101 protein-coding genes (2 of these 101 only partly in view) are annotated in these 115343 nt (G+C 60.9%); 46 read left to right on the top strand and 55 right to left on the bottom strand.

The features are described from left to right. The 6 genes from ASF70_RS05985 to ASF70_RS05960 all read right to left on the bottom strand — a co-directional run. On the bottom strand, positions 1–89 hold the 5' end (the start) of the coding sequence (locus ASF70_RS05985; RefSeq protein ID WP_062578237.1) for a branched-chain amino acid ABC transporter permease. Its footprint begins 886 nt before the window's first position; the window shows 89 of its 975 coding nt (coding positions 1–89); it begins with the start codon at positions 87–89; the stop codon falls past the left edge of the window. Then, the gene (locus ASF70_RS05980; RefSeq protein ID WP_062459345.1) at positions 86–964 is read right to left on the bottom strand and encodes a branched-chain amino acid ABC transporter permease; all 879 of its coding nucleotides are present in this window, start codon (positions 962–964) and stop codon (positions 86–88) included. Before ASF70_RS05980 ends, ASF70_RS05985 begins: the two co-directional genes overlap by 4 nt. A 101-nt stretch (positions 965–1065) precedes the next feature. Continuing rightward, a complete protein-coding gene (locus tag ASF70_RS05975; protein ID WP_062578235.1) occupies positions 1066–2193 on the bottom strand; it encodes an ABC transporter substrate-binding protein in 1128 nt (375 codons plus the stop codon). Between the two features lie 117 nt (positions 2194–2310). Continuing rightward, positions 2311–3123, bottom strand: coding sequence for a shikimate dehydrogenase (locus tag ASF70_RS05970; RefSeq protein ID WP_244473973.1), 813 nt, complete (start codon positions 3121–3123; stop codon positions 2311–2313). Positions 3124–3231: 108 nt separating this feature from the next. Then, positions 3232–4119, bottom strand: coding sequence for an NAD(P)-dependent oxidoreductase (locus ASF70_RS05965; protein WP_062578233.1), 888 nt, complete (start codon positions 4117–4119; stop codon positions 3232–3234). Beyond that, positions 4116–5846 (bottom strand): FAD-dependent oxidoreductase, encoded by a 1731-nt coding sequence (locus tag ASF70_RS05960; protein ID WP_062578231.1) that lies wholly within the window; start codon positions 5844–5846, stop codon positions 4116–4118. Before ASF70_RS05960 ends, ASF70_RS05965 begins: the two co-directional genes overlap by 4 nt. Before the next feature lie 139 nt (positions 5847–5985). Here ASF70_RS05960 and ASF70_RS05955 point away from each other — a divergent pair, with 139 nt between their 5' ends. From ASF70_RS05955 to ASF70_RS05930, 6 genes are all read left to right on the top strand, one after another. Then, the gene (locus ASF70_RS05955; protein WP_062578229.1) at positions 5986–7083 is read left to right on the top strand and encodes a Gfo/Idh/MocA family oxidoreductase; all 1098 of its coding nucleotides are present in this window, start codon (positions 5986–5988) and stop codon (positions 7081–7083) included. Then, the gene (locus ASF70_RS05950; RefSeq protein WP_062578227.1) at positions 7080–7916 is read left to right on the top strand and encodes an IclR family transcriptional regulator; all 837 of its coding nucleotides are present in this window, start codon (positions 7080–7082) and stop codon (positions 7914–7916) included. Before ASF70_RS05955 ends, ASF70_RS05950 begins: the two co-directional genes overlap by 4 nt. Positions 7917–7967: 51 nt before the next feature. After that, positions 7968–9710, top strand: a complete 1743-nt coding sequence (locus ASF70_RS05945) for an FAD-dependent oxidoreductase (protein ID WP_062578225.1) — start codon at positions 7968–7970, stop codon at positions 9708–9710. Further along, positions 9707–10318 (top strand): NIPSNAP family protein, encoded by a 612-nt coding sequence (locus ASF70_RS05940; RefSeq protein ID WP_062578224.1) that lies wholly within the window; start codon positions 9707–9709, stop codon positions 10316–10318. The genes ASF70_RS05945 and ASF70_RS05940 overlap by 4 nt, the downstream gene beginning before the upstream one ends. 200 nt (positions 10319–10518) lie before the next feature. After that, complete coding sequence (pobA, locus tag ASF70_RS05935) at positions 10519–11688, top strand: 4-hydroxybenzoate 3-monooxygenase (RefSeq protein ID WP_062578221.1); 1170 nt, start codon at positions 10519–10521, stop codon at positions 11686–11688. 315 nt (positions 11689–12003) lie between these two features. Further along, positions 12004–12663, top strand: coding sequence for a helix-turn-helix domain-containing protein (locus ASF70_RS05930; protein ID WP_082471789.1), 660 nt, complete (start codon positions 12004–12006; stop codon positions 12661–12663). Here ASF70_RS05930 and cydC read toward each other — a convergent pair. Both cydC and cydD read right to left on the bottom strand, forming a co-directional pair. Next, entirely contained in the window at positions 12657–14318 is a 1662-nt protein-coding gene (cydC, locus tag ASF70_RS05925; RefSeq protein ID WP_062578219.1) for a thiol reductant ABC exporter subunit CydC, read from the bottom strand. The genes ASF70_RS05930 and cydC overlap by 7 nt on opposite strands. Next, positions 14315–16081, bottom strand: coding sequence for a thiol reductant ABC exporter subunit CydD (gene cydD / locus ASF70_RS05920; protein WP_244473972.1), 1767 nt, complete (start codon positions 16079–16081; stop codon positions 14315–14317). Before cydD ends, cydC begins: the two co-directional genes overlap by 4 nt. 159 nt (positions 16082–16240) lie before the next feature. Here cydD and ASF70_RS05915 point away from each other — a divergent pair, with 159 nt between their 5' ends. The 5 genes from ASF70_RS05915 to ASF70_RS05895 all read left to right on the top strand — a co-directional run bounded on the left by ASF70_RS05915 (position 16241) and on the right by ASF70_RS05895 (position 21063). Next, positions 16241–17821: a cytochrome ubiquinol oxidase subunit I gene (locus ASF70_RS05915; RefSeq protein ID WP_200943529.1), complete on the top strand. Its 1581-nt coding sequence runs from the start codon at positions 16241–16243 to the stop codon at positions 17819–17821. Positions 17822–17845: 24 nt separating this feature from the next. Further along, positions 17846–18994, top strand: a complete 1149-nt coding sequence (cydB, locus tag ASF70_RS05910; protein ID WP_062578215.1) for a cytochrome d ubiquinol oxidase subunit II — start codon at positions 17846–17848, stop codon at positions 18992–18994. A 12-nt stretch (positions 18995–19006) separates the two neighbouring features. Next, positions 19007–19165, top strand: coding sequence for a cytochrome bd-I oxidase subunit CydX (gene cydX / locus ASF70_RS05905; protein ID WP_062578213.1), 159 nt, complete (start codon positions 19007–19009; stop codon positions 19163–19165). Then, positions 19162–20493 carry an oxygen-independent coproporphyrinogen III oxidase gene (gene hemN / locus ASF70_RS05900; RefSeq protein ID WP_062578212.1) on the top strand — a complete coding sequence of 444 codons (1332 nt, stop codon included), beginning with the start codon at positions 19162–19164 and terminating at the stop codon, positions 20491–20493. Before cydX ends, hemN begins: the two co-directional genes overlap by 4 nt. Positions 20494–20616: 123 nt before the next feature. Then, a complete protein-coding gene (locus ASF70_RS05895) occupies positions 20617–21063 on the top strand; it encodes a pyridoxamine 5'-phosphate oxidase family protein (protein WP_162237953.1) in 447 nt (148 codons plus the stop codon). Positions 21064–21117: 54 nt separating this feature from the next. Here the strand turns inward: ASF70_RS05895 and ASF70_RS05890 are convergent, their stop codons facing one another. Genes ASF70_RS05890 through ASF70_RS05880 form a run of 3 tightly spaced genes read right to left on the bottom strand, consistent with a single transcriptional unit; the run spans position 21118 to position 26737 of the window. Further along, positions 21118–24186, bottom strand: coding sequence for an efflux RND transporter permease subunit (locus tag ASF70_RS05890; RefSeq protein WP_062578208.1), 3069 nt, complete (start codon positions 24184–24186; stop codon positions 21118–21120). Then, complete coding sequence (locus ASF70_RS05885; RefSeq protein ID WP_062578206.1) at positions 24183–25313, bottom strand: efflux RND transporter periplasmic adaptor subunit; 1131 nt, start codon at positions 25311–25313, stop codon at positions 24183–24185. Before ASF70_RS05885 ends, ASF70_RS05890 begins: the two co-directional genes overlap by 4 nt. Beyond that, entirely contained in the window at positions 25313–26737 is a 1425-nt protein-coding gene (locus ASF70_RS05880) for an efflux transporter outer membrane subunit (RefSeq protein WP_062578204.1), read from the bottom strand. Before ASF70_RS05880 ends, ASF70_RS05885 begins: the two co-directional genes overlap by 1 nt. Before the next feature lie 145 nt (positions 26738–26882). Here ASF70_RS05880 and ASF70_RS05875 point away from each other — a divergent pair, with 145 nt between their 5' ends. From ASF70_RS05875 to ASF70_RS05855, 5 genes are all read left to right on the top strand, one after another. After that, positions 26883–27569, top strand: coding sequence for a response regulator transcription factor (locus tag ASF70_RS05875; protein ID WP_062459393.1), 687 nt, complete (start codon positions 26883–26885; stop codon positions 27567–27569). A gap of 2 nt (positions 27570–27571) precedes the next feature. After that, the gene (locus ASF70_RS05870; protein WP_062578202.1) at positions 27572–28864 is read left to right on the top strand and encodes an ATP-binding protein; all 1293 of its coding nucleotides are present in this window, start codon (positions 27572–27574) and stop codon (positions 28862–28864) included. 83 nt (positions 28865–28947) lie between these two features. Continuing rightward, the gene (locus tag ASF70_RS05865; RefSeq protein WP_062578200.1) at positions 28948–29961 is read left to right on the top strand and encodes an NADP-dependent oxidoreductase; all 1014 of its coding nucleotides are present in this window, start codon (positions 28948–28950) and stop codon (positions 29959–29961) included. A gap of 251 nt (positions 29962–30212) precedes the next feature. Then, positions 30213–31334: an alpha/beta fold hydrolase gene (locus ASF70_RS05860; protein WP_062578198.1), complete on the top strand. Its 1122-nt coding sequence runs from the start codon at positions 30213–30215 to the stop codon at positions 31332–31334. A gap of 127 nt (positions 31335–31461) precedes the next feature. Then, positions 31462–32475 (top strand): DUF4105 domain-containing protein, encoded by a 1014-nt coding sequence (locus ASF70_RS05855; RefSeq protein WP_062578196.1) that lies wholly within the window; start codon positions 31462–31464, stop codon positions 32473–32475. Positions 32476–32499: 24 nt separating this feature from the next. Here the strand turns inward: ASF70_RS05855 and ASF70_RS05850 are convergent, their stop codons facing one another. The 8 genes from ASF70_RS05850 to ASF70_RS05815 form a co-directional block, all read right to left on the bottom strand. After that, positions 32500–34227: a M14 family metallopeptidase gene (locus tag ASF70_RS05850; protein ID WP_062578193.1), complete on the bottom strand. Its 1728-nt coding sequence runs from the start codon at positions 34225–34227 to the stop codon at positions 32500–32502. Positions 34228–34257: 30 nt separating this feature from the next. Further along, a complete protein-coding gene (locus tag ASF70_RS05845) occupies positions 34258–35106 on the bottom strand; it encodes an ABC transporter permease (RefSeq protein ID WP_062578191.1) in 849 nt (282 codons plus the stop codon). Between the two features lie 6 nt (positions 35107–35112). Further along, positions 35113–36036 carry an ABC transporter permease gene (locus tag ASF70_RS05840; protein WP_062578189.1) on the bottom strand — a complete coding sequence of 308 codons (924 nt, stop codon included), beginning with the start codon at positions 36034–36036 and terminating at the stop codon, positions 35113–35115. Positions 36037–36103: 67 nt separating this feature from the next. Then, positions 36104–37636 carry an ABC transporter substrate-binding protein gene (locus tag ASF70_RS05835; protein WP_062578187.1) on the bottom strand — a complete coding sequence of 511 codons (1533 nt, stop codon included), beginning with the start codon at positions 37634–37636 and terminating at the stop codon, positions 36104–36106. A gap of 42 nt (positions 37637–37678) precedes the next feature. Beyond that, positions 37679–39502: an ABC transporter ATP-binding protein gene (locus tag ASF70_RS05830; protein ID WP_156461780.1), complete on the bottom strand. Its 1824-nt coding sequence runs from the start codon at positions 39500–39502 to the stop codon at positions 37679–37681. After that, positions 39499–41265, bottom strand: coding sequence for a biotin carboxylase N-terminal domain-containing protein (locus ASF70_RS05825; RefSeq protein WP_062578185.1), 1767 nt, complete (start codon positions 41263–41265; stop codon positions 39499–39501). Before ASF70_RS05825 ends, ASF70_RS05830 begins: the two co-directional genes overlap by 4 nt. Next, positions 41262–42860 carry a 5-oxoprolinase subunit PxpB gene (pxpB, locus tag ASF70_RS05820; protein WP_062578184.1) on the bottom strand — a complete coding sequence of 533 codons (1599 nt, stop codon included), beginning with the start codon at positions 42858–42860 and terminating at the stop codon, positions 41262–41264. Before pxpB ends, ASF70_RS05825 begins: the two co-directional genes overlap by 4 nt. 45 nt (positions 42861–42905) lie before the next feature. Next, positions 42906–43673: a 5-oxoprolinase subunit PxpA gene (locus tag ASF70_RS05815; RefSeq protein WP_062578181.1), complete on the bottom strand. Its 768-nt coding sequence runs from the start codon at positions 43671–43673 to the stop codon at positions 42906–42908. 312 nt (positions 43674–43985) lie between these two features. On the opposite strand from ASF70_RS05815, the gene ASF70_RS05810 reads away from it, so the two are divergent. Beyond that, positions 43986–44645, top strand: coding sequence for a GntR family transcriptional regulator (locus ASF70_RS05810; protein WP_200943527.1), 660 nt, complete (start codon positions 43986–43988; stop codon positions 44643–44645). On the opposite strand, the gene ASF70_RS05805 is transcribed toward ASF70_RS05810, so the two are convergent. From ASF70_RS05805 to ASF70_RS05790, 4 genes are all read right to left on the bottom strand, one after another. Then, on the bottom strand, positions 44611–45630 hold the full coding sequence (locus ASF70_RS05805) for a L,D-transpeptidase (protein WP_062578178.1): 1020 nt from the start codon (positions 45628–45630) through the stop codon (positions 44611–44613). The two genes, ASF70_RS05810 and ASF70_RS05805, sit on opposite strands and share 35 nt — an antisense overlap. 109 nt (positions 45631–45739) lie before the next feature. After that, a complete protein-coding gene (locus ASF70_RS05800) occupies positions 45740–46336 on the bottom strand; it encodes a hypothetical protein (RefSeq protein ID WP_062459445.1) in 597 nt (198 codons plus the stop codon). Then, complete coding sequence (locus ASF70_RS05795) at positions 46333–47523, bottom strand: glycosyltransferase family 4 protein (protein ID WP_062578176.1); 1191 nt, start codon at positions 47521–47523, stop codon at positions 46333–46335. Before ASF70_RS05795 ends, ASF70_RS05800 begins: the two co-directional genes overlap by 4 nt. After that, positions 47523–48593: a glycosyltransferase family 4 protein gene (locus ASF70_RS05790; RefSeq protein ID WP_062578174.1), complete on the bottom strand. Its 1071-nt coding sequence runs from the start codon at positions 48591–48593 to the stop codon at positions 47523–47525. Before ASF70_RS05790 ends, ASF70_RS05795 begins: the two co-directional genes overlap by 1 nt. Before the next feature lie 31 nt (positions 48594–48624). Between ASF70_RS05790 and ASF70_RS05785 the strand changes: the two genes are divergently transcribed. The 4 genes from ASF70_RS05785 to ASF70_RS05770 are packed head-to-tail and all read left to right on the top strand — an operon-like array spanning position 48625 to position 53338. Beyond that, on the top strand, positions 48625–50691 hold the full coding sequence (locus ASF70_RS05785; RefSeq protein WP_062578172.1) for an HAD-IIB family hydrolase: 2067 nt from the start codon (positions 48625–48627) through the stop codon (positions 50689–50691). Then, entirely contained in the window at positions 50673–51539 is an 867-nt protein-coding gene (locus tag ASF70_RS05780; protein ID WP_062578170.1) for a galactosyltransferase-related protein, read from the top strand. The genes ASF70_RS05785 and ASF70_RS05780 overlap by 19 nt, the downstream gene beginning before the upstream one ends. A gap of 12 nt (positions 51540–51551) precedes the next feature. Continuing rightward, on the top strand, positions 51552–52688 hold the full coding sequence (locus ASF70_RS05775; RefSeq protein ID WP_062578168.1) for a glycosyltransferase: 1137 nt from the start codon (positions 51552–51554) through the stop codon (positions 52686–52688). Positions 52689–52690: 2 nt separating this feature from the next. Further along, positions 52691–53338: a hypothetical protein gene (locus ASF70_RS05770; RefSeq protein WP_062578166.1), complete on the top strand. Its 648-nt coding sequence runs from the start codon at positions 52691–52693 to the stop codon at positions 53336–53338. A gap of 30 nt (positions 53339–53368) precedes the next feature. On the opposite strand, the gene ASF70_RS05765 is transcribed toward ASF70_RS05770, so the two are convergent. From ASF70_RS05765 to ASF70_RS05755, 3 genes are all read right to left on the bottom strand, one after another. Then, on the bottom strand, positions 53369–55165 hold the full coding sequence (locus ASF70_RS05765) for a PAS domain-containing sensor histidine kinase (protein WP_062578164.1): 1797 nt from the start codon (positions 55163–55165) through the stop codon (positions 53369–53371). 137 nt (positions 55166–55302) lie between these two features. Further along, positions 55303–55710 (bottom strand): response regulator, encoded by a 408-nt coding sequence (locus ASF70_RS05760; RefSeq protein ID WP_062578161.1) that lies wholly within the window; start codon positions 55708–55710, stop codon positions 55303–55305. A 13-nt stretch (positions 55711–55723) separates the two neighbouring features. Then, the gene (locus ASF70_RS05755; protein ID WP_062578440.1) at positions 55724–56833 is read right to left on the bottom strand and encodes a PAS domain-containing protein; all 1110 of its coding nucleotides are present in this window, start codon (positions 56831–56833) and stop codon (positions 55724–55726) included. A 377-nt stretch (positions 56834–57210) separates the two neighbouring features. Here ASF70_RS05755 and ASF70_RS05750 point away from each other — a divergent pair, with 377 nt between their 5' ends. Together ASF70_RS05750 and ASF70_RS05745 are read left to right on the top strand one after the other, a co-directional pair. Then, entirely contained in the window at positions 57211–57513 is a 303-nt protein-coding gene (locus tag ASF70_RS05750) for a hypothetical protein (protein WP_156461779.1), read from the top strand. Positions 57514–57978: 465 nt separating this feature from the next. Next, positions 57979–58800, top strand: coding sequence for a DUF1206 domain-containing protein (locus tag ASF70_RS05745; RefSeq protein ID WP_062459479.1), 822 nt, complete (start codon positions 57979–57981; stop codon positions 58798–58800). A gap of 157 nt (positions 58801–58957) precedes the next feature. On the opposite strand, the gene ASF70_RS05740 is transcribed toward ASF70_RS05745, so the two are convergent. Further along, positions 58958–61051: a catalase gene (locus ASF70_RS05740; RefSeq protein WP_062578158.1), complete on the bottom strand. Its 2094-nt coding sequence runs from the start codon at positions 61049–61051 to the stop codon at positions 58958–58960. A 752-nt stretch (positions 61052–61803) separates the two neighbouring features. Between ASF70_RS05740 and ASF70_RS05730 the strand changes: the two genes are divergently transcribed. The 5 genes from ASF70_RS05730 (at position 61804) to ASF70_RS05710 (ending at position 68281) form a co-directional block, all read left to right on the top strand. Further along, positions 61804–63003, top strand: coding sequence for an efflux RND transporter periplasmic adaptor subunit (locus tag ASF70_RS05730; protein WP_113111521.1), 1200 nt, complete (start codon positions 61804–61806; stop codon positions 63001–63003). A 12-nt stretch (positions 63004–63015) separates the two neighbouring features. Next, positions 63016–66150 (top strand): efflux RND transporter permease subunit, encoded by a 3135-nt coding sequence (locus ASF70_RS05725; RefSeq protein WP_062578154.1) that lies wholly within the window; start codon positions 63016–63018, stop codon positions 66148–66150. Positions 66151–66176: 26 nt separating this feature from the next. Next, the gene (locus ASF70_RS05720; protein ID WP_062578152.1) at positions 66177–66788 is read left to right on the top strand and encodes a TetR family transcriptional regulator; all 612 of its coding nucleotides are present in this window, start codon (positions 66177–66179) and stop codon (positions 66786–66788) included. A 5-nt stretch (positions 66789–66793) separates the two neighbouring features. Next, complete coding sequence (locus tag ASF70_RS05715; protein ID WP_348270991.1) at positions 66794–67336, top strand: RNase H family protein; 543 nt, start codon at positions 66794–66796, stop codon at positions 67334–67336. Positions 67337–67525: 189 nt separating this feature from the next. After that, entirely contained in the window at positions 67526–68281 is a 756-nt protein-coding gene (locus ASF70_RS05710; RefSeq protein ID WP_062578150.1) for a porin family protein, read from the top strand. Between the two features lie 54 nt (positions 68282–68335). Here ASF70_RS05710 and ASF70_RS23915 read toward each other — a convergent pair whose 3' ends face one another. From ASF70_RS23915 to ASF70_RS05700, 6 genes are all read right to left on the bottom strand, one after another. Next, on the bottom strand, positions 68336–68473 hold the full coding sequence (locus tag ASF70_RS23915; protein WP_156461778.1) for a hypothetical protein: 138 nt from the start codon (positions 68471–68473) through the stop codon (positions 68336–68338). A gap of 24 nt (positions 68474–68497) precedes the next feature. Then, on the bottom strand, positions 68498–68647 hold the full coding sequence (locus ASF70_RS23910; RefSeq protein ID WP_156461777.1) for a hypothetical protein: 150 nt from the start codon (positions 68645–68647) through the stop codon (positions 68498–68500). Positions 68648–68657: 10 nt separating this feature from the next. Continuing rightward, positions 68658–68825 (bottom strand): hypothetical protein, encoded by a 168-nt coding sequence (locus ASF70_RS23905; protein WP_156461776.1) that lies wholly within the window; start codon positions 68823–68825, stop codon positions 68658–68660. 14 nt (positions 68826–68839) lie between these two features. Then, the gene (locus ASF70_RS23900; RefSeq protein WP_156461775.1) at positions 68840–69010 is read right to left on the bottom strand and encodes a hypothetical protein; all 171 of its coding nucleotides are present in this window, start codon (positions 69008–69010) and stop codon (positions 68840–68842) included. A 184-nt stretch (positions 69011–69194) separates the two neighbouring features. Continuing rightward, complete coding sequence (locus ASF70_RS05705) at positions 69195–70271, bottom strand: catalase family protein (protein WP_062578148.1); 1077 nt, start codon at positions 70269–70271, stop codon at positions 69195–69197. A 116-nt stretch (positions 70272–70387) separates the two neighbouring features. After that, entirely contained in the window at positions 70388–70957 is a 570-nt protein-coding gene (locus ASF70_RS05700; RefSeq protein WP_062459496.1) for a type 1 glutamine amidotransferase domain-containing protein, read from the bottom strand. Positions 70958–71456: 499 nt separating this feature from the next. Here ASF70_RS05700 and ASF70_RS05695 point away from each other — a divergent pair, with 499 nt between their 5' ends. Then, entirely contained in the window at positions 71457–73154 is a 1698-nt protein-coding gene (locus ASF70_RS05695) for an FAD/NAD(P)-binding protein (protein ID WP_082471787.1), read from the top strand. 453 nt (positions 73155–73607) lie between these two features. Here the strand turns inward: ASF70_RS05695 and ASF70_RS05690 are convergent, their stop codons facing one another. The 4 genes from ASF70_RS05690 to ASF70_RS05675 form a co-directional block, all read right to left on the bottom strand. Further along, positions 73608–73856: a hypothetical protein gene (locus tag ASF70_RS05690; protein WP_062578146.1), complete on the bottom strand. Its 249-nt coding sequence runs from the start codon at positions 73854–73856 to the stop codon at positions 73608–73610. Positions 73857–73904: 48 nt separating this feature from the next. Beyond that, positions 73905–74423, bottom strand: coding sequence for a YidB family protein (locus tag ASF70_RS05685; protein ID WP_062578144.1), 519 nt, complete (start codon positions 74421–74423; stop codon positions 73905–73907). A 252-nt stretch (positions 74424–74675) separates the two neighbouring features. After that, positions 74676–75113, bottom strand: coding sequence for a BA14K family protein (locus tag ASF70_RS05680; protein ID WP_062578142.1), 438 nt, complete (start codon positions 75111–75113; stop codon positions 74676–74678). A gap of 112 nt (positions 75114–75225) precedes the next feature. Further along, the gene (locus tag ASF70_RS05675; protein ID WP_062578140.1) at positions 75226–76524 is read right to left on the bottom strand and encodes a Gfo/Idh/MocA family oxidoreductase; all 1299 of its coding nucleotides are present in this window, start codon (positions 76522–76524) and stop codon (positions 75226–75228) included. Positions 76525–76773: 249 nt separating this feature from the next. Between ASF70_RS05675 and zwf the strand changes: the two genes are divergently transcribed. The 11 genes from zwf to ASF70_RS05620 all read left to right on the top strand — a co-directional run bounded on the left by zwf (position 76774) and on the right by ASF70_RS05620 (position 90709). Continuing rightward, entirely contained in the window at positions 76774–78285 is a 1512-nt protein-coding gene (zwf, locus tag ASF70_RS05670; RefSeq protein WP_062578138.1) for a glucose-6-phosphate dehydrogenase, read from the top strand. Between the two features lie 349 nt (positions 78286–78634). Next, positions 78635–79606 carry a prolyl aminopeptidase gene (gene pip / locus ASF70_RS05665; protein WP_062578434.1) on the top strand — a complete coding sequence of 324 codons (972 nt, stop codon included), beginning with the start codon at positions 78635–78637 and terminating at the stop codon, positions 79604–79606. Then, positions 79603–81411 (top strand): S9 family peptidase, encoded by a 1809-nt coding sequence (locus tag ASF70_RS05660; RefSeq protein WP_062578136.1) that lies wholly within the window; start codon positions 79603–79605, stop codon positions 81409–81411. The genes pip and ASF70_RS05660 overlap by 4 nt, the downstream gene beginning before the upstream one ends. A gap of 26 nt (positions 81412–81437) precedes the next feature. Beyond that, positions 81438–82868, top strand: a complete 1431-nt coding sequence (locus ASF70_RS05655; RefSeq protein WP_062578133.1) for a M20 family metallopeptidase — start codon at positions 81438–81440, stop codon at positions 82866–82868. A gap of 78 nt (positions 82869–82946) precedes the next feature. Beyond that, entirely contained in the window at positions 82947–84566 is a 1620-nt protein-coding gene (locus ASF70_RS05650; RefSeq protein WP_082471786.1) for an ABC transporter substrate-binding protein, read from the top strand. An 11-nt stretch (positions 84567–84577) separates the two neighbouring features. Beyond that, positions 84578–85654, top strand: coding sequence for an ABC transporter permease (locus tag ASF70_RS05645; RefSeq protein ID WP_156461774.1), 1077 nt, complete (start codon positions 84578–84580; stop codon positions 85652–85654). A 7-nt stretch (positions 85655–85661) separates the two neighbouring features. Then, positions 85662–86606, top strand: a complete 945-nt coding sequence (gene nikC, locus ASF70_RS05640; protein WP_062578132.1) for a nickel transporter permease — start codon at positions 85662–85664, stop codon at positions 86604–86606. Then, positions 86599–87465 carry an ABC transporter ATP-binding protein gene (locus ASF70_RS05635; protein ID WP_062578130.1) on the top strand — a complete coding sequence of 289 codons (867 nt, stop codon included), beginning with the start codon at positions 86599–86601 and terminating at the stop codon, positions 87463–87465. Before nikC ends, ASF70_RS05635 begins: the two co-directional genes overlap by 8 nt. Next, complete coding sequence (locus ASF70_RS05630; RefSeq protein WP_062578128.1) at positions 87462–88247, top strand: ABC transporter ATP-binding protein; 786 nt, start codon at positions 87462–87464, stop codon at positions 88245–88247. The genes ASF70_RS05635 and ASF70_RS05630 overlap by 4 nt, the downstream gene beginning before the upstream one ends. Then, positions 88244–89254, top strand: a complete 1011-nt coding sequence (locus tag ASF70_RS05625; RefSeq protein WP_062578126.1) for a serine hydrolase domain-containing protein — start codon at positions 88244–88246, stop codon at positions 89252–89254. The genes ASF70_RS05630 and ASF70_RS05625 overlap by 4 nt, the downstream gene beginning before the upstream one ends. 96 nt (positions 89255–89350) lie before the next feature. Next, a complete protein-coding gene (locus ASF70_RS05620) occupies positions 89351–90709 on the top strand; it encodes an MmgE/PrpD family protein (RefSeq protein ID WP_062578124.1) in 1359 nt (452 codons plus the stop codon). Between the two features lie 6 nt (positions 90710–90715). Here the strand turns inward: ASF70_RS05620 and ASF70_RS05615 are convergent, their stop codons facing one another. The 7 genes from ASF70_RS05615 to ASF70_RS05585 all read right to left on the bottom strand — a co-directional run bounded on the left by ASF70_RS05615 (position 90716) and on the right by ASF70_RS05585 (position 98080). Next, entirely contained in the window at positions 90716–91645 is a 930-nt protein-coding gene (locus ASF70_RS05615) for a LysR family transcriptional regulator (protein ID WP_062578122.1), read from the bottom strand. Between the two features lie 285 nt (positions 91646–91930). Beyond that, entirely contained in the window at positions 91931–92686 is a 756-nt protein-coding gene (locus ASF70_RS05610; RefSeq protein ID WP_062578119.1) for an SDR family NAD(P)-dependent oxidoreductase, read from the bottom strand. Next, positions 92679–93563: a polysaccharide deacetylase gene (locus ASF70_RS05605; RefSeq protein WP_062578117.1), complete on the bottom strand. Its 885-nt coding sequence runs from the start codon at positions 93561–93563 to the stop codon at positions 92679–92681. Before ASF70_RS05605 ends, ASF70_RS05610 begins: the two co-directional genes overlap by 8 nt. 19 nt (positions 93564–93582) lie before the next feature. Continuing rightward, positions 93583–95307, bottom strand: a complete 1725-nt coding sequence (locus ASF70_RS05600) for an ABC transporter ATP-binding protein (protein ID WP_062578114.1) — start codon at positions 95305–95307, stop codon at positions 93583–93585. Continuing rightward, positions 95304–96179, bottom strand: coding sequence for an ABC transporter permease (locus ASF70_RS05595; RefSeq protein ID WP_062459221.1), 876 nt, complete (start codon positions 96177–96179; stop codon positions 95304–95306). The genes ASF70_RS05600 and ASF70_RS05595 overlap by 4 nt, the downstream gene beginning before the upstream one ends. Further along, positions 96179–97150, bottom strand: coding sequence for an ABC transporter permease (locus ASF70_RS05590; RefSeq protein ID WP_062578112.1), 972 nt, complete (start codon positions 97148–97150; stop codon positions 96179–96181). Before ASF70_RS05590 ends, ASF70_RS05595 begins: the two co-directional genes overlap by 1 nt. A gap of 60 nt (positions 97151–97210) precedes the next feature. Then, complete coding sequence (locus ASF70_RS05585) at positions 97211–98080, bottom strand: creatininase family protein (RefSeq protein ID WP_348270988.1); 870 nt, start codon at positions 98078–98080, stop codon at positions 97211–97213. 39 nt (positions 98081–98119) lie between these two features. Here ASF70_RS05585 and ASF70_RS05580 point away from each other — a divergent pair, with 39 nt between their 5' ends. The 3 genes from ASF70_RS05580 to ASF70_RS05570 all read left to right on the top strand — a co-directional run bounded on the left by ASF70_RS05580 (position 98120) and on the right by ASF70_RS05570 (position 101297). Continuing rightward, positions 98120–98683, top strand: coding sequence for a MarR family transcriptional regulator (locus tag ASF70_RS05580; protein WP_082471785.1), 564 nt, complete (start codon positions 98120–98122; stop codon positions 98681–98683). Beyond that, positions 98680–100272, top strand: a complete 1593-nt coding sequence (locus ASF70_RS05575) for an ABC transporter substrate-binding protein (protein ID WP_062578108.1) — start codon at positions 98680–98682, stop codon at positions 100270–100272. The genes ASF70_RS05580 and ASF70_RS05575 overlap by 4 nt, the downstream gene beginning before the upstream one ends. Positions 100273–100349: 77 nt before the next feature. Continuing rightward, positions 100350–101297, top strand: coding sequence for an isoaspartyl peptidase/L-asparaginase (locus ASF70_RS05570; RefSeq protein ID WP_062578106.1), 948 nt, complete (start codon positions 100350–100352; stop codon positions 101295–101297). A 47-nt stretch (positions 101298–101344) separates the two neighbouring features. Here the strand turns inward: ASF70_RS05570 and ASF70_RS05565 are convergent, their stop codons facing one another. The 11 genes from ASF70_RS05565 to ASF70_RS05515 form a co-directional block, all read right to left on the bottom strand. After that, on the bottom strand, positions 101345–102199 hold the full coding sequence (locus tag ASF70_RS05565) for a D-amino-acid transaminase (RefSeq protein ID WP_062578104.1): 855 nt from the start codon (positions 102197–102199) through the stop codon (positions 101345–101347). A gap of 27 nt (positions 102200–102226) precedes the next feature. Continuing rightward, positions 102227–103141 (bottom strand): LysR family transcriptional regulator, encoded by a 915-nt coding sequence (locus tag ASF70_RS05560; RefSeq protein WP_062578102.1) that lies wholly within the window; start codon positions 103139–103141, stop codon positions 102227–102229. 5 nt (positions 103142–103146) lie between these two features. Next, positions 103147–103806 carry an aspartate/glutamate racemase family protein gene (locus tag ASF70_RS05555; protein ID WP_062578100.1) on the bottom strand — a complete coding sequence of 220 codons (660 nt, stop codon included), beginning with the start codon at positions 103804–103806 and terminating at the stop codon, positions 103147–103149. Further along, positions 103803–105263 (bottom strand): dihydropyrimidinase, encoded by a 1461-nt coding sequence (gene hydA / locus ASF70_RS05550; protein ID WP_062578098.1) that lies wholly within the window; start codon positions 105261–105263, stop codon positions 103803–103805. The genes ASF70_RS05555 and hydA overlap by 4 nt, the downstream gene beginning before the upstream one ends. A gap of 12 nt (positions 105264–105275) precedes the next feature. Beyond that, on the bottom strand, positions 105276–106202 hold the full coding sequence (locus ASF70_RS05545) for an N-carbamoyl-D-amino-acid hydrolase (protein WP_062459527.1): 927 nt from the start codon (positions 106200–106202) through the stop codon (positions 105276–105278). Between the two features lie 22 nt (positions 106203–106224). Continuing rightward, entirely contained in the window at positions 106225–106890 is a 666-nt protein-coding gene (locus tag ASF70_RS05540; RefSeq protein ID WP_062578096.1) for an amino acid ABC transporter permease, read from the bottom strand. 9 nt (positions 106891–106899) lie between these two features. Next, positions 106900–107574: an amino acid ABC transporter permease gene (locus tag ASF70_RS05535; RefSeq protein WP_062578094.1), complete on the bottom strand. Its 675-nt coding sequence runs from the start codon at positions 107572–107574 to the stop codon at positions 106900–106902. 5 nt (positions 107575–107579) lie between these two features. Then, positions 107580–108308: an amino acid ABC transporter ATP-binding protein gene (locus tag ASF70_RS05530; protein WP_062578426.1), complete on the bottom strand. Its 729-nt coding sequence runs from the start codon at positions 108306–108308 to the stop codon at positions 107580–107582. Between the two features lie 169 nt (positions 108309–108477). Further along, positions 108478–109329 carry a transporter substrate-binding domain-containing protein gene (locus tag ASF70_RS05525; protein ID WP_062459536.1) on the bottom strand — a complete coding sequence of 284 codons (852 nt, stop codon included), beginning with the start codon at positions 109327–109329 and terminating at the stop codon, positions 108478–108480. A gap of 179 nt (positions 109330–109508) precedes the next feature. After that, complete coding sequence (locus ASF70_RS05520) at positions 109509–110564, bottom strand: HWE histidine kinase domain-containing protein (protein ID WP_082471784.1); 1056 nt, start codon at positions 110562–110564, stop codon at positions 109509–109511. Between the two features lie 305 nt (positions 110565–110869). Further along, positions 110870–113872 (bottom strand): DEAD/DEAH box helicase, encoded by a 3003-nt coding sequence (locus tag ASF70_RS05515; protein WP_244473971.1) that lies wholly within the window; start codon positions 113870–113872, stop codon positions 110870–110872. A gap of 499 nt (positions 113873–114371) precedes the next feature. Here ASF70_RS05515 and ASF70_RS05510 point away from each other — a divergent pair, with 499 nt between their 5' ends. The 3 genes from ASF70_RS05510 to ASF70_RS05500 all read left to right on the top strand — a co-directional run. Further along, positions 114372–114770: a gamma-glutamylcyclotransferase family protein gene (locus tag ASF70_RS05510; protein ID WP_244473970.1), complete on the top strand. Its 399-nt coding sequence runs from the start codon at positions 114372–114374 to the stop codon at positions 114768–114770. A 24-nt stretch (positions 114771–114794) separates the two neighbouring features. Then, entirely contained in the window at positions 114795–115064 is a 270-nt protein-coding gene (locus tag ASF70_RS05505) for a hypothetical protein (RefSeq protein ID WP_062578086.1), read from the top strand. A 121-nt stretch (positions 115065–115185) separates the two neighbouring features. Beyond that, positions 115186–115343, top strand: partial view of a YbhB/YbcL family Raf kinase inhibitor-like protein gene (locus ASF70_RS05500; protein WP_062578084.1) — the start only. 1636 nt of this gene lie beyond the right edge of the window; the window shows 158 of its 1794 coding nt (coding positions 1–158); the start codon lies at positions 115186–115188; the stop codon falls past the right edge of the window.

Genomic DNA, 115343 nt, shown 5'->3' with positions numbered 1-115343 from the left:
GTGTAGACAATGTAGTTGCCCTGACCGATCGGAGCGGCGACGAGGGCAGCAATACCCAGCAGAAGCAGAAACGGTTTCAGGCGGATCATACGGTTCTCCCTTCCGAGGTGCCGAGCAGGCCCTGCGGACGCAAGAGGATGATGGCGATCAGCAGCAGAAGCGGCATGGCCGAGCGGTACTGGGCGGAGATGTAGACGGCGGACAGATTGTCGATCACGCCGATCAGCAGACCGCCCACCAGGGCGCCGCGGATCTGGTTGAACCCGCCCACGATGGCGGCGATGAAAGCGACGAGGCCGAGCGTTTCACCATTGGAAAACTTGGCGAGATAGATCGGCGAGATCAGCACCGAGGCCACGGTGGCAAGGCCGGCATTGATCAGAAATGTATAGAGCACCATGCGCTTGACGTTGACGCCGAGGATTTCGGCGACCGCCGGATTCTGGGCGCTGGCCTGCATGCATCGGCCGGTCCGTGTTCGGTTGAGAAACAGCTGCAGGCTGCCGATTGCGAGCATCGAGACAACGAGATTGCCGATATCCTGCATAGAAACGCTGGCGCCGGCGATCTCGTAGACCGTCTGCGGAAAGATCGCAGGGAAGGGCTGGGCGGTCGCGCCGTAAAATTCCTTGACGCTTTCCTTCATCAGGAGGCCGAGCGAAATGGTGGCGATGACCAGCGGCAGCGTTCCGTGCGGCAGCATCGGTTCGACGATCAGCCGCTTGAAGGCCACGCCGAGGATAAGAAGCGACAGCGCGAGCGCCAGCGCCACGGACGGCCATAGCGGCAGGCCAAACACTGTCATACCAACCAGCACGAAAAACGCGGGCAGCATGACGAACTCGCCTTGGGCAAAGTTGATGGTTTGCGATGCCTGCCACAACAGGGTGAAGCCGACTGCCGCAAGCGCGTAGATGGAGCCGGCGGCGAGACCGGAGACAATAATCTGGATAAACTCGGCCATGGGGTCGTCCTCACGGGCTGGTAATCGGCGTGACGTGCAGGATTGATGACGACGTGCCGGCGGCGCGAACCGCCGGCACTTGTCTCGTCATGCGATCGGCATCAGTTCGGCGGCAGCACCGCCTGGACCACCTGTTTGCCGTTCTCGACTTTCACGACAAAGCTTTCGCGCGACATCTCGCCGGTATCGTCCCAACTCACATCCATCAGGACGCCGGGGTGCTCCTTGGCTGTCAGCTTGAGACCGTGCAGCTTTTCCGCGATGGCCTTGCTGTCCGGCTTGCCGACCATTTCCGTGACGTATTTCAGCGTCCAGGCGGCGGTGTAGCCTTTGATGGCATTGTGGTCGGGCGTGTACTTGAACTTCGTCTTGAAGCGCTCGACCATTTCCTTGACGGCGGGGATATCGGCATCGGGCGTCAGGCCGACATGGCCCATAGCGCCGTTGGCTGCATCGCCGGCAAGTTCGATGACCTTGTGGCCGATCAGAGTAGTTTCGCCGAGAAGGGGTTTGTTCAAGCCTTGCTTGCGGGCCTCGCGCAGGAAGCGGGCGCTTTCTTCCTCGGTGTAATAGATGAAGAAGGCTTCGGCAGTGGAGCCCTTCAGCTTCAGCACGTCGGCGGAAAAGTCAGCCTGCGCCTGTTCGGATGGCACATCGACGACGATCTCGATATTGGCAGCCTTCATCGCATCGACGAAAGCCTTGTGGCCGCCCTTGCCGAATTCGGTATTGGCCCAGGCGACGCCGACCTTTTTCAGGCCCATCGTCTCGGACATGTATTTGGCAAGTTTCGGCACGCCCTTTTGCGAGCCGAAGGCGGTGCGGAAGATGTAGGGGTTTTTCATGGCGACGATGGACGGGGCCTCGGAGCCGGTGAACTGCGGAATGCCGGCCTGACGGGCGACCAGCATGTTGACCACGGTTGATGACGAGAACACCGTTCCCATGATCGCGTAGATGCCGTCGTCGATACCCTTCTGCACCATGGCGCGCGAAACCTGCGGGTCGGTCTGGCTGTCATATTCCAGAACCTTGACCGGCTCCTTGAGGATGCCGCCCTGCGCATTGATTTCCTCAAAGCCCATCTTCACGCCATCGCGGAAGTTGGTGCCGGCCGCGGCACCGGGTCCGGACAACTCGACGATCGAGCCGACCTTCAGTTCGGCAAGCGCCGGCATTGCGCCGAGCGCCAGTACCATTGCAGTCGTGGTGATTAGTTTTCTGATCATGACCTTCCTCCTTGGCTGATCGATATTTCCGTCCCGGCGGCCAGGTCTCCTCCCTTGTCGCCGTATCCCTCCTGCCCGTGCGTAAAGCCGGGCCTGCGGTGTCTTCGTCTCGATCGCCTAGGCGTCGATCGTGCGTGTCCCCATCAACAGATCGGCCAGCAGCACGGCCTGGGCGTCGAACATGCCTGACCCGGACATGGTGCCGCAGCCCTTGTCGCGGGCAGCAGCAATCAGCGGCGGCACGGCCGGTCGCGTCACGACGTCCGAGACGAACTGGTCTGAGGTCAGAAGATCCGTCTGCACCGGCAGGGGATCGGTCTCCCGCATGCCAAGTGGCGTGGCATTGGCGACCAGTGCAAAACCGCGTGGATCTGTTGAGCCTATCCGCGCACGACCCGGAAATGCCTTGTTCAACTGCGCGATCAACGCATCGCGTTTGTGCGTGTCGAGATCGTGCAGGGCCAGTTCCGAGGCGCCGCGCGCCAGGATTTCGTAGGCGATGGCCGCTCCGGCGCCGCCGGTACCTACCAGAAGCGCAGACTTGCCGGCGATCTCGAAGCCTTGGGCCGCGATACCGTCAAGGCAGCCGTGTCCGTCGGTCGCGTCGCCCACCCAGTCGTCGCCATCGCGGATCATGATGTTGACGGCGCCGGATGCCTTTGCGCGGGCCGATATGCGGGCGCAGAATTCGAGGCAGGGGACTTTGTGCGGTACCGTGACAATGATGCCCGCGACATTGCGCATGCTCTTTGCCTGCGACAGCCAGCCGGCCAGGTCTTCGGGGAGAATATGGACCGGTGCGACGATGCCGTTAAAGCCGCGATCGGCCATGATCTGGCTGAGCGAAGCGGGCGATTTCACCTGTCCGATCGGATGGCCGATGATCGGGAAGAGCTTGGTCTCCCCGTCGACCTTTATATGTATACTCACGCCTTCCTCCCCTCGGCATGCGATCCGACCCTTGTCCGGTCGTTCTCAAGCTCGACAAAAACATAGGCCCCTTCGTCGGCAAATGGACGATGGGGGCGAAACGTTGGACTATTCAACACCGGCGGTCTCCTTCAGTTCGGCCAAGGCCCGGGCGATGCCGTTGCCGACAGTCGTGACAGGCTGATTGCCGAGGATGTGCGGCACCGGGTCCGACGCCAAATCGGCGGGAATACGCAAGGGCGGTCCGCTGATCCGGATCTCGTTCCAGCCGGACTGGTGACTGAGTTCGGCGACAAAATCGGTCATCTCCACCGTATGGCCGGCCATGGTCAGAACGGTCGCTCCTTCCAGCGGCACTGTCATCGCGGTCGAAAGGATCCGGGCCACGTCGTCGACGTAAACGAAGCCGACGCGGCCGGAAAAACGGATTTCAGCCGGTTCGCGGCGCACGGCTGCTCCAAGCGCGATCGACGGACCAGCCGCGATGCCAGCGCTCTCGCCGGGGCCGTAGACGATGTAGGGGCGAAGGCCGAGGCTCGGGATTCCGTGGTCGAGCAGATAGGCCCGCGCCATGCCTTCGACCGCAAGCTTTGTCGCCCCATAGACCGTCATCGGCCTTGGATTGACGGCATCGTCGAGTCCGAACACGCCGGCCGAGCTCAGATAGGCAACCGGTAGGCGCTTTGCCTTTGCCGCCTCGAACACGTTGATGCTGCCTAGAAGATTGACGCGCGTGCCGAGCGCCGGGCTGCGGGCACAATCGACCGTCATCAGGCCGACGAGATGGACAATTCCGTTGCATCCATCGGCAGCTTTCGCCACCGCGGCGGCATCGGTGATGTCGCCCGAGACGATCTCGACGCCATCCGTGACGGATAGTCGTTCCGGCTTCGGAGCCAGGTCGAAGATCCGGACCCGGTGCCCGGCCGCCTGCAATGCCCTGACGGTTCGCAGGCCGACGAAGCCGGTTCCGCCGGTCACAAGGACGAGGCTCATGCAGCCTCTCCCTTGCGAGCAGCGACGGCGCGGCGGGCTGCATGACGGGCGGCGATGGCCCCGAACACGATCGCCGGGCCAACCGTGATGCCTGGGCCGGGATAGACCCCGCCCATCATCGACTGCAAATCGTTGCCGCAGGCATAAAGGCCCGGAATTGCCGATCCGTCGCGGCGGAGAAGCTGAGCATTTTCGTCGCCGACCAGGCCTATGGCCGAGCCGATATCGCCAGGCCAGAGTTTGACGGCATAATAGGGAGCCGTCTCGAGCGGCCCGAGTGTCGGATTGGGCCCATGCGTCGGATCGCCATTGGCCTTTTCGTAGACGGTGGTGCCGCGGGCGAAGTCGGCGTCCGTGCCGGTCCTTGCATAGGCGTTCATCCTGGCCACGCTGTCGTTCAGGCCGGCAGCGTCGATGCCGAGCTTTCTGGCGAGTTCGTCGAGCGTCGCAGCCTCGGTCAGGTAGCCATCGGCAAGATAGGGGGCAATGTTGGCACCACCGGGCCGGATCATCCCCATGCCGTATTTCTTCAGCGCCGCAGCGTCGGCAATCAGATAGGTGGGCACATGGCTGCCGTCCTTGTTCGCCGCATACATGGCCGACACGAACAGGTGGTAGCTGGTGCTTTCGTTGACAAAGCGACGACCGTCTCGGCCAACCGAGATGATGCCGGGTTTGGAACGGTCGAAGACGAAATGCGGAAAAACCGCCATCGAGCCATCGGCGCGCTTGCGATGCGAGACCGGCGCCCAGAAGCACGGCTGCGCCGCCGTGTCGCCGTGATAGGCGCCCGCGGTAAAGGCGAGATCATGCAGCGTGCCCGTATGACCAGGCGCCGACGGGCTGAATTCGGGCAGTGGTTGCGGCAACTTGTCTGCACGCATGGTCGGGTGACGGGCAAAGCCGCCGGAGGCGAGGATCAAACCGCCCGTGACGTGAATCTGCCGTTCGGTATCCTTCTGACGGAGTGTCACGCCTGTTACGCCGTGAGGCCCGGTCGTGAACGCCAATGCCTCGGTTTCGGTGAGGATGGTGACCCCGAGCTTTCGCGCGGCAAGCAGCATCCTGCCGATGAGAGCATTGCCCATCACAAGCCGCGTTCCGCGGCCATGGCGGATCTTGTCCAGGTAGTAATGTCCGATCAGTCGAGCCGAGTAAGCGGTCGACTTCGCCGATTTGCCGATTTTCATCAGATGGGCGATGTCGTCACGGTCCACCATGAGGCCGCCGAGAATGGTAAATTCCGGGATGGGCGGACGGATGAGATGCAGGTCTTTCCCGAGCGCCGATGCATCGAACGGCAAAGGTTCGAGAGCCCGCCCGAAGGACGTGGCGCCCTCGAGCTCGTAAAGATAGTCGGGGTGAAACGGGCGCGCACGGAATTTGACGTCCGTTTTGTCTTCCAGCGCATCGACCACGCCTGTCCCGGCTGCAACAAACGCATCGCGCACGGATTTGGAGCTGTGGTTGCCGACAGCGCGATCGAGAAAGCCTGAAACCTTATCGCGGCTGTCGTCGGCACCCATGGCCTGCGCGTGACGGGTAAGCGGAATCCACGTGGTCGCGGCGGAATAGGAGGTCGTGCCGCCGAGATATTCGGTGCGCTCGACCAAAAGGACACGTGCGCCTTCCATTGCGGCAAAGATGGCGGCAGACATGCCTCCTGCGCCAGCTCCCAGTACGACGACATCGTAATCCGGCCCGACCTCCGTCAATGCATGTTGCATGTGGCAATCCTCCCAAAAGACGAGACAGACCAATCTTCTATGGCCACCATCACAAATAATGGAATGACATTCAAGAATAAAAACCAGTTCCATTTTCGTTATTCGTCTGATACCTCACATTCGATCGGGGAGGATTTGGATGGGACGTGTAATCGACATTGCGGTAATTGGTGCCGGTGCCATCGGCCGTACGCATATCGATACGCTGGCCGGAATGCCCCGTTTTCGCCTGACCTCGATCGTCGACCCGATGCCGGCGGGAGCTGTTCTCGCCGCCTCGCTCGGCATTCCCTGTCTTCTTTCCGCAGAGGCGTTGATCGATTCGGGTCTCGCTCGCGCGGCGATCGTTGCTACGCCGAACGAGACGCATCTCCCCGTATCCGAAGCTTTGTTGCGGGCCGGTATTCCTGTGCTTCTGGAAAAGCCGGTCGCCGAAAGCCTGGCTTCGGCGCTGAGGCTGATCGCGATTGCCGACGAGACCGGTCTGCCGCTTCTGATTGGCCATCACCGCCGCCATAACCCGATCATCCGCGCAGCCCATGCGGCGATTCATGCCGGCCGGATTGGCGATCTGGTGATGGCGACCGTGACCTGTTCGCTTGCCAAGCCAGCCGGATATTTCGAGGCCGCGTGGCGCAGAACTCCGGGCGCCGGCGGGCCGTTGCTGATCAACATGGTCCACGAAATCGATCTGCTGCGGCATTTCTTCGGCGAGATTGCGCAGGTCCAGGCGATCGCCAGCCATGCGCGCCGCAGTTTTGCCGTCGAGGATACGGCGGCGGTCAATCTCTCCTTCGTCAATGGCGGGAGCGCGACCCTGTGCATATCCGATGCAGCGGTCGGCCCCTGGGCCTGGGACCTGACAGCGGCCGAAAATCCGGCGCGCTTTCCGGCTCATCCGGTAGCCGCCCATCATTATGCCGGCAGCAAAGCTGGCCTCTCGCTGCCCGATCTGACGCTCTGGGAACCGAGGGGCGAGCCGGACTGGACTGAGAAGTTGCGGCCGACAGTACTCGATGTCATCCAGGCCGACCCCTACGAGCGCCAGCTTTCCCATTTTGCCGATCTGATCGACGGGTCAGGCACGCCGATCGTGTCAGTACGGGACGCGACGGCCAACCTGATCGTGCTCGATGCGATCCGCGCGGCAGCCGATACCGGACAGTCCGTCACAGTTGACCTTTCACCGCTCGAAAGCCTTAGTGGAACCGTGTTCAACAACGGAATGGGTCCATGAGCAGCGTTCTCGGAAAATCCCTCGCCATCATCGAACTGCTGGTCAATCATCCGGCCGGCCTCACCGTGTCGGCGATCGCCAGCGAAATCGATCAGCCGGCAAGCGGCGTACACCGGACTTTGCAGGAGCTCGCGCGGCTAGGTTATGTGCGCCAGGCGCAGGCGCAGGGCGATTACGCCCTGACCATCAAGCTGCCGGCCATGGGCGTCGGGTTTCTCGGCCGTGCCGGCATTACGGATGTGGCGCAGCCGGTGCTCGACGAACTGGCGGCGCATTCCGGCGAGTTGATCCGGCTTTCCGTCATCGATGGCGACCGTCTGACCTGGGTGGCGGTGGCGCAGGGGGCAACACGTGGCCTCCGTTACGATCCGGGCCAGGAACAGGGCGTGGTCGTGCATCTGGCGAGTTCCGCCGGCGGTAAGGCGTGGCTTTCGTCGATGAGTGATGAAGAGGCGCTGTCGCTTGTCTCCGGCCAAGGGCTTTTGCGACAGGCGGAAGGCACGGGACCGAACGCCCCGCGCAGCCTTACGCTGCTGTTGGAACAACTGGCTGAGGCCCGCGCCCTCGGTTACGCGACGGCGGTGGATAGCTATATCGCCGGCATGGCGGCGATGGCCGTTCCGGTCCGGTATCACGGCCATGGTCAGGTGCTCGGATGTCTCTCGATCGCCGGCCCGGCCGTGCGGATGACCGCGGAGCGGATGGCGGTGCTCGCACCCCGGCTCCAGGCCGCGGCCATCGAACTCGGCGAGGCAGCCTCGGGATCGCAATATTTTCAGGCAGTCGTGAAGGCGGTTGAGCCGGCCAGAGGAATGGAACGGAAGACCGCGTAGCAACGCGCCGTTCCACTGTCTTGTCCGGGCATGTACGTAAGGCGGGGATGGATGGAACGGCAATCTGTGATTACCATGACCTGTGATGTTCTCGTCATCGGTTCCGGCGCTGCCGGGCTCGCGGCGGCGGTGACGGCAGCGCACTACGGCTGCAAGGTCATCGTCGCTGAAAAGGCTTCTGTTTACGGCGGTACATCGGCTTGGTCGGGCGGCTGGCTCTGGATACCCCGCAATCCCCTCGCGCGCGCCGCCGGAATAGACGAACCACCGGACGGACCTCGCGAATACCTGCGCAGCGAACTCGGCAACCGTTACGGTGATCCGCGCGTCGCGGCCTTCCTGGACAATGGTCCGGAAATGGTTTCCTTCTTCCAGGATCATACGGAGGTCCGCTGGGTGGACGGCAATCGCGTGCCGGATTTCCACGACACGCCCGGTGCTCTGAAGGGTGGCCGGTCGGTGACGGCAGCTCCGTATGACGGGCGGCGGCTCGGGCCATGGATCGACAAGCTCCGCCCGCCGCTCGACGTCGCCAGCCTCTGGGGCATGGGGCTCGCAAGTGGTGCCGACATCGGACATTTCTTCAAGGCAACCCGCAAGCCGCGTTCGGGGCTCTACGCAGCGGGCCGTCTCGTCCGGCATCTCCGCGATCTTGCCCTGCACCGGCGCGGCATGCATCTCGTCAACGGCAATGCTCTTGTTGCACGCTTGTTGCGATCAGCGCTCGATCTCGGCGTGTCGATGATGGAACAGGCGCCGGTAAAAGAGCTGTTGCGGAATGGCGATCGGGTCGTCGGCGCGCGGCTGGGCACCGACGGTGGCGATACGATCGTTCATGCGGCGCGGGGCGTCGTGCTGGCGACCGGTGGTTTTCCGCATGACCGCGACCGTCTGACTGCGCTTGCCGGATCGGCCGGCGGCGGCGAGGGGCATTTTTCGGCCGCACCCAGCAGCAATACGGGCGACGGATTGCGGCTGGGGGAAACCGTCGGCGCCACCGTTTCCGCAGATCTCGCATCGGCCATGGCGTTGGCGCCGGTGTCGCTGGTGACACGGCCGGATGGCAGCGTTGCCCATTTCCCGCATCTGATCGAACGCGCCAAACCCGGCATCATCGCCGTCAACGCGTCGGGCAGACGGTTCGTCAACGAGGCGGACAGTTATCACGACTTCACCAAGGCGCTGCTCGATGCGACGCCGCAGGCAAGCCCGCCCGTTGCCTGGCTGATTGCCGACCACAAGGCACAGCGGCGCTGGGGCCTTGGATGGGCAAAGCCGTTTCCGTTTCCTCTCGGCCCCGCGATCCGTTCCGGCTACCTCAAAAGAGGCCGAACGCTGGCCGAGCTTGCCGCGGTCTGCGGCATTCCCGAAGCAGCTCTCACAGACACGGTCGCGACTTTCAATCGACATGCCGAGCGTGGCGAAGACCCCGAATTCGGGCGTGGCCGGTCCGCCTACAACCGGGTCCAGGGCGATGCCGACCACGCGCCCAATCCATCGCTTGCCCCGCTTACACATGGGCCGTTTTACGCGGTGAAAATCGTGCCCGGATCGCTCGGAAGCTTCGCCGGCCTACGCACCGATCCGCAGGCCCGGGTTCTGGATGCGGGCGGCGAGGCAATCCCCGGTCTGTTTGCTGTCGGCAACGACATGACGTCGATCATGGGCGGCAATTACCCGTCCGGCGGCATCACGCTCGGTCCGGGCATGACGTTCGGATACATCGCCGGTCGCGTTCTGTCCGGCCAGTCCGTCACGGTATCGGAGACACTTTCACAGGAGGAAATGGAATGAGCCTTTATGAACTCGCGACGCTCGACACGGTGATCTTCGGCGCTGGCAAGGCAACGCCTGGGATCGAAGCCTGGGTTGCCGCAGGCGAGGGGCGCCTCTGCGGAGCCTGGGGCACCGATATCGGCTCGCTGAACCGTATCTTCCTGCTGCGCGCCTTCGACAGTCTCGATAGTCTCTACGGCGAGCGCGAGCGGGCGTTGCGTAGCGACAACCCCTTCGGCTGCGTCGAGCAACTGGTTTCGCTCAGCATGGAAAGCTACCGGGCGCTGGAATTCCTGGCTCCCGTCGAGGCGGGCACGTTCGGTCCCGTCTATGAATTCCGCACCTATCACACCCGGATCAACGGCATCACGCCGACCGCGGAAAAATGGGCCGATGCGGTGCCCGCGCGCGAGGCCTATTCGAAGCTCACCGTTGCCATGTACGGGCTCGATGGCAGGCCGCGGCTCACCCAGATCTGGCCCTATGCCAGCCTTGCCGCCCGCACAGAGGCACGCGGGAAGTCGGTCACCGACGGAAAATGGCCACCGAAGGGCGGGCCGGACTGGTTGACACCTGAAATGACCAGCCAGATCGCCATGCCGCTGCCCTTCTCGCCGCTGAAGTGAAGGCGTCGATCGGGCAGGCCATCATCGCGACGGCCTGGTACGATACGTCTGGACGTCATCCTACCGCTCTCCGTGTCCAGCGAGCGTTGCTTTTCTGCGTGAAGGCGGACCGGGATCAGTCCTATAGATTGGCCGTATAATCCATTGTTCAAACGCCTGCGGGTGCGCTTAAAGAGACCCCAAGATCTACGGAGGATTTCATGCGCACCCAAGTCGCCATCATCGGTTCAGGCCCGTCGGGTCTCCTGCTTGGCCAATTGCTGACCAATGCCGGTATCGACAACGTCATTCTTGACAGGGTGAGCAAGGACTACATTCTTGGCCGGGTGCGGGCGGGCGTGCTGGAGGAAGGCATGGTCAGCATGATGGAGCGTGCCGGCGCGGCGGACAGGATGCACCGGGACGGCCTGCCGCATGACGGGTTCTCGCTTGCCTTCGACGGCCGCGACCACCGTATAGACCTGTTCGGGCTGACCGGAAAGCGCGTGCTGGTCTACGGCCAGACCGAAGTCACCCGCGACCTGATGGATCAGCGCGAAGCCTCCGGCGCAACCACGATCTATAGTACCGAAAACGTAGCGCCGCATGACTTCGATGGAACGAACCCGTACGTGACATTCGAAAAAGAGGGCGTCAGCCACCGGATCGACTGCGATTTCATCGCCGGCTGCGACGGTTACCACGGCATCAGCCGTAAATCGGTGCCGGAGCACAGTCTCACGACGTTCGAACGGGTCTATCCGTTCGGCTGGCTCGGGATCCTGGCGGATGTGCCGCCGGTCAGCCACGAACTGATCTACGCCAATCACAGCCGCGGTTTCGCACTGTGTTCGATGCGCTCGGCCAGCCGCAGCCGCTACTATATCCAGTGCGGACTGGACGAGAAGATCCAGGACTGGTCGGACGAGCGCTTCTATGACGAACTGCGTCGGCGGCTGCCGGCTGAGCATGCGGAAAGCATGGTCGTCGGCCCCTCCTTCGAAAAATCGATCGCGCCGTTGCGGTCCTTCGTTGCCGAGCCGATGCGGTTCGGCCGCCTGTTCCTGGTCGGCGATGCCGCCCATATCGTGCCCCCGACCGGCGCCAAGGGGCTGAACCTTGCAACCAGTGACGTGTTCTACCTGTTCGAAGGTCTGCAAGAGTATTTCGCAGAGAAATCAGCCGCGGCAATCGACGCCTATTCGATGCGAGCGCTCAAGCGCGTATGGGGCGCCGTGCGCTTCTCTTGGTCGATGACGACGATGATGCACCGCTTTCCCGAAGCCGGCGAGTTCGACCGGAAAATCCAGGAAGCGGAACTCAATTACCTCGTAGGCTCGAAGGCTGCCGCAACAGCACTCGCCGAAAACTATGTCGGCATGCCCTATTAGGCTCCGTCGGAAAGAGTTGTCGGCCGAAGCTGCGGTGCGGCGGCCATACACGTCGATCGCGATCATTGCTCATCGCAAACGTGATAATCTGTTGTATTCGTCGACATGAGTCATACACTTGACGGGATGGTCGGGGCGTTCCTGATCGTCGGCAGCCGCAATATCGGTTGTGTGTCCCACTGGATATTTTATGTTGAATTGACAGCAGACGAGAACGATCGATTGGTAGATACGCACGACAGTCCTTTCACCACTCAGAAATCAGTACATCGGCGGAAAGCGTGCAGCGCTTGTGCCAATTGCGATGTGCGCACAATGGCTGTTTGTGCTGCGTTGGCTGACGAGGAACTTTCCGAACTCGACAAGATCATGACCTCTCGGCATCTTGCTCCCAACGAGATGCTTGTGAGTGAAGGCGACCCTTTGCATCGGACCTACAGCCTTACTGCAGGCATGTTGCGACTATCGATCGCGCTCCCCGATGGACGCCGCCAGATCACCGGCTTTCTGCTGCCGGGCGACTATCTTGGCCTGGCGGATGAGGACGTCCATTCCTCCACGGCGGAAGCGATTGGTTCAGTCCAGCTCTGTTCGTTCTCGACGCGCGAAATGCATGCGCTGATGGAACGCTACCCCAAGCTGAAGGACCGGCTGCATTCCTTTACCCGCTCGGCGCTTCGCCAGGCCCGTGACAATCAGATGATTCTCGGGCGCCTGGCGCCGGTCGAAAAGCTTGCGAGCTTTCTTCTGGCGCTGTCGGCAAGGGCTGCGGAGCATAAACTTTCCGCCAATCCTCTGTCCCTGCCAATGTCGCGGACCGACATAGCGGACTATCTTGGGCTGACGATCGAAACCGTCAGCCGCTCCTTCACCAAGCTGCGCAATACGGGCATGATCCGGCTGCCCGATCCGCAAACCGTCGAACTGATCGACATGTCTGCGTTGGAGGCCGTTGCAGGCATCAACGTTCACTGATCTTCGCGCAGACGTCCGTCCGTCAGATGGAGGATGCGGTCAACGATCCCGAACGGCAAGTGCGCATGGCTGATGAGGAGGACGGTTCGTCCCACCGTCGCGTTCCTGAGATCACTGAAGAACGAGAGTTCGGTTTCCCGGTCGAGACCGCTGGTCGGCTCATCGAGAACGAGGATCTCCGCCTTGGACAGAAGTGTTCGGGCGAGGCAAAGCCGCCGTGCCTGTCCGACGGAGAGTGTATGACCGGCTTCTCCGACCGGCGTTTCCAGACCGGCAGGCAGACTGCGCACAAAATCGGCGAGACGCGCCTTGCCGAGAGCGAACCAGCATTCGTCATCGCTCGCTCCGTTGCAGCCGATCCTCAGATTGTCACCGATCGTGCCGATGAAGACCGGCGCGTTCTGTTCGAGCAGGGCGATCCTGGCGTGGAGATCGGACTGCGCGATGTCGCGGATATCCGTACCCGCAACGCGCACGGCTCCCGCGATGGGATCAGCGAGGCGCAGGAGAAGGGCGCCGAGTGTGGATTTTCCGGCGCCGCTTTCCCCCATGATGGCGACGCTGCTTCCGGCGTCCACCGTCAGATCGAGGTTCCGTAGGACAGGCCGCCGCGGATCGTAGCCGAAGGTCAGGCCTTCGATTGAGATACTTCCCCCGGCGGGAAGGGCTGCCGGATCGAGCGTATCGACGACAGCAGGTGGTGTCTCCGCCAGTCTCCTCAGTCGCTCCGCCGCGGCGATCGCGCTGCCGAACTTTGCGACCTGACGGGTGACGGCCGCCGTTGCCTCGAAGCTCCCGAGCGAGGCGAGAAGAAGGCCGATGAGAATAGGGCCGCTGATCAGGCCACGTTCCAGAGCCGTCAGCCCGGTCAGCAATGTGCCGACGACTGCAAGTCCTCCGAGGACGGCGATTGCTGCTGACGCCGATGCCGAGGCACGGGCGAGACGCAGCCTCGTCCTTGAAAGATCTGCAGCGATTGCATCGGAGCGTGCCCGCATCCGATCGGCAGCACCGAATGCAATCAGATCTGCGTGGCCGTCGACCATGTCGAACGCCGCCACACGCAGTTCGGTCGAGAGGTCTATGATCCGGGCGCCCAGCCGGCGCGTTCCGCTTGAAAGCATTATCGGAACGACAAACAGCGCTGTCGCCATGACGACCGCGTAGAGGATGGCAGCTGCCGGCAGCATGACGGACAGGAAAACGGTCACTGCCGTTGCTGTGAGTACACCCGTCACGAGCGGACCGGCTGCGACGATGAACACACTGTCGAGCGCATCCACGTCTGCCGTCAGACGGGAAACCGCATCGCCTTTGCGGAGCGCTTGGTTGGCTTGATGCACGCCGGGACCGAGGCGTCTGAACAGCCATTCTCTGATGTCGGCCAGTACTCGAAGCGTCGTGTCGTGACCGACGAGCTTTTCGCCGTAGCGCGACAGAATACGCAGCATCGACAGGCCGCGGACGGCAGCCGATGGGCCGAATAGGTTAAAGCTCATGGCAGCCGTGGTCAGGAATGCCGCGGTCAGGAACCAGCCGGACAGGCCCAGCAGAGCAACGCCCGCGAGAAGCGTCGCAAGCGAGAGGCCAAGGGCAATGGCGAAGCCTGCCAGATGCCGCCGAAACAGCGGGTGGAAAGACAGGAGCGCTCTCATGCGGCAAACTCCCGACCAGAGGAAACGACAGACAGGGTCGGCTTCATTGGCAAGAGATGTCCGTTCTCGAACCGCACTGTCGCGTCCATGCGGGAAGCGACCGTCATCGAATGCGTGGCAATGATCATCGTCCGCCCTTGGGCGAAACCCTGGAGGCGATCGAGCACGGTCGCTTCCGTCTCGGGATCGAGATGCGCGGTCGGCTCATCGAGCAGGATGATGGACGGATCCGTGAGATAGAGGCGGGCCAGGCCGACGCGATGAGCCTCGCCGCCCGACAGGCCGAGACCACCTTCTCCGATGCCGGTGGCAAGGCCGTCCGGAAGGCCATCGCTGAACGCCGTGACCAGGGCCAGATCGGCCGCGCGGCGGATCTCGTCGTCGCTGGCGCCGGGATTAGCAAGGCGGATATTGTCGGCGATCGTGCCGTGGAAGAGATGCGGTTTCTGACTGACGAAGGTCAGCATCCGGCGGAGCTCGCGCTCATCGATCTCGTCAAGCCGGCGATTGCCGAACTCGATTGTTCCTTCAGTGCGCGCAAGCCGTGCCAGCACATTCAGCAGCGTCGACTTGCCGATGCCACTTCGGCCGACGAGGGCGATATGCTGGCCAGCCGGGATGGAAAGTCTGCTCGATGTGAGCAGAATGGAGCAACCGTCCGGCGTTTTGATGCTGAAATTGGTGGCGAGGATCGGGACCGCAGAGGAAACGAGACGCACCGGTGCCGGTGGGATTGTCGCAGCCGCGGGCATGGGAAGCTCGCCGAACTGGCGCACGATCTCGGCGACCGCCCCCTTGGCATGGGCGCGGTCGTGGTAATGGGCGGCGAGTGATCGCAGAGGAAGATAAACTTCCGGAGCCAGCAGCAGACAGAAGAGCCCGGATTGGAGCGACAACTGCGTACCCGGCAGGTCGACCATGCCGAGATAGCTGAGGCCGACGTAAAGTGCGACGCCGGCAACGCCAAGCGCTGCGAAAAATTCGAGCACTGCCGATGACAGGAACGCGATGCGCAGCACGCGCAGCGTCCGCCGGCGAAGCTGGTCTGTCGCCTCGTGCATGGCGCCAGCCTCGATCTCCATCCGACCGAACAGCTTCAGCGTGAGGAGACCACCGAGACGATCGGCGAAATATTCCGACAATCGCGACAGCGCATTGGCCTGTGCATCGCTCGCGGCCTGCGCCCCGAAGCCGACAAGCGCCATGAACAGCGGGATCATCGGCGCAGTGAAAAAGAACAACAACCCGACCACCCAGTCGAACGGCATCACTGCTGCAGCAAAGACGATGGGGAGCAATGCGGCCTGAATGGTTGCGGGCAGGAACCGCGAAAAGAAGCCGTCCAACGCCTCGACCTGATCGACAACCGTGCTTGCAAGCGCGCCGGACGACCGGTCTTGTCTCCAGTCCGGACGAGGAGCGAGCAGCCGTGTGGTCAGGCTGTCGCACACCGTTCGCTTGATCTTTTCGGCAGCGAACGATCCCGCCACTTCGGCAGCAAAGGCAAGGGCGGTACGGAGAGCAAGGAGGGAGGCGAAACCGAAGATCTGCGGCCAGAGCTGGTCTAAGGGAACGCCATCCTCGATCGCCCGGCCAAGCACCTGCGACAAAAGCAGCACCTGCCCGATCAGCAGCAGGCCGGAGAGTATAGGGAGTGCGACCGCGATGCCGAGGGCGATGCCGCCGTGTCGGCGCAGGGCGGAAAGCGCTTTCCGGTCGCCGCCATCTTCACCCATTTCCTGCTCGTCTGTGATTGTGGTCATCGGTTTCCGCACTGCCCTGATCGTCGTGGGACTATCTAATCCGGCATGCAGGAGGGCTCATTGATTGCAATCAATGCACGGGGCCCGTGCGGTGGATTATGCCGCTTTCAGACCGGGGATTTCGAACCGGAAACCTGAAAACAGGCGGGTAGACACATGATCGACTTTACGGTTGTCGACCTTTCGCGACTGCAGTTCGCGGCGACGGCAATGTACCACTTCCTCTTTGTTCCGCTGACCTTGGGGCTGTCCTTCCTGATGGCCATTATGGAAAGCGTCTATGTGATGACCGGGCGCGAAATCTGGCGGCGCATGACACTTTTCTGGGGCACGCTGTTCGGCATCAACTTTGCGCTGGGCGTCGCAACCGGCATCGTCATGGAGTTCCAGTTCGGCATGAACTGGAGCTATTACAGCCACTATGTCGGCGATATCTTCGGGGCGCCCCTGGCGATCGAGGGCCTGATGGCCTTCTTCCTGGAAGCCACGTTTATCGGCATCTTCTTCTTTGGCTGGGACAGGCTTTCCAAAGTCGGCCATCTGGCCGTGACCTGGCTCGTGGCGCTCGGCGCCAACTTCTCGGCCCTGTGGATCCTGATCGCCAACGGCTGGATGCAGAACCCCGTCGGCTCGACCTTCAATCCCGATACCATGCGCATGGAAATCACCGATTTCGCCGCTGTCATCTTTAATCCCGTGGCGCAGGCAAAGTTCGTCCACACGGTCAGCGCCGGCTATGTCACCGGCTCCATGTTCGTCATGGCGATCAGCGCCTGGTTCCTGCTGCGGGGACGCCATCTGGATCTAGCCAAGCGGTCGATGGCGGTCGCTGCGAGCTTCGGCCTCGCCTCGGCTCTTTCCGTCGTCGTCCTTGGTGACGAGAGCGGCTATGTGGCGACCGAGCACCAGCAGATGAAGATCGCTGCGATGGAAAGCATGTGGGAAACAGAACCGGCACCTGCCGGCCTCAATGTCTTTGCCATCCCGGGCGTCCGCGAGAACAGCTATGAGGTGAAAATCCCTTACGTCCTTGGCCTCATCACCACGCGGTCACTCTCCACCGAGGTGCCCGGCATCCTGCCGCTGGTCGAGCGTGCGGAAGTTCGCATCCGCAACGGCATGACCGCCTATGCGGCGCTGGACCAGATTCGTGCCGACCGCAACAATGCTGCTGCCCGCCAGACCTTTGCCGATACCTGGCATGACCTCGGTTATGCACTCCTGTTGAAGCGTTACGTCGATGACGTGCCGGCGGCGACCGACGAGCAGATCGAAAAGGCCGCCTGGGATACGGTGCCGGACGTGTCGACGCTGTTCTGGAGCTTCCGCTTCATGGTCGCGATCGGCCTCTACCTGATCGTCTTCTTCGCGGTGGCTTTCTATCTGGCCTCCCGCCACAGGCTTGGTGAAAACCGCGTGCTTCTGTGGATCGCCCTGTTCAGCCTGCCGCTGCCATGGGTTGCCATCGAATTCGGCTGGCTCGTTGCCGAATACGGGCGTCAGCCCTGGGTGGTCGAGGGAGTGCTGCCGACTTTCTATGCCGCGTCGGGCCTAACCCTCGTGGATCTGGCGATCAGCCTCGGCTTCTTCCTCACGGTCTACACGACGCTTGCCGTCATCATGGTTCTGCTGATGCTCAAAATCATCAAGGCAGGTCCGAGCGAAAGAAACGTGCTGATCGATGGCATTCGCGGATCGGCAGTGGTTCCCGAACGCGCCGCCGCTGCGCCGCAACGCTGACCCTCTCATTCGAAAGCAAGGTCCATGTCCCATTTACCTCTCGATTATGAAACATTGCGGATCATCTGGTGGCTGCTGCTCGGCGTCCTCCTGATCGGCTTTGCCATCGCCGACGGCTACGATCTCGGCGTTGGCGCCCTCCTGCCATTTGCGGCCAAGACGGACGAGGAGCGGCGCATCCTGCTCAACCTGATTGGGCCGACATGGGAAGGGAACCAGGTCTGGCTTGTTCTGGGCGGCGGCGCCATCTTTGCCGCCTGGCCGGCCCTCTACGCGGCCTCGTTCTCCGGCTTCTACCTTGCCATGATCGCCATCCTGCTGGCCCTCATCCTCCGGCCGGTCGGATTCAAGTTCCGCGGCAAGGTCAAGGATCCGCGCTGGAGAAGCACCTGGGACTGGGCGCTGTTCATCGGCGGTTTCGTGCCGGCGCTGATCTTCGGTGTAGCGGTCGGTAACGTGCTGCTCGGTGTGCCCTTTGGCCTCGACGGTACGATGAGGGCCCATTACGACGGCAATTTCTTCGGGCTTCTTCGTCCCTTTGCCCTGGTCGCGGGCCTCACCAGCCTGTCGATGCTGGTCATGCACGGGGCCGTCGTCATCGCCATGCGCTGCGCCGGACCGGTCGCCGAACGTGCAACGCGCTTTGGCCGGATGGCGGCCGCAGCCACCGTTGCTCTCTTCGCGCTCGCCGGCTTGTGGGTCGCCTTCGGTATAGACGGTTATGTCGTCACCAGTGTTCAGGAAGCTGCCGGTCCATCCAATCCGCTGGCGAAAACCGTCGTCACGCAGGCTGGAGCATGGCTGAACAACTACCATGCATATCCCTGGATGATCACCGCGCCGGTTCTCGGTTTCGTCGGGTCGCTCGTCGCCCTGGCAGGACTTGGCAGCCGCCGGTTCAAGATCGCACTCGCTGGATCGAGCCTTGCCATCTTCGGCATCATCTCGACCGCCGGACTGTCGCTGTTTCCCTTTCTTCTGCCGTCCTCGATCGATCCGGCCGTGAGCCTGACGGTCTGGGACGCGTCATCCAGCCACCTCACCCTGTTCATCATGCTGCTGGCGACCGTCGTCTTCCTGCCGATCGTGCTAGCCTACACAGCCTGGGTCTATCACGTGATGCGCGGTCCAGTGAACGCGGCCTCGATCGGTCGCAATCCGAACGCTTACTGAAGGAGATCATTCATGTGGTATTTTTCCTGGATCCTCGGCGTCGGCCTCGCCTGCGTCTTTGCCATCCTCAACGCCATGTGGTTCGAGATGAAGGAAGACCGGCGCCTCTCGGCGCTTCCGGACCCCTCAAACAGGCCAAAACGCAGCGCCGTCGGAGATCCGGCCGCATGAAACCGGATATGGTCGAGCGTCTCGCGGAAATGCCGGTTCCACGATACACATCCTACCCCACCGCCGCGGATTTCAGCGAGGCGGTGGGACCCAAGGAACAGGCCGCCTGGCTCGGCCAACTTGATCCGGCCGAACCGGTCTCTGTCTATCTGCACGTTCCCTATTGCCGGCAGCTTTGCCACTATTGCGGTTGCCATGCCAAGGCGGTTCGGAAGGCCGAGCCGGTCGAGGACTACCGGACCACGCTGGAGGCAGAGATCGCGCTGGTTGCCGCTCACCTGCCAGCCCGGCTGAAGATCGGCCGCATCGCCTGGGGCGGCGGCACGCCCTCCATTCTGGGCGAGGCAGGCTTGAGCTCCGTTCTCGGTATGCTCAAGAAGCATTTCGACCTGGAAGACGACTACGAGCATTCGATCGAACTCGACCCGCGGATGCTCGGGCGCGATCTCTGCCAAGCGCTCGGCCGGCTCGGGATCAACCGCGCCAGTCTCGGCGTCCAGGATCTCGACACCGTTGTGCAACAGGCGATCGGGCGGGAGCAGCCGGAAGAAAAGGTGGCCGCCGCTGTCCGTGATCTGCGCGACGCCGGCATTTCACGCATCAATTTCGATTTGATCTATGGTCTGCCGAACCAAACCCAGGAAAGCTTGCTGACGACCTGCCGTTCCGTCGTGGAACTTAATCCGGATCGCATCGCCTTTTATGGATACGCCCATCTACCATCACGAAGGGCCAACCAGCGCCTGATCGATAGCGCATCGCTTCCTGGACCCGTCGCGCGTTTGCAGCAGGCAAGCGCGATCGCGTCTTTCTTCATCCGCGAGGGCTATCAGGCGATCGGCATCGATCATTTTGCCACGCCTTCCGATCGACTGGCGGCTGCCGCAAGAGAAGGTCGGCTCCACCGCAATTTTCAAGGCTACACGGACGACGATCGCCCGACCCTGCTGGGGTTCGGGTGCTCTTCCATCTCGCGGCTCCCCGGTGGCTACACGCAGTCGGAATCCGGTATCGAGGCTTACAAACGCCATATCGCGGAGGGGTCTCTACCCACGCGACGCGGCCACGCCTTTGTCGAGGACGATCATGAACGCGCGACAATCATCGAACGCCTGATGTGCGATTTCTCCGTCGATCTGGGACAGAATGCCGCCGGTTATGCCGACGAACTGGCCTTGCTGCGACCGTTCGCTCTGAGCGGTCTGTTGACGGTGCAGGCGAACCGCATCTCGATGACGGCAAAGGGGAGACCCTATGTTCGCACTGTTTCGGCGATCTTTGACCGGTTCAGAAGCCAGGGGCAAAATCTGTTCAGCCCCAGCGTATGAACGTCATCACTGAACGTCATCACTGACATAATGAATTTGAGGATTTCGGCTTGAGGAGCGGACAGCGCGCCCTCACGAAAGGCAGACGGGATGAATATAAGAGAACTTGATTATCAGGAGTGCATGGCATTCCTTTCAAAAACCCGGATGGGGAGATTGTCCTGCGTCCTCGAAGGCCGCCCGTACACGGTTCCGATTTCTTTCATCATTGAGGACGACTGGTTCTACAGCTTCTCGCTCGAGGGCAAGAAGATCTCGTGGATGCGCGAGAATAACTCCGTCTGCATTCTGGCAGACGAAATCTCCAGTCCGCAACAATGGCGGACCGTTATCGCGAATGGGCAGTTCAAGGAATTCGATCAGGCTGCCGAATGGGCGAAGTATGCGCGTGCATGGTCTCTTCTGCAGTCCAGCAACGCAACCTATTGGTTGCCTGGAGGACTGAAAACAGTAGCGGCCGGGGTGCAAAACAAACCCGTCTACTATGGAATTCGGATCGAAAGCGTCTCGGGGAGAGAGGCTTATCTTTCGAGCGAGAGCGAACGTGTGCCTGGCATGCATCCGCATTGATGCGCGCGACATCAAAGCCGTCCGGCTTCGGCTGCCGCCAGACTTAGACGCGCGCTACTCTGCGGGGTGCTGCTTGCGCGTGTGGAACCGCGCTTTCAGCCAGACCAAAAGATCATCCAGGAATGTGAACACGACCGGGATGACCAGCAAGCTCAGGAAGGTTGAGGTGATGAGGCCGCCGATCACCACGATGCCCATCGGCTGGCGGAAGCTTGAATCGCCGGATACGAGGCTGAGGGCGGCGGGCAGCATGCCGCCCGCCATGGCGATCGTCGTCATCACGATCGGCCGCGCTCGCTTGTGGCAGGCATCCACCAGCGCGTCATAGCGTGACATACCGGCGCGCCGCGCCTCGATCGCGTATTCGACGAGCAGGATCGAGTTTTTCGACACGATGCCCATCAGAAGCAGCAGGCCGATGACCGCAGGCATCGAGAAGCTTGTTCCCGTCAGCACCAGTGGCAAGAGCGCGCCGCCGAGAGCCAGCGGCAAGGCCATCAGGATCGTGACCGGCTGCAGGAAGTCATGGAAAAGCAGGACCAGCACCGCGTAGACGCAGAAGATGCCGATCGCCATCGCCAATCCGAAACTGCTGAACAGCTCGCTCTGGCGCTTCAACTCTCCCTGCTCGACGAATTTCACGCCCTGCGGCAGGTTCTTGTAGCCGGGAAGCTGCGCTGCCTCGTTCGTCACTTCCGAAAGGCTCCGGCCGTTGAGCTCGATCGTGAGCGAGACGTTGCGCGACCGGTCGAGCCGGTCGATCTGGCTGGGGCTGGAGCCTAGCGATATGTCGGCGATGGCGCCGAGCGCGACATTGCCGTCCTTGCCCTCGACCGGGATGAGCGACAGCGCATCCAGCGATTGCCGGCTCGCCGTGTCGAGCATGACCCGGATGGGGACCTGGCGTTCCGGCAGGTTGAGCTTCGACAGGGCCGCATCATAGGCGCCGGCCGTTGCGACCCGAATGGCGTCGGCGATCGCCTTCGAGGTCACACCCAGAGATGCGGCTTCCGCGAGATTAGGGCGGATGGTGATCTCCGGCGATTGGGTCGCGGCCGACGAGGTCACGTTGCCGATGCCGGGCAGCGTGCGCAGGTCGGACTCGAGGCTGGCGGCCGCTTTTTCCAGAAGGTCGGAATCGTCGCCGGCCAGCGTCAGCGTCAGCTGCGTACCATTGCCGCCGGATCCGATCTCAAGACGGACGCCGGGCAAGGTTTCCAGCGCCTTGCGCAAATCCGCTTCGATCTGAGATTGCTTGACGTCGCGGTCGTCGATCGACGTGAGGTTGACGACGAGCGTCGCACTGTTGGTGCTGGCATTCGTGGTGCTGTTCATCCCGCCCGTGGAGGCAGTGCCCGTCGCCTGGAAAACCGAGGTGACGTGATTAACGCCGGCGATGACGGAGGATGCCTTTCGCGCTGCTTCGTCGGTCGATTCAATGGTCGAGCTTGGAGGCGTCGTGATCGTGACCTGGGTCTGGCTGCTATCGGATGCCGGAAAGAACCCGGTCGAGAGATGGCTGAGAAGCAGGATCGTGAACGCCAGAAATCCGACTGTACCGAGCACCGGTATCCAGCGCCGACGAAGCGCGCCTTTGACGGCCCAGAGGTAGGATCGCATCAGGCGACCGTCCTCTTCGTGTGCCTTGCCGCTCGGCTTCATGATGTAGGCCGCCATCATCGGCGTCACCAGACGCGCGACGAGAAGCGAGGCGAGGACGGCGACGGAGGCCGTGATGCCGAACTGCTTGAAGATGATGCCGGGAATGCCGCCCATGAAGGCTGTCGGCAGGAACACGGCGACCAGGGTGAAGGTGGTGGCGATGACGGCGAGGCCGATTTCGTCGGCGGCTTCCATCGCTGCATCCATGGGGCTTTTCCCCATGTTGAGATGTCGCTCGATATTCTCGATCTCGACGATCGCATCGTCGACCAGGATCCCGACCACCAGCGACAGCGCCAGAAGCGTGATCGTATTCAACGAATAGTCGAGCAGATACATGACGAGAAACGTCGGGATGATCGACAAGGGCAAGGCGACGGCGGCCAAAAGCGTCGCCCGCCAGTCACGCAGAAAGAGCCAGACCACGAAGATCGCGATCAACGCTCCCTCATAGACCATATGCATCGAAGATTCGTAGTTCTGCTCGATCGGTACGATCGTGTTGTAGGCCTCTTCGATCGTCACTTGCGGATTTTCTGCCGCGAATGACTTCATCTGTTCGCGGATACTGTCGGTAACGGCGACGTCCGAGTATCCCTTGGACCGCTTGATCTGCGCGGCAATGACCGGTTTGCCGTTGATATAGGCAAGCGAGCTGAGATCACTGTGGGAATCGGTAACCGTGCCGAGTTCGTCCAATCGAACCCAGTTTCCGGCCGGCAATGGTATCGGCAGTGCGCGGAGCTGTTCAACGCTGCCGACGGCCGCCAGCGTTCGGACAGACTGGCTTTCGCCGCCGATCCGCCCCTTGCCGCCCGACAGGTCAGACTGCACTGAATCGAGCTGCCCGTTGACGTCGTTTGCAGACAGACCGAGGCCATCGAGCAGATTGGCGTTGAGTTCGACGCGGGCCTCCCGGTCGACACCACCCAGGCGCCCAACTTCGCCGACGCCTTCGACAGCCATCAGGGCACGCGACATATTGTTGTCGATGAACCAAGAGAGTTCCGCCGCATCCAGCGTGTCTGACCGCACCACATAGGTAATCAGCGGCGACGCGTTCAGCGACTGTTTGGAAACCGTCGGTGCGTTCATTTCTTCCGGCAGGTCGTCCTGCGCCTGATCGACGGCGCTCTTTACCTCGTCCAGTGCTTCCTGCGTGTTCTTTCCGACTTCGAAGGCGACGGAAATGCTGACGGAGCCATCGGTAACCGTCGTGGTCACGGAATCCAGCCGCGTCAGGCCCGTCAGTTCGTCTTCGATCTTGCGCGCGACCTCGGTCTCAAGCTGTGAGGCGGCGGCCCCGTCGAGCGACGCACTGATCTCGATCGTCGGAAGATCCATGTCGGGAAAGTTCTGGATGTCGAGACGGTTAAACGCCCACAGGCCGCAGGCCGTCATCAGGACGAACAGCAGGATCGGCGGAACGGGATTGCGGATGGACCAGGAGGAGAAATTCACTTCATCGCCTCCGTCTCGGCTTCGGCGACCGTATCGACCACCCGCACCACGGAACCGTCCGCAAGAAACGCGCCGCCGGAGACGACGACTTCCTCGGTCGTGTCGATCCCCGATACGATCTCGACCCGGTCGCCTTGCCGCCGGCCGGTCTCGACACGCTTGCGGGTTACCGTCGGCTGATCTGTCGCGTTGAGGACGAACGCGTAGGAAAAGCCGTCCCTCAGGGTGACTGCCGTTGCCGGAACTGTCAGCGCATCGGTGGCGTTGAATTCGAAATTGCCGCTGACGAGAATGCCGGTCTTCGGTTGTGGCATTCCGACTGCGGGCTGCAGGGCGACATAGACAGTGACCCGACCGCTGGCGGTCGAGCTCGTGGGCGAGACAAGCCGCACCTCGCCACGGACATCGCCGAGCGGCGTCGGAATGACCGCTTTGGTGCCTTCCTTGACATCGGCCAGCCGCTTGACCGGCAGCTCCGCCTGCCACTCGATGCGATTCTGGCGGATCAGCTTGAACAGTTCGTCGCCGGCGGTCACCACCTTGCCAAGCGACGCGGACCGTTCAGAGATCACGCCATCGTCGTTCGCGTAGACCTTCGTGCGGTCAAGGGTCAGCTGCGCGGATGCCAGCGCGGCCTTCGACGACGCAAGGGCTGCTTTCGACTTGCGCTCCGTGATCAGATACTCCGTCGTCTGCTGGGCGGAGATCGCACCGGAGCCGGTCAGCCCGCGGGCGCGGTCGGCATTCGCGACCGCCTGATCGAGATCGGCCTTTGCCTGCTCGACGCTTGCCTGCTGTTGCTCGAGCTCGGCCTGCGCGGTTTCGGCGTCGAATTGCACCAGCAACTCGCCTTTTTTTACCGTCGCTCCCACATCCGCATTGATGCCGATGATCCGCAATCCGCTGACTTCGGCGGAGATCACTGCTTCATGCCAGGCCGCAAGGCGCCCGCTTGCCGGAATGAGCACCGGCCACTGGGAAACCTCCGGTTTCGTCACGCTGACCGTGAGGGCGGCCGCGCCGGCGGTCGTCTGCGTCGCGTCCTGTGCCCGGCCTGCCGGGGTGAAAGCAAGACAGACGACGCAGGCAAGCGCCATCGTCGTGAGCGGGTGTGATGTTTTAAGCATTAGTTGAGTTCCCGTGCAGAAGAGGCAGCGGCGGTCGGAATGGACCAGCCTCCGCCAAGCGCTTTGTAGAGGGCGATCCAGTATTGGACGGCGTCGCGCCTGATTTCGATGAGAGTGATGGCCGCCGATTGCGCCGATCGGCGAGCTTCTTCGCGGTCGAGAATGCTGACGCCCCCGGACGCCCAGTTCTGGTCCACCGCGCGGAAATAGCGCTGATAGTTGTCGGCAGCGCTTTTTGCGTCGGCGATCCGCCGCAGCGCCGTGTCGACCCGCAACAGCGCCGTCTCGACTTCGGCAACGGCGCCAAGCACGCCAGACTTATAGTTCGCAACCGCGATATCGTAGTCGGCAACCGCACTGCGCACAGCCGCCCGTCGTGCACCGCCATCCAGCAACGGCACCGACAGCGCCGGTCCGAAGGACCAGGGAACGGATCGGCCGGTCACGGTGGACTGGCTGATCGAGATTGATCCGCTGAGGCTGAGGCTGGGGTAAAGATCGGCCTTCGCCGCGCCGACGTCCGAAATCGTTGCGGCGACTTCAGCCTCCAGCGCATTGACGTCGGGCCTCTGTCGCAGGACGTCGGCAGGCACGGCAGTGATCCGCACCGCAGATGGCTGCGGAATACGCCGTTTGCCCTGGTCGAGCAGCTGGCGAACCGCTGGTTCGTCGCCACCCGTCAATTGTGTGATCGATTTGATCAGGATCTCGCACTCGCCGCGCTGGGCCGTCAGGCTTGACGATGAGGCCGCAGCGCTTGCCTTTGCCAGCGCCAGGTCGCCGGTGGAGGTAAACCCCGATTGTGCCGACCGTTCCGTGGCGCGGATGGTGGCCGTCTGCGATGCGAGCTCGTCGCGGTAGAGGCGCTCCAGTTCGCGGCAGGCGCGGTACTGGACATAGTCGTCGCCCACTTCGGCGGCAATCGAAACGCGGGCATCATGCCAGGACCAGACTTCGCCAGCGGCCCGCGATGCAGCGGCGCGCACCTGCTTCTTGGTCTTGCCGAACAGATCGATTTCCCAGGCGGAATCAAGCCCGCCGCTCTTTGTCGTCCCGGCGGTCAGCCTGTTATTGTCGTTACCCTTATTGCCCTCACGGCTTGCCGATGTAGAGCCGTCGAGCGATGGGAAAAGCCCTGACGCGGTGCTGTCGAGCGTGGCGCGCGCCTTGTCGATATTCGCCACCGCTTGCTCGATGGTCGGGTTTTCGCGGTCCGCCATGTACAACAAGGCGTCCAGCGAGGGATCCTTGAAGCTTGCCCACCAAGCCACGAGATCGGCTGTTCGACCGCCATGCGGAAGCGTCGCATGCCAGAAGGCGGCAACAGCTGGCGTCGCCGGCTTGAGAGTGCCAAGGCTCGTGCATCCGGTAAGCAAGGCCGCGATGGCCAGGACTGGTAGAACTGAAGAAAGAGTGCTGCGCATCGATTGGACACCGCCTTAACTGAAGGCCGCAGTATAGGGATCGCCATGTTAATGTCGGTCAAGAGCAGGTTAAGTTAGGTAAAACTGCTGTCTTCGCAGCCTCAAGGTCGTAAAGCTGAAGTTATCGAAGGAGCAAGAGCAGGGCATGACCAAGCTACTATTGATCGATGACGATGCCGAGCTGACCAACCTGCTGGGCGAGTATCTGACAGAGGAAGGCTTCGCGGTCGAAACGACCGCGGATGGTCGCGTCGGCGTGGCCGAGGCCATGTCCTCCTCGACGGATCTGATCGTGCTCGACATCATGATGCCGCGGATGAACGGCATCGAGGTTCTCCGCAAGATCCGGCAGGTGAGCGACGTGCCGGTGCTGATGCTGACGGCAAGGGGAGACGATATCGACCGCATCGCCGGCCTCAATCTCGGAGCCGATGATTACGTCTCCAAGCCCTGTTCTCCGGGGGAACTGGCCGCGCGCATTCGCGCCATCCTGCGCCGCTCGGGCCGAACCGAGCGGGACGGCACCGTCAACGAGATCAGGACGGGCGAACTGGTGCTTTATCCGTCGAACCGCAGGGCGATGTGGCGGGCGGCACCCCTGGAACTGACCGGAACCGAGTTCAGCCTGCTGGAAGTGCTTGCCCGCTCCTCCGGCCAGCTTGTCTCCAAGCAGGAGATATCGTTGCGAGCGTTTGCCAAGCCGCTCACCGCGTTCGATCGCCGGATCGACGTCCACATCAGCAGCATCCGGCAGAAACTCGGCGCCCGCCCGGATGGGCAGCCCTGGATCCAGGCCGTGCGCGGCCGCGGCTACCAGTTGCTGGAAGGCTGACCATGCATCGCCTGTTCTGGAAATTCTTCACCGTCGTCTGGTTGGCCATGGCCGGCTCGATTGCGATCCTGTTTGCGATCAGCACGCTGTTCCAATCACCGTTCGAGGAGGAGGTTGCTGGCCGGGAACTTAGCCTGACGCTGGAGACCGCAGCTCAGGTGCTCCAGTCGGATGGCCTGGAGGCGACGGCCAGGCTGGTGGCGGCGGTTCGGCGGACCGGTCGCGACATCCCGGTTACCGTCACGACCGACGGGCCGGCGATCGATTGTGCCGAACAAAATGAGGAGGCGCTCGTTCGAACCGCCGTGCGCGACGGAGAGTGTTATCGCCTGGAAATTGCCGGCGCAGCGCCGAGCATGATGGCTAAAACCTGGCCTCGGGCTGTTCCGTGGCTGGCAGCCCTTCTGGCGGCAGCAGCTGCGGCCTATTGGCTCGCCCGCTATTTCATTACCCCGGTCGAGCAGCTGCGCTATGGGCTGCGCTCGCTTGCCAGGGGAGAACTGGACGTGCGGATCGCCCACAAGATCGGCGCCAAACGCGACGAGATCGCGTCGCTGGCGCACGATCTGGATATCACCGCTGCCCGGTTGCAGGAGCTCCAGATGGCTCAGCAGCAGCTGTTCCACGATATTTCGCACGAACTGCGCTCGCCTTTATCGCGTCTGCAAGCTGCTATCGGCGTTTTGCAACAGAACCCCGTACGGCTGGCGGTGATGATCGAGCGGATGAGCCGCGAGGTCGAGCGGCTCGACGAACTGGTCGGCGAAATCCTCACTCTCGCCCGGCTGTCGGATCGCGATACACCGAGGTTCGAGCGGCAGACGCTCGACCTTGTCGATCTCCTGCGTGAGATTGTGGACGATGCCGGCTTCGAGGGACAGGCACGCGGGGTAACCGTCCAGTATGAGGGCGTCGACACATTCGTGGCTTCCGTCAACGGCGAGCTGATCTACCGCGCGCTGGAAAATGTGATCCGCAACGCCATTACCCACACGGGACCAAGCACCGCTGTCCGTGTGACGTCCAAGGTCTTGGACCGGAAGCTGATCGTGACCGTCGAGGACGACGGCGAGGGTGTGCCGGAGACGGAACTGGAGGCGATCTTCAAGCCGTTTTCGCAAAGTTCAACCGTCACCACCCGTTCCGGCTTCGGCCTTGGGCTTGCCATTACCCGGCGTGCGGCGGAATGGCACGGCGGGGGCGCAAAGGCAGAAAACAGACCGGCCGGTGGTCTGTCCGTCCAAATCACAATTCCGACCTGTGCTGCCCCACGAAAGCTTGTGGCAGCAAATTAATCGCCCATCGCGGTTCGGCCTTGGCAAATCGGTGCCGCCGACTACTTCACCCGGGAGTCGACAACGACAAGGAGACACACAGGATGACCGCCATTCGCCGCATCGTCTTGGCAAGCCGACCGACCGGTCAGCCCGAGGCTGAGAATTTCCGCATCGAGAATTTCGAACTCCCGGAAGCAGCAGAAGGAGAGGTCACCTTGCGATGCCTCTATCTTTCGCTCGACCCTTACATGCGCGGTCGCATGAGCGACGCAAAGTCTTATGCAGCGCCCGTTCCCATTGATGGCGTTATGGAAGGCGAAACGATCTGCGAAGTGGTGAAGTCTCGCCACACAGCCTTTTCGCCCGGCGATATCGTTCGTGCTCGGACCGGATGGACGACCAATGCGGTTGTCCACGGAGATACCCTGACTCGTGTCGAAACGCACGGCGCAACGCTGACGACGGCACTCGGCGTGCTGGGAATGCCCGGCTCGACCGCCTGGAGCGGAATGAAGTTCATCGGGAAGCCGAAGCAAGGCGAGACCGTCGTTGTCGCCGCTGCCTCCGGGCCTGTCGGTTCGCTGGTCGGCCAGCTTGCGAAACTTGCCGGGGCGAGGGCAGTCGGGATTGCCGGCGGACCGGACAAATGTGCGTATGTGAAAGATGGCCTCGGCTTTGACGCCGTTGTCGATCACCGCTCGAAAGATTTTGCGTCCGATCTCGCTGCTGCATGCCCTGACGGCGTCGATGTCTATTTCGAAAATGTCGGCGGGCACGTTTGGGACGCCGTCCTGCCGCTGCTGAACCAGTTTGCCCGTGTCCCCGTCTGCGGGCTTGTCGCGCACTACAATGGCGCCGGATCTGCGGAAACGGACAGGCTTCCGATCACCATGTCGGCGGTTTTGAGGCGCAGCCTTCTCATCCGCGGCTTCATCCAGACTGAATTCATCAGCCACTTTGGAGACTTCCTCGATGAGGTCGGCCCGCGCGTCGCGTCCGGCGACATAAAGTATCGGGAAGATATCGTTGACGGCCTCGAACGTGCGCCCGAGGCTTTCATCGGCATGCTCACCGGCGGCAATTTTGGAAAGCTGATCGTGAAGATCGCTGACTGACTGGCTCAAGCAGCCTAATCCGGCCATGAATTCGCCATGTGTAACAAAGACTAGACCCCGGACCGTGGCAGCACCGTCCGGGGTCTTCAAAGCCAGGCCTCCCTCTAATTTCAGCTTGAATGATGCACTCGCGTTCCGGTCGACTGGCCAGGTGGTGCAGGCGAATTTAGCGTGGGTTTCAGCCAGTTGAGTTCGGCAACATTTCGTGGCATCAACCGGCACCATTCACCTTTCGAAAGTCGCTGGTTACGATGCAGTATTCCGTATTGACGCGGCGATGGATCTCGGCTGCGATTATCGCGATCGTGTCCGCTCAGCTCGTTGCCTGTGCCAACAGGCCTTCGGCCTCTGTTCTCGATCCGGTCGCGGTCAACCCGGCATCCAGCCGTCAGCTTACCGTCCTTACTGCGACGAACCGGTCGCGGGACGGCGACGGATACTCGTCCCGCCGTAACGCAGATCCGGCCTTCGAAACGTTCACGGTCGCAATCCCGCCCTCGCACCGCCCGCCGAAGATCGAATGGCCTGTCGGTAGACCCGACGCGTCGACGGACATGGTTGTTTCCGAAAGACGCTCTCTCGACCAAAAACAGTTTCTGGCGTTGGCGGACGCGCCCAACAAGGATGGGGCGGTTGGCATCTTTGTCCACGGGTATAACTATACGTTCCAAGAGGGATTGTACCGGCTCGCTCAGGTCGCAGCCGATTCCAAGACGGATGGAAAGCCCGTCCTTTTCTCTTGGCCGTCGCAGGGATCCCTTGCGGGATATCTCGCGGATCGTGACGCGGCCCTGGCTTCGCGTGACACCCTGGTCTGGCTCGTCAAATCGATGGCAGCCAAACGCGATGTGAAACGGGTCATCCTGTTCGGGCATAGCATCGGCGGGTTCCTGATCATGGAAACACTTCGCCAGCTGAAGCTGGAAGGCCGCGGCGACGTCCTCGACAAGTTGGTCGTCGTGCTCGCGGCTCCAGACATTGACGACGATCTGTTCAGGTCGCAGCTGGAGGTCGTTGGGCGGATGCGTACCCCCATCACGCTGTTTGTTTCCAAGGACGACAAGGCGCTCAAGATCTCCAGTTTCATCAGCGGCGAGAAGCCGCGCGCGGGATCGCTCAATGTCGATAGCCCTTCGGTGCGCGACGCAGCCTTGCGCTATGGTCTGCGGATCATCGACATCTCGTCGGTCAAGGCAGCAGATGGCGTTGGGCACGACCGGTACGCCAATCTCGCGCAGCTGGGTCCGCAGCTTGCGCAGGCGGGTGGCGGGGCGGTTTCGGTGCCGGAGGCGGGTGCCTTCGTCTTCGACGTCGCGGCATCGGTCATTTCAAGTCCGTTCAGATTGGCAGGCGCGGTCGTCGGCGGCCGCTGAGCTTGCGGTTTCTGGCGATAGACCAGGGAAGGATGCTTGATCCTTCTCTCTCATTCTTGTGTCCGTGCGTGGTCGCACTTGTCGATTGTCACCCTATGTTGCGTGTGTTGAACCGAGAGACACCGATTTGCGCCGAGCATTCCACTTCCTCGCCCTGACGGGCGTTTTTATCGTCATTCTACTCGTCTCGGCGTGGTCATCGCTGGCACTGTGGTACCGTCTGCCATTGCCGCTCCCGGCAAGAGCGATGTTCGCTGCGCTGTTTGCCGCTCTCGGTGTCTGGACCATCGTCTCTGTGATCCGCCACCGATGGCGGGCTCCGACGGGCGTGTTCTCGGTGGCCTTCGCGATCGTGCTTTCGTGGTGGTTCACGCTCGCGCCCCCAGCGGTAGGAGACTGGTCGCCGGACGTTGCGCGACAGGTCACCGGAACGATCTCGGGCGACACGTTGACCCTGAACGGTGTGCGAGACTTCACCTGGAGAAGCGATACCGACTATACCGAAAACTGGAAGACCAAGACGTATGATCTAAAGACGCTGACGTCGGTTGATCTCTTCATGTCCTACTGGTCGGGACCGCTGATGGGCCACATGCTGGTCAGCTTCGGCTTCTCGAATGGCGAGCACGTCGCCTGGTCCGTCGAGGTCCGCCGCAAGCGCGGAGGCGCGTTTTCGCCGATCGCGGATCTCTTCAAGAGCAATCCGCTTGTGATCGTCGCGGCAGAGGAGCGGGATATTATCGGGGTTCGTACGATCGTGCGCGGCGAGGACGTCCAGCTCTACCGGGTGAACGTCTTGCCGCAGACAGCACGCAACCTCCTGGTCGCCTATGTCGAGGATGCAAACAAGCTGTCCCGCCAGCCGCAGTGGTACAACTCGCTGATGACGAACTGCACGACTGCGGTTGTGGCCATCGTCAGAACGCTTGGAGGCACGGTCCCTCTCGACTGGCGGCTGTATGTGAACGGCTATCTACCCGAATACGCCTACGATCAGGGCATCCTCGACACTGGGTCCCCGATGGCGGTGCTCAGGAAGCAGTCCCATATTGCCGAGAAAGCCAAGGCGGCGGGCATGTCCGAGGACTTTTCAGAGGCGATCAGGCGAGATCGGGTAACCGAACCGCCTGCAACGAACTAGACGCAGCGCCGGGAGCCTGTCACCTTACGACGTATAGGCGTTAAGCGTCTGCCAGACGTCATAGGCCGAGATCACCGTCTCCATCTGCGCCGTATGGCCCGTGACGAAATCGTCGCCGTAGATAGTCTCGTCAGGATATTCGGTGATCAGCGTCAGCGGTACGGTATGGCGATCGTCGACGGACGACAGGCACGGGAAGCCGTTGATGATGCGGAAACCCGTCTCGCCGGCATGGGTTTCGTAGAGTGCGATCTGGCGATTGTTGTAGTCGAGAATGCCTGGAATTGCGCCGAGATGCCGGGTGACGTGGTCGAGGATGGCTTCCGCCTGCTGCGTCCAGCCGGCGTGGTGGCGCATGATCAGGAAGAAACCCTTCGGAAGCGTCCACATGCTAAAACCGCGCGGCACATAGCCGGATAGCGGCCGCGTCCATTCATGCGATGGATAGCCGTGCAGGTTGATATGCAGCTGTGCGCCGCTCAATTCCTGCGCTGTGAAACGGATGGCTTTCTCGTTGAGATGCTGGCCGGAATTTTCCACTGTGCGGTATTCGAGATCGTCGCCGAGCGCGGTGTAGCGGGCGGCGTGGTGCATGTGGCGCGGGTTATCGACACGCAGGCGCTGGTGCAGCGCGTAGCCATCCGGGTTCTCGATCGGCGAGATGGTGAAATGGGCGCCGGCACGCTGCTTGAGCGCACGGGCAGCGCGGATCGCGCCGACAATGCCGGTTGTCTCGTTCGGATGCTGGCCGCCGCTGATCATGACCGCCGCGTCGCTGCCTCTGACGTAACGCGCCGAGAGAACGCGACCGGATCGCGACCGGGCATCGAATTCCTCGCCGCCGATCCCCGCCAGCAATCTCGACATCTGCGACACGGCCGGTGGCTCGCTTGCCGTATCGATTGCCTGTTCCGGGCCATCCTGGAAACCGGTGCTCAGCGGCCGGGTTTCGAGCCGCACGCTGACCTCGCCGTTGCTGCGCACGATCTCCGGCACGATCTGGCCTGGCTTCAGACCACGGTCGCCGAGCGGGCGTCCGGACTTCTTCTGGAAGAATTCCAGCAGCGAGAAATAGAAGTCCTCGTGCAGGGCCTCGCGGAGGCTGACGACCTCGTCGCCAACCGCCAGCGGCATGTCTTCCGCCGGATAGGAAACGGCGATGTTGAGTTCTTCGAAATAGGGTTCTTCGTTGCCCCAGTCGTGGTTTGCGATCGCGTCGATTGCGAGGCTGAACAGGCGCTCGTAATCCGTCTCCAAGCGCTCGCCGGTCGCGCCATCGCGGCTGATCCAGCCGGTCGGGGAGAGATTGGTTTCCCCGACCGCATCTGTATGCACGCGGTTCGGCGCCTGAACCTTCAGCGTTTCCGTCTGGCCGTTGCGGGTGAGCGTGACGTCATAGACCAGTTCGTCATCTTCCCGCGCGATGAACGCGATATCAGCGTCTCCGACAAGTGCCGCAAGCGGATAGGCCTCGAGCCGGAAACGGTTGGCTGGGGCGTCCGCATGAACCGGATAACGCACCTGGATCGCTGTGACGCCTTCTCGGTCGATCTCTTCCAGAAACGCAAACAGAAGCGGCTTGTAGGCGCTGCGGATCCGCGCCGTGACGCCTTTGTTCTTCAACGCCTGTTCGGCGGCACGACGGCTCGTCGTGTCGTCGAATGTCCAGGCCTCGATGGACTGGCCGGGCGCAGCGCTTGCAACCAGCGTGTCGAGCGTACGCTCCAGTTTGGTTTCAAAGATCGAAGTCATGACGCTTAACCCTCGTTGATGCCGTGCTGGTTATCGGGACGTGCGGCCGGTCGGATCGAGACTGTCGCGCAGCCAGTCTCCGAGGAGGTTGAGGCCGAGCACGGTGAGCAGGATGGCAAGACCCGGGAAGACGCTGACCCACCATGCGGTCTGCAAATAGGTGCGGCCGTCGGCCAGCATGCCGCCCCAGCTTGGGATGGTCGGATCGACGCCGAGGCCGAGGAAGGTCAGGCTGCTTTCCAGCAGGATGTTGTTGGCGACGTTGAGTGTCATCAGCACGATCACCGGGCCGATCAGGTTCGGCAGAAGATGCTGGATGATGATGCGCCAGTCCTTCACCCCGATCGCGCGCGCCGAGAGGATGAACTCGCGTTCGCGCAGCGTCAGCACCGAGCCGCGCACCAGACGCGCATACTGCACCCATTGCGACACAATCAGAAGGATGATCGTGTTGGTCAGGCTTCCGCCGACGATGGCGATGAATGTGATAGCGAGCAGAATGAACGGCATCGCGAGCTGCAGGTCGGCAAAACGCATCACCAGCATGTCCCAGAAACCGCGGTAATAGCCGGCGATCAGGCCTACCAGCACGCCGAAGACGACGGCGCCGATGACGGAGGTGAAGCCGACCAGAAGCGAGATCTTGCCGCCGGCGACAACACGCGCCAGCACGTCACGGCCCAGCGGATCGGTTCCGAACGGGTGAGCGGCGGTTGCAAAGGGTTTGGCAAGCCGCGCCATCAGGTCGATCTTGTCGGCGCCGCCCGGAAACAGCAGGTCGGAAAACAGCACTGCGAGGCAGATGACGACGGTCAGGACCGTGCCTAGGATGAATTCGAGGCTTGCGAAGCGCCACCGGCTAGAGGTTTTTGTTGCCATTGCCGGTTACTCCGTGCGGATGCGGGGATCGACGAGGCCATAGGCGATGTCGACCAGAAGGTTGATGCCGACGATCATCAGCGACAAAACGGTGATGACGGCCTGAAGCACGGGAAAATCGCGGGCGCCGACGGCGTCGAAGGCAAGCGTGCCCAGTCCCGGCCAGTTGAAGACACGCTCGATGACGACGATGCCGCCGAGCAGGCCGCCGAACTGCAGGCCGAAATAGGTGATCAGCGGAATGGCGCAGTTGCGCAGCGCGTGCTTGTAGAGAACCTTGTTCTCGCTCAAGCCCTTGGCGCGCGCGACCATGATATATTGCGACTGCAGCGTTTCCAGCATCGAGGTGCGGACAAGACGCACATTCGTCGCGGTCAGGATCACGCCCATGGTGACGGCCGGCATGACATAGCTCGAAAAGCCCGACATGCCGCTTGGCGGCAGCCAGCCGAGCGTGATGGAGAACAAGAGGACCAGCATGGTGGCGAGCCAGAAATTCGGAAACGACAGGCCGATCAGCGAGAAAATGCGGATGGCCTGGTCGGCAGCCTTGCCGCGCGAGGTGGCAGCCTTGATGCCGAGCGGGATCGAAAGCGCGATCGACACGAACATCGAGATAAAGGCGAGCAGCAGGGTCGCCGGCAGGGCATTGCCGATCAGCATCGAGACCGACGTGCCGCCGGAAAAGCTGCGGCCGAAATCGAGCGTGACCAGCCCCTTCATGAACGTCCAGTACTGGACGAGGAACGGCTGGTCGGTTCCGAGCGCTGCGCGAATGCGCGCCAGATCGTCTTCCGTCATGCTACCGCCGCCCTGGAACATCGTGACGGCCGGATCACCGGTCAGGCGAATGGCGAACGAGACGATGAGCGTGATGGCGATGACGACGAAAATTGCCTGTAGCAATCGCTTGATGAGGAAACCGGCCACTGTGTTGTCCTTAAGGAGAAGTTCGGCCCCGCCCGGGTTGGCCCGGGCGGGGTGGCTTTTCAGATGACTATTCGACGGTGACGTCGGTCAGCTTCAGGCGGTTGTCCGGGGGCGCGATGAAGCCCTTGACCCGCTTGTTGATGCCGAAGATGGCGTTGCTGTTGTAGAGCGGCAGTTCGAGCGCGCGTTCCGACGCATAGGCGCCGACTTCCCGCAGGATCTTTTCGCGGGCCGCACGGTCGGTCAGCGGACGCTGCGATTCCAGCAGCTTGTCCAGCTTTTCGTCCTTATCGTACGGGTTCCACTTTTCGCCCGAGTGGTACATCGAATAGGCGGTGTTGTCGTAGTCGAACGTCCAGCCGCCCCACTTCTGCTGGAACATCGCGCCGGTCTTGCCCTGCGGGATGATGTCGTTCAGCAGAACGTTGGTTTCGTAAGGCTTGATGGTGGCGGTGATACCGACCATCGACAGGTAGCTCGAAATGACCTGCGCCACTTCGTTCATCGTCGCATCATTGCCGCGGATATCGATCTGCAGCGTCGCACCAGCCTTCACGCCGGCCTCTGCCAGCAGCATCTTGGCACCGGCCGGATCATAAGGGATTGCCTTGAGATCAGGATCGAAGCCGAAGGAAAGCGCGCTCTGGAAGCTGGTGATCTCGGAGGCCTGGCCGGCGAGGATCGACTTGACGATCGTGCCGCGATCGACAGCCATGATGATCGCCTTGCGCACCTTCGGGTCGGCTGTGATGCCGTCACGGGTGTTGAAGCGCAGCGCGTCGACGGTCGGGCCGGGAACGGAAACGATTTCCAGCTTGTTGTCGCCTTCGATGACCGGCAGCATGCCGATCGGAATGGTCGGCGGGATCACCAGATCGACGCGGCCAGCCTGCAGTTCGGCAACAGCGGTTGCCGGCTCAGCGATAAAGCGGAACTGGAGTTCCGACAGTTTCGGCGCGCCGCCCCAATAGTCGGCATTGGCTTCGAGCTTGATGTCGACCTTGGGCTGGTAGGATACGAACTTGAACGCGCCCGTGCCGACCGGGTTGAGGTTGAAATTGTCCTCACCCTTTTCCTGGATGTATTTCGGCGGAACGATCATCGCGCCGTAACCGGCGAGCTTGGTCAGAAGAACCGGATCGGCAGCCTTGAGCTTCAGGTCGACCGTATAGTCGTCGATGACGTCGATGCTCTCGATCGAGATGTAGTTCGAACGCTGTGGGCCCTTGGCACCCTGTTCGCCGAGAAGGCGCTCGAAGGTGAACTTGACGGCGGCTGCGTTGAAGGGCTCGCCGTTGTGGAACTTCACATTCTGGCGCAGCTTGAAGCGGATCCGCTTTCCTTCGTCGAGTTCTTCCCAGGACTCAGCCAGACCCGGAACGAGCTTCAGGTCCGGACCGCGATAGGTCAGACCGTCGAAGATGTTGGTGGCAACGGCTGCCCACTGCACGAGAAACGTATCGATCGGATCCCAGCTGCCCGGATCCTGTGGGCTCGAAATGGTCAGCTTTCCGGCAGCGAAGGCGGGCGCCGACGCGAAAGCTGTCGAGAGCGCAAGCGCCACTGCGGTCGCCTTCAGTCCCCGTTTGATTGTTGTCATTGATCTGTTCCTCTTCAGATGGTTGCGATTGTGTCGCTGGTTTCAGGCGCTCTTCGCGACGAAGTGGCCTGGATTGATTTCCTCGTGCACGAGGATGGCGGGCTCGTCACCGACGCGCCTCACCGGATTGGGAATTTCGCCCTCGATCATCGCCGATTGGCGGGCGACGGTCGGATCGGCGACCGGTACGGCGGACAGAAGGCGACGGGTGTAATCGTGGGCCGGCGTCTCGAAAACCTGGCGTCGTGAGCCAAGTTCCATGATCTGGCCGAGAAACAGAACCGCGACGCGGTGGCTCATTTTCTCGACCACGGCCATGTCATGGCTGATGAACAGGTAGGCGAGACCGCGTTCGGCCTGCAGATCCATGAACAGGTTGATGATCTGTGCCTGGATCGACACGTCGAGCGCCGACAGCGCCTCGTCGGCAATGATCAGCTTCGGATCGGAGGCAAGCGCGCGGGCAATGCAGACGCGCTGCCGCTGGCCGCCGGAAAACTCGTGCGGATAACGGGTTGCGACATCGGAGGTGAGGCCGACACGTTCCAGCAGTTCGTCGACGCGGCGGCGGACGGCCTTGCTATCGGAGATCAGGCTGTGGGTGTTGATCGGCTCGGCGATCGAGAAGCCGACGGTTTTGCGCGGGTCAAGCGAGGCGAACGGGTCCTGGAAGATGTACTGCACATCCTGGCGCAAGCGGAATCGCTCGGCAGCGGACATCGACGAGAAGGTTCGGCCATTGAAGGCAATGTCGCCGGACATGGCAGACTGAAGCTGCTGGATCGTCCGGCCGATCGTCGACTTGCCCGATCCGCTTTCGCCAACCAGTGCCAGCGTCTCACCGGGGTTGATGTCGAAACTCACTTTCTGCACGGCGCTCAAGCGATGGGTGGCCTTGCCGAACAGGTTCTTCTTGATGTCGAAGCGGACGTAGAGATCCTTGACGGACAGGAGCGGCGTTGCGCCATTCTTGACCGTGTCCTGGATCCGCTCCACGCCGACGACGGTCGGCTTGCCATCCTGCAAAATGGTCAGTGGCAGACGCTTCGGGAAAGCCTCTCCCATCATGCTGCCGAGCTTCGGCACGGCCGAAAGCAGGGCCTGAGTATAGGGATGCTGCGGGTTGGCGAAGATCTCGCGAACCAGACCTTCCTCGACTTTCTTACCCTTCCACATGACGACGACATGGTCTGCCATTTCGGCAACGACGCCCATGTCATGGGTGATGAACACCATGCCCATGCCGAGCGTCTTCTGCAGATCCCGCATGATGTTGAGGATCTGCGCCTGGATGGTAACGTCGAGCGCAGTCGTCGGCTCGTCGGCAATCAGCAGCTTCGGGCGGCAGGCAAGCGCCATCGCGATCATCACGCGCTGACGCATGCCGCCGGACAGCTGGTGCGGAAAGCGGGTCAGAAGTTCTTCAGAGTCGGGCAGGCGCACCATGTCGAGCAGCCGGCCGGCCTCGGCCAGGGCCGCGCTCTTGCTCATCTTCTCGTGTAGGACAAGCACTTCGCAGATCTGGTCGCCGATGGTGAAGACCGGGTTGAGCGAGGTCATCGGCTCCTGGAAGATCATGGCGATCTCCTTGCCGCGGACCGACCGCATCTCTTTCTGGCTGGCTTGCAACAGGTCGCGGCCGTTGAACATGATGCGACCGGATGCATAGTTTGCACCCATCATGTCGGCGAGACGCATGGTCGACAGCGAGGTCACCGATTTGCCCGAACCGGACTCGCCGACCACGGCGACCGTCTGGCCGGCCTCGACGGTAAAGGACAGGTCGTCGACGACGCGGCTTTCGCCGAATTCGACGCTCAGGCGTTCGACCGACAGGAGCGGCTTGCTGTTTTCGGTCATGCTCATGTCCGCGTCTCCGTCGTGCTAGTGGTTCCGGCGTCGTCCGGGGCGATACGGGCAATGACTGCGCCGGCAGTCTGGGAGGATCCGGCCTTTGCCAGTAGGCTGATGATACCGTTAACAGGTGCGGTGACGGCGGTTTCCATCTTCATCACGTCCATCATGGCAAGAACTTCGCCTTCACGGACGGCTGCGCCATCCTCGACATTCCATTGCACGAGCAGGCCGGGAACGGAGGCGCGAACAGCGCCGGCATCATTCTCGGCAGCGTCCGGTCCGGCGCTCGATGCCGTCGCCGGCATCTGGCCCAACAGGCGCAGAAACGTATCGGGGATGCCGATCTCGACACGTTTGCCGTCGATCTCGACATGGCCGCGAAGAAGCCCGCTGGCGGATGCCGGGGCAGGGCGGGCAGCGTCTTCGAGCATCTCGGCGAAATCCGTTTCGATCCAGCGCGTGTGGACGCGGAAGTCCGCGCCTGAGAAATCCGCATGATCGAGCACCGCACGGTGGAACGGCAGGACGGACGGCACGCCCTCGATCGTGAATTCGCTGAGCGCGCGGCGGGCACGGGCAATGGCCTGATCGCGCGTCGCACCCCAGACGACGAGCTTTGCAGCCAGCGAGTCGAACATCGGCGGAATGACCGAACCCGTCGTGACGCCGCTATCGAGACGTACGCCCGGCCCCGATGGCGCCGTGAAATTCGAGATCTCGCCGGCGGACGGCAGGAAGCCGCGACCGGGATCTTCCATATTGATGCGGAATTCGATCGCGTGGCCACGCGGCTCCGGCATCGTGGTCACGCTGATCGGCAGGCCTTCGGCAATGCGGAACTGTTCGATGACGAGGTCGAGACCGGTAGTCTCTTCGGTGATCGGATGTTCCACCTGCAGGCGGGTATTCACCTCGAGGAAGGAGATGACGCCATCGGCGCTGAGCAGGAATTCGACTGTGCCGGCACCGGTATAGCCAGCCTCTGCGCAGATATCGCGCGAGGCCGCGTGGATCTTTTCGCGCTGCTCGTCCGAGAGGAACGGTGCGGGGGCTTCCTCGACGAGCTTCTGGTTGCGCCGCTGCAGCGAGCAGTCGCGTGTGCCGACGACGAGTACATTGCCGTGGCTGTCCGCCAGCACCTGGGCTTCGATATGCCTCGGCCGGTCCAGGAACTGCTCGACATAGCACTCGCCACGACCGAAGGCTGCGACCGCTTCGCGCGTTGCCGATGAGAACAGTTCTTCGACCTCGTCGAGATCGCGGGCGATCTTCAGGCCGCGTCCGCCGCCACCATGCGCCGCCTTGATGGCAATCGGCATGCCGAATTGGCGTGCGAAAGAAAGGGCCTGGGCAGGCGAGGTGATCGCTCCGTCGCTACCGGCAACGAGCGGTGCACCGACCTTTTGGGCGATCGCGCGGGCCTGGAGCTTGTCGCCGAGCGCCTCGATCACGTGAGGGGCTGGACCGATCCAGACCAGCCCGGCATCGATGACAGCCTTTGCGAATTCCGCGCGCTCGGAGAGAAAGCCATAGCCGGGATGCACGGCGTCGGCGCCGGAGCGCTTTGCGACCGCGATCAGCTTCTCGATGTCGATATAGGTTTCCCGGGCCGTGGCACCGTTCAGGGAATATGCCTCATCGGCCTGCGCCACGAACATCGCATCGGCATCGGCGTCCGCGTAGACGGCAACCGAGGTCAGGCCGTAATCCTTGCCGGCCCGAATGATCCGCACCGCGATCTCGCCGCGGTTAGCTATCAGAACCTTCTTCATGGGTATTTTCCTAAGATGGACCGGGGAGCGAAGGCGCTGATCGCGTTGAAACGGATCTTCGCTCCGACAGGGATCTGGCCTGCGAGATCGAGATGATGGCGGGCGACATTGGCAATGACCGGATAACCGCCGGTCAGCGGATGATCGGCAAGGAACAGGACCGGCTGACCGCTCGCCGGCACCTGAAGCGCCCCGCGCACGGTTGCCTCGCTCGGCAACTCTGCGTGGTTCTGGCGCTCCAGCGCTTCACCGGAAAGACGGATGCCGACCCGGCTCGATTGCGGCGTTACCGACCATTCCTGGGACAGGAATGTCTCGACGGCGCTTTGTGTGAACCAGTCTGTGCGCGGGCCCATGACCACGTCGAGCACGACGGTCTCCACAGTGTCCGGCATGTCGAACGCCGGTCGTTCTGGCGCAGCAACGGTCGATCCCAGCACCGGCGGGCGAATTCCGATAACGGCGCCCGCGCCAAGTGCTGCAGGCCCGATCTGCGCCAGGGTATCCGTCGCCGCGCTGCCGAGAACCGGCGTCACGTCAAAGCCGCCGCGCAGTGCCAGATAGGAGCGCATGCCGGCTGTCGGTTGCCCGAGCGAAACGATGTCGCCGTCATCGAGCGCGATTGCTTCGCCATGGGCTACCGACAGCTTTCGGCCAAAGGTGGTGACAATCGTGATCGGCGTGAATGCACCCGTCACCGCAATCACGCCGCGGCCGCGCATGCGAAAACGGAAGCCGCCAAGCGAGATCTCCAGCGCCGGCGTGCCGACCGGATTGCCGACGAGGCGGTTGGCGGCCTTGAAACTGCTGCGATCGACTGCGCCAGATACGCTGATGCCCTGGTTTGCTTGACCAGCGCGGCCGAGATCCTGAAACAGGACCGGCAGGCCGACGGCCAGAACCTCGATTGCGCAGTTTGAATAGCTTGCCGCAACCGGAGCAGTCGCAGTTTTCGCAGGGGCCGAAACTTCGTAGGCTTTGTCGGCCGCCATATCGCGAAAACGCACGCGACTTCCCGGCTGGAGAAGCGAGGCGGGTGCGCGATCGATATCGAACATGGCAAGCGGCGTCGTGCCGATCAGCTGCCAGCCGCCTGGGCTGGTCTTGGGATAGATGCCGCTGAATTCTCCGGCAAGGCCGACGGCGCCGGCCGGAACCCGGGTCCGGGGCGATTTGCGTCGGGGTACGTTAAGCCGCTGATCGCCGCCGGAGAGATAGGCGAAACCGGGCGCGAAACCGGTAAAGGCTGCGACATACTCGCTTTCGCCGTGCAGGCGAATAACGTCCGCGACGCTCATGCCGAGGATGGTGGCAACTTCGCCAAGATCCTCGCCATCGTAACGAACTGGGATTTCGACCAGCGGACCAGACGCCGCCTTGCGCTCGCCACCCGCGAGCGCGGCAACCGCATCCGTCAGCGCATCGTTTGAAATCATACTAGGATCGAACGCAATCAGCAGCGTGCGTGCTGCCGGGATGATCTCGCGGATACCGTCGACTGGGTTGGTTTCCAGCGCATCGAACAGCGCCAGCGCCTCGGCCAGATCGGCGAGTTCGACCAGAATGCTGTCGTCACGCACGGGCAGAAAGCGCATGGATGTATCACGAGGCATGGACGGGGGAGCTATATGCATGCCGGGTTATACGGCCGGCGCGAAGGGCTGGACGGCATGGCCGGATTCTTCCAGAAGCGCGCGCAGCCGCTGCGCGATCGCGACTGCGCCTGGGCTGTCGCCATGCACGCAGATGGACTGCGCATCGATCTTCGTCATCGTGCCGTCGATCGCTTCGATCGCACCGTCGCGGACCATGCGCAGCATCCGCTGGGCCACGAGTTCGGGATCATGCAGGACCGAGCCTTTTTCGCGGCGGGAGACAAGGTTGCCTTCCGGCGTATAGGCGCGATCGGCAAAGGCCTCGGCAACGACGGTCAGGCCGGCACTACGGGCCTGCTCAACCAGCTGTGAACCGGCCAGCGCCATCAGCACCAGCGAAGGATCGATGGCCCGGATTGCGGCGATCACATCGGCTGCCTGCCGCGCGTCGATGGCGATCGTATTGTAGAGCGCGCCATGCGGCTTCACATAGGTAACGCGGGTGCCGGCAGCCTTGGCCAGGCCCTGCAAGGCGCCGATCTGATAGATCACGTCGCCAATCAGTTCTTCGCTCGAAGGATCCATGTTGCGACGGCCAAAGCCTGCCAGATCGCGATAGCCGACATGCGCACCAATCGCCACGCCACGTTCTGCGGCGGCCTTCACTGTCTTGAGAATCCCTGCCGGATCGCCGGCGTGGAAACCACAGGCGACGTTGGCGCTGCTCACCACGTCGAGCATGGCGGAATCGTCACCCATCTTCCAGGCGCCGAAGCTCTCGCCCAAGTCACTGTTGATGTCGATGGTCAGCATACTGTCCGCGCGCCCTCATCCTCGTTGACTAGACGCTAACAAAGGCGAACAATGCTGTCCAGAGTGTTGAACAATTTTTATATGTTGCTCTACAGTTAGGCAAATGCGCAATAATGATGCGTCACCCGCGTTTTGCACGGTTTAGTGGACCATGCGGGTTCGAGTTCGGCTCATTTCGCTTGTGACGGGGTTCGAAGCGCTTTACCGAAAATTGAGACGAGATCCGGAGCGAGGGGCAAAGGCTTGGCTGAACGCAAACTGCAAGGCGCTGATAAAGGCGTACTTTCTGTTCCAGACGGCAACGGTCCAGTGATTGCGCGTCCGGGCGAGCCGGTGCAGACGCTTGCCGAAAGCGTTGCCAGTCGTATCCGCGAACAGGTTATCTCCGGCAGGCTTACTCCCGGCAGTCACCTTTCAGAATTGACGCTTAGCGACGAGATGCAGGTATCACGCAACACGTTGCGCGAAGTATTCCGCATTCTGACCAAGGAAGGGCTGCTGCGATACGAAGCCAATCGGGGCGTTTTCGTTTCGACGCCCAGCATGGCAACAATCATCGATATCTACCGCGTCCGGCGGGTTATCGAATGCTCGGCAATTGCCAATGCGCATCCGCGCCATCCGGGCGTTGCGAAAATGCGGGCGGCCGTCGAGGCGGCGGCACTCTCGCGGGAGACGAAGGACTGGTTGAGCGTCGGTACTGCCGATATCGCATTCCATTCAGCCGTCGTGGAACTCGCCGACAGCTCACGCCTTTCGGCCTTCTACGCACAGATATCCCTGGAACTGCGCCTCGTCTTCGGCCTACTGCGCGATCCGGAGCTGCTGCATGGTCCGTTCATCGACCAGAACCTCGAGATCCTCACCGAACTGGAAGCGGGTCGCGCGCAGGAAGCATCCATCATGCTCGAGGCCTACCTTCTGCGCGCCGAACGGCTCATTCTGGGCGCCTATGCGCGCGTGACGAAGTAACGCTTTCGTCTTCGAATTCGACCATCACGCCGGGCTTCACCATGCTGGCCAGTTCCTCGGCGTCCCAGTTCGTGAGACGCACACAACCGTGCGAGCCCGCCTTATCGATCAGCGACGGCTCCGGCGTTCCGTGAATGCCATAGGTCGGCTCCGACAGATCGATCCATACCGTTCCGACCGGATTGTTGGCACCGCTCGGGAGTGTGAGCTTGGACTTGTTTTGTCCCTGCTGGAAGTTGATTTTTGGATTGTATTCATAGGTCGGGTTACGGGCGACGCCGTTGACCTTATGCTTGCCGGAGGGCGAAGGATTATCCTCGCTCCCGATCGTGGCCGGATAAACCGCGATGATAGCATCCTGATCGTCGTAAGCGACCAGTTGTCCTTCCTTGCGACGAGCTTCTATCCGTTTGACGACGCCGGCGCGGGGCGCACCGATGTTGGCGACCAAGATGGTTTCGCCTGCCTCGAATTTCGCCGATGGGTTCAGCGCACGCACGAGGTCCACGTCCATATGGAACCGCTCGGCGAGCTTTTCAGCGACGCTGGTAAAGCCAAGATGCTCCATCTTGGCCTGTTCGGCATAATCCTTTGGAATCTCGGCGACGATGTCTGCAGCATCATCGGGATCGATCTGGTATGGACCGACGACATGCTGATCGTCCGCCAGACGCGTAACCACGTCGGGGTCGACTTTCCCGTCGACGGGAAGGCTCTGGAGAGCTTCGAAACCCGCGACAGCCTTGCGAACATTGTTTCCGTCCAGGCCGTCGATCACGCCCGGGGAAGCGCCGGCGCGATCGAGGAGAACCTGAAGGTGAATGATCGCTGGATCCGGGGCAGGCTTCTCCTGCTGCTGGACTGGCTCTAGCGGAACAGCCGCAATATCCGCGTTATTGACCACCTCAGCGGTCAATTCCTGCGCTTGCGCGGCTCCGAATGTGATTGAGGATAGAAGCGAGACAAGCAGGATTTTGTTTTTCATGGCGTTAGAAGGCGTGAGTCCGACCGAAGTTCCGTCCTTTTAGAAATTCTGGTCGGGCAAGCGGCTCAGACAGCCAGAGAACGCGGCAGCCGTTATCCTGACGACGGGTTTACAGCCCGCGAATATCGAGCCGTCCCGACTTCTGCATGTCTTCGAACCAGCGCTTTTCGGCGGCCCAGGCATGACCGTCCCAGCCTTCGAACGAAAAGCCCGCCACGATCACAGGCGGTGCATCTTCCGGGCGATTGAGGAGGGTTTCGAACGCATAGACAAAGCCCGAGCTCAAGGCTGCGTCCGGCGCCGCGCCACGTGCCTCCAGCTCCTGTCGGGCCTGATCGTGAACGGATTGCTCGATATAGCGCACGCGTTTTCCGATGCCCTCCAGCAACGACGTCAGCTCCAAGGCGCCGCATTCGTCGCCGGGATCCGAACTCGGCGGAAAAACCAAGGTAATCAGTGCGGCTTTTCGCATCGCGGGGCGATTGGTGAACTCCGGGTCGGCCAGCCATTCAGTCGCCTGTCCGCCGCGGCTGACGAGAACCAGTTCGGAGATCTCCGTCCCCGAGACGTCCATGAACCCAGCGGTATTGTTAAAGCGCGTGACCCAGTCACAGCGATCCGTCATCTGCCCGGCATCGACGAAGTCAGGGCAGTTGCCGATGATCGCGATATGGCTTTCGTCTCGGATGTTTGTCTCGTCCTTCAAGATCTTGCCTTTCCAGACTTGGCTATTGCCTGCCGGTAGAGCGCCATGGTCTCGCGACCGAGATAGGGTCTATCGAAACGGCCGGCTGCCAGCACGGCGCGATGATGCAGTTGTTCACGCAACTGTGGCGACTGGATAAGGGATCGCAAGGAGGCTGCGATGTCCTGGGGAAGCGTTCGTTCCGCGAGTAGCCCGGCTCCGGTCGCTCCGACGAATTCCCGCGCGCTCGGATCTTCAGCCGACGCAACCACGGGCCGCCCGAACGCAATCGCCTCCTGGTAAACCAGTCCGAAGCTTTCGTATCGCGACGGTGCCGCAACGATATGAGCCTGCCGATAGAGGTCGTGAAGCATTTCGTCGGGTTGGCGGCCCAGGGCGGTTACCCGTTCGCGCGCACGAGCGCTCATCTGCGACGGCAGATCGACGGACGGCACGCCGAGCAGATTGACGTGAAACGGAGGAAGTGTTCCGGAAGCGACTTCGGCGGCCAGAATTTCTACCGCACCCATCAGCTCTGCAAAACCCTTGCGCTGTTCCGCACGTCCGACGAACAGGATTCTGACAGGTTTCTCTCCAGCCGGGTAGGGCGATGACTGTGCCGTCTTCAGCAATTCAGGCGGCAGCGAAAGACCGATCGTCCGATGCGGTATTTGGCTATCGATCTTATAGAGGTCGACGATCCGTCGACCGTGTTCGTCCGTATTGGAGATCAGCCCGGCGCTCGACCCTGCCTGCTTCTTTTCCAGCAAGTCCGCAGCCGCCGCGTCCAGCTTGTCTCGAACCGGCAGCTCAGCCATCCTGCTCCAGGCAGCGGGCGTCGAATTGCGCGTCACAAGCGCAAATCCGTGGCGACCCGTCAGCAAACTCGCTGGCGCGTACCAGTTGGTTGCTTCCACCACGTCGAAGGGCTTTGCCGCATGATCACGCAAAACGGCCTGGCGGAACCGCAGCGGTGCGGCGGCGTGACCGATCGCAGCCCATCTGCGCAGGCGGCCGATACGGGATTGATCCGAGATTTCACAACCGACGACGCGAACGCCGTCTATGTCCACGGCTCCCGAGCGATCGAGCGTAAAGACAGTCACGTCGCAGCCCTCGCCAGAGAGCGCCGTAGCGATCTCCCTGGCCGCCGTCGAAAGTCCGCTTGGAGACGGCGGGTAGTCCCAGGCGAGAAGCGCTGTCCGCATCACGACTTCAGCATCCTCTTGTATATCTCGATATAGTCCCGCGCCATGCGGTCTGCGGTAAAGCGCTCCTCGAACCGGGCGCGGATGCGGCGGCGATCGAGGCTTCCCACCTTGTTGACCGCTTCGACTGCCTGCGCTTCGTTCTCGACGATAAAGCCGGTGACACCGTCTTCCACCACTTCGGAGACCGAACCCTTGTTCCACGCAATCACGGGCGTGCCGCAGGCCATGGCCTCGATCATGACCAGACCGAACGGTTCCGGCCAGTCGATCGGAAACAGCAGCGCTGTCGCACCGCGGAGCAGCTCGCTCTTGGCCGCATCACCGACCGGCCCGACATACTCGACACCATCGCCAAGCTTCGGCCGGACATAGGTGTCGAAATAGAGAGGATTGCCGACGTCAACCGTACCGGCGAGCTTGATGGGGTGACCGCACTCGACCGCAACGTCGATTGCCTTGTCCGGCCGCTTCTGGTCGGTCATGCGCCCGATGAAGGCGAGATAGGACCCGGGCTCAAAGGAGGGCTCAAAGCGGTCTCCGTCGACGCCGTGAAGGACGACGCCGGCGCGGTTGGCTTCTGGGATCCCACGTTGCTGGGACGCTGAAATGGCCGCGACCGGCAGGTCGGGGAAGGCATTGAAGAACAGCTTCCGGTCAAGCTCGTCGACGCGCCAATGGATCGTTGTCAGCGATTTCGAGCGCTGATCGCCCAGCAGGGTCGCGTGAAAGAACTCGCCGTGGAAATGCAGGATGTCGAACTCGGCGAGCCGCTGGCGAACCTCATCCAACGTCACGCTTTCGAGCACTGCCGGTATCGAAGGCGGCACGGTGCCGTGTTCGCTCTCCAGAAACTGCAAGCTCGGCAGGGACCCGATACGGGTGACCGGCGTGGTGCTATCGGATGCCGCAAACAGGGTAACCTCACAACCCTGGCGTTGCATCGCTACGCAGAGGTCGTGGATCACACGCTCCGTTCCGCCATGATCGCGGGGAGGAACGGGGAAGATACTTGGTGCAACCTGCGCAACCCTTATCGGCTTCGGGAGTTCCGGTGCGCATTCTAGCATTTTGTATCCTTGTTGCTCAGAAAGGTTGTGTATGTTCGTTCTTCATGTCGCACTTCAAGGGTGTCTGCGCGGAAATAATGTCGAGTATGGGCTAACGGCCGATACCGGCGGGCATATCCGCTACTTGATGGATCTTGTCAGCGCTTGTGAAGCCTCTGACACCGCCTCCAAAATAATGATCGCAACGCGCGCCTTTCACGGCCACGGCGAGGACTATCAGCGGCCTTCCGAGGTCGTGAGCCCCCAGATTTCGATTGTACGGTTGCGTACCAATCGCCCCGATTATGTCAGCAAAGAGGATATGCATGCGGAGGTTGCATCCTTCAGCGACGCGCTGATCGCGCACCTTCGCGAACATGGGCTTCCTGACATTCTCCATGCGCATTACGCCGACGCTGCGGTCGTCGCTGCGCGGATCAAAACAGAGTTGGGCATCCCTTTCGTTTTCACGGGGCATTCGCTCGGCAGGGTGAAAATTGCGGCCATGCCGGAAATCGCATCGGACGCATCCATGACGCATCGTCTTGCGGCGGAAGAATGCGCGCTTGAACAGGCGTCCCTGATCATTGCGTCCTCGCGCGACGAGGCTGAGCTGCAATACAAGGGGTATGACAACTACGACGCCGGCAAAATCCGCGTGCTTCCGCCCGGCAGCGACCTTGATGCTTTTCAGGGCGCCCAGTCATCGGAAACTGTCGAGGTCCAGCTCGCCCGTTTCCTCGCTGAACCGATAAAGCCTGTCTTGCTTGCCATCGCGCGCCCGGTCACCAAAAAGAACCTGATCGGGCTTGTACGGGCCTACGGAAAATCGCCAGCGCTCCAGGAAGCTGCGAACCTTGTGATCCTCGCCGGCAACCGCTGCGAAATCGACGAGCTCGAACCGGATCTCGCGGACAACCTGCGCGAAATCCTTCATCTCGTCGATACCTACGATCTGTACGGCAAGATCGCCTATCCGAAGATGCATCGACCGGATCTGGTGCCAGCCTATTATGCCTATGCTCGCGATCGCGGTGGCATTTTCGTCAATCCGGCACTCAACGAACCGTTCGGATTGACGCTCCTGGAAGCCTCGGCCGTTGGTCTGCCGTTGATCGCGACAGACAGCGGCGGCCCCAATGATATCGTCGAGACCTGCGGCAACGGTGTCTTGATAGACCCGCGCGACGAGGACGGTCTTGCTTCCGCCGCGCTGAAAATTCTGGGCTGCTCCGAAACGTGGCAGACTTACTCCAAGGCCGGCGAACGTGCTGTCGCCTGTTATGACTGGGCTCGACATACCGAACGGTATCACGGCCTGCTCTCGGAGCTGATCGACAAGCCCGCAGCCAAGACGGAAAAGCCCTCGCAGCTACTGATCAGCGACATCGACAACACTCTGGTGGGATCGGTTCCGCATCTTCATGCCTTTGGCAATTGGCGGCGACAGCAGAGTGGATTGTCTTTCGGGGTCGCGACCGGTCGTTCCTTCCACAGCGCCATGGCCATTCTCGAACAGGAGGATGTGCCGAGGCCGGAAGTCATGATCACCTCGGTCGGATCCGAGATATATCACCTTAGCGAGAACGGCGTCTCCTACGAGTATGACCGGAATTGGGCCGAGCGCATCGCCGAGAACTGGGACCGAAGCGGCATCGAGAGAGTTCTGCGCAAGGCAGGCTTCCTCACCCCGCAGGCGTCGCTCGAACAGCGCGATTTCAAGCTCAGCTATTTCAGTGACGGCTCGAGCGGCGTCGTGGCACGCATCAAGGAACTGCTGGAAAAGGCCGGTTTGCGCGCGTCGGTGATCCACAGCCATCGACGGTACCTCGACGTCCTGCCGCTCAAGGCATCGAAAGGGACGGCCGTTGACTACGTCCGTCGTGGTGCTGGACTGTCTGAAAACATGGTGTTCGTCGCCGGCGATTCCGGCAACGATATCGAGATGCTTCAGGCCATCCCGCAGTCGATCATCGTCGCCAACTACTCGGATGGACTGGCCACGCTTCCTGCACTCAGCCATTCCTATATCGCCTCAGAAACCCATGCGGCAGGCATCATCGAAGGCGTTCTCCACTTCCGCAGACAGGCGGAGGCTGAATGTCTCTCAGTGTCCTGACCCTGGTTCGTGGCCGCGAGCGACATCTCGCCAACCTGATGCGCAGCCTTGGGGAGCAGTCGTGCCTTCCCAAGGAGCTCGTGATCACCTGGATGCAGCCGGAGCCTTTCGAGGATCTGCCGAGCCTGCCGTTTCCGGTCAAGCACGTGTTCGTCGAGGGAGAGGACTTGCCGCTTGCCAAGGCGCGGAACGCGGCGGCAAACGCGGCGTCGGGGGATAGACTCATGTTTCTCGACGTTGACTGCATCGCGTCGCCAACGGTTGTTGAGTCCTACTCTGCCGCCTTGAACGAGCATGACGGTATCTGTCTGAGCGAAGTTCTGTATCTGCCTGCCGAAGTGATCGACTTCCGGGGAGACTACGGTGTGCTCGACGAGCTCGGCAAACCGCATGTCTCCAAGCCTCGGTTTCCTGAATTCGGCCGTGTCGAGCAGGAACCGGATGGCGGCCAGCTTTGGGGCCTGTCCTTCGCGCTGCGAAAAAGCACGTGGCAAGCGATCGGCGGTATGGATGAGCGCTTCGTCGGTTATGGCGGGGAAGAAACCGACTTCGCCGCATCGGCAGAGCAGGCCGGAGTGAAGACCTACCGGGTGGGTGGCGCGCGCGTCTACCACCAGCATCACCCGGTCCTCATACCGCCTCTGCACAACTTCGACCCGATCCTTCGCAATGCCCGCCTCTTTCAGGAAAAGCATGGCCGCTGGTGCATGGGCTACTGGCTTGGCCAGTTCCGCGAGGCGGGGCTGATCCGATGGGCGGAGGATGGTGATGCGCTGGACGTCCTGCGCTTTCCGGACCCGACTGAAATTGAGGCCGCGCGACAGCCCGGTACCGTTCTGTATTCATAGGAATTATCGAGTATGAAAAAGCCAATCGCGTTTTTCGCCCATCATCAGGGCCGCGGACATGCCAACCGTATCATGGCCATTGCCGAGCATTTCAGCCAGGACAGGCAGGTCTCTGTTCTGACGGCCGGGCCGGACTATTTCGAGTCCGTAAGCTCAAGCGTCGAAGTCGTCGCACTGCCGAACATGATCGGCGAACCGGTCCCGACCGCGCGGCTGTTCGATGAGCCTACACCATCGGTCATGCACTGCGTTCCCTTGGGCCTGCCGTCGATGCGGAAAACGATGCGCAAGATCGTCGAGCATCTCGACGACCGCGATATTGGTCTGTTTGTCGTGGACGTGTCGTCGGAGATCGGAATGTTGGGTCGGATCTGCTCCACCCCAACAGTTCAGATGCGCCTCCACGGCGACCGCAACGACGTCGGTCATATCGGATCCTACGAAGCGATGGTCGGCATTCTGGCGCCGTTCGACGAGCGTATGGAGCAGCAGGACTATCCGCGCCATCTTCGCGACAAGACGTTCTATACGGGTGGTCTTTGCACCACCCGCGATCAGGTTCTGTCCCGTGCAGAGGCACGCCAGAGACTTGGGCTGCCCTCGGATCAGAAGATCGTGCTGGTCATGACAGGTGGCGGCGGCAGCGGCACGCCCTATGCGCCGCTGACGATTGCCGCACGAGCCGTCCCGGATGCGCTGTGGCTCGTCGCCGGTCCTGTTCTGCGGGAAGGCCATGAGACGGATTTCCCCAATTTGAAGGAACTCGGCTGGGTCGACAACGTCACGGACCATATCGCAGCGGCCGATATCGTTGTGGCCTCCGCTGGCGACAACACGGTTCATGAGATTGCGCGTGCGGCCCGGAAATTCGTGGTGATGCCCGAATGGCGGTATTTTTCCGAACAGCATCGCAAGGCATCCGAGCTCGTCCGACTTGGCGCAGCGGTTTCCGCTCCATACTGGCCGGGAGATTACGAGGGATGGCGGGGGCTTCTGCAGCGTGCCGAAGAGCTCGACACGGAAGCACTTGCAACTCTGCACGAGCCGGCCGCTGCGGCCAGGGCCGCAAACTGGCTGGAAGAGCTCTGCGACCAGCTCTGGATGGGTGGTGCGCAGCATATTGCAAGCCCGTTGCTCAAGGTCGTCTGATCATGGTCACGTTGACGACCGTCCTGCGCTCCGGGGGGCGCTACGAGCCGATCTGGGTGGAACGCCTTGCCCGCGGGGCGAGGCGGCATATTGCAGGCCTTGATCGCATCGTCTGTGTCACGGATTTCAATGAGGCAATGGACGGTGTCGAGACCGTCAAATTTCGCCATGACTGGCCGAAGTGGTGGTCGAAATTCGAGGCTTTCCGTCCCGAGCTCTCCGACGATGTCAACATACTCTGCGACCTGGACACGATCTTCATGTCCTCGGCCAGCGAGCTTGCATCAAAAGGCGATGCCGTTGTGATGGAGGATCATTTCCTGAAGTCTCGAGCGTCGACCGCGTTGATGCGCTGGAACAAAGACGATTTCTCGTTTCTGTACGAGCGGTTCAAACGCGATCCGGATCACTGGATTGCGCCGGGCAGTTGCGGAACCGTTCCCAACTCCGTGCACGGCGACCAGGTCGTGGTCGACCATTTCCTACGCGACCAGCAACCGTTCCCGGGCTTCATCCAAAACGAGTATCCTAATCTACTCGATTTCTACGATCCGGTTCGCAAGAACAGCGGACCGGTACTGATCTTCATTGGGGATTCCAAGCCCGACAACGCGACGGCCGACGTCAAGGACGCATGGCTGAACAGCTAGCACTGTCGGGAAGTGCTAGCTGCTGCCACCTCAGACTGTGAGCACCGCCCCGATTTGAGCCATTGACGCATCCATCTTCAGCACAAGTCCTGTGGGATTATATGCGACATCAACAGATCCCATCGAGCCCAGGCTCGACTTGATCAGTTTTGATCCGAAACCCTTATGCTCTGGAACGGCGACGATGGGTCCGTCCACTTCGATCCAACTAAACTGAAGCCTGTTCTCGCCACCCTGTGGCACGACAGACCACTCGATATCGATATGGCCAACCTCGTTGGAAAGCGCACCGTATTTGACGGCGTTGGTCATCAACTCGTGAAGTACCAGGCCGAAGGACATGGCAGCCTGGGGTCCGAGCATGACGGTCGTCCCACGAACCTTGACGCGGTCGCTGTCCTGCATCCCGATATTGCAGACAGTGTTGGCCACCACATCGCGCAATTCGGCTCCGCGCCAATCCTCTTGCGTCAGCATGTCATGCGCTTTGGAAAGAGCGGAGAGGCGCGACTGGATCTTGTCGCGCGCATCGTCCACCGTCTGGGCATTGCGCAAAGACTGGGTGGTGATGGCCTGCACCACGGCAAGCGTGTTTTTGACCCGGTGCGCGAGTTCGTGCATCAGCAGCTTTTGCGTTTCTTCGGCCTGCTTACGCTCGGTGATTTCGACAGATGCACCCGAAAAACGCACGGGCTCGCCGGAAGAGTCGCGGATAAGACGGCCCTTTGCGTGGACCCAGCGAACACCGCCACCTGGCTGAATGATGCGGTATTCGTTATCGAAGGTCGACTGTCCCTCGAACAACCGCCCCAGTTCCGCTTCGAACGCTGGCATGTCGTCGGGATGGAAATTCCGGGTGTATTCCTCTAGCGGCGCGCCGGCGGCTGCGCGACCCGGTTCTACCGTATAGATTTCGGCGAAGTTGGGGTCGGCATAGATCAGGTTCGTCTTCAGATCCCAATCCCAGATGCCGACCATTGTCGATGCGCCGAGAGCAAGCTGCAGGCGCTCTTCGCTTCGTGAAAGCTTGTCCTGCATGGATTTGAGCTCGGTGATATCGAGCGATACGCCGCACATCGCGACGGCCTGCCCCCGGTCATCGTGGACGAGCTGGCCACGCGCGAGCACCCAGGCCACAACACCGTCGGGACGGATGACGCGGTACTGGACATCGTAGTCCGAGCTTCCTTCCAGGGTTTCCTCCACCGCGGCTTGCATGCGGGGCAAGTCGTCGGGATGGATAGCGTTCTGCAGATCGTCATAGCTGAGGGACTGGTCCCTGTGACGACCGAAGTTTTCCCGGCACACGTCAGAGGTCTGGAGTGCCATCGTCGCGAGGTCGAGCTCCCAATACCCGAGGCTTCCAGCCTCGAGAGTTTCCTTCATCCGGCGCTCGGAGCGAATAGCTGCCTGTTCCGCCTTTTTCGTTCCTGTGATGTCGCGGGAGATGGACAGGATCCGATCGGGCTTGCCGTCTCCTCCAAGGATTGGGGAAACTTTCACTTCCCACCACCGCGAGTTTCCTTTGGCCGTTTCCGCCGTCCCGACAAAGCTACAGCTCCGTCCGGAGCGCGCAGCCTCAAGCGCTTCGCGCGCTGCCGCGTTCCCGTCGTCTTTCCAGAAATCAGGCCAAGGACAGTTGCGGATGGTTTCGAAATCGTCGATTTCCATGACGCGCATGCCGCCAGCGCTCATGAACGTAATGTTGCCGGCGAGGTCGATAACCTTGATACAGTCGTCGCTCGCGGACAGGATTTCCGCCATGAGAGCAACGTCCATCGTGTTTGCCAATGCGACTTCGTGCGGTCGCTGGGATACCGTGTTCATTGTGTATCCGATCGCAAGCGTATGGATATCCGTGTCGAAGTCATTGTCGGCCGTTTCTGAACTGCGAGTGCAAGGTAGCCGCGAGACGGCAGTGGGTGAATGTTGCGGGGAGTTCCCGGTAGTTCAATCAGTCTCAGTCACGATGCAGGCGGCGCGACGATAATGCTGGGTGGAACGGTCAACCCGATGTCGCCGCGCAGAAGTCGCGCGATGTATTCGAGAGCATTCTTCAAGCCGTTCATCGTATACGGCTTTTCGATTACACCGATTGCACCGACGAAATCTTCCGGAATGCGCTTCAGGTTTCCGGTGATGAATACGTACGGGATCCCCCGGTCGGCAAGGTGGCGCCCGACCTCGAGTCCGGTCGGGCCATCGGTCAGATGCACATCGACAAAGGCAAATTCCGGTATCTGGCCTTCCAGAATGGCCAGCGCCTTTTTCCGGTTCATGGCCTGACCGATTACAGAATGGCCCGCCGCCTCGACTTCTTCTTCGAGCTCAAGCGCCAGAAGGGCCTCGTCTTCAACGATCATGATTTTCAAGCTATGCTCCATATCAGCTATCTAGCGGCAAGATGATGCGGACAGTGGTTCGCCGACCCTCTACCTCACGTTCGATCTCGGCCTCGACCTGACGGCAGCACGTCTCCAGCATCAGCCGTCCGAATTCGTTATCCTCTTCGTCGACGTCGACTGGATCGGCCGTATCGCGGACTTCGATGATGAAATGCCCGTTTGGACGATTGACCACGAGGTGGATCTCTCCACCGCCCACGCTCAATCCGCGTCGGACCGCATCGCCAATGAGTTCATTGACGATCAGAGACAGTGGGGAGGCCTTGGCGGCGGGCACAAGAACCGGTGACAGATCCATGGTGATCCGGATATCGTCGCGCCCGAGCGATCTTACAAGGTCGATAACGTGATCGCGGGCGAAGTCGGCGACATCGAAGCGACCGACGTCGTTCGACATGAAGAGCTTGCGTTGCACCGTGCTAAGGGCCTCGACACGGTTGAGGACCGACAGGAGCGTATGCCGGACCGTTTCGTCCCGTGTTTTCCTGGCCTTGAGTTTCACGATCGAAGCGATGGTCAGCAGGTTGTTCTTGACGCGGTGGTCGACCTCGTGGACGAGGGTCGTCTTTGCCTCGAGGGCTTGGGTGAGTTCTGCTGTTCGGGCAGCGACCTCCGCCTCGGCTCTCCGACGCGCCGAAGCGGACTGCATCTCCAACGTCTTGTCGTCCGTGAAATCAAGCTGCGACGCGAAGTAGTAGAGCGGATCGCCCTGATCGTCGAACACAGGGCTGATGAAAAGAGCGTTCCAAAATGTCGAGCCGTCTTTCCGGTGGTTGACGATATCGATCGCGATCGACCTCTGGTCCCTGATCGCTTCCCTTATCTTCTGAACTGCCGCTGGGTCGGTCTCGGGTCCTTGCAAAAAACGGCAGTTGCGTCCCACCAGTTCGTCCGCCGGATATCCGGTCAGGTCACTAAAGGCCTTGTTGGAAAAGATGATCGGATTGTCGTACTGGCGCGGATCCGTGATGATCATCGGCATCCGGGTTGCTTTGAATGCTGCGGAGAAGGGATCCTTGGAAGAATGCTCTGCAAGAAGCTTGTCCCCGGCGTCCTGTGCCCCCCTTTTCGCCGAGATCGAGTCGTTCATGAGCATGCCTAATTTACAATTTGCTTTCCAACGCGTGCTCTTAGCTAAATGTTCCGCGCGGTAAAGCCACACGACGGTTTGGGTGCTTTGTGTCACGCGGCCGCTTCAGAGGCCGCATCTAAACAGCGCACAGATCTCGATCGTCGTGCGGGATATCACCGGGACAACACCAAAGACCGATGCAGCGGGAAACGAGCACTCGGGTGACAACCATCTCATATGATCGGTTCGCGCCGATATCCCTGAGCGCCTCTCGCTTGCTGATCAAGCGCTTTTCAGTAAGTGTAAATAACTGTAAATAAACGTAAATGTCAGATCCCTGATAGGAACCGCGAGGAGCTTTTGCTGTTGTTCGCTTGCTATCAAAGGAGCTGACATTGAAATACTCTGCATACCTCGCGACAGGATTGGTCGGCATACTCGTGCTGACCGGGATCTCCACTGCCAATGCCCAGATGATGGGGGCGAAGCCGCTTTCCAGGGGTGACGTTCAGCTTGTCCAGAAACAACAGGGCAAACAGCATATGCTCAAGGGCCACCGCGGTATGAAGGAACGCCGTCAGGGCTACCGGCGCCACAGCGACGGCTACTGGTACCCGCCCGCAGCATTCGCGTCTGAGGCTCCAAAGAAAAAACCAGGCCGATCCGACAAAGCTCCGTCACCGGTCAGAAAATTCTAGGAGAGAACGTGGCTCATGGGCACTCATCCTCAAGCCGTCAACGAGGTAGTGCCGCGTATTGTGCATAGCTGCACTGCAACATGCTGCCTTTCTACATTCGGATAAATGGAATATCCAGTCTTCCAACGAAGCAATGCACCTCCTCCCGCAGAGCTTCGTGTTCCAGGCGACCCACTCCTCCCAATGGGCGTCTGGCAGAACAGCGGCACTCCTCCTCCCAGCCGTTGTTCGATCTTTTCGAAAAGCCTGCCGCACCTCCTCCCGCGGCAGGCTTTTTCGTTTTGGGCGAGCCATAAGGCGCGCTCGACCGGCCTGCGCTTTGGCGCTGCAGCTTGCGCTTTGTGGCAAACAGGGATGTGAACGAAGGCGATGCGGTTCTTCTTTGAGGTTCACCTGTAGTTTTCGACAACCTTATGCCGTACCGAGCGTTTCGATCCTTTACCGACGTCGTCCAGGGAGAAGCGCGTGCCGCAGGAATTTCGTTTTGAGATGCTAGCTAAGTTCGGCTATGCCGCGCGAGGTGTCGTTTTTCTTCTGGTTGCGGCGTTGGCGCTGTTTTCGAGCTTCGGCGGCGGTCGTCCCGAAAGCAAGTCGGCCATATCGTCGTTGCTGGATCAACCGTTCGGCAAGGTGTGGGTCGGGATAATCGGCATCGGGCTTTTCTGTTTTGTGGCCTGGCGGCTTGCCCAGGCTCTGGCCGACAGTGACGGACATGGCAGCGATGCCAAAGGAATGGTCATTCGAGCAAGCCTTCTCGGCAGCGCCGTGACCTATGTCGGTCTCGGGATCTACGCAATCGGGCTTTCGGTCTTTTCGGGCGGCGGAGGCGGTGGTTCTGGAGAGAAGGGCCTGGCGACATGGATCATGTCCCAACCTTTCGGCTCCTACCTCGCCATCATCGCCGGCATTGGACTGTTCGCAGGAGGTGTCGTTACCATGATAAAGGGCCTGACGCGGAAATTCGAGAAGTATATCAGCATCCCGAGCAACGCCAGCTGGCTCACTTATGTCTGTGTATACGGTCTCGTCGCCCGCGGTGTCGTCTTTGCCGTTGTCGGCATCCTGTTTGCCTATGCCGGCTTCAAGGTCGATCCTGATCAAGCTGGCGGCATGGCTGACGCGATGGACTGGTTGAGCGAGCTGCCGGGCGGTGCGACCATCTTCATCGTCATCGCAGCCGGGCTCGCAGCGTTCGGTATCTATAACCTTGTCGCCGCAAGATACCGGACAGTCCGTGGCCCCTCCATGGCAGACGTCAAGCGCACTGTCAGCCGGCCCTTCAACTAGCCGATCGGGACCGTTGACTGGGATCCTGAACTCAGCTGGTCATCGAAATCGCGACCATCATAAACGCGTGAGGGGGTGGGAACGGTCCGTTCCCACCCCCTCATTTGCTATATCCGGCATGCCACGAAAGCAGTGACACGCCGGGCGATTTATTGCGTTAGGCGAGCATGCGCACCTTGGGTTCGCGATCCCAGTACCGCTTTGCAGCGGCCTTCAGGAAGCCGTCCATCCCGACAACACCGTCATCGGTTTCGACGCCGGCTTTCTGCAGCAGTGGCTGGGCCTCGTTCGTATGGCCGATAGCCTTGAGGTGGCCGAACGCATCCATCACCCACTGGACCGCTGCTGCTTCTCGGGTCAGCATGTCGCTGCCTTCCTTCGAGAGGAGAACCGCGACCGCGTCGAAGAGCTGTGACGGCGAACCGGCGAGCTGACCATCGGCTTTCGTTACGTTGCCGTCGGACAGTTTTGCCTTTCCGATCTTAGGCGCAACGACGAATGCGGTGGCGCCAGCCTGGCTGATGGCGTTCTTCAGATCACTCAATGCCTTCGCATCGGTGCCATCAGCAATAAGGATGCCGATCTTTCGACCCTCGACCGTCTCGACCATGTTCTTCTGGATCGACAGGGCTGGCGACGGATCGAGATCGACCGGTTCCCGTGCAGCCGGATTGGCAGCCGGAAGGTCGATTCCGAGACCATCGGCGACCCGCTGCGCCAACTCCTCGTCAACGTTCAGGAGATTGCCAAGAACGCGCGGCGGAACGTGATCGAACTCGACCTTGGAAAGCTCGAACACGAAAGACGACGCGATATGCGCTTGCTCGGACGCTGTCTGCGACTTCCAGAACATCCGTGCCTGGCTGTAATGGTCGGCAAAGAGCTCGGCGCGGACCCGCAGCTTGTCGCCCTGTTCCTGATCACCTGTCGCCCGTTCGAACGACCGGAATCCAGTTGCGGGACACTCGCGTGGGCCGCCTTCTTCTCCAGCCATTGAGAGGCTGTTGGGTTCGTAATTGGCACGACCCTTCGGAACGCTCATCTGCATCATGCCGTCACGCTGGAAGTTCTGCATGGGGCACTTCGGCGCGTTGATCGGCAGCTGATGGAAATTGGCAGTGCCGAGACGCGATTTCTGGGTATCCAGATAGGAGAACAACCGGCCCTGCAACAGCGGATCGTTGGAGAAGTCGATTCCCGGGACGACGTTCGACGGCAGGAAAGCCACCTGTTCCGTTTCGGCGAAGAAGTTATCGGGGTTGCGATCAAGCACAAGCCGACCGACGATCTTGACCGGCAAAATCTCTTCGGGGATGATCTTGGTGGAGTCGAGCACGTCGTAGGGGAGCTTGCTTGCGAATTCCTCGTCGAAAAGCTGAACGCCGAGCTCCCATTCCGGAAAATCACCACTGTCGATGGCTTCCCAGAGATCGCGACGGTGGTAGTCGTTGTCGGCGGCCTGAAGCTTGAGCGCCTCATCCCAGATCGTCGACTGAACGCCGAGCTTCGGCTTCCAGTGGAACTTCACGAAGGTCGACTTGCCCTCTTCGTTGACGAAGCGGAACGTGTGAATGCCGAAGCCCTGCATCATGCGCAGCGAGCGCGGAATGCCACGGTCCGACATGGCCCATAGAAGCATGTGGGTCGTCTCAGGCATGAGCGACGCGAAATCCCAGAAGGTACCGTGCGCGCTGCCGGCCTGCGGATAGGCGCGGTCAGCTTCCATTTTCACCGAGTGAATGAGATCGGGAAACTTGATTGCATCCTGGATAAAGAAGACCGGAATGTTGTTGCCGACCAGATCCCAGTTTCCTTCCTGCGTGTAGAATTTGACGGCGAAGCCGCGAACGTCGCGAGGGGTATCGACAGAGCCAGCGCCGCCTGCAACGGTCGAGAAGCGGACGAAAACCGGAACCTTGTCCCCTACACGCTGAAACACGTCGGCTTTTGTCACGTCACTGAGGGATTCCGTGAGCTCGAAGTAACCGTGTGCGGCAGAGCCTCTGGCATGCACGATGCGCTCAGGGATGCGTTCGTGGTCGAAATGAAAGATTTTCTCGCGGAGAACGAAGTCCTCAAGCAGGCTCGGACCGCGATTGCCGGATTTGAGACTGTTCTGATTGTCGGAGATCCGAACGCCGTGGTTTGTCGTCAGGTGGGCCTGAGCAGGATGCGAGCCATCGGACGGAACATGCTGGTGGGTCTCGCCGCCTTCACCGCGGTCCGTATCGTATGTCGTCGGGTCAGCCATTGGATGGTCCTTTGCTCGAATTCAATCCAGCAACAGATATGCCCGCGCGACGCTGCGGCAAGCGTCCGTCGGAGAGATTATCTAAGGGATTGCTTTCAAAGCTGCAGGTCAGGCACCGGAGGTGGCTGTGGGCTGGCTCCCGAGAGTGGTCAGTAAAGGCGTCTCGTAGTCCGCTGTGCCGGCATTCGTGGCCTGACCGGCGTTCGATGAGGCACTGCGGTGACGCGGTTCCGGCGGGGAGAGATGCCTATCCCACGCAGAACTTTCCCGATTGCTCTCGTAGCAAAGCAAGCCCTTGCTCTGTCACGAGGTTCATCCTCGGGTTTCCGCGGCGCCCCGCGAAAAGGTCCGGATACTGGGATGACGTGACAAGTCTCACTTCCGTTCGCGGCAGCTTCTGCAGGTGAACACTTGCACCCTTACGCGCAATATCGACGCCCAGCGCACGAAGCGCGTCAGGTGCCGCGATCCAAAGAGTGCCGCTGATGTTCAGCATCCGAATGGTGTGTCCATGGCAGGTAACGGTGTTCATTGCCCGTCCTCAGCCGTCGCGACGTCAGCCAGGCCGTCGCTCGAAATCGCAACGACGACGGCTTTCGCCGGAGAAACAGGTGTATCTTCAACCGCTCCGAAAAATCCTGACAGCATCCGTAAATCCTTCGTGAACCACCGATTATGTGCATTGCACAAAACTAGACGGCGGTTATATACGTGCCCGACTGTATGTAAACTATCCTTGTGCGGAGCACTCGATGCCTAAGGCGTTGCGATCTATCCTGACCATCACCTGCCTCCTCGCCCTCGTCGGGTGCCAGAAGGAAGAAGCCGCAGCACCTCCGGCGCCGCCGCCATCGCCCGTTGGAGTGGTGACGGTACAGCCCGAGACCTTGCCGATCACCAGCGATCTGCCCGGACGTATCGCTCCGACCCGTCTCGCCGAGGTGCGCCCGCGTATCTCCGGGATTATCGTCGAGCGCGTCTTCGAACAGGGCTCCATCGTCAAGGCGGGCGACGTGCTTTACCGCATCGACCCGGCACCGTTCCAGGTTCAGGTCGACAGCGCGCAGGCCACGCTTCGGAGTGCGCAGGCAGCGCAGATGCAGGCTCGCCAGACCGCCGATCGTCAGACCCAGCTCAGCAAATCGAACGTCGCCACTCGCCAGGACCTCGATACCGCGATCTCTGCACTGGCGCAGGCGGACGCTCAAGTCGCCGTCGCCCAGGCCGGCCTTGCCCAGGCCGAGCTCAGCCTGCAATACGCCAATGTCACGGCACCAATCAGCGGCCGCATCGGCCGTGCGCTGATCACGGAAGGCGCCCTGGTCAGCTCGACTGGCTCTGAAAACCTCGCGACCATCCAGCAGCTCGACCCGATCTATGCGGACTTCACCCAACCGGCCGCCGATCTGATCCGCCTGCGCAAGGCGCTGCAGGACGGCAAGCTGATGACGGGACCGAACGAGGCGAACGCCTATCTCATGCTCGACGACGGCACCAAATACCCGGAAACGGGCCGTTTGCTGTTTTCGGAAGCAGCGGTCGATGAAACCACTGGGCAGGTGACCCTGCGCGGTGAATTCCCCAATACCAATGGGGATCTCCTCCCGGGCATGTATGTCCGCGTGCAGATCGAGGAAGGTCTGGAGCGCGACGCCTTCGCCGTGCCGCAGCAGGCCCTGCAGCGCGATTCCGGCGGCCAGGCGAGCGTGCTCGTGGTCGGCGCCGAAGACAAGGTCGAGCAGCGCCGCGTCACCGTCGGTCGTGCGCTTGGCGAACGCTGGGTCATCTCGCAGGGCCTCAAGGCCGGCGACCGCGTGATTGCGGAGGGGTTCCAGAAGACGGCTCCCGGCGCCACCGTTAAGCCTGAGCCCTGGTCCGCGGACAAGCCGGCGACGGAGCAGTCGGCGCAAGGCGACGCCAATGCGGCTCCTGCAGAGCCGGCGAAGAAGTAAGGACCAGGTTACATGGCAAGTTTCTTCATCGACCGGCCGATCTTCGCCTGGGTCGTCGCAATCTTCATCATGCTCGCAGGCGTGCTGACAATTCCGATGCTGCCGATCGCGCAGTATCCGAATGTCGCGCCGCCGCAGATCACCGTCTCCACCAACTATCCCGGCGCTTCGCCAGACGATATCTACCAAGGCGTGACGCGTCCGATCGAAGAAGAACTGAACGGCGTTCCCGGGCTGATCTATTTCGAATCGACGTCTGAATCGTCGGGCCGCGTGTCCATCAACGTCACCTTCGCACCCGGTACGAATATCGGCGAAGCGCAGGTCGAGGTGCAGAACCGCATCGCCCGCGCCGAACCCCGCCTGCCGGGCGCCGTCACATCGCAGGGCGTGCGCGTCGAGCAGGCAGGCACATCGTTCCTCATGGTCGTGTCGCTGACCTCCACGGACGGCAATACTGACGTCATTGGTCTCGGCGACTATCTGAACCGCAACGTGCTTGGCGAGATCCGCCGCGTGCCCGGCGTCGGCAGTGCTCAGTTGTTCGCGACCCAGCGCTCCATGCGGATCTGGATGGATCCCGACAAGATGGTCGGCCTCAAGCTGACGGCCTCCGATGTTACGGCTGCGATCAGCGCCCAGAACGCGCAGGTCGCCGCCGGTCGTATCGGCGCGACGCCGAACCCAATCGGCCAGCAGATTTCCGCAACCATCAACGTCCAGGGCCAGCTGACCAATCCCGAGGCGTTCGGAGCGATCGTGTTGCGTGCCAATCCCGATGGTTCGTCGGTGCGGTTGCGCGATGTCGCTCGCATCGAGGTCGGCGGCGAAAGCTACAACTTCTCCAGCCGCCTCAACGGCAAGCCAAGCGCTGCCATCGGCGTCCAGCTGTCGCCGACCGCCAATGCACTCGATACGGCGAAAGGCGTGCGCGCGGTCATGACCGAGCTGCAGCAGTATTTCCCGTCCGGCATCGAATACGAGATCCCGTACGATACCAGCCCGTTCGTGGAAGTCTCGATCGAGAAGGTCATCCATACGCTGATCGAGGCGATGATCCTCGTCTTCGTGGTGATGTACGTCTTCCTTCAGAACATCCGCTACACGCTGATCCCGACACTGGTCGTCCCGGTGGCGCTGCTTGGCACCTGTGCGGTGATGTATGTCTCCGGCTTCTCCATCAATGTGCTCACCATGTTTGCGATGGTGCTCGCGATCGGCATTCTCGTCGACGACGCCATCGTCGTCGTCGAAAACGTCGAGCGCATCATGGCGCAGGAAAAGCTGTCGCCGAAGGAAGCGACCCGCAAGGCGATGGGCCAGATTTCGGGCGCCATCATCGGCATCACGCTCGTCCTGAGTGCGGTGTTCATCCCGATGGCCTTCTTCCCCGGTGCGGTCGGCATCATCTATCAGCAGTTCTCGCTGACCATGGTGGTCTCGATCCTGTTCTCGGGTTTCCTTGCCCTGTCGCTCACGCCCGCACTGTGCGGTTCGTTCCTCAAGCCGATCAAAGGCGATCACCACGAGAAGAAGGGCGTCTTCGGCATTTTCAACCGCGGTTTCGACAAGGCTTCGCACGGCTATTCCCGCACGGTCGGTGGCATCATCAAGCGATCCGGTCGCTTCATGGTCATCTACGTCGCGCTTCTGGTCGGCCTCGGCTGGGCCTATCTGCAGCTGCCGAGCTCGTTCCTGCCCAACGAAGACCAAGGCTTCCTGATCGTCGACGTTCAGGCACCGGCCGAGGCAAGCACCGACCGCACCACCGAGGTCGTCGCGCAGATCGAAAAGATCGCGCTCAGTGAAAAGGCTGTCGAGCGCATTATCGCCATCAACGGCTATTCCTTCTCCGGCAGCGGCCAGAATGCCGCGCTCGCCTTCATCACCCTGAAGGACTGGTCGGATCGCGGTCCCGAGGATTCGGCTGATGCGATCGCAAAGAGGATCAACGGCCAGATCTTCGGCATCCGCGATGCGATCGCGTTCTCTCTATCGCCGCCGCCGATCCAGGGTCTCGGCAACTCGTCCGGCTTTACCTTCCGATTGCAGGATCGTGCCGGCAACGGCCAGACGGCACTTGGCGCGGCGCGCGACCAGTTGATGGCCGCAATTGCCAAGAGCCCGGTTCTCGCAGGCGTTCGCATCGAAGGCATGCCGGATGCGGCGCAGGTGAACCTCCTCATCGACCGTGAGAAAGCCAACACGTTCGGCGTCACATTCGGTGACATCAACTCGACGATCACCGCAAACCTCGGCTCGTCCTATGTGAACGACTTCCCGAATGCGGGACGCATGCAGCGCGTGCAGGTTCAGGCCGACGGCAAGCAGCGCATGAAGACAGAAGACCTGCTGCGGCTCAACGTCCGCAACGCCAATGGCGGCATGGTGCCGATGGCCTCATTCGCGTCGGTCGAATGGGTCCGGGGCCCGTCGCAGGTTGTTGGCTATAACGGCTACCCGTCGATCCGCATCGCCGGCCAGGCAGCACCGGGCTTCTCCTCCGGTGACGCCATCACCGAGATGGAACGGCTTGCCGGCGAACTGCCGAACGGTTTCGGTTACGAATGGACCGGCCAGTCGCTGCAGGAAATCCAGTCGGGGTCGCAGGCACCCGCCCTGATCGCGCTCAGCGTGCTCTTCGTGTTCCTGCTGCTGGCAGCCTTGTACGAAAGCTGGTCGATCCCGATCTCGGTCATGCTCGTCGTGCCGCTCGGGGTCATCGGTTCGGTTGCGGCCGTCATGATTCGGGGAATGTCGAATGACGTCTACTTCCTCGTGGGTCTGATCGCCATTATCGGTCTGTCGGCGAAGAACGCCATTCTGATCATCGAGTTCGCCAAGGACCTCCGCGCCGAAGGCCGCTCCACATTTGATGCGACGGTCGAGGCAGCGCATCTGCGCTTCCGCCCGATCCTGATGACGTCGCTTGCGTTCACCCTCGGCGTCGTTCCAATGGCAATTGCCACTGGTGCCAGTGCTGCCAGTCAGAATGCGATCGGCACCGGCGTGCTCGGCGGGATGATCTCGGCGACCTTGCTGGCCATCTTCTTCGTTCCCGTGTTCTTCGTCTTCGTGATGAAAGTCTTCCGCGTGAAGGAGCCGAACCACGAAGCAGAAAAGGCAGCTCCCGAACCGGCGGAGTAGGGGAGAGCGGGAAGAGGAGGACAAGGATGAGACGAACGAAAGCCGAAGCGGCCGAGACGCGCTGTGCCGTCCTGACCGCAGCCGAGCAGCTTTTTTTCGAGAAGGGCGTCGCCAACAGTACTCTGGACGAAATCGCGGCTGCCGCGGGTGTCACACGTGGAGCGGTCTACTGGCACTTTGCCAGCAAGAGCGACCTGTTCCTCCAACTCTACAACGCGGCGCAGCTTCCCCGGGTCGACATGAGCGACGCTGCCGGCTCGGGTTGCGAGGATACTGATCCGATCTCGGCGGTGGAAACCATTGCTCTCGACTGGTTTGGGATGCTCGCAAGCGACGTCCAGCGTCAGCGGCTCCTCACGATCCTTCTGAGAACGAACTTCGAACATGAGTTCGAACCTGTCCTGCAGGAGATGGACGCCCTCAGCGCTGAGCACACTAAAAACATGGAGCGCATCTTTGCCAAGGCTGAAGACAAGGGACAGCTGTCACCCTTGTGGACTCCTGCCGCGTGCAGCCGCGCCGTGCACTGGCAGATGAAGGGTATCTGCTGGGAGTGGCTGCTGTTTGGCCGGAAGTTCGACCTCGTCACCCTGGGCGGAGACAGCGTCCGAAAGCTGTTCGCGACCTTCAGGCGCTAATCGTGATGGATGGGGAGAAATCGGCAGGCTCGGTCAAGCAAGTGGACATTGTCGCCGGATCTGTCGATGCTATGCTTTCCCCGATGACCGATATCTTCCAGGTCTATACCGACGGTTCGTTCGACGCCACTTCCCGATCTGGCGGCTGGGCGATCGTCGCTTTCAAAGGCGACGTGCAGATCCATGTCGCCTCGGGGACGACGATCGGCAGCTCGAACAATACGTTCGAGGTGCTGTCTGTCATGCGCGCGGCGTCTTGGCTTGAAGCCGAAGCGACGGGAATGGCTGCGGTGATATGGACCGATTCCGCCCATGTCGTCGAAGGGTGTCTTCGATGGCGGTTCATCTGGCGATGCAACGGCTGGAAGCGGGTAAGATCAAACCCGCACGAACGTCGTCGGCCAATCCCGGATGCAGATGTCTGGCGCGACTTGGACACTCTCCTGGAGCGCAACCCGCTTATAGCAATTCAATTGTGCAAAGGGCATTCCGGGATCCCCGGAAACGACCTGGCCGATGCGGCAGCGAGATCCGCCTTGGGGGGATAAGGCACGTTGCCGGCTCCCGAGCGCGAAAGACCTGCTGAACATGACAGAAGTCATGTGGCGGACTTGCAACTGTGATTGTGCAGTCGCTACTGCAAGATCATCTTTATTAGCTCTTTCCGTTAGCAAACAGCGCGACTCTGATAGTGGATTGAATCACCGATCAGGCATCGGACCACTAAAGGATATGTCATGAACACTCTCTCAAAAGCCCTGGCCACCGTTCTCCTCGCCTCGGCAATCGCAGTCCCGGTGTCTGCCGCAGATCTCGCGCCCATGGAAACTCCGCTTGCCGCACCGGCGACGTCAGGTTTTTACTTTGGTTCGCTGAGCTCCGTAAACTTCCTTGACGATACAGGCTTTGATTTCGGCGCCGCGTCGGTGTCCACCGAGTATGATGTCGGCTACTACAGCGCACTGCGCGCCGGCTATAACTTCGGATCGATGGGCTTCGTTTCGCCGCGCCTCGAGCTTGAACTTGGTTACGGCAGCGCGTCTGTCGACGAACACAGCGTTTCCGGATTTGGCGGCGTTGGCGGTATCGACTCCTACGGCGACGCTCGCTCGTTCCAGGGCTATGTCAACGGCTATCTCGATATCCCGCTTGCAGCTGAAGGCGCAGTCAGCGCGATCACGCCTTACGTTGGCGGCGGTGCAGGTTTCATGAACCTGGAACTGCGCAAGCAGGGCGTCAGCGGAACCGGTACCGGCACGCTGATGGATGATTCCGACACCCAGTTCGCCTACCACCTTGATGCCGGCGTTGGCATCAATCTGCAGGCTATCGGTCTGTTCACGAACACGTCGCTGTTCGACAACACGACGTTCGATATCGGGTATCGTTTCACAGCTGCCGACGATTTCAACTTCGAGGCCCGCGACGGATCCACGTCGAGCACCGACTTCCGCAGCCATGCTGTGACATTCGGCCTGCGTCGCCAGTTTTGATCTGAGGGTCTGGCCGGTTTCGCGACCGGCCAGACCTATTCTGCTTGAGACGTTTCAGATCTCGCCCTCGGGCTTTTCGCCCTTGGCGTCTTCAAGGCCTTTTTCGGCCTTCTTCAGCAAATCCTCACGGTCCTTGTCGGCATTCTCGCTCGTGCGATCCGCATCGCTTCCGGTCTTTTTGTCGTCACTCATTTTATTCTCCTTCTGGTCAGAGATTCACGATGGCCAGATGGTCCAGAACATAATTCCGACCACCACGATGAACGACAGCGGCAGCGCCAGGAACCGCAGCATGCCAGTGCCTGTGTTGTCCCGGCCCAGCCAGGCGAACCACCAGTCCGGGCCTTGATTTCCGCTCTGTGACATCAGCGCCCTTTCACTTGGTTGTGCCGTATCCGGGCGTAGCCGTTTTCTCCGAGGCGTCTTTGCGTTCCTGCTCCGGAGTACGCGTCGTGTCGACGCTTTCCTTGAAGCGCTGGTGCCCATCATTTTCGATCAGCGTTTTGTCGGCGTCCTCGGTAACCGGTGGGTTCTTCACGGTCATTCCTTCCAGTCCTGTCACGACGAGCTCATGAGCCCGTAGATGACGATTGCGATATACAGGCTGAAGGCGCCGAGCACGTATATGCCAAGCACGACGATCACTCCGCGCCCTAACAGTCCCTTCTTCTTTCGGACTTCAGGCGGGTCTCTCATTTTGTCGATACTGGGTTCATCTTCGGGCTTCATCGCATTTCCTTTCATTCAAGGAGGCGAACAGTCCGCGAGCCGCATAGTTCCGGCCGTTTCGAGGCGCAGCGGAATGTGAGGACAATCCGTACGGCATATCCGCCAGTGCCGCCTTCTTTTGAAATTTAAACGCAAAATTTCGGCGAGACGTCGATCTCGCCGAAATCCGGTGTTTACCCTGCGTTTACTGCTGCGGTTCGTGGAACGGACAGCCGTTGAACTTGGCTCTGAAGTCGGCAGAGTGGCGGTAGGTTTCGTTACGTGCCCGGTTGATGCCGCCGAGAGGCTGGTGATCTGCAAGGCCGGTCCAGACGCTGAACCGCATTTGCTCGTCGACTTTCTGCACCTTGGCGTCGCTCCAGCTATCCTGCGGAGCGGCGCTCAAAGTTGCAACGGTCACGAACGGAGCTTCGTCTTCCTTCCATTCTACGGTCGGATCCTCGATCGGTTGCGCTTCGATATCGCGACAAAGCTGGACCTGGAATTCCCACAGGCCTCGCGTTTCCTGCATTTCCGCCTGGACCGTCTCACGGATGGCGTTCTCGCGGACGCTGGCATCGATTTCGGTTCCGGTGCGCTTGGTCAGATCCGGTGAGATCGGCTTCACGCGGAACTTCGCGACGTAGTCACCATAGCGGAACGGCGTGACACTGAAATAGGTCTCGCCGAGCGGATCGACATTCGGCGCGCCGCCGAGCGACTGAATGGTGGGGCTCGTCACGCCGACGGCTTCGAGGCCCTTGTTGACGGTCTGAAGCACGCTGGACATCACGGTCTTTGTGCCTTCCAGCTTGTCCGTGGTCTTGGCAAGGAGCTTGAGGCTGGAGAGAAATTTCTTCGGATCCGGCGTCTGGAAGATCGGGCCGTTGACCATCACGAAGTCCTGGTTATTGCCGTCCGCGCCAGGCAGGCGGGTACCCTCGACGCCGACAACCTTGATCGCCAACCCGCGTGGAAGAGCAACAGCGTCGGGCAAGATGTCGCCGGCGTTTGTGGAAAGACGCATGTAGACCGGATGTTCGCCCGGTTTGGCAAACAGACCTTGCGCAAACTCGGGCGGCAGCCCGTCCTTGACGGTCATTGTACCCTCAAGAATGCCGTGTGCTTTTGCGTGCACGGACCGAACGGCATGGCCGTAATCCTCGGCAGTCTTTTCAAGAATGATGTCGAACTGATCGATTAGACCCGAGATCGTCTCGCGCTCATCAGGTTTGACTGTTTCGAGGTCTGGGGAATAACGGACGGGCGTGGCTGCAATCATCTGGCGCTCCTTCAAAATCGAAAAACGCCAGAATAGTGCTTCTGGTTCCAGCTCAAGCTAATATGCTCGCCGGCTGAGGATGCGGCCCATCGGGGAGCCGCATCCCGAGTAGTCACTCAGGCGCTACGGGCCTGCTGTGGGTGTTTGCCCTCTTCGAATTCCTCGACGATCTTCGCGCAGAAAGCCGGCAAATCCTTCGGGGTGCGGCTCGTCACGAGCCCCTTGTCGACAACAACTTCCTTGTCGACCCAGATGCCACCAGCGTTCTCAATGTCCTTGCGAACTGTCGGATACGATGTCACCGTCCGGCCATTCAGGACGTCTGCTTCGACGAGAAGCCACGGTGCATGACAGATGACGCCCACGGGTTTTGCCTGCTGGAAGAATGCGTGCACGAAGGCGATCGTCGCCTTGTCGGCTCTCAGCTTGTCGGCGCCCACGCATCCGCCCGGAATGACGAGGCCGTCGAACTCGTCAGCCGAAACATCACTGACCGTCTTGTCAACGGTATAGCTGCTCCCGGCGTCGAGGTCGTTGTTGTTCGTCTGGGCCTCGCCGCTTTCAAGGCCGATGACAGTGACCGTTGCACCGGCTGCCTCGACCGCGTCTTTCGGCTGCTTGAACTCGGGCTCTTCAGTGCCGCGCGGAGCAATAAGAATGGCGATTTTTTTGCCTTGAAGGGTCATCGTGTTTCCTCACTTTTCTTGATGTGGAGGAGCGTTAATGACGGTTGGCATGAAAAGTTTCATCCAGCCGAACACTTCGACTTGTCACCTTGCTCTGCCGCCAGTCGAAGTTTCCGGAGGCGCTCGCTTTTTTCCTCCCGACGTCGCCGTTCGTCATCTGCAGTCTCGCGCGCAACGGCATTGGTGTGCTCGAAGGCGGCCGCGCGTTCGCCCATGGTCAGCGTTGTCCTGATCCTTGAAACCATCGTATCCATCTCTGTGATTGCTTCCCCAATACATGGGACTCGTTGAGCGCCTCATCAACATATTGCGCCTGTACGGTAGCGGACCGACACGACACGAAGGCACGCGGGACATCGCAGTTCGCGGAGAAATCCCCATATCAGCCAGGGTGAAATCCGGCTCGTTGCTGTTTGCTCAGTCTGGACAGATGGGGAACATCTTTCGATGTCGGTTGTTCTGTCAATGTGCGCCGCTTTCCGCGGGGCAGGAGATTTAGATGCGTAAACGCGTAGCCATTATTGGATCGGGTCCGACAGCCATATTCGCACTGCAGGACCTTGTGAAATGCAGCGCCTCTCTGGATATTGCAATTTTCGAGCGAACCGACGTCGCCGGCAAGGGAACACCCTACCAGCGGGGCATCAACGACCTCGCGATGCTGTCGAATATACCGAGCATCGAGGTTCCGGCTCTGCCGGTGATGCTCCACGACTGGCTGGCACTCCAGTCCGACGAGTACCTGAACGAGATTGGTGTTGCTCGCTCGGAAATCACAGACCGTGCATTCTATCCGCGTGTCGTGGTTGGCGATTATTTCAGATCTCAGTTCGACGCGATCATAGACGCATCGCGGGCCTCCAGGCATACGGTCGACGTGTTTGAGAACGCATCCGTCGACGACGTTCAGCCTGTCGGTGATCAGTTCAAATTGTGCCTGAGCCCTGAAAACGGCGGCGCAGAGGCGCTGTTCGATTACGTCGTCATTGCGACAGGACATAGCTTTCCGTCCGAACCTGAGACGTCGCCCGGCTTCTTTGAGGCGCCATGGCCCGCGACCGCATTGCAGAGCATCCCGAGCGGCAAGATCGGAATTTTGGGGACTTCGCTGAGTGCGATCGATGCCGTCATGACGGTCGCAACCAAGTTCGGTGAATTCACCAAAAGCAAGGGTGGCGAACTTAAGTACTCCGTCAACGCGGACGGCCAGGCTCTTGATATCGTGATGATGTCGCGCAAGGGTCTTCTTCCCGAAGCCGATTTCTATTTTCCGATCCCCTATCTTGCGCCGAAGATCTGCACGCAGCAGGCGGTCGATGACCGCATCGCGCTTGGCAGCAGCGGACTGCTCGATGACATTTTCGAGCTGTTTCGCCAGGAACTTGCTGTTGCCGATCCGGACTATTCCAAGGCCATCGGTCTAGACGGCTTGACTGTCGACACGTTCGCCGTTGCGTATTGCGGGGTTCGCGACAAGGAAGACCCGTTCGAATGGGCGGCGTCTAACCTTGCCGAAGCCAAGCGGAACTATGCCCAGAAGCACACCGTTCCGTGGCGCTACGCTATTCTTATTACCCATGAGATCATCGAGACGGCGGTCGGCTTTATGAACGCCGACGACCTTGGCCGGTTCAACCGGAACTTCAAGAGCATTTTCGCCGACGACTATGCGACCGTTCCGCACCTGTCGATCGAGCGACTACTTGCGCTTCATCGGAGCGGTTGTCTTGGTATCGTCGCCCTTGGCGATGACTCGGAGATCGTGAAAGAAGGTTTGGAACGGGGCGCTACTGTCGGAATCGCCGGTACGACCATGCGCTTCGATACGTTTATCGACGCCACGGGCCAGAAAACTCTGTCGGCGACCGACCTGCCATTCCCATCCCTCATAGAACGAGGGCTGATATCCGAGGCAAAGACGATGACAGCCATTGGCAATCACCGCCGTACGGGCGGGATTGACGTGGACGACCAGTGCCGACCGCTGATCGCGGGCGTGCGACCGGTGAGGCGACTGTACGTCCCGGCTGTCTCATATCTTCTGCACAAACGTCCGTTCATTCAGGGCATCACAAGTGCTGCCGAACTCGGACAGATCGTTGCAGCCTCCATCATTGCCGAGGTGACAAGACCGGTCCGCAGCCGCCGCGTCAGGTCATCCGCCCGCGCACAGGCGCCGGGTGAGATCGCAGCGTAGGATCTGCGTGCTAGTGAGCGTTGGGCGACTGAAGTGATAATCCCGCCTCTCGAGGCGGGATTTCTTTTTCAATGCCTGCTCACCTAGACCATACGCGGTTCTCGCTGACGGTGTGGGGTTTTTGATTATGCCAACTGAAACCACTCTAGCTAGGCGGCAGCGGAGAGGCACGCTTACAACCTTGAGCAATGACGTACTGTGGCATCATAACAGCACGATCGCGCCGACCGGCGTCAGCGTGGCCGGCAATCTCTCGGCTGTGACCCGGACCTGCGGATGACGAGCAGCAGGGCTCCCCTAAGATGCGTGTCGGACGAGAAACCTTCAGGACTGACCGAAGGGGAACGCAACGAAGCCTCTGTCTCATTCCTGAGAGCAGAGGCTTGTTTCTTGAGATGGAAGTCGGCTGGTCGAAGAAAACCAGGCCCTCAAACGCTGAGCTTATTCTCTGCTTCAGCCGGCTGTGGCGTTTCGAATGGCATCGATGACTGTCGCGAGAACGTTTTGACCTTCGTCGGTAATCTCCGCTCTTTTTCCGTCGATACGGATGAGGCCGCCGTCTTCGAGTTCTGCCTGGCCCTTCGAGCTTGCGTGATGACCAGCACCATCGTCCAGAACGACTTCCTTTACGGGGTCACCGCTGAGGAGTTGATGATAGGCCGCAAACACCAGGATGGAACGCGCATCGTCTGAAAGTTTCATAGGGATCTACCGTTTTGCTTGAGGATGAAGGGATGGTGCCCCTTCCAATCACACTGTCGATGTTGGGTCGTCTGCGGGGACCTTGCCATCCGGGGTCAGCTCATCGACCGCGCGGGGAAGATCCTTGCTCAGCCGCGAAAGTATCTCATCTCGCGACAGTCCTGTTTTCGCTGCCAGTTCATCGAGAACTTCGGGTCCGATCGCTTCGGCAAGCTGATCCCCATCTATATCCTCGTTGGATCCGGGCTTGACCCAAGATTCGGCCTTCTGACCATATCCGTTCTGCTGGAAGGTTTTCAGGAGGTCACCCAGACCACCACTCAAGACACCTCCTGACGCAAGTCCTCCCAGAATTCCGCCAAGGCCGCCTGCTTCCTTGCCGCCCGTAAGCTTGCCGAGCAGATCCTCAAGGCCACTTGTCTGCCGGGGATTGGTCTCCGGAGCGGTGTTCGCTCCAGCCGGTTGGGTCTTGTTCACGCCCCTTAGGAGCTCTGCGATTTTGTCCCTGTTCTGAAATCCAGCAACGGCGAGTACGCCGAGCAGTGCTTTCAATTGACCGCTTGCCATGGTGTTCTCCTCGATTTCGCAGCCATAGCCGGGATGGCGTTAAGGCTTCATGCAAAGCAAACGACCAGTCGGCGGCGAGGTTCCTGCACGGGAACCCGTTGGCCGAACATTTGCTGCGGGGAGAGGGTTCGGGGCGGGTCTGAATAACTCCTAAGGTGAGTTGATGCGGCCGCCAATCCACTGCCGTAGCCCAAAAAAACGAAAACCCCGCCATTGCTGGCGGGGTCTCTCATTTACGCACCGGTGATGATGTTAGCGGCAAACCCGGCGTGGGCCCGAGTTTGGCTGGTAGGTATTGTCCGAAGCGCGATACGAGCGGTAACGCGCTGCGCAGCTGCTGCTGCCGTTGCGGTTCTGCGAAGCGATCGCACCACCGATGAGGGCACCTGCAGCCAAGCCGCCGATGATGGCGCCGGTGTTGCTGCGACGACGGTTGTCGTAGCGACGGTCATGGCGGCGGTGGTTGCTGTAACGGTTGCGGCGATCATAGCGGTCACGACGATCATAGCGATTGTTGTATCGACGCTCGCCACGGGGGACGTAACGGCGGTTGTCGTTGCGGTACTGGACCTGCTGGACGTCAGCCGCCGGTGCAGCCGCGGTAATCGCTGCCTTCGGCATGGCCTGCGCGGGCACGTATCCGGTAAACGCGGTCATGATCGAAATGATTATAATTGCGAGCTTTTTCATCTGTCTCTTTCATTGTTGTAAAACGGAGATAGGGCGAATCTCCCGTATGGGTAGAGCGCTGGTTGAACTTGTGAACACGTCCACGACACAAGCGTTTGCGCAAACACCGGTGTCAGAGTTCGACCGCAGCTGGTGGTCCGCGGAAGGCATCGAGTCGGTCTGGGGCCTGGAGCCTCACGGGCGCTCCCGATCGCGCTGACTCGTAGATTGCTTCCATCACAACATGATCCTGCACGCCTTCCTCGCCGGGCGTTCGTGGCTTGCGGTCCTCGATGATGCAGGTCGCCATGTGGTCGATCTCGGCCGCAAACTGGTTGTTGAGCGCGATCTCGACCTTTTTCTGCACGGATTTTTCGCCGTCCAGTTCGGTGACAGTCAGGCTCTGGCCGTCGTATTTGTAGGCGTTCGCCATATCCACCGTGGCCTTTTCGAAATTGAGCCGCTGATGCTTGTCGTCTCGCGCGCCATAGCTGGTGAAGCAGTTGGCGATGAAATTGGATGGGAAGCGCAAGGTGAACGAGACCGTTTCCTCGACCTCGGCATAGCGCGGGTCACCTTCGGGGCTGTATTGCGTCGCCATGACTTCGACCGGTTCCTCACCTGTGAGGAAGCGTGCGGTGTTCAGGCAGTAAAGCCCAATGTCAGGCAGTGATCCGCCACCGGCAAGAGCCTTCTTGTGCCGCCATTGCTCGGCACCGTTTTCGGCAACCGTCTGAACGTTGATCGCGGACATGCCGACAAGGCGGCCATAGGCTTTGCTGCGGACTTTTTCGGCGAGGTAGAGGTTGGCGGCTTCGTACTGGATGCGGTAGGCCACCATCAGCTTGACGTTCTGCTCTTCGCAAACCTTGACCATTTCCTGCCCGTCCGCCGAGCTGATCGACATTGGCTTCTCGCAAAGGACATGCTTGCCTGCCCGCGCTGCCCGTTCGACATATTCGCGATGCATGCTGTTGGGCAGAACGATGTAGACGGCCTTGATGTCCGGATTGGCCTTGATGGCGTCGAAGCTCTCGTAATCGTAACAGGCATCCTCGGTGATTCCGTATTGCCGCGCGACCGCCGATAGCTTCTCCGGCGTTCCGGACACGAGCGCCACGAGTTTCGATTTTTTCGTTTCGCCAAAGGCGGGTAGTATTTCTTCGAGGCTGAGACGACCGAGAGCTACGACCGCAAAGCCGACCCTATCTTCCAGAGGAAGCGGCGCTGACGGGTTTCCGCTCGGGGTCTCATCGGGCCCGCGCCATTCCGGGAACTTGACCTTGCCGTCCTCGACCATGCCGGTGTCCACCTGCGTCGGTGCGGGGTAGCTCTGAGCGCCGGCAACCGTCGTGGACAACACCACCCCCGTTGCGCCCGCGGCTCCAAGTTTCAGAAGATTGCGTCTGTTGAAAGCGCTTGCCTGATCCATGCCGGTCTCCAAATTGCTCGCCGCCTCACAAACAACGCCGTTTCGCGGATGTTCCTTTGCATTCCGCGTTTGCTGGATGCGGAATATGGCTTGGGTATGCGGGTACGGTGTAAGTAATCGGCCGGGCGGGCATGCCAAGTCGTCGCGACGCCGACCCTTCTCGCAACTTGCCTCTATTTCCCTTCCAAGAATTGCTGGTTGCACCGAGAAGCCTATATCCCCGTAAGGACCTCATGGAAGGAGCTATGCGTGATCCCGAAAAAAGCACCGCCCGTTACTCTCGTCATCTTCGGCGCCACCGGCGACCTGACGCGTCGCCTGCTCATTCCGGCGATCATCAATCTGACACGCAGCGGCCTGGTCGGAGACGATCTCGCTATCCTCGGTGTCGGGATCGATGAAGGCGACGACGAATTTCTGCGCGGTCGGCTCGATGAGTTCCTCACCCATCTCAGCCCAGACGGCGAAGAGCCGACCCGCAAAGACGACGCCTGGTTCAGTCTGCGATCCCGCATTTCCTATATGAGCGGCGATTTCACCAGGGACGATATCTATAAGGCGATTGAAACGCGGCTTGGATCGACGGCGAATGCTGCTTTCTACCTCGCCGTCCCGCCCGTTCTGTTCGGACCGATCGTCGAGAAGCTGGCAGTGCATGGCCTGATGCAGGAAACCGAGACATGCTTCCGGCGCGTCGCGATCGAGAAACCCTTCGGGACCGATCTTGCCTCGGCGAAGGCTCTCAATGCCCGTATATTGTCGAATGTCGAGGAAACCCAGGTCTACCGGCTGGATCATTTTCTCGGCAAGGAGACTGTGCAGAACCTGATGACGGCCCGTTTTGCCAACATGATCATCGAGGGCCTGTGGAGCAACACCTATATCGACCACGTTCAGATCACGGCGGCGGAGGTTGTCGATGTCGGCAGTCGCGGCAAATTCTACGATGCGACAGGCGCTCTCCGCGACATGGTTCCGAACCACCTGTTCCAGTTGCTGGCCATGATCGCGATGGAACCCCCGAACAGTTTCGATGCCGAGGCTATTAGAAACGAGAAGGGCAAGGTGCTGAAAGCGCTGCGTGTCTATTCGGCTGAAGAGGCTGCCGCAAACAGCGTGCGCGGCGCCTATGGTTCGGGCGATCTCGGCGGCAAGTCGTTGTCAGCCTACGGGGACACCAAGGATGTCGCGCCCGACAGTCGGACCGAAACCTATGTGGCCCTCAAGCTTTATGCCGACACATGGCGCTGGGCCGGTGTACCGTTCTACTTGAGGACGGGAAAGGCTTTGACCGCCCGCGACACGGAAATCGTCATCACGTTCAACAAGGTCCCATTTGCCCAGTTTCGCGAAACGGACGTGACGCGTCGTCTGCCGCCCAACCGGCTCGTCATCCAGGTTCAGCCGGATGAAGGGATGAGCATGGAAATCTCGATCAAACGCCCCGGCCAATCCGTCGAGACGGTGCCGGTGACGCTGGATTTCCGCTATTCCGACAGGTTCGACATCGGCAACACGACGGGCTACGAATCCCTGATCTACGACCTGTTCATCGGCGATCAGGCGCTGTTTCAACGCGCCGACAGCATCGAAGCCGGATGGGCTGCCGTCCAGCCTTTCCTGGACGCCTGGGTAGAAGACGGCTCGGTTCCAGAACCCTACGCCCCCGGCAGCATGGGCCCAGCCTCGGCCGATGACCTTATCCGCAAAGACGGTCGTGAGTGGCATGAACTCGGGGTGGTGCTGCATCAGAGGAAGTGAAGCGGTGATTTTGTGTGAAGACCGTCGGTGTCTAGAAGCCCGACTGGTTTTTGTTTTCCACAGGTCTTCGAAATTTTTCGAAGTTATCAAATGCCGTGCGCGATGAACCCATCCTGTTGATACGATGAGTGGCGGGTAGCGGCCGAGGCAGCCACAACGGGACCAATTCCGTTAGTGCTCGCAGTTGAAGGACAGCTTCTCACGAGACTTACGAGGTAAAACTATTCCGCTTTGGAATGGGCCATCACCAATTTTCATTGGACGTGTCTGTCTCTCCGCGACATCATGATTAAATCTTATACATGCATAAATTTTATGCATATCGGACGTTGTCGTGGTGCTTATCGAAATGCCTCAAAGCCAACAGCCCCTTACCTATCTCGTGCAAGCTGACGAAATGCATGTCCTGCATGTCGAGGAATTCGGGAGCAAAGACGGTGTTCCGGTCGTCATCCTGCATGGAGGGCCAGGTGCCGGCATCTCGCCACAGCAGATCAAGACATTCGATGCCTCTGCGTTCCGCATCATCACTTTCGATCAGCGGGGCGCAGGGAAATCTACCCCTCATGCCGAGCTTACCGGAAACACGACCGATGCGCTCATCGAAGATATTGAGGGTGTCCGCACGGCGCTCGGTATCGAACGGTGGGTGGTCGCCGGCGGTTCCTGGGGCAGCTGCCTGGCACTTGCCTATGGACAGGCGTATCCGCAACGGTGCCTCGGCTTTCGCCTGCACGGAATTTTCCTGGCCGGCCCGGACGATATCGACTGGTGGTTTAACGGTGTCCGCTCGATCTTTCCCGAGGAATGGGAGGAGTTCGCGGACTTCATTCCGGAAAACGAACGCGGTGACCTGCTATCGGCATACCACCGCCGCCTGACGAGCGGAAACCCGCAGGTGGAAGCCGCCGCCGCACTGAGCCTCCGCGGCTTTTCAGCGAAGACGCAGACGTTCCTGCCGGATCCTGCCCATGTCGCCGCCCTAATGGATCCCAAGGCGGCCCTCGCCGTCGCCCGCATCTTCACCCACTACTGCGTCAACGGTGCGTTTCTGAAGCCGGGGCAGCTGCTCGTCGATATCGACCGCATCCGGCATCTTCCCTGCCAGATCGTGCATGGCCGCTATGACACGGTGACGCCGATGCTTTCAGCGTGGCGGCTGCATCGAGCCTGGCCCGAAGCCGGCTTCACCATCGTTACGGAAGCCAACCACCAGTCGACCAAAGGCCCGCTCTTCGACGAGCTCAAGGCCGCCTCCGAGAGGCTGTCGCACCAGCTGGCCGACAACCGAGACCTCAATCTGGAGCATAACCATCGATGACGAGAACGATCGACGCATCCGCGATCCTGCCATTCATCGGGATCGGCTCCGTCAAATCGCCGGCGGTATCACCTGATGGGCAGTGGCTTGCATACCTATCGGACGCCACCGGGTTTCACCAGATCTGGATCCGTCCATTTGCGGGAGGGCAGGCACGTCAGCTGACTGAAATGCCGGAACCCATCGGGGCTTTTGCCTTCAACCCGAAGGGACCGCAAATCCTCTTCACAATGGATTGTGGCGGCGATGAGCGTCATCAGCTCTGGCTGCTCACGGACCTGACGGCAGAGCCTGTTGCGCTGACATCCGCCACGACCGTGGTGCATCTTTGGGGAGCCTGGTCGCCTGAGGGAACGCGTATTGCGTATACTTCCAACGCTCGTTCACCCTATGACATGGACGTCCACGTCACCGACATCGCGAGCCGCGAAACGAAGGTTGTCCATGTCGGCAGTGGCATGCGAGAAGTTCTTGCGTTTATGCCTGACGGACAGTCGCTCCTGCTGCGCGAATCCCTGCGCTCCGGCAACGACCAGGACATTTATCGTCTCGATATCGCCACCGGCTCTCTTGCGCCGCTGATGCCGCATGACGGCAAGGCTCGCTATCTTGCCGCCCGGCTTTTCAAGGATGGCACCGGTGGACTGACAATCAGCGATCAGAATCGCGACTTCATGGCCATCTCGAGGTTTTCGGCCGAAGGCGGCGAGACCACGCCTGTGCTGGAGTTCTCAGGCTGCGATATCGAGGCGATGGCGCTGTCTCCCGGTCAGGACCGCATCGCTTTCCTAGTCAACGAGGATGGCTGGAGCCGGATCGGCATCGCAGATCGCGATGGTGGCAATTCAATCCGTTTCGACCACCAACCCAGCGGCGTCATTACCTCTGTCGCCTTTACGCCAGATGGTCAGTCGCTCGTCTTCCCCCTGGAAAGTGCGTCGAAGCCCTCATCTCTCTGGAAGGTCGACCTCGCGACTGGCCAGTTCGAACAACTCGTCGCGCCACATACGAACGGCTTCGATGGCGGCGACTTTGTCGAACCGGTTGTCGAGCGCTTTGAAAGCTTCGATGGTCGCTTGATCCCGGCATGCGTCTACGTTCCGGCATCGCCGCCTCCGTTGCTGGGATACCCCGTGCTGTTCATCGTGCATGGCGGCCCGGAAATGCAGTGGCGTCCGGATTTTCGCGCCGACGTGCAGTTCTTGCTGAGCCAGGGCGTCATGGTCGTTGCGCCAAACGTTCGCGGCAGCACCGGTTATGGCCGCTCCTTCCATCAACTCGACGATCGCGAAAACCGGATGGATACCGTGTCCGATCTGCGGGCGATCAGGCTGGCGATCGGTGCCCGTGACGACGTCGATGACGATCGCATCGGCGTGTTCGGCCGCTCCTATGGCGGGTTCATGGTCCTTTCGGCGTTGACGGAAGATCCGGACCTCTGGTCGCTCGGCGTGGATTTTTACGGCGTCGGAAACTTCCTCACCCATCTGCGCGCAACCGGCCCCTGGGGACGGCAGCAGCGGGTTGCCGAGTATGGTGATCCGGCTGTCATGCGCGAAGCACTGGAGCGGTTCTCGCCGATCAACCGCATCGACCGCATGAAGGCACCCTTACTGATCGTCCATGCCAACCGCGATCCGCGCGTCCCGATGGGCCAAAGCGAAGACGTCTATTCCTGCCTGAGCGGCCTCGGACATGACTGCGACTATCGGCGGATCGACCATGAAGGGCATGGTTTCGCCCGGCTGGAGAACCGCCGCACCGTGTTTTCCGCGTTTGCCCGTTTTCTACAAAAACACCTTTAACAGCAGCCTTCTTGGAGAGTTTTGATATGCAGAACAGCGAGCCGATCTGGGATCTCGTCGACGAACACAAGGCGGAATTCGAAGCGCTCAGCGACCGCGTCTGGGGAATGCCTGAAATCGCCTATACCGAATATGCGTCTGTTGCCGAGCACGCAGCCATGCTGCGCGAGCAGGGATTTCGGGTCACCGAGAATGTCGCTGGCATTCCGACGGCCGTGATGGGCGAAGCGGGCGAGGGTGGACCGATCATCGCCATCCTCGGCGAATACGATGCGCTTCCGGGCCTCAGCCAGGAGGCAGGGATTGCCGAGCCGAAACCACTGCCGGGCAACGGTCACGGCCATGGCTGCGGTCACAACCTCCTCGGTTCGGCCGCCATGCTTGCCGCGACGGCGATCAAGGATTGGCTGGAGAAATCCGGCACCCCGGGCCGTGTGCGTTATTACGGCTGCCCGGCTGAAGAAGGTGGTGCGGCAAAGTCCTTCATGGCACGCGAAGGTGCTTTTGATGGCGTCGACGCGGCGATTACTTGGCACCCGAATGCTTTCACCGAAGTCGCCCGCGCGCAGTCGCTTGCCAATACGCGCATGGATTTCCGCTTTACCGGCCGCGCCTCGCACGCCGCCGCAGCACCTCACCTCGGCCGATCGGCGCTCGATGCCGTCGAACTGATGAATGTCGGCGTCAACTACCTGCGCGAACACGTGCCGGAATCCAGCCGTATCCACTATGCCATGCTCGATTCCGGCGGCATCGCGCCGAACGTCGTGCAGGCGAAGTCAGCCGTGCGTTACGCCATCCGGTCCCGTGACCTCAAGGGCATGCTCGACCTCAACGAACGCGTGAAGCGCGTGGCACATGGTGCGGCGATGATGACCGACACGACGGTCGAAATCTCCATCATGAGCGCGGTCTCCAATCTGCTCGGCAACCGGCCGCTGGAAGAGGCGATGCAGCGCATTCTCGAACGGCTTGGCCCTGTGCCTTTCGACGCCGCCGACAAGGCGTTTGCCGCTGAAATCCAGGCGACGTTGAGCGACGAGGATATCGACAACGCCTATCTGCGCACCGGCCTGCCTCGCCGCGAGGACACGCCGCTATGCGATTTCATCGTGCCGCTCGATGTTCATGGCGAGCCGATGATCGGTTCTACCGATGTCGGCGATGTCAGCTGGATCATGCCGACCGTCCAGGCCCATACGGCGACGATTGCCATCGGCACGCCGGGTCATTCCTGGCAGGTGACGGCGCAGGGCAAGATGCCGGCCGCCCACAAGGGCATGACCCATGCCGCCAAGATGATGGCCGGCACGGCGATCGAACTTCTGGAGGACGCGGAACTGCTGGCAGCCGCCAAGGCCGATCATCAGGCGCGCCTGGGAAAGACGGCATACGTCTGCCCGATCCCGGAAGACGTCAATCCGCCTCTTCAGCCACGCCCGAAAGAGGCTGCCTGAGATCCAACTGCCGGGGGCGGAAAAGCCCTCGGCCTCAAATCAGCGTTCAAGATTCGAAAAACAAGGGGAACTGAAAGCATGATGACGAAACACTTTGCCAAACATAAGAAGGCGATTGCCGCCGCCACTGCCGCCGCATTGCTCACCTCGATTGCTCTGCCTGGCCACGCTGCGACGCCGGCTTCGGCACTTGTCATGGCCTGGAATGTCGATGCGATCAGCACGTTCGATCCGGCTCAGGTCGGCGAGGTCGTCACCAACGAGCTCCTGCAGAACACGTGTGACTCCCTCGTCGACTTCGACCCCAAGGATGAATCCAAGGTCGTACCGCTGCTTGCGAAAAGCTGGGACGTGTCCGAAGATCGCAAGCAGATCACCTTCCACCTCAATGAAGGCATGAAGTTCCCGAGCGGCGAAGCCGCCACAGCCAAGGAACTCGCCTGGTCGATGCAGCGCGTCGTGATGCTGGGTTACGGCAACGCCGCGACGCTGACGGAATACGGTTTCACCAAGGACACGGTGAAGGACCGGATCGTCGCCAAGGATGACAACACGCTGGTCCTGACGCTCGACAACCCCTATCCGACCAACCTCATCCTGCAGGCGATCGGCGCGAACCGCGTTTCGGCGCTGCTGGATCAGGCGACGCTCACCAAGAACGAAGTCAACGGCGATTTCGGCAACAAGTATCTTGCCACCAATACCGCCTGCGTCGGGCCTTACAAACTCGTGCAATGGAATGCCGGTGAATCCATCGTACTCCAGGCCAACGACGATTATTACGGCAAGGCGGCCAAGCTCAAGCGCGTGCTCATTCGCCACGTCGCCGAGCCGGGCACCCAGCGCCTGCTTCTCCAGAAGGGTGACGTCGATATCGCCCGCGACCTGTCGCCGGACGATCTGGCCGATCTCGACGGCAAGCCCGGCCTGAAGGTCGAACGTGTCCTGAAGCCGCAGCTGTTTTTCTGGACTTTCAATGCGCTCGATCCGGTTTTCAAGGACGAGAAGGTGCGCCTCGCGATGCGGTACCTGATCGACTATGACGGCCTTGGCAAGTCGGTGATGAAATATCTCGGCGTGCCGCGTGCAAGCTTTGCACAGCTCGGCGCCACCGGTGCGCTCGATGCCGAACAAGGCCAGCCCTTCAAGCTCGATATCGAAAAGGCCAAGGCGCTTCTGACTGAAGCCGGCTATCCCAATGGCTTCGAGGCAAACGTGCTGATCGGCACGCTGCCGCACTCGGCGCCGATCGCGCAGAGCATCCAGCAGAACGCCTCCAAGGTCGGGGTTAAACTGAACCTTGAGCGCATGGCCAATTCTCAGTTGTTTGCCCGTATTCGTAGCCGCGAATTCCAGACTGGAATGCTCGCCTGGCAGACCAGTGTACCGGATGCGCACGGCAACGCCTCGCGCCTGATCTACAATCCGGACAACCGCCCGGAAGCCAAGCTGACGCAGATTCCGGCCTGGCGCTCAGCCTACCAGAACGAAGACTTCAACAAGCGGATCAAGGAGGCGCTTCTCGAAGGCGATCCGGAAAAGCGCAACCAGATCTACTACCAGCTGCAGAAGGACACGATGCAGCAGGGGCCGTCGGCGATCATGTTCCAGATGTATAACATCCTCGGCATCAGCGATAAGGTTCAGAACTGGACCTGGAACGGTTTCCGCGTCTACTACGATATGGCCTCCAAGTAAGGCGGGCCACCATGGCGGACATCACCCACTCGGTTCCCCGCAGCGATGCGGGGAACGGTACGAAGTCAAATCCGGTCCTCGTCGTCCTGAGTATTCTTGGTAAGACGCTGCTGCCGGTCTTCGTTACCCTTTTCGGCCTCGCGGCGCTCACATTTTTCATCGGCAGAATGCTACCGATCGATCCGGTTGCCTCCATCCTCGGCGATAACGCCACACAGGAGGCCTATGAAAAGATGTCGGCAGCGCTCGGCATGGATAAACCGCTCTGGTACCAGTTCGGTGTCTATCTCAAGGGCATCGTGGTTCTCGATTTCGGCGACGCACTGACGACGGGCAAGCCTGTGATCGACGATATCGCTCGCGTCTTCCCGGCAACGATCGAGCTTGCAACTCTCTCGATCATTATTGGGACCGGACTTGGGATTCCGGCTGGCGTTCTGTCTGCCATGTACCGTAATTCCTGGCTCGACAACGTCATCCGCTTCACGGGCCTGATCGGTTATTCGGCCCCGAATTTCTGGCTCGGCCTTATGGGATTGGTACTGTTTTACGCCACGCTCGGCTGGATCGGCGGGCCGGGACGCATCGATTTCATTTACGAATTCGATATCGAGCCGATAACGGGCTTCTACCTGATCGACACGGCGCTCGCTGGCAATTGGGAAGTGTTTCGCAATGCCTTCGGCCACATCATCCTGCCGGCTTCGATCCTCGGCTTTGGCGCGCTTGCCTATATCAGCCGCATGACGCGCAGCTTCATGATCGAGCAGCTGAGCCAGGAATATATCGTCACCGCGCGTGTCAAAGGCCTGTCCTGGGCGAGTACCGTCTGGATCCACGCCTTCCGCAACGTCGCGGTTCAGGTGATGACCGTCGTTGCGCTCTCCTACGCCTTCCTGCTCGAAGGCGCGGTGCTGACGGAGACGGTGTTCGCCTGGCCGGGCTTCGGCCGCTACCTCACCAACGCACTTCTCGTCGGTGATATGAATGCCGTGGTTGGCTGCTCGCTTCTCGTCGGTGTCATCTTCGTGACGCTCAACCTGATCTGCGATCTTCTTTATCGCGTCTTCGACCCCAGAACCCGCTGAGGCCGCCATGACTGACAAAGCCATCACCCCTTCGACCGCGCTGCCCGCCAATGCCCGAACGGGACTTGGCGCCTGGCTGCGCGCGCCGGTTCCGACCTCGCCCTCGCATGCCCGCATGCAGCAACTGTGGCTGCAATGGCGGCGGTTGCGCGCCAACGGTTCTGCCCTGTTCGGATTGTGCGTTATCGTCTTCCTGTTGATCGCGGCGACGTTTGCGCCGCTTCTCGCGACACACGACATCTACGATCAGAACCTCGCAGCACGCTTGCTCGCTCCATCCGCCGAGCACTGGCTGGGAACCGACGAACTCGGCCGAGACGTCTACAGCCGGCTTTTGTTCGGTGCCCGCATCACGCTTTACATCGCGCTTCTGACTACTGTCATCGTCGCACCGATCGGGCTTATTGTCGGCACCACCGCGGGCTATCTCGGCGGCTGGGTCGATACGGTCCTGATGCGCATCGTCGATGTGTTTCTCGCTTTCCCCAACCTCATCCTCGCGCTTGCCTTTGTCGCAGCGCTTGGTCCTGGCATCGAGAATGCGATCATTGCCATTTCGCTTGCCTCATGGCCGCCGATCGCCCGCCTTGCCCGTGCCGAAACCCTCACTGTTCGGCACTCGGATTATATCGCCGCCGTCCGCCTTCAGGGCGCGTCCAGTCTTCGCATCATCTTCAGCCATATCATGCCGATGTGCATTCCCTCCGTCGTGGTGCGCGTTACCCTCAATATGGCGGCGATCATCCTGACGGCGGCGGGCCTCGGCTTCCTCGGTCTCGGTGCTCAGCCACCGAGCCCCGAATGGGGCACGATGCTGTCGTCGGGCCGCGAGTTCGTGATGACCAGCTGGTGGATCGCTGCCATTCCCGGCACCGCCATCCTCATCACCAGCCTTGCCTTCAACCTGTTGGGCGATGGCCTGCGCGACGTATTGGATCCCCGCAATGGATAAGCCGCTGATCGACGTCAAGGATCTGACGATCCGCTTCGAGACCCCGCAACGCAGCTTCGATGCGGTGCGCGGGCTGTCCTTCACCATCGGCCGTGAAAAGGTCGGCATCGTCGGCGAGTCCGGATCCGGCAAGTCGCAGACCGGCCGTGCCCTTCTGAAGCTGACGCCGAAAGTCGCAAAGATCACCGCCAGTCATATGCGCTTCAAGGATACCGATCTGCTTGCAGCCAGCGAAAGGGACATGCGAAAGATCCGTGGCAACCGCATTTCGATGATCCTGCAGGACCCGAAATATTCGCTGAACCCGTTGATGCGCATCGGCCAGCAGATCGTCGAAGCCTATCGCCTTCATCACAATTCGCCGAGAGCGGAAGCGAAGGCCAAGGCGCTTGCCATGCTCGAATCCGTGCAGATCCGGGATCCGGAACGCGTCTTCAAGCTCTATCCGCATGAAGTGTCCGGCGGCATGGGCCAGCGCGTCATGATTGCCATGATGCTGATCCCCGAGCCGGATCTGATCATCGCCGACGAACCGACCTCCGCCCTCGACGTGACGGTCCGCCGCCAGGTGTTGACCATTCTCGATGAACTGGTAACGCGCCGCGGCACCGGCCTGATGTTCATCAGCCACGACCTCAATCTCGTGGCGGATTTCTGCGATCGGGTTCTGGTCATGTATGCCGGTCGCATCATGGAAGACCTGCCGGCGAAGGATTTGCACAAGGCGCAGCACCCCTACACGCAGGCGCTTCTTAAAAGCCTTCCGCGGCTCGATGTCGAGGCCGACGAACTGACGGTGCCGGTGCGAGACCCTGACTGGCTCGATGGTCCTGTTTATCGCAACGGAGTTCTGGCATGATCGCAGCAAGACCCCTTATCGAGGCGATCGGTCTCTCCATCAGCTTCGGCCCGCACCATGCCCGCACCCGCGTTGTCGACGACGTTTCGTTCCGGATCGCAAAAGGCGAAGCCTATGGCCTGATCGGTGAATCCGGTTGCGGCAAGTCGACCGTTCTGAGGGCATTGTCGGGCCTCAACAGCGAGTACCATGGCGCTTTGACGCTTGCCGATCGCGAGCTGCCGAAGAAGCGCAGCAAGGATTTCTTCCGCCGCGCGCAAATGGTGTTTCAGGATCCCTATGGCTCGCTTCATCCGCGCAAGATCGTCGAAAAGGTTTTGTCGGAACCGTTGCGCATCCACGGCTTCGATCGACATTCTGAACGCATCGCTGAGACGCTCGACGCCGTCGGCCTTGGTGCGTCCTTCCGGTATCGTTATCCACACGAGCTATCGGGTGGCCAGCGCCAGCGTGTAGCGATCGCGCGGGCGCTGATCGTTGAACCGGAAATCCTGCTGCTCGACGAACCGACCTCCGCACTCGACGTCTCGGTGCAGGCGGAAATCCTCAATCTCCTGAAGCGTCTGCGGAGAGAGCGAAACCTTACCTATCTGATGGTCAGCCACGACCTCGCCGTCATCGCTCATATCTGCGAGCGGGCCGGCATGATGTACAAGGGGCGTATTCTCGAGGAGCTGACATCGCAGCAGATCCGACAGTCCGAAGCGAAGGAAGACTATACGCGGGAGTTTCTTCAGGCGAGTGTCGAGGCCGTTGCCTGCTCGCCGGAGGTGGCGGCATGATCGCTGCTTCATCCGTTGCCAATCCCGGAAAGGATTGGGAATTGCACGGGAGCGAGACCGAGGCGGGATTTGATGGCGATGGGCTCGATACTTTGCGTGCGTTTGTGGCGACCCAGCCGACCGACATGCTTCTCGTCGTCAGGCAAGGAAAGGTGGCGCTGTCGCTTGGCGAGCCAGACCGCAAATTTCTCTGCCATTCGATGCGCAAGAGCTTTCTCGCAGCCCTGATCGGCTTTGAGGTCGAGGAGGGGCGGATCGATCTTTCTGCGACGCTCGAACATCTCGGCATCAACGATCGCGAAGGGCTGAGCGACATAGAAAGGCAGGCAACGGTCTATGACCTCCTGACGGCACGCTCCGGCATCTATCACCCTGCCGGATACGAGACGCCCTGGATGCGGCGCATCAAGGAACCTCGCCACTCGCACGCGCCGGGCACGTTCTGGTGCTACAACAATTGGGATTTCAACGCCCTCGGCACGATCTTCGAGACGTTGACGGGCGAAACCGTGCATCAGGCATTCGCGCGACGGATCGCTGGACCGATCGGCATGCAGGATTTCACCCATGCAGGCGATGAGCGGGATGGCTGGCGCGAGAGCTTCGATATCAGCGAGCACCGGGCCTATCCGTTTCGCATGTCGAGCAGAGATCTCGCACGCTTCGGGCAGCTGTTTCTGCAGCGGGGCCTCTGGAGCGGTACCTCGGTTCTGCCCTCCGGTTGGGCACAGCAATGCGTTATGCCCTATTCGCATGCCGGCACGCATGGTGGTTATGGCTATATGTGGTGGCTGGAGCGGGAAGGCGTCTTCCTGCCGAGCGTTGTGACGCCGAGAGGGAGTTATGCGGCAATGGGTGCCGGCGGGCATTATTGCATCGTCATCCCGGCACTCGACATGGTGGTCGTCCATCGCGTCGACACCGAAATCCAAGGGCGTGAGGTCACGCGTTTCGGCATGGGGAAATTGTTGCGTTTGCTCCTCGCGGCCATGAACGATACGTCCTGATATCCTCCCCACACCGCCCCAAGATACCTCGTCCTGAAACGCGCTCCTCGGCGCGGCAAGGACTGCTTTTTCATTTTCAGCAACGGGCCTTCGAACATGACCGTCATCGAAACCATAGCGAACTGGTGCTGGGCACCACCGACCAGCAGCGATACGGCCCGCCGTCTGGCGCGAGAAGCGATCGCCGATACCGTTGCCTGCCTTTACGCTGGTCGCAACGACATGAGCACCCGTGCCGTTGCCGATGCGTTCGGCCGCCAAGCAGACGGAGAGGCAGCGCTCGTCACCGGTGGGCGGCATTCGCAATCCGTCGCGGCTCTGGTCAATGGGACGGCGGCACACGCACTCGACTACGACGATAATTTTCGCCCCGGGATGAGCCACGCTTCGGCGGTCATCTTGCCGGCACTGCTGGCCGTTGCCAATCGCGCGAGTGCAAGCGGCTGCATGCTGGTGGATGCCTATCTCGTTGCCCTGCAGGCGCAGGCATTTGTGGGGAGCGGTGTTGCCGGTTCCCACTACACCGCCGGCTGGCACGGGACCTCGACCGTCGGCAGCATCGGCACGGCTGCGGGCGTTGCCACGCTGCTGGGGCTCGATGCCGCCGGTATCGCGCGCGCTCTTTCGCTCGGCGCCAGCATGGCATCTGGCACAAAGGGTCAGTTCGGCACGCCGGTCAAACCCTTCCACGCCGGCATGGCAGCCCGAAATGCCGTGGAGGCAGCTTTGCTCGCTGCGCAGGGCCTGAGCGGCCGCCTCGATATTCTCGAGGGCGAGCAGGGGTTTCTCGAAATGTTTGGTGGTATCGGTCCTCTAGGCTACGACATCAATACTATCGCTCAGACCCGAGAACACACGATCGAAACGACGGGCGTGATGCCGAAAATGCACCCATGCTGCGGTTCCACCCACATGATCGTCGATGCAGCCCTCGACCTGATGCAGATGGAGCAATTCGATATCGACGCGATCGTCTCGGCCGAATGCCATGTCGGAATCGCAAACTATCGAAACCTTGCCTATCCGGAGCCGAGGGACGAGATGCAGGCGCGGTTTTCCATGCAGTATTGCCTAACCCTTGCGCTTCGCAGGAAGACGCTTGTCCTGTCGGATTTCACGCCTGCCGCGATCGAGAGTTTTGCAAGCGATCCGCTGCTAACGAAGATCTCCATGACACATTACAGCGCTGAGGAAGAGGCTGCCGCCAAATCCAATCTGCCGCACAGGCTGACAATAACGCTTTCTGATGGAAGGATTCTGGAAACGCAACGCGCAGCGGCCCGCGGCGGCCTCGCCAATCCCTTCCAGGATGATGCGCGTCGCGCAAAGATCAGCAATTGCCTCGATGATATGGAGGATGTCGAGCTCATCCAGACCAAGCTGAACCAGTTGGACGACCAACCCGACCTGCATTTCCTGGATGTGCTTTTCGATGGCCGTGCCGCTGCTGCTTGAGGCAGTTTACGGCAGGGCAACCCGGTCGGCGAGCATGCCGACCTCTTCCGCACGGCTCCAGAACCGGCCGACGCTTTTGCATCTCAGCCGGAAGGAGCGGTAGAGCCTAATCTCCACGATCATGTCATAGGCGGAGTCGGCAGCTCTCACGAGTTGCTTGTTCTTGAGCTCGTTGACGGCAAGGCTTTCGGGTATCCACGCAACCCCGTGGCCCGCGACGGCCATTGCTTTCAGGGCAGCAGACATGGCGTTCTCGTAAACGGTGTTGAGCTGGAAAGGTGCTCTTTCAAAGATCGCTTGTGGCAGTGCCTGCGCGAAGAAGGAACTATCCCGGTAGCTGAGATAATTCACCGGCGCCCCGCCGATCGTGAGTGGGTGGATCGGCTGCCCTGCCTCGTCCGGGGCGGAAATGGCAATCACGCGTTCCGAGCCCAGCGTCAGATAGGGGTGCTCCGCGAGATCGCGGATCGCCGGCACGCTTTCATGCGCATAGGTCAGAAGGAAATCGCATTCGTTGCGGAGCAGCTTGGAGACATTTCCGGAAAATGAGGAATAGGCTTCCGAAAACCGCGTCCGGAACGGCTCCCCCAGTGCCTCGACCTTCTCCATCCAGAGCGGGAAGAATGTTAGGACCAGAGTACTCATCGTTGCGAAGGAAATTACTTCTTCAGGAGCGCTGTGAGTTCGCAGCGTATCCTCGCGCAGCGAGGAAATTGTATCGACTGCCTTGCGAGCCCGCGGCAGAAAGCTTTCGCCGGCCGGTGTAAGCCGCACCGGATAGGTCGAGCGATCGACCAGCGTCAGTCCCGCCCATTGCTCAAGCTGCATGATGCGGCGGCTGAGGGCTGACTGTGTGATATTCCTGTCTTTGGCTGCGGCCGTAAAGTTCAAGAAATGGCCGAGAGACAGGAAGTCCTCTAACCATCTGACTTCCATAGAAAACCTCTGTATTGCTTTCGAAACAAACCATTACACGGCGCCTCGCGACCGGCAAGCGGTTACATTCGGCGATCAAGGCCACCTCCGCTATCTGCTGTGTCGATCAATTGCTGACAGGTTGACAGTTGATTGAAGGTAGACGCCGTCATTCGATGTTCGATGCGATAGCGGAACTTTAAGGGCCTCTGCCCAGCTTTTTGCAGGGCGGATGATGGTCGATCCTGCGACCAGAAACAATCACCACCCTACTGGCCAGTCGAGCCGCCGCTACGCGTGTCTACCTCACCGTACCCACTGCATCCCGTCAATCTGGATGTCTTGTCCCGTGAGGAAGTTCGGCTCCGATGTCGCGAGGAAGGTGACTACGCTTGCGACATCCTGTGGGGTGCCGACGCGCTTCATAGCAATGCCGGCGGCGAGTTGGGCTTCTCGGGCGTTGATCATGGCGTTCGGCCGTTCCGTCTTGATCACACCCGGGCAGATGGCGTTGACGACGATTTCGTGGGCGAGTTCCTTGGCGAGCGCCCGGGTCATGCCGAGAATACCGGCCTTGGCCGACGTATACGCAAACTTGCTGACAGCGCTGGTGACGCCGCCGGTATGGGCGTTCATCGACGACATATTGATGATCCGGCCGCCGCCGTTGCGGCGCATAAGGGGTACGGTCGGCTGGATATAATTGAAGGCACCCTTGAGATTGATATCGATCGTCGTGTCGAACTCGTCCTCGGTGATCTCCTCGATGCCCTTCGGCATCGGCTTTCCGGCATTGTTGAACAGCACGTCGATACGGCCCCAGTGCGCATCGACTTCGGCGACGATCTCGGCGGCGCGTCGGTAGTCGCGCACGTCGGCGACGAAGGTCAGTGCCTGGCGGCCGAGATCGGCAATTTCGCCGGCGGTGCGAGCCAGATCGTCCTCGATCAGGTCGACAAGCACGATATCGAAACCGTGCTTTGCCAGATCCAGCGCGCAGGCGCGACCAATGCCGCGGCCGCCACCGGTGACGAGAGCCACTTTGCGTGTCGTTTCAGCCATCGGCATTCTCACTGGCAAAGCGGGCAATGTCGGCATGGGTGCCGAACCATACGTCGTCGTGCTGCTTGATGTGCTGGATCAGCTCTTCAAGGATGAAGATGCGCGAGCGGTAACCGGAGACATGCGGATGCATGGTCAGGAGAAACAGGCCGCCTTCCTGATAGGCACGGTCGAACTCGCGCTTGAAGATATCGAGAACGGCCGGCGGCGGCGTGTAGGGGCGGTGGGCGGTAAACCGGTTCATGTTGAAATAGACGGCGTCGTCGCGGATCCACTCGACCGGTAGCTCGACCATGCCGGTCGGTACGCCATTCTCGACCAGCTCGTAGGGATCGTCATCGGCCATCAAGGATGAATCGTAGATCAGGCCCAGTTCGCGTTCGATCTCCAGCGTCACGGCGGAAAAATCCCAGGACGGCGTGCGCATGCCGACGGCACGTATGCCGGTGATCTTTTCCAGCGTATCGGCGGCGCGCAGATGCAGTTCGCGCTCCTTGTCCGGCGGGACCTTGGTGTTCACCTCGTGGATCCAGCCATGCAGGCCGATCTCGTGTCCTTCTGCGATGACGCGTTTCTGCTCGTCCGGATGAAGGAGGGCTGCAACCGCCGGCACGAAGAATGTGGCGGGCACGTCGGCCGCCTTCAGCGTTTCCAAAATGCGCGGTACACCGCGGCGATTGCCATATTGGCCCCAGGACAGGCGACCGATGGATTCGCCGCCGTCACGCAATTCGTTGGTCTCATGGTCACTATCGAAAGAGAGTGCGACGGCGCAGCGGGCGCCATTCTTCCAGGTCTTCGGCTTCAGCGAACGGCCGGCCCGCACCTTGTCGACCTTGCCGCGCCAGGTCGCTTCGTCCCATTCCCAGGGTTCCATATCCCGTCCTCCGTTTAAGTCATTCGGCTGCCTGCGGCAGCACCGGTACGGCCGCCAGCAGTCGCTGCGTGTAGGCATGCTGCGGATCGGCATAGATGGCGACGGCTTCGCCCTCCTCGACGATCCGGCCCTGATACATGATGGCAACGCGGTCGCAGAGGTGGCGCACCACCGACAGGTCGTGGCTGATGAACACCAGCGACAGGTCGAGTTCGGCGCGAAGTCGGATCAGGAGGTTGATGATTTGCGCCTGGATCGACACGTCGAGCGAGGCGACCGGCTCGTCGCAAACGATCACATCCGGCTGCATGGCGAGCGCCCGGGCAATGGCGATGCGCTGGCGCTGGCCGCCGGAAAACTGGTGCGGAAAGCGGTTGGAAAAGCTCGGATCGAGACCGACGGCCGCCAGCCATTGTCCGACATAAACCGCCGCCTCGGCACGGCTCACCAGACGGTGGGCGAGCGGCCCCTCGGCGATGATGTCGCCGATGCGCATGCGGCCGTTGAGCGAGGCAAACGGATCCTGGAAGATCGTCTGGATGCGGGTCGTGATCTTTTTTGGCGCGCGGCCGGTGCTCATCACCGGCTTGCCGTTCAAGCGGATCGTGCCCGATGTCGGCACGGTGATGCCGGCTGCCATACGACCGAGTGTCGATTTACCGGATCCGGATTCGCCGACGAGGCCCAGAACTTCGCCACGCTTGACCGTCAGCGAGACACCGGCGACGGCGTGGACGACATTGAGCGGCTGTGACAGACCGGACTTGATCGCGAGGTTCCTGAACAACCCGGCCGGCTTTTCGAAGCGTTTCACGACATCGTCGATGACCAGATAGGGACTTCCGAGGGGCGGCAGGTTGGCGGTTGCCGATTTGCGCGGCGGTGGTGCCGCGTCTGCGATACCGCTGCCGCGCAACAGAAGTTCGCCGGGTTTGGCGCGCGAGGGCAGGGCATCGAGCAGTGCGCGCGTATAGTCGTGCTGCGGTTTCGTCAGCACGCCGAGTGCCGGGCCGATCTCGACGATGTTGCCGGATTTCATGACCGCGACGCGGTCGGCGATCGAGGAGACGATGGCAAGGTCGTGGCTGATCCAGATCAGCGCCGTGCCGAGCTCGGAGACAAGCTCCTTCATCTCGGCGAGGATTTCCGCCTGGATCGATACGTCGAGCGCGGTCGTCGGCTCGTCGCAGATGATCAGTTTTGGCCGGTGCAGAAGCGCTATCGCAATCGCCACGCGCTGGCGCATGCCGCCGGAAAACTGGTGGGGAAAGAAATCAACCTTGCGTTCCGGATCGCTGATGCGGACTTGGGCCAGCGCCTTGATGGCGCGCTCGCGGGCATCGGCACTGCTGATCTTTTCGTGGGCTTCCAGCGCTAGCTTGATCTGCGTGCCGATGCTCAGAACCGGGTTCAGCGTCATCATCGGGTCCTGGAAGACCATCGAAATGGTCTTGCCGCGGATGGCGCGCAACTCGTGGGACGGCAGGCCTACCAGTTCGCGACCTTCGAGCTTGATCGATCCCTCGACAATGCGGCCGGGTTCGTCGATCAGGCCGATTATGGAAAAGCCGGTGATCGACTTGCCGGAACCGGATTCACCGACGAGACCCAGCACCTCTCCCGGCGCGATCGAGAAGGAGACGCCGTCGACGGCTTTGACTTCGCTGCGCCCGCTTGGGAACCAGGTCTTGAGATTGGTGACTTCGAGAAGCGGCGTCGCCGGTGTTGTCACTGTATCGGTCATCGGCGGAGCCTCGGGTTGAGCTGGTCGCGGATCTGGTCGCCGACGAGATTGAGTGAGACGATGAAGATGATCAGTGCCAGGCCGGGGTAGATCGAGATCCAGTAGCGACCAGAGAGCAGATACTGGAAACCGTTGGCAATCAGCATGCCGAGCGACGGTTCGGTCGGCGGCAGGCCGACGCCCAGGAACGACAGCGTCGCTTCAAGCGAAATCGCGCTGGCGATCTGCACGGTGGCGACCACGATTAGTGGTGGCAGCGAGTTGGGCAGGATATGCCGCAGCACCACGCGCCAGGGCGACAGCGGGATGGAGAGCGCTGCCTCGACATAATCCTTCTGCCGTTCGGCCGCCGCCGCACCATGGGCGGTCCGGGCAAAATAGGCGTATTGGGCAAAGATCAGCGCGAGGATCAGCTGGTAGCGACCCTGGCCGAGAATGGCGGCGATGACGAAGGCGAGCAGAATGGCCGGGAACGACAGCTGCAGGTCGACGATGCGCATGACAAGGCTTTCGAAGCGACCGCCGATATAGGCGGCGGCACAGCCGACCACGGCACCGATGACGAACGCGGTGCCGCTGGCGATGATGCCCATCTGCAGCGAGATCCGCAGTCCGTAGATGATGGCGGACAGAAGGTCGCGGCCTTGCGAGTCCGTTCCAAGCCAGTGGGTGTAGCCGCCGGTCCCGACATAGCCCGGCGGGCGCCGTGCGTCTCGCAGCACCAGATGCGCGAGGTCGTAAGGATCCTGAGGCGTCACCAGCGGCGCAATCAGGGCGATGAACACGATGACGAACACGAAGACCGCAGCGCCCGTGGCAACCTTGTTGCGGCGGAATTCATTTAGAAAACGGGAGAGTGGAGTGTCGCGCATCAGGCACGCCCCTTTCTCAGACGCGGATCGAGCAGCGCATAGGTAAGATCGACCACGAAATTGATGACGATGAACAGGAGGGCGACAAACATCAGGTAGGCGACCATGACCGGTCGATCGAGCGAGGTGATGCTGTCGATGATCAGCTTGCCGAGGCCCGGCCAGGAAAAGATCGTTTCGGTGACGACGGCAAAGGCGAGCGTCGAGCCGAGTTCGAGGCCGAACACGGTGACCAGCGGAATGGAGATCAGCCGCAGCACATGGCGGCTCAGCACCGTGAACTCCGAAAGCCCGGCAGCGCGGGCGAATTTCACCGTGTCGCTCAGCATCAGTTCGCGAGTGCCGGCGCGGGCAAGACGGATCATCAGCGAGAACTTGAACAGTGAGAGGTTCAACGCCGGCAGGATCATGTGGGAAAGGCCATCACCGGTCAGGAAACTGAAGTCGACGCCGAACAGGCTGGCGGTCTCGCCGCGTCCGCCGGCCGGCATGCAGCCGCATTGCACGGCAAACACCATGATCAGCATCAGGCCGAACCAGAAGGTGGGGACGGAAAAGCCGAGGATGGAAAGTGCCATGATGGCACGCGAGATCGGGTTGTGCGGCTTGTAGCCGGCATACATGCCGATCGGAATGCCGACGAGGCTGGCAAACAGCACGGCGGCCAGCGTCAGTTCGAGCGTTGCAGGCAGCCGGGTCAAGATCAGTTCGCTGACCGGCATGTTGTAGACAAAGGAGCGGCCGAAATCGCCGTGCAGGATACGCCCGACAAAGGTGAAATACTGCTGCCACAGCGGCTGGTCGAGACCGTATTGCGCGATGACGGCGGCGCGGATGTCTTGCGTTGCGTCCGGCGAGATCAGCACGTCGATCGGGTTGCCCACGGCATAGACGCCGCAGAATACCAGTGCCGACATGGCAAGGACCACGATCAGCGCCTGCCAAAGCCTTTGCAGGATGAATCCAAACATTCGTTCCCTGTTCTCCCGTCTCGTGCGGGGTTCGAAAATGTAACGCGGGTCAAGCGGTGGTCAGTGCCAGTCGCCTTCCAGTAGTGCGCGGGTCTCGGAAACGGCGACCTCCCAGATCGCTGCCATGTCTTCATCGGGGCGTTGGTAGAGACCGTGATAATTGCCGTCACCGAGCAGTTCGCGCTTCTGCGCAGCGCCGACGCGGGCAAGCGCCGCGTAGTCGATCTGTGGCTTGGCAGTCGTCGGCTGACGCGCGTCGGTGGTGCGCGTCCAGGGGAAATTCTCCATCCAAGACGCGTGCGATGCGGCGGGATCGGTCTGCTGCACCTTGGCCAGCGTCTGCGGCGCCCGCCACCAGTCGTGGAACTTCACCGACGCGTCGGGGTGAGCATTCAGCCATTCGGAAATCACCACCGTCGCCGGCGTGTTGCCGCCATGCCCGTTGACGATCAGGATCCGCCGGAAACCGGAGCGGTAAATGCTGTCGAGCAGATCCTCGATGACGCCAATATAGGTGGCGAGCGACAGCGTCAGCGTTCCCGGAAACGTTGCGAACGAGGAGGCAAGGCCATAAGGCACGACCGGAAAGACCGGGATGCCGAGCGGCTCGGCGGCATCGACCGAGACCTTTTCAGCCAAGATCATATCGGTCGCGAGACTGAGATAGGCATGCTGTTCGACGCTGCCGATCGGTAAAATGCAGCGATCGTCCTCTGCGACGCGCTCTTCGACTTGCATCCAGTTCATGTCGGCAATCTTCAATTCGCTACCCTCGTTCTCAATCTTCTTGCAACTGCGCAAAGAACGTTCTGTTTTTCGCATGGCCGCACAATATTTGTGCTTTCCGATGCTTTGTGTCGCCTGAAGCAAAGTTCCATACGGGACTAAAAAAAGAAATTGACAGCCATTTAAACGATCGTCAAGTTCCATACGGGACTAAACCTCACGAAGCTCGAAAGCGACCGAAGAGTGCGACAGACGCGTGGACCGACACTGGAGACTCTGCTGCGAGAGGGCGGAAAAGCCGCCGCCGGCACGCATGGCGTCGAGGATCTGGTGTCCGTGAAACTCTGGCGGAACCCGTGCTGGCTGTCCTTCCGGTTCAACTTTCTGGCGCTGCAGTTCAACGAGCCGATCTACCGACTGATCGAAAAGGAACACGGCCTGGCGCGGCCGGAATTCGTCGTCATCTATTCGCTCGGCCTGTCCGACGGACTGACGGCGAGCGCGATCTGCAATTCCTCGGGCTTTCCGAAGAACACGATCAGCCGGGCGATCCAGAAGCTGATCGACAAGAACATCGTCCGTCGCGAAATCGACCAGGCGGACCTGAGAAGTTTTGTCCTCTACATCACCGAGGAGGGCAGACGCATCGTCGATCAGGCCATGCAGCCGATGGTGGAGCGCGAGAAGGCTATGATCTCGTCGCTGACGCCGGCCGAACAGCTGATGTTGTCGGAACTGCTTGCCAAGGTCGTCGTCGATTCACCGAACTGGCCACCAATGACAACAATAGAGGAGAACGAAGAATGACGGCTTCCAAGACATTCCGCACCATCGTGCTCGCCGCCGCCCTGCTCGGCGGTGTTTCGGGCGCAGCCCTTGCCGCCGACCTCACCATCGGCGTGCGCGCCGGTCCGCTGTCGATCGATCCCGATTTCACCGCTGCCGGCACCCATGCCGAGGCGATGAAGCACATCTACGACTCGCTGATCAAGTCGGGCAACAATCTGGAACTCGAGCCGGGCCTTGCCACCAGCTGGACCGCGATCGACGACACGACCTGGGAATTCAAGCTGCGCCCGAACGTCAAATTCCATGACGGTTCGGACTTCACCGCCGAGGACGTCAAATTCTCGATCGAGCGTATTCCGAAAGTCGCCGGCCCGAACCCGACAACCATCTACGTCCGCCGCGTCAAGGGCGTCGAAATCGTCGATCCGCTGACGATCCGCGTCAAGACCGACGGACCGGCGCCAACCCTGCCCAACGATTTCATTCGTCTGTTCGTGGTGTCCCATATCGCTGCCAAGGATTATTCCGACAGCGCGGAAAAGGCCTCGCAAGGTTTCAATTCCGGCAAGGCCGCGATCGGGACCGGTCCTTACAAGTTCGTGTCCTGGACGCCGAAGGAGCAGCTGGTTCTTCAGAGCTTCGACGGTTACTGGGGCGGCAAGGAGCCGTGGGACAAGGTGATCCGTAAGGAGCTTCCCAACGACGCCGCCCGCGTTGCGCAGCTGAAGGCCGGCCAGGTCGATCTGATCGCCCGTATTCCCGCATCCGACGTGCCGACGCTGGAAACGGATTCGAAGCTGACGATCGTTCGCCAGGACAGCGTCTACCTGTTCAACATGGCTTTCGACTTCCGCGAAAAGTCGCCGCAGGTGAGCGCCAAGAACGGCTCGCCGCTGCCGAAAAACCCCTTCATCGATCCCCGAGTGCGTGAAGCCTTCGATCTTGCGATCGATCGCGAAACCATCACCGAGATCGCCATGGAAGGCATGGGCACCGTCCAGTCGCAGCTCGTGACACCGAACATCTTCGGCTACAATCCGGATGTGAAGCCGGCACCTTCCGATGTCGAGAAGGCAAAGAAGCTGCTTGCCGACGCCGGTTATCCCGATGGTTTCAAGGTGACGTTCTCCTTCACCAACGACCGCCTGCCGGGAGACAAGGACACCGGCACGACGATCGCCCAGATGCTGACCGCGATCGGTATCCAGGTGGAAGCCAACGCACAGCCCGGCGCCGTCTATTTCCCGGCCAACACGCGCGGCGATTATTCGCTGACCATGTCCGGCTGGGGCACGCTGACCGGTGAGGCGAACTACACGCTCTCATCGCTGGTTCACACCAACGATCCGACCAAGAAGCTCGGCGCCTTCAACATCCGCGGTTACTCCAACCCCGAAATGGACAAGCTGATCGAGGCGGCCGGTGTCGAGATGGATGCGGGCAAGCGCGAACAGTACCTGAAGGACGCCAACGCGCTGGTTGCTTCCGATCGCCCAAATCTTTCGATCGCTTCGATCGTATCCGCCTGGGGCATGAAAAAGACCATCACCATCGTGCCGCGTTCGGACGAAGACACACTGGCCATGAACATCAGGCCTGCGAAATAGCCTCCACGCCAACCGGAGGTAAACTTGGCCGGGCAGTTCTGCTGCCCGGCTTTTTTATTCATGGGAAGGAGAAGATCATGGGCAAGATTGCACTGGCGATCCATGGCGGCTGCGGCGTGATGGTAAAGCTCGGCCTCAGTGAGGCGGAATGGGAAGCGGCGCGCGTCGATCTCGGTCATGCGTTGAAGGCCGGATGGGCGGTGCTGAGCACCGGCGGCTCGGCGCTTGACGCCGTACAGGCATCGGTTGTGGTGCTGGAAGACAGCCCCCATTTCAATGCCGGCTATGGCGCAGCGCTCAATGCTGCCGGCGAGCACGAACTCGACGCCTCGATCATGGATGGCGCGACGCTCGAAGCAGGCGCCGTGACGCTGGTGCGGCGCATCCGCAATCCCGTCAAGGCGGCGCGGCGGGTAATGGAAAAGGGCGAAGCCGTGCTGATGGGCGGCCACGCGGCCGACGAGTTCGCGAAGGTCGAGGGGCTGGACGTCGTTGAACCCAATTATTTCACCACCGAGAAACGCGTGAAAGCGCTGGCTGCGATGAAGGCGCATGCGGCGGCCGGCACCGCTGCAGCGGCGAGCGAATCCGAAAAGCACGGCACGGTGGGTGCCGTCGCGCTCGACAGTGCCGGACATCTGGCGGCCGCAACCTCCACCGGCGGCTATAACAACAAACCGGTCGGTCGCATCGGCGATACCCCGATCGTCGGCGCCGGCACCTATGCCCGTGACGGTCTCTGCGCGGTGTCGGGCACCGGCAAGGGAGAGTTTTTCATCCGCTATGCCGTCGGCCATGAAGTCGCAAGCCGCATCGGCTATCTCGGCGAAACGGTGGGGCAGGCGGCGTCGAAGGTGATCATGGAAGACTTGAAGCCGCATGATATCGGCGCCGGACTTGTGGCGGTCGGAGCGGACGGATCGATCGCCGCACCTTACAACACCGACGGCATGTTTCGCGGCTGGGTCACGCCGGACGGCGAATTCTTCGTTGCCACCCACGACGTGGTGTTCAGGATGGATTGACGCGACCCGAAGGCTGCGGAGGCCGCTGCAAGGCGGCCTCGCGGCGCTTAGATTGCGCTTGCGATCTTGTCGGCGATGTAAAGTTCGCGCAGCTTGAGAGTCAGAGGCCCCGGTTTGCCGTCGCCGACGGGTTTACCGTCAATACGCGTGACGGGCATGACGAAGTTCGTGGCCGAGGTGATGAAGGCTTCCGCGGCATTCATCGCTTCATCGGGTGTAAAGGCGCGTTCCTCGTAGCCAATGCCGGCCTTTTCCGCGAGATCAAGCACGCTTGCGCGCGTAATGCCGTGCAGGATGGCGTTCGACAGCGGGCGGGTGATCAGCCTGCCACTCTTGTCGATGATATGGGCGGTTGCCGAGCTTGCCTCCGTGACGAAGCCGTCCTCCACCAGCCAGGCGTCATCAGCGCCTTTCTCCATCGCCTGCATCTTGGCCATCGAGGGATAGAGCAGCTGCACGGTCTTGATGTCGCGGCGCTCCCAGCGCCAGTCGGGCATCAAAGCAACGGACAGGCCGGTGGCGAGCTTGGGGTTTTCGATCACCGACTTCGCCTGGGTAAAGAGAACCAGAGTCGGCGTCGGCGCCTTCGGAAAGGCGAAGTCGCGATCGGCGGGGCCGCGCGACAGCTGGAGGTAGATCAAGCCTTCCTTGAGTTCATTGCCGCGGATGATCTCGCGATGAACCTCCAGAAGTTCGCTGGCCGAAATCGGCAGGTCCAGGCCCAGCTCCGCTATCGAGCGCTTCAGACGGGCGGCGTGGCCGTCATATTCAAGAAGCTTGCCATCGATGACGCCGGTCACTTCGTAGATGGCATCCGCGAACAGAAACCCGCGGTCGAACACCGAGACCTTCGCTTCGGCTTCGGGCAGCCATTCGCCATTCAAATAAACGATACGGGACAAGACAATCTCCTTCAGTATGTCGGGAATTCAAAACACATCGCCGGCGGCTCGCTTCAGTTCGGCGATGAACCCGTGCAGCAGGCGCGAGCGCGGTATGCCTTTGCGGGTAATCAGGACGGCCGCGACTTCGCGGGGCGGCTGGAAGGGCAGTTGCACCAACCCCTGCAATGACTGGTAGGCGGCGCTATAGGGATCGACGACAGCTGCCCCGACGCCAGCTCCGGCCAGAACCGCAGCCGTTGCGCAATAGCGCACCTCGACCCGCGGCTCGTAGTCGATGCCCTCGCGATCGAAGGCATCGCGCAGCATCTGGCCCATGCGCGATTCCGCTTCGAGGCCGATAAAACCGTGTTCGGACAAATCACTGACCGTCACCTCCTGCCGACTAGCGACCGGGTGGTCCTTCGGCACGAGCGCGACCATATGGGTGCGCGACAGGATCTCTACGTTCACAGACGGATGCCGTTCCAGCGCGATCGCAAGACCGACGTCGGCGGCCCCGCTCTGCACAGCTTCGATGACGTGTTCGAGCCGGCGGACATCGTAAGCGACGGACACATCCGGACGATCTTTCAGGAACCGTGCGAGCGCCACCGGTGCGACCGTATTACCAAGCGGCGGCGTCGACATGACACGCAGCCGTCCCGATGTGCCATGCCGGATCGAGCGGGCGCGGGCGGAAAAGCTGCGCAGCATGCTGAAGACAGGCCGCACCTCTTCAAACAGAAGCGTGGCTTCTTCGGTTGGCTCAAGCCGCCGGTGCAGGCGCTCAAACAGCGTTATACCGAGCTGGTTTTCCAGCTGGCGGATGCCGTTCGAAACGGCGGGCTGGGAAATGCCCAACTGCTCGGCGGCCTCGACGGTCGTTTCGCAGCGCATCATGGCCCCGAAGATCTCGAGGAGGCGCAGGGAGATATCCGGTTTCTGCTCGATTTCGGTCATGGCGTTCAGGTGAGAACTGCGCCAAGCGCCATCGCGACGGCGGCCTGGGTCGGGTCGATCACGCGGATGCCGAGCTCCTCTTCCAGTCTGCGGCGATGGCCGGACATGCCGGCACAGCCCAGCACGATCGCGCCGGCGCCCATCTGGCGCAATTTCAGCCCGGCCTTCACGAGTGCCGCGTAGCTTTCCTCCCCATGGCCGCTATCGGCGACGCTGATCGCGCCTTCAAGCGCGACCTCGCCGGCAAGCCTGCCATCGACGCCGAGGCGGCGAAGGTTGCGCATGTGACGGGGGATCGAACCTTCGGCGACTGCGATGACGCCGAAGAGATCCGCAAGCGCCAGCGCGCTCAGCACGCCCGCATCCTGGATGCCGTAGACCGGCTTTTTGGTGATCGACCGGGCAAGGTCCAGCCCGGGCTGCGAATAGCAGGCGAGCACATAGGCTGATGCATCCGGTCGGGTTTCTATCAGGTCGGCGGTGCGCAGTGACGCTTCATCCACATGGCGCTGGCTGACGACGCCGGGCGGACCCTCATCGATCGTGACGCATTCGATGACGGGACCACCCGGAAACTGCACCGGGGAGAGCGCCACGCGCAGGCCTTCGGTGACGCTTTCCGAACTGTTCGGGTTGATGACGAGGATCGGGCCGACTTTTCTCATGGGGCGATCTCCACGCCGAAGTTCTGCGCCGGATCGAATTCCTTGGCGCGGTAGCCGGGCTTGCCCGTCAGGTCGACAGGGCTGCGGGCAATGAAACGGCCACGACCACGGTCCGCCTTCAACTCGCCGTTCTCGACGATGACATCACCGCGGTTCATGGTGAGGACTGGCCAGCCTTCGATCTCCATGCCCTTAAACGGTGTGTAGTCCATATTGTCGTGCTGATCGGCAAGCGTTGCCTTGCGGCGGGCTTCCGGGTCCCAGATGCAGATATCGGCTTCGTAGCCGGGTGCGATCGATCCCTTTTTAGCCATACCGAATGTCTTGGCCGCATTGGTGCTTGAGAGTGCAACGAACTGCTGCAGCGTGATGCGGCCTTTAGCGACGCCCTCCGAAAACAGATAGGGCAGGCGCATGGCGATGCCGGGCATGCCGTTGGAGATCTTCGGGTAGTGCGCATCGGCACCATTGGCAAATTTTCCGCTGGCATCGAAACGGTAGGGCGCGTGGTCGGAGGAGACGCTTTCGAACGTGCCTGACTGCACATGTCGCCAGAGCGCTTCCTGCGTTGCCGCGTCGCGGAGCGGTGGAGAGCAGATGAATTTCGCCCCTTCCATGCCGGGCCGATCGAGATCATCACGGGTCAGCGCCAGATATTGCGGGCATGTTTCGGCAAACAGTTTCGTGCCGGCGAGCTTTTCGCGCTGGACGATGGCAGCGCCGCCAGCCGTTGAGACGTGGACGATGAAGAGTGCTGCATCTACCAGCTTTGCCAGCGAGACGGCCCGGTTGATCGCTTCTTCCTCCGCAAGCTCCGGACGGCTGATCGCGTGGTATTTTGGCGCGGTCAGCCCGGCCGCCGCGAGCCGCTTGTTCATCCACTTCACCATGTCGTTGTTTTCGGCATGGACCATGGTGAGCGCCCCATGGGTTTTGGCAATCGTCAGGATATCGAGCATGCCGCCGTCGCCGATATTCATCAGGTCGTAGGTCATGAAGACCTTGAACGACGTGATGCCCCGCGCAAATACGCCCGGTAGCTCTGCAAGGACATCAGCCGAAGGGTCGGAAATGATCAGATGATAGGAATAGTCGAGCACCGAGTGCGGCGCGGCGCGGCCGTCATAGGTGGCGATGACTTCGGCAATCGACTGGCCGCGATGCTGAGCCGCGAACGGGATGAATGAGGAATTGCCACCGAAGGCGGCGGAGACCGAGCCCGAATAGTAGTCGTCGGCGGTCATCACGCCCGCGGAGCTTTCCTGGGCGATATGGGCATGCGCCTCGATGCCGCCGGGAACGACCAGCTTGCCGCCGGCATCGATCCGGCGGCTTCCTCCAGCGATCTTCTCGCCGATCGCCGCAATTCGACCGTCGGTAATGCCGATATCGCCATCGAATATGTCGGATGCGGTGACGATGCGACCGCCATGGATGACCGTATCAAACGCTGTCATGTCGGTCTTTCCTTACACTTCGATGATCACGCCGGTCTGGCTCGTCAAACGACCGTAGTGCTCGATACGACGATGACGCTCGAAATCAAAGATCGTCTTCTTGCCAAAGTCGCATTTGGAGAAATCGCATTCGGCGATGATGAGCTCGTCTTCCTCGGTGACGGCGCGGGCAAGAACGAAGCCGTCAGGGTCGACGATGATCGAGCCGCCCATCAGCGGGTGACCGTCCTCGTTGCCCGCCTTGGCGACGCCGACGACATAGGTCGAGTTCTGGTAGGCGCCGGACTGCATGGAAAGGTCGGAATGGAAAAGCCGCTTCTCCAAACCTTCGGCGCTCATCTGGCTGTTCACCGACGGCGTGTTGTAGCCGATCGTCACCAGCTCGACGCCCTGCAGACCAAGGCAACGGAAGGTTTCCGGCCAGCGGCGGTCGTTGCAGATCGCCATGCCCATGATGACGCCTTCGTTGCGCCAGACGTTGAAGCCGAGATCACCGGGTTCGAAGTAGCGCTTCTCGAGATGCTGGAAGGCGCGCTCGGTATCGTATTCGGAATGACCGGGAAGATGCACCTTGCGATACTTGCCGACGATATTGGCTTGCCGGTCGGTAACAACAGAGGTGTTGTAATAGTGTCCGTCCGGCGTCTTCTCGCCGTAGCCGAAGGTGATCGCGATGTTGAGCTCGCGGGCGCGATCGAACAGCGGCTGCGTGGCGGCGTTCGGCATTTCCGTCTCGAACCAGAAATCGATTTCGGCCTGGTCTTCCATGTACCAGCGGGGAAAGAAGGTCGTGAGCGCCAGCTCCGGGTAGACGACCATGTCTGCGCCCTTGGATGCGGCTTCATCGAGAAGCGCAATCATGCGGATGACGACGCTTTCGCGGCTGTCGTCTTTCTGGATGGCGCCGAGCTGGGCACCTGCGATCTTCATGATGGTCATCGGAGTTTCCTTTCGAAAGCGATCAGGCGGCCAGGCGCCGCTGGAAATGACTGACGAGGCGCACCAGCGGCCACAGCAGCACGAGATAGATGAGAGCAGCCAGCACAAGCGGCGAGGCATTGTAGGTGACCGACCGCGCCATGCCGGCATTGTAGAGAAGCTCGGACAGCGAGATGACGGAGGCAAGCGAGGTGAGCTTGACGACTTCTACAGTGTTGGACAGCAGGTCCGGCTGCACGTTGCGGATGGCCTGCGGCAGGACGACATGGGCAAGCGTCTGTACCGTGCTGAGGCCCGTCGACTGCGCAGCTTCCCACTGTCCCTTGGCAACCGAGATGAGCCCGGCGCGATAGACCTCGGCGTAATAGGAGGAGTTGTTGAGCAGGAAGGCGATGACGACGGCGTAAAACGGCGAGATGTTGACCCCCGCAAAGGGCAGGCCGGCATAGATGAAGATGAGGAGCACCAGCGGCGGCAGGGCGCGGAAGAGATCGGTATAGGCGATGGAGATCCAGCGCAGCCAGCGGCGCTCGCTCATATTGCCGAGCGCGACGAACAGGCCGCCGATCAGGCCGAGCAGGATCACGGCGCTGCACAATTTGAGCGTCATCCAGAGGCCGGATATCATCAACGGCACCGACTGGCGCATGATGTCGATATTCAAGAACTGGTCGATGAAGATATCCATGTCAGCCTCCTATCGCTTCTTCCAGGCGGTCCGGCTTTCCAGCCAGCGGGCGAAGACCACCATCGGCAGGAAAATCACCAGATAGGCGACGACCGACATGGTGAGCGGCGTGGCGCTGCCGGAAAAACTCTGCGCCGTCGTGGCGCTGGACAGGATTTCCGACACGCCAATGGCCGAGCCGAGCGCGGTCATCTTGGTGATGGCGAGCACGCGGTTGACGAGCGGCGGAATGGCGAGACGGACGGCCTGGGGAAGGGCGACATAGGCAAGCGTGCGGGTGAAACCGAGCCCGGTTGCAATGCCCGCCTCCCACTGACCCTTCTCGACAGACGAGAACCCGGCCCAGAATATCTCTTCGGCAAACGCTGCAAGGGTCGCCGCCAGAACGAGGAAAAGAACCATCGGGCCGGACAACTGGATGCCGATCGACGGGAAGCCGAAATAGAGGATCAGGATGACGACCAGAGGCGGCAGGGCGCGAAAGATATCGGCGTAGCAGATGATGAAGAAATTGAGCGTCTTGACGCCATAGCTGCGCAGGCAGGCGAGCGCGAGGCCGGCCAGGATGCCAGCCACGATCACCGCCGAGGCAATCTGCAGGGTGACCCAGATTCCGGCAATGATGTCAGGCGTATATTTCGCCATCACCACCGGGTTGAAGAAGGTTTCGAGGAACCGGTCCATCGCCGTTACCCGGAAACGCGCGAAAGGAATGCGCGGGTGCGATCGGCCTTCGGGTTGCCGAATAGCTCGTCCGGCGTGCCTTCTTCGACGACGACACCGCCATCCATGAAGACAACCCGGTCCGCGGTCTCGCGGGCAAAGCCCATCTCGTGGCTGACGACGACCATCGTCATGCCCTTGGATTTCAGGTCCTTCATCACCTTGAGGACGGAGCCGACCAGTTCCGGGTCGAGCGCCGAGGTCGGTTCATCGAACAGCATGACTTTCGGGTCGAGCGCCAGCGAGCGGGCGATCGCCACGCGCTGCTGCTGGCCCCCGGACAGTTCACCGGGATAGGCGTCGGCCTTGTGCGCCAGGCCAACCTGTTCGAGCATGTCCATCGCCCGCGCATCGGCCTCTTCCTTTGAGCGCTTCAGCGCCTTGCGCTGGGCAAGCGTGACATTCTTGAGGACACTCATATGCGGGTAGAGGTGAAAGCCCTGAAACACCATGCCGATCTGCAGCCGCATCCGGTCGAGATCGCGGCGTGTACCGGCCATGATGTTGCGGCCGTTGACGATGATATCGCCCGATGTTGGCTCCTCGAGCCGGTTGCAACAGCGCAGCATCGTGCTCTTGCCGGAACCGGATGGCCCGATGACGAACACGAGTTCGCCTTGGCTGACCTTAAGGTCGATCTTCTTGAGGACGGTGGTGGTCCCGAAGCGCTTTTCCAGCGCGACGACTTCGAGCATTGGGCGATTGGCCATGTTGGCACCTCCGGCAGGCACGATGCGGACATATCTGCCGGCTGGATTCCAACCGCGATCTCATATGGGAGAGACGATTGGCGGCCGGCTGCCGCATCCTGTCTGATCAAGGGGGAGGGCAGGCGACTGAAGCGCCTGCCCGTGCTGCAGAGCGTTACTTCAGGTTATCGCAGGAGGCCTTGTGGTCATCGTCCTTGTAACCGTCGAAGCCGGGCGTCCCGAAACCCTTGGTCGGGGTGACGATCGTCGTGCCTGCTTCTGGCGTGACGCCGAACCACTTGACCGAAAGCTTCGCCATCGAGCCGTCGAGCTTCAGGCATTCCATCGCACGATCGACGAGATCGCGGTTCTGCTCGTCTCCCTTGCGGAAGGAAAGGGCCCAGACGAGGCCGGTTTCGTATTCGAAGGAGAGTTTCAGGCGCGGGTTCTTCTTGACCGCCCACGCAGCGGCAGTGTTGCCGGCAAGGTTGGCATCGGCGCGTCCAGCAATGACGGCTGCCACGGCGTCGGTATTGGTACCGTAGCTTTCGACCTTCCAGCCGAATTCCTTTTCCTTCTCCCGCAGGAAGCTGTCATAGGCAGAGCCCTTGTTGACGGCGATCGTCTTGCCCTTGAAGTCTTCCAGCGTCTTGTATTCAGGCGCATTGGCCGGCACGACAAAACCGAAATTGGTGTCCATGAAGCCTTCGGTAAAGAGAAGGTTCGCGGCACGCTCCTTGTTCACGGTGACGGGTGCTACAAGGAAGTCATAGGTGCCGGCCTGCAGCGCTGGGATGAGGCCGGAGAACTGCGCTCCGGTCAGATCGACTTTCTTGCCCAACCGTTCGCCGATCAGGTTTGCCATATCGACGTTGAAACCCTCGATCTTGCCGTCGAGGGTTGGCATCGCGTGCGGCGCGAAGGTCGCGTCGATCGCGGTCTTGATCGTGTCTCCGAGGGAGTAGGCTGGCGTGCAGGCAAGCAGAGTAGCTAAGCCGACAAAGCCGGCCCTGATAGATGGTTTCATCGATGTTCTCCTACTGGCGGCTCCAGGCCTTTGCGGCCCTTGTTGACGCCAGTGTTCCACCGAACCTGCTGCGCTGCAATATAATTGATTATTATAATCGAACTAGGATTATACGATTTTCAAATAGTGATTGTGTCGATGGTCGTCGTTGTCGCAACCGGCCAATGGCGCCTATTGCGTCAGCTCTGAAGAGGCTGAGGCTCTTTCGGAAGAAGTTCGCCTTCGATGCGGTAGTGCAATCCATCCGCGCGGTAGTCCACGTTGGCGACGCCGTTGAAATAGGTCGGCACAACGCGCTCCATCAGGCGGGAGCCGAACCCACGCCGCGTCGGTTCGCTCACGGCCGGCCCCTTGCTTTCGATCCATGTGAAGGCAAAGCCGTTTTCGCCGGGCGCCGTCCAGCGGATCTCGACCTTGCCGTCGGCCGTACTGAGCGCGCCATATTTGGTGGCATTTGTCGCAAGTTCATGGATTGCCAGTGCCAAACCCATGGAAGGTTGTGCTTCGAGCACCATCGGAGGCCCGAAGATATCGAAGCGGTCGGGGCTGTCCTGGTGCGGTTCGACGGATGTCCGTACAATCGTCTCGACATCTGCTGCGGACCAGTTCGTTGCCGTCAGCGTATCCTGTGCCCGGGCAAGTGCGTCGATGCGGGCCGACGCCATTTCACCGGCAAGCTTCACGTCTGTCGCATTGCGCAGGCTCTGGGATACGACGGCTTGAACCATCGCCAGCGTGTTCTTCATTCGGTGGGACAATTCGCGCTGCAACACACGCTGTTGGCGCTCCCGTTCCTTTTGCTCGGCAAGAAGGCGCTGCTGTTCGCGCACCAGATCTTCGCTGCGCAGACGTTCTTCCTGAAGATCGTCGACCGCCTTGTGCATGACCTGGATCAGCAGAATGTCCACGATGACCACGCACGCGTAGAAGGTCAGAGCCACGAGGACCGACCCGTTGATCTCGAACATCGCAAACGGCGGTATAAACCAGTACCAGGCAGCCACGCCACAGGCCACTGCGCAAACGGCCCCGGGCCAGACGCCCGCCAGAAACGTCGTCAGGATTACCGCGGGGAAGAAGGTCAGATACGGGAAGCCCGGCGGCAGGAGATGGTCGCAGAGAAACCGCGCGTAGAGCGCAAGCCCGAACGCTGCAACCGCCACTCCCCAGCGCTTTCCCGGGGAAGCGCGGACATGGTCGCTCATCTCGAACAATTGCATACGTAAGGGCTTCATTCCAAGTGGGTTCCCGCGGCGTTGCTTGTTCTTGGCTTGTTCGGGGTGTTCCGTCAATCAGCAACTAGAAAGGTACGTGATGTCCGACGGGATAAGGGACAAGTTTGGCAACACCGGTGAAAGCACGGCGTATGCGGACAACAAACGTGACGAGCACGTTGAGGCATCAGAGGCGCGATATGCGGGGACAGGAGGCGCTCCGCGAGACTGACAGATCGTCAGCCTCCGACGCGGGGTTCTGACAAAAATTCGCGGGCCCACAGTACGGGCCCGCGCTATCGTTGATCAAGTCAAACCGTAAGGCCTCAAGGCCTTCGCGCCGCCAGAATGAGTCGCTCGAAGAACTTCAGCTGCTCGTCGCAGGTCTGGGCGACCGTCTCAAATATCAGCCGGTCTTCCCGCCGGATTGCCGCAATCTTCTTCGTCAGGGCCGAGATCACCCTTGCCGGCATCTTGGCAATGGTCATCGCAATCGCCTTCGGTCCGGCTTCGAGTTTGGCGATACCGAGATGGCCTGCTGCAAGCTGTAGCCTGGTTGTGCGCAACAGCAGCAGCGTCTCCTGCGGCAATTCGCCGAAGCGATCCTCGAACTCTTCTTCCAGATCATTCACGTCGCGCTGTGAGGATGCCCGCAGAAGTCTGGCATAGAGATTGAGCCTAACAGCCGGATCCGGCACGTAATCCGCCGGTATCGTGCCCGCGACGTCGAGATGCAGGATTGCGCGCTTTCTGGTGGCCGAAAGTCGTTTTCCCAGTTTCGCGACGGCACGCGCGAGAAGCTTCTGGTAAAGGCCAATGCCGATGACCTTCATATGCCCGGCCTGGTCCTCGCCGGCGATGTCGCCCCCGCCGCGCAGATCGAGATCGCGCAGACTGATCGCAAGCCCGGCGCCCAGGCGGTCGTTCTCTACGAGTGTCAAAAGCCGCAAGCGCGTTTCCTCGGGCAGTTCTGCACCTTCTTCCGTCAGAAGCGTGGTCATGCCCTGCGCGCCTCCACGGCCGACCCGTCCACGCAGCTGGTGCAGCTGGGCCAAACCGAAACGCTCCGCATTCCAGATGAACATCGTATTGGCGCGCGGCACATCGAGGCCGTTTTCAATAATGTTGGTGGCGAGAAGGACATCGCCATCGCCGTCCGCGAAACCGACGATCGCTTCGTCGATCGTCGCCGCCGGCATCTTGCCGTGCGCGACCTTAACCGAGAGCTCGGGAACAATTTTGCGCAGGATCGCCTCGACGGCTTCGATATCCTCGATGCGCGGCACCACGACGAAGCTTTGTCCGCCCCGGCGGTATTCTCGCATCAATCCGGTGCGCATCGATGCGTTGTCGAATGCTGCAAGCGATGTGCGAACGGGCCGGCGCCGGGCGGGCGGAGTCGTCAGGAGGCTGACCTCCTGAACTCCGACCATTGCCGACTGCAACGTGCGCGGGATTGGTGTTGCCGACATGGCGAGCGTGTGGAGGGTCGGCGCGAGCGCGCTCATGGCCCGTTTGTCCTTGAGCCCGAACCGATGTTCCTCATCCACGATCAAAAGCCCGAGATGCGCAAAGCGCACGTCTTTTGCAAGGATCGCATGGGTCGCGACGATAACGTCGATTTCACCCTCGGCCAACGCCGCCTTGACCTGCTTCGCCTCGCTTGGCTTGACGAGCCGTGACACCATTCCGACGGAGATGCCTGTCCCTTCGAAGCGTCGCTTGAAGGTGGCGAAGTGCTGACGTGTGAGAACAGTCGTCGGGGCGATGACGACCACCTGGCCGCCCGCAAGTGCTACCGCTGCTGCGGCGCGCAGTGCAATCTCTGTCTTGCCGAAGCCGACATCGCCGCAGACAAGGCGGTTCATGGCACGCCCGGACGCGAGATCGGAAAGCGTGGCCTTGATGGCTTCGGCCTGATCTGGTGTTTCGGCGAAAGGGAACCGTCGGGTGAAGGCTGAAAATTCGGCGCGGGGAGGAATGAACGTCTCGGCCGGCGAGGCCTGCCTGTGCTTTGCGATGGTCGAAAAATGACGCGCCGTCGATTTGATGTCCGCGACAATCTTCTCGTGCTTCTTTTGCCAGGCGTCGGTGTGAAGACGATCGAGCGAGACCGCCTCGGGTTCGGAACCGTAGCGCCACAGCTTTCCGAATTCTTCCATCGGAACAAGCACGGAAGCACCTTCGCGATATTCCAGACGGGCAGCGTCACGCGCGACACCTGCAACGGCGATGCTCTCCAGATCTTTTAAAATGCCAATGCCGTGATCTTCGTGGACGACGACGTCGCCGATCCGAAGATCTGGTTCGCCAAGAAAGGAAGTTGCACTTGAAACATGTCGGTGTTCGTCGCCCGCGGCGATCACAGCAACATTTTGCGCGACGTCGAGGAACCCGTGATCGAGGGCGCAAGCAAGCTTCAAAAGCGCGCCGGAGTCGGCGTCCATCACCTGCGTCCAGCTGTCGACGGACCGAGGCGATACGCCAGCTGCTTTCGCGACACGGCGGCAAAGCGCCTCTGATGCCTTGCCATGCCCGGAAATTACAACCTTCATTCCATCGCCCAGGCGTTCCTGTGCAAACTTGACCAGTGCCTTGCGCGGGTCCGCATCCGACGCCCCGGAAGGCAGGTCACCCCCTTGGTCGAGATCCAGTGCGCTGGTCTGCACGCCGGTGAAGCGCTGTTCCCACTCCTCGCTGTCAAGATAGAACGAGCAAGGAGAGGATGTTCCGGTCTCACCGAAATCCGTGCGGGACTGGCGGGCGTCGTCGATGATTTCCAGATTCCGTGCGACCCGGTCTGCTGCGCCCGGAGCCGCAGTCAGAGCGGCATTGCCGAGGATATCGAAAACCGTCACCATGTCCGGGTAAAGGCGGGAAAGCTGGCGCTCCATCGTCTCAGATTTTGGAGCAGGGGCTACCGCAATGACGTCTGCGAGTATGGCTTCGGATGCCGGACCGAAGCTCAACCGTTCAAGGTAGCTCTCGGTTCGCTGCGAGACGCGGTCAAACCCACGCAATTCGGTCACGTGATCGTCTTCCGACAGGACGATGCGCATTGGGCCCGGGGCGCCGGCGGGATAGATGTCGATCATCCCGTCGCGCACCGCCAGTTCGCCGGGATCGTCGGCAACGCCCTCTTCCACATAGCCTGATCGTCTGACGAAATTCAGGAATGCCTCGCGATCGAATGGATGGCCGACCACCAGTTCGATCTGGCCATCTGCGATGACCCCCGCCGGCGGAATGCGCTGCAGCGTCGCGTCGATCGATGTCAGCAGCAGTCGCGGCGTGTCGCTTGGCCTGGCCCATATCCGCAATGCGTCCATGCGTCGACCCATGCAGTGCCGCGAGGGCGGAACCCGATCATAGGGAAGGCAGTCCCAAGGCGGCAGAACAATGAATTGGACCGAGGGAAAGAGCGCTGCCATGGCATCCGCTATTTTTTGCGCAGCATTTTCGCTCAATGCCACGTAGCAGAGCGAACGACCGGAGCTCCGGAGCGATGCCTCAAGCCGGGTTGCCACCAAACCCGGCGGCAGTTTCAGATGCGGGGTCTGTTCGGATGCGGGGAGGGGAGAGGGGGCGTTTTCATTTCGGGACTCAACGATACTCACATGAACCTGCCATTCTCGCGTCAGCAATTTTATCAGGCTGCAAGAACTTAGTTTGTCGCGCCCTGTTCCCTTCGAACTTTGCGTTTTCTCTTCACGCGGTCAGGCCGCCATGACGGTGAGACATCAGCGACCGGATGCCGCGTTGCCGTGCACGGAACAGGTCGATGACGAGCGGGTTATTCGACCTCACGGATAGGAGAACCATGTGAAAGTGTTCATTTACGGCACCCTGAAAAGAGGCTTTGCGCTTCACGATAAGGGGCTTGGGAATTCGGAATATATCGGGGATGTAGTGACGGTCGAGCCCTACCCCCTGTTGATAGCAGCACCATTCTACGGGCCGATGATGCTCGAACAACCGGGAATCGGTTTGCAGGTGACAGGGGAGTTGTTTGAAGTCCCTGAAGACGATCTGCCGGTTCTGGATAAGCTGGAAGACGTTGGTGAAGAGGGAAGTTTCCGGGCAATGCTCAAGGTTCAGGCATCGGGCGGCGGTCTCGTTCATGAAGCCCTTGTCTTTCTGAAAGACGAGAACTGGCTCGACCCCATCCATTCCGGTTTCCTGTCCGCCTATAACGACCGCAGATTTATCCCGCCATGGGACCGGTAACGACAAGACAAGAGGGACGTCACGATGCGCTACGAGGCAAAGCCCGGCGATGTCAGCCTATTCGAAAATGAAAAAGCCGGCCACGAGCGCGCACCGGACCACCGCGGCTATTTCATCGCTCACAGAGATATCAAGGCCGGAGAAAAGATCGAAATGGTGCTGTGGGCCGGAAGGCCGAACAGTTCACGCTCATTTGGTGGCAGACTATCCGACGACCAGAAGGCGATCGCGTCGGCGGTTCCCGATCCGGTGGATCTGTTTGGCAACCCTTTGCCAAAGCCACCGAAAGCGTGACGCTACGTTCTCGTTCGATTTGACGTCTTAAACCACCGCTGTGCTCTCGCTTCGCGTCTCGGTGGAGGAACTATGGCTCCGGTTGCTGGTTACGGGGCGTGTCAACGAGAGGGATACAGTGATGAAATTTGGACTTCTTGGCGTCGCGTCGGTCGCGACGGCGGTATTCTTGAGCAGCGCAGCCTATGCACAGCAGGGCGATGGAACCGAAGTCCAGATCACGACCAACGTGTTCAAGCCAAACAAGATCCCGGCAACCGCGGAACGGATCGCCACCTT

The sequence above is a fragment of the Rhizobium sp. Leaf321 genome (assembly GCF_001423215.1).
GTDB lineage: Bacteria > Pseudomonadota > Alphaproteobacteria > Rhizobiales > Rhizobiaceae > Neorhizobium > Neorhizobium soli.
Note: the sequence above shows the minus strand (reverse complement) of the source record. Positions and strands in the feature narration are given on the sequence as shown.

Excerpts from the sequence above, each read along its gene's own strand:
- ASF70_RS05980 (WP_062459345.1), bottom strand. The coding sequence starts at position 964 with ATGGCCGAGTTTATCCAGATTATTGTCTCCGGTCTCGCCGCCGGCTCC.
- ASF70_RS05975 (WP_062578235.1), bottom strand. The coding sequence starts at position 2,193 with ATGATCAGAAAACTAATCACCACGACTGCAATGGTACTGGCGCTCGGC.
- ASF70_RS05965 (WP_062578233.1), bottom strand. The coding sequence starts at position 4,119 with ATGAGCCTCGTCCTTGTGACCGGCGGAACCGGCTTCGTCGGCCTGCGA.
- ASF70_RS05960 (WP_062578231.1), bottom strand. The coding sequence starts at position 5,846 with ATGCAACATGCATTGACGGAGGTCGGGCCGGATTACGATGTCGTCGTA.
- ASF70_RS05955 (WP_062578229.1), top strand. The coding sequence starts at position 5,986 with ATGGGACGTGTAATCGACATTGCGGTAATTGGTGCCGGTGCCATCGGC.
- ASF70_RS05950 (WP_062578227.1), top strand. The coding sequence starts at position 7,080 with ATGAGCAGCGTTCTCGGAAAATCCCTCGCCATCATCGAACTGCTGGTC.
- ASF70_RS05945 (WP_062578225.1), top strand. The coding sequence starts at position 7,968 with ATGGAACGGCAATCTGTGATTACCATGACCTGTGATGTTCTCGTCATC.
- ASF70_RS05940 (WP_062578224.1), top strand. The coding sequence starts at position 9,707 with ATGAGCCTTTATGAACTCGCGACGCTCGACACGGTGATCTTCGGCGCT.
- pobA (WP_062578221.1), top strand. The coding sequence starts at position 10,519 with ATGCGCACCCAAGTCGCCATCATCGGTTCAGGCCCGTCGGGTCTCCTG.
- ASF70_RS05930 (WP_082471789.1), top strand. The coding sequence starts at position 12,004 with ATGGCTGTTTGTGCTGCGTTGGCTGACGAGGAACTTTCCGAACTCGAC.
- cydC (WP_062578219.1), bottom strand. The coding sequence starts at position 14,318 with ATGAGAGCGCTCCTGTCTTTCCACCCGCTGTTTCGGCGGCATCTGGCA.
- cydD (WP_244473972.1), bottom strand. The coding sequence starts at position 16,081 with ATGACCACAATCACAGACGAGCAGGAAATGGGTGAAGATGGCGGCGAC.
- cydB (WP_062578215.1), top strand. The coding sequence starts at position 17,846 with ATGTCCCATTTACCTCTCGATTATGAAACATTGCGGATCATCTGGTGG.
- cydX (WP_062578213.1), top strand. The coding sequence starts at position 19,007 with ATGTGGTATTTTTCCTGGATCCTCGGCGTCGGCCTCGCCTGCGTCTTT.
- hemN (WP_062578212.1), top strand. The coding sequence starts at position 19,162 with ATGAAACCGGATATGGTCGAGCGTCTCGCGGAAATGCCGGTTCCACGA.
- ASF70_RS05895 (WP_162237953.1), top strand. The coding sequence starts at position 20,617 with ATGGCATTCCTTTCAAAAACCCGGATGGGGAGATTGTCCTGCGTCCTC.
- ASF70_RS05885 (WP_062578206.1), bottom strand. The coding sequence starts at position 25,313 with ATGCTTAAAACATCACACCCGCTCACGACGATGGCGCTTGCCTGCGTC.
- ASF70_RS05880 (WP_062578204.1), bottom strand. The coding sequence starts at position 26,737 with ATGCGCAGCACTCTTTCTTCAGTTCTACCAGTCCTGGCCATCGCGGCC.
- ASF70_RS05875 (WP_062459393.1), top strand. The coding sequence starts at position 26,883 with ATGACCAAGCTACTATTGATCGATGACGATGCCGAGCTGACCAACCTG.
- ASF70_RS05870 (WP_062578202.1), top strand. The coding sequence starts at position 27,572 with ATGCATCGCCTGTTCTGGAAATTCTTCACCGTCGTCTGGTTGGCCATG.
- ASF70_RS05865 (WP_062578200.1), top strand. The coding sequence starts at position 28,948 with ATGACCGCCATTCGCCGCATCGTCTTGGCAAGCCGACCGACCGGTCAG.
- ASF70_RS05860 (WP_062578198.1), top strand. The coding sequence starts at position 30,213 with ATGCAGTATTCCGTATTGACGCGGCGATGGATCTCGGCTGCGATTATC.
- ASF70_RS05850 (WP_062578193.1), bottom strand. The coding sequence starts at position 34,227 with ATGACTTCGATCTTTGAAACCAAACTGGAGCGTACGCTCGACACGCTG.
- ASF70_RS05845 (WP_062578191.1), bottom strand. The coding sequence starts at position 35,106 with ATGGCAACAAAAACCTCTAGCCGGTGGCGCTTCGCAAGCCTCGAATTC.
- ASF70_RS05835 (WP_062578187.1), bottom strand. The coding sequence starts at position 37,636 with ATGACAACAATCAAACGGGGACTGAAGGCGACCGCAGTGGCGCTTGCG.
- ASF70_RS05830 (WP_156461780.1), bottom strand. The coding sequence starts at position 39,502 with ATGAGCATGACCGAAAACAGCAAGCCGCTCCTGTCGGTCGAACGCCTG.
- ASF70_RS05825 (WP_062578185.1), bottom strand. The coding sequence starts at position 41,265 with ATGAAGAAGGTTCTGATAGCTAACCGCGGCGAGATCGCGGTGCGGATC.
- pxpB (WP_062578184.1), bottom strand. The coding sequence starts at position 42,860 with ATGCGCTTTCTGCCCGTGCGTGACGACAGCATTCTGGTCGAACTCGCC.
- ASF70_RS05815 (WP_062578181.1), bottom strand. The coding sequence starts at position 43,673 with ATGCTGACCATCGACATCAACAGTGACTTGGGCGAGAGCTTCGGCGCC.
- ASF70_RS05805 (WP_062578178.1), bottom strand. The coding sequence starts at position 45,630 with ATGAAAAACAAAATCCTGCTTGTCTCGCTTCTATCCTCAATCACATTC.
- ASF70_RS05795 (WP_062578176.1), bottom strand. The coding sequence starts at position 47,523 with ATGCGGACAGCGCTTCTCGCCTGGGACTACCCGCCGTCTCCAAGCGGA.
- ASF70_RS05790 (WP_062578174.1), bottom strand. The coding sequence starts at position 48,593 with ATGCTAGAATGCGCACCGGAACTCCCGAAGCCGATAAGGGTTGCGCAG.
- ASF70_RS05785 (WP_062578172.1), top strand. The coding sequence starts at position 48,625 with ATGTTCGTTCTTCATGTCGCACTTCAAGGGTGTCTGCGCGGAAATAAT.
- ASF70_RS05780 (WP_062578170.1), top strand. The coding sequence starts at position 50,673 with ATGTCTCTCAGTGTCCTGACCCTGGTTCGTGGCCGCGAGCGACATCTC.
- ASF70_RS05775 (WP_062578168.1), top strand. The coding sequence starts at position 51,552 with ATGAAAAAGCCAATCGCGTTTTTCGCCCATCATCAGGGCCGCGGACAT.
- ASF70_RS05770 (WP_062578166.1), top strand. The coding sequence starts at position 52,691 with ATGGTCACGTTGACGACCGTCCTGCGCTCCGGGGGGCGCTACGAGCCG.
- ASF70_RS05765 (WP_062578164.1), bottom strand. The coding sequence starts at position 55,165 with ATGAACACGGTATCCCAGCGACCGCACGAAGTCGCATTGGCAAACACG.
- ASF70_RS05755 (WP_062578440.1), bottom strand. The coding sequence starts at position 56,833 with ATGAACGACTCGATCTCGGCGAAAAGGGGGGCACAGGACGCCGGGGAC.
- ASF70_RS05740 (WP_062578158.1), bottom strand. The coding sequence starts at position 61,051 with ATGGCTGACCCGACGACATACGATACGGACCGCGGTGAAGGCGGCGAG.
- ASF70_RS05730 (WP_113111521.1), top strand. The coding sequence starts at position 61,804 with ATGCCTAAGGCGTTGCGATCTATCCTGACCATCACCTGCCTCCTCGCC.
- ASF70_RS05725 (WP_062578154.1), top strand. The coding sequence starts at position 63,016 with ATGGCAAGTTTCTTCATCGACCGGCCGATCTTCGCCTGGGTCGTCGCA.
- ASF70_RS05720 (WP_062578152.1), top strand. The coding sequence starts at position 66,177 with ATGAGACGAACGAAAGCCGAAGCGGCCGAGACGCGCTGTGCCGTCCTG.
- ASF70_RS05715 (WP_348270991.1), top strand. The coding sequence starts at position 66,794 with ATGGATGGGGAGAAATCGGCAGGCTCGGTCAAGCAAGTGGACATTGTC.
- ASF70_RS05710 (WP_062578150.1), top strand. The coding sequence starts at position 67,526 with ATGAACACTCTCTCAAAAGCCCTGGCCACCGTTCTCCTCGCCTCGGCA.
- ASF70_RS23915 (WP_156461778.1), bottom strand. The coding sequence starts at position 68,473 with ATGAGTGACGACAAAAAGACCGGAAGCGATGCGGATCGCACGAGCGAG.
- ASF70_RS23910 (WP_156461777.1), bottom strand. The coding sequence starts at position 68,647 with ATGTCACAGAGCGGAAATCAAGGCCCGGACTGGTGGTTCGCCTGGCTG.
- ASF70_RS23905 (WP_156461776.1), bottom strand. The coding sequence starts at position 68,825 with ATGACCGTGAAGAACCCACCGGTTACCGAGGACGCCGACAAAACGCTG.
- ASF70_RS23900 (WP_156461775.1), bottom strand. The coding sequence starts at position 69,010 with ATGAAGCCCGAAGATGAACCCAGTATCGACAAAATGAGAGACCCGCCT.
- ASF70_RS05705 (WP_062578148.1), bottom strand. The coding sequence starts at position 70,271 with ATGATTGCAGCCACGCCCGTCCGTTATTCCCCAGACCTCGAAACAGTC.
- ASF70_RS05700 (WP_062459496.1), bottom strand. The coding sequence starts at position 70,957 with ATGACCCTTCAAGGCAAAAAAATCGCCATTCTTATTGCTCCGCGCGGC.
- ASF70_RS05695 (WP_082471787.1), top strand. The coding sequence starts at position 71,457 with ATGCGTAAACGCGTAGCCATTATTGGATCGGGTCCGACAGCCATATTC.
- ASF70_RS05690 (WP_062578146.1), bottom strand. The coding sequence starts at position 73,856 with ATGAAACTTTCAGACGATGCGCGTTCCATCCTGGTGTTTGCGGCCTAT.
- ASF70_RS05685 (WP_062578144.1), bottom strand. The coding sequence starts at position 74,423 with ATGGCAAGCGGTCAATTGAAAGCACTGCTCGGCGTACTCGCCGTTGCT.
- ASF70_RS05680 (WP_062578142.1), bottom strand. The coding sequence starts at position 75,113 with ATGAAAAAGCTCGCAATTATAATCATTTCGATCATGACCGCGTTTACC.
- ASF70_RS05675 (WP_062578140.1), bottom strand. The coding sequence starts at position 76,524 with ATGGATCAGGCAAGCGCTTTCAACAGACGCAATCTTCTGAAACTTGGA.
- pip (WP_062578434.1), top strand. The coding sequence starts at position 78,635 with ATGCCTCAAAGCCAACAGCCCCTTACCTATCTCGTGCAAGCTGACGAA.
- ASF70_RS05660 (WP_062578136.1), top strand. The coding sequence starts at position 79,603 with ATGACGAGAACGATCGACGCATCCGCGATCCTGCCATTCATCGGGATC.
- ASF70_RS05655 (WP_062578133.1), top strand. The coding sequence starts at position 81,438 with ATGCAGAACAGCGAGCCGATCTGGGATCTCGTCGACGAACACAAGGCG.
- ASF70_RS05650 (WP_082471786.1), top strand. The coding sequence starts at position 82,947 with ATGATGACGAAACACTTTGCCAAACATAAGAAGGCGATTGCCGCCGCC.
- ASF70_RS05645 (WP_156461774.1), top strand. The coding sequence starts at position 84,578 with ATGGCGGACATCACCCACTCGGTTCCCCGCAGCGATGCGGGGAACGGT.
- nikC (WP_062578132.1), top strand. The coding sequence starts at position 85,662 with ATGACTGACAAAGCCATCACCCCTTCGACCGCGCTGCCCGCCAATGCC.
- ASF70_RS05635 (WP_062578130.1), top strand. The coding sequence starts at position 86,599 with ATGGATAAGCCGCTGATCGACGTCAAGGATCTGACGATCCGCTTCGAG.
- ASF70_RS05630 (WP_062578128.1), top strand. The coding sequence starts at position 87,462 with ATGATCGCAGCAAGACCCCTTATCGAGGCGATCGGTCTCTCCATCAGC.
- ASF70_RS05625 (WP_062578126.1), top strand. The coding sequence starts at position 88,244 with ATGATCGCTGCTTCATCCGTTGCCAATCCCGGAAAGGATTGGGAATTG.
- ASF70_RS05620 (WP_062578124.1), top strand. The coding sequence starts at position 89,351 with ATGACCGTCATCGAAACCATAGCGAACTGGTGCTGGGCACCACCGACC.
- ASF70_RS05615 (WP_062578122.1), bottom strand. The coding sequence starts at position 91,645 with ATGGAAGTCAGATGGTTAGAGGACTTCCTGTCTCTCGGCCATTTCTTG.
- ASF70_RS05610 (WP_062578119.1), bottom strand. The coding sequence starts at position 92,686 with ATGGCTGAAACGACACGCAAAGTGGCTCTCGTCACCGGTGGCGGCCGC.
- ASF70_RS05605 (WP_062578117.1), bottom strand. The coding sequence starts at position 93,563 with ATGGAACCCTGGGAATGGGACGAAGCGACCTGGCGCGGCAAGGTCGAC.
- ASF70_RS05600 (WP_062578114.1), bottom strand. The coding sequence starts at position 95,307 with ATGACCGATACAGTGACAACACCGGCGACGCCGCTTCTCGAAGTCACC.
- ASF70_RS05595 (WP_062459221.1), bottom strand. The coding sequence starts at position 96,179 with ATGCGCGACACTCCACTCTCCCGTTTTCTAAATGAATTCCGCCGCAAC.
- ASF70_RS05590 (WP_062578112.1), bottom strand. The coding sequence starts at position 97,150 with ATGTTTGGATTCATCCTGCAAAGGCTTTGGCAGGCGCTGATCGTGGTC.
- ASF70_RS05585 (WP_348270988.1), bottom strand. The coding sequence starts at position 98,080 with ATGGAACTTGACGATCGTTTAAATGGCTGTCAATTTCTTTTTTTAGTC.
- ASF70_RS05575 (WP_062578108.1), top strand. The coding sequence starts at position 98,680 with ATGACGGCTTCCAAGACATTCCGCACCATCGTGCTCGCCGCCGCCCTG.
- ASF70_RS05570 (WP_062578106.1), top strand. The coding sequence starts at position 100,350 with ATGGGCAAGATTGCACTGGCGATCCATGGCGGCTGCGGCGTGATGGTA.
- ASF70_RS05560 (WP_062578102.1), bottom strand. The coding sequence starts at position 103,141 with ATGACCGAAATCGAGCAGAAACCGGATATCTCCCTGCGCCTCCTCGAG.
- ASF70_RS05555 (WP_062578100.1), bottom strand. The coding sequence starts at position 103,806 with ATGAGAAAAGTCGGCCCGATCCTCGTCATCAACCCGAACAGTTCGGAA.
- hydA (WP_062578098.1), bottom strand. The coding sequence starts at position 105,263 with ATGACAGCGTTTGATACGGTCATCCATGGCGGTCGCATCGTCACCGCA.
- ASF70_RS05545 (WP_062459527.1), bottom strand. The coding sequence starts at position 106,202 with ATGACCATCATGAAGATCGCAGGTGCCCAGCTCGGCGCCATCCAGAAA.
- ASF70_RS05540 (WP_062578096.1), bottom strand. The coding sequence starts at position 106,890 with ATGGATATCTTCATCGACCAGTTCTTGAATATCGACATCATGCGCCAG.
- ASF70_RS05535 (WP_062578094.1), bottom strand. The coding sequence starts at position 107,574 with ATGGACCGGTTCCTCGAAACCTTCTTCAACCCGGTGGTGATGGCGAAA.
- ASF70_RS05530 (WP_062578426.1), bottom strand. The coding sequence starts at position 108,308 with ATGCTCGAAGTCGTCGCGCTGGAAAAGCGCTTCGGGACCACCACCGTC.
- ASF70_RS05525 (WP_062459536.1), bottom strand. The coding sequence starts at position 109,329 with ATGAAACCATCTATCAGGGCCGGCTTTGTCGGCTTAGCTACTCTGCTT.
- ASF70_RS05520 (WP_082471784.1), bottom strand. The coding sequence starts at position 110,564 with ATGAAGCCCTTACGTATGCAATTGTTCGAGATGAGCGACCATGTCCGC.
- ASF70_RS05515 (WP_244473971.1), bottom strand. The coding sequence starts at position 113,872 with ATGGACGCATTGCGGATATGGGCCAGGCCAAGCGACACGCCGCGACTG.
- ASF70_RS05505 (WP_062578086.1), top strand. The coding sequence starts at position 114,795 with ATGCGCTACGAGGCAAAGCCCGGCGATGTCAGCCTATTCGAAAATGAA.